Here is a 113,521-nt window from a genome sequence, read left to right as displayed (position 1 = left end):
TACTCCACCGGCGCGGCGCCGGTGCGCAGCACGTCATGCACCCGCGCCAGCACTTCGCCACGCTCGACACGCTCGCCCAGGTCACGGCACATCTCCAGCAGGCCGCCATGCTCGCTGGCGACGAAACAGTCAGCGTCGGGCATGTCGAGCATCACCGACTTCGCCGGCTCGATCTCGCCGCGCAAAATGCCAGCCTCAACCAGCAGGTTGCGCACACCACGCCGGGCGATGGCCACGGTGCGCGCGCTGCTGGTGCCACCGCCACCCAGTTCGGTGGTGACGAACAGCTTGCCCTGTTCCTCGGCGGCGCTGTCGTACATGCCCACCGCATCCAGCTCCAACATGCGCATGGCGTAGGGCGCGGCGAAGGCGCGCATCAGCGCCTCGCTGGCTTCCTGCTGGGCCTTGTCCGGCAGCACGTGGCAGGCGGCGAAGGGCAGGAAATCCAGGGTCCGGCCGCCGGAGTGGATGTCCAGCACCACGTCCGCCAGCGGCAGCAGGGTGCGCTGGAAGTAGTCGGCGATCTTCTGCGTCACCGTGCCGTCCGGGCGGCCGGGAAAGCTGCGGTTGAGGTTGCCGGCGTCGATGGGCGAGGTGCGCTTGCCGGCATGGAACGCCGGCGTGTTCATGAACGGCACGATAATTAACCGGCCGCGCACGTCCTCGATGCGCAGTTCCTGGGCCAGGCGGCTGAGCGCCACCGGCCCTTCGTACTCGTCGCCGTGGTTGCCGCCGGTGAGCAGCGCGGTGGGGCCGTCGCCGTTCTTCACCACGCAGACCGGGATCATCACTGCGCCCCAGGCCGAATCATCCCGCGAGTAGGGCAGCTTGAGGTGGCCGTGCTGCACGCCGTCGCGCTGGAAATCGACGCTGGCGGCGATGGGGTTTTCGCGCAGCTCTTTATCGAGGGACTGTGTCATCGCCTCACTCCTTCACGAACAGCTGGCGCGGGTAGTCGCAGAAGGTCTCCACGCCGCGCTCGGTGATGAGGATGCTCTCGGTGATCTCCAGACCCCAGTCATCCATCCACAGGCCCGGCATGAAGTGGAAGGTCATGCCCGGTTCCAGCACGCTGTTGTCGCTCGGGCGCAGGCTCATGGTGCGTTCGCCCCAGTCCGGCGGGTAGCTGATCCCGATGGGGTAGCCGCAGCGGCTGTCCTTGTGGATGCCGAACTTCTCCAGCACGCCGAAGAAGGCACGGGCGATGTCGCCGGTGATGTTACCCGGCTTCGCTGCGTCGAGGCCCGCGGCGATGCCTTCGACCACGGCTTTTTCCGCATCGAGGAAATGCTGCGGCGGCTTGCCGAGGAACACCGTGCGCGACAGCGGGCAGTGGTAGCGCTTGTAGCAGCCGGCGATCTCGAAGAAGGTGCCGGCGCCGCGCTCGAAGGGCGTGTCGTCCCAGGTCAGGTGCGGCGCGCTGGCGTCGGCACCGGTGGGCAGCAGCGGGACGATGGCGGGGTAGTCGCCGCCGTGGCCGTCGACGCCGAGGATGCCGGTGCTGTAGATCTCGGCGACCAGCTCGTTCTTGCGCATACCCGGCTCGATGCGCTCGACGATGTGCGCGTGCATCTTCTCGACGATGCGCGCGGCGACGCGCATGTAATCGATCTCGCGCGGCGACTTCACCGCGCGCTGCCAGTTCACCAGGGCCGTGGCGTCGACGAACCTGGCGTTCGGCAGGTTCGCCTGCAGCGAGCGGAAGGCGGCAGCGCTGAAGTAGTAGTTGTCCATCTCCACACCGATGCTCCAGCTCGCCCAGCCGCGCGCGGCGATGACCTCGCGGGACAGGTAGTCCATCGGGTGACGCTCGGTGGACTGCACGTAGTGGTCGGGGTAGCCGACGATGTTGTCCGCCTGCATGAACACGGTACGTCGTGCGCCGTTCGCGTCCTGGCCGCGGCCGAACCAGACCGGCTCGCCGTCCAGCGCCAGCAGCACGCACTGGTGCACGTAGAAGGACCAGCCGTCGTAGCCGGTCAGCCAGGCCATGTTCGATGGATCGGTAACCAGCAGCAGTTCAATGCCGCGCTGTTGCATGCTGGCGCGGACCTTGGCGATCCGCTGGGCATATTCCTCCCGGCTGAAGGGGAGGTTGACGACGATTTCGGACATGCGGAAATCCTCTTTCGGTTTTTGTTTTTTGCTTTTGTAGGAGCGAGCTTGCTCGCGAACCCGCCTAGCTTTAGCGCTGCCGGGGAACCCGTTCGCGAGCAAGCTCGCTCCTACAGGTCAGTGATTAGCTGTGGAACTTGAATCCCTTGCCCATCCGCTGTGCCCGCTGGAAGGCCAGGCCGGCGATGGCGGTGTCCTGGGCGCCGGTGCCGGTGAGGTCGCAGAGGGTGATGTCCTCGGCGCGCACGCGGCCCTGGCGCAGCCCGGCGATCACCTGGCCGAGCTCGGCGAAATCCGCGTCGAGGCTGACGCTGCCGGCCGCCACCGCGTGGTGCAGCTCGCCCAGCACCAGGGTCTGGCTGAGGCGGTCAGCGACGTAGTGGTCGACGGCGGCCAGCGCTTGGGCGGCGATCTCGTTCTTGTGCTCGGCGTCCGAACCCATGGCGGTGATGTGCAGGCCGGGGCGCAGGTGTTTTTTCTGGATCAGCGGTTCGCGGCTGGGCGTAGTGGTGATGGCGATGTCGGCGCCTTCCAGCGCTTCGTCGATGCTGGCGCAAGGCGTGACCGCAATGCCCAGGCTACCGCTCAGCTCTTGCGCACATTGCCGCGCCTTGGCGATGTCCCGCGCCCAGACGCTGGCACCTTCGATGGGCCGCACCAGGCACAGCGCCTTGAGCTGCAGCCGCGCCTGTTCCCCGGCGCCGATCAGCGCGACCTGGCGCGAGTTCTCGCGGGCCAGCCATTTGGCCGCCACTGCGCCAGCGCAGGCGGTACGCACGGCGGTGAGGTAGCCGTTATCCAGCAGCAGCGCGTCGAGCAGGCCGGTCTTGGAGGACAGCAGCATCATCATGCCGTTGAGGCTGGGCAGGCCCAGCTTGGGATTGTCGAAGAAGCCGGGGCTGACCTTGATGGCGAAGCGCGGCAGGCCCGGCAGGTAGGCGGTCTTCACGTCGACTTCGCCGTTGTGCTCGGGCACGTCCAGGCGAAGGATCGGCGGCATCGCCACCGGCGCCGTGGCCAGCAGGCGGAAGGCCTGTTCGACGGCGTCGAGGCTCTCCCGGTCTATCGCCACGCAGGCGCGCAGGTCGGCTTCGCTGAGCAGGGTGACGTCAGCCATGGGCAGTTTCCTCGAGGATCTGTTGGTGTTGTTCGATGGCGATGTTGCGGCCGCTGACCACCACCACCACCGGGCCGACCGGCGCGATCAGGCCGTCGAGCAGCGCGGCGATGCCGACGGCGGCGGCGCCTTCGACCACCTGCCGCTCCTCGCGGTAGGCGTGACGGATACCGGCGGCAATGGAGGGCTCGTCGAGCAGGTGCAACTGGTCGCAGTAGTCGCGGGCGAGCGCGAAGGTGTAGCGGTTGTCCAGTCCGATACCGCCGCCGAGGGAGTCGGCCAGGGTCGGCAGCTCTTCCACGTCCACCGGGTGACCGGCGGCGAGGCTGGCGGCCATGGCCGCGCCTCGGCGCATGCTGATGCCGTGCACGCGGATGCTCGGGTCCGCCTGCTTGAGCGCCAGCGCCACGCCACCGAACAGGCCGCCGCCGGAGAGCGGTACCAGCACCTGGCGCACGTCCGGCAGTTGTTCGAGGATTTCCAGGCCCAGGGTGCCCTGGCCGGCGATGATCTGTGGGTGATCGAAGGGCGGCAGCAGTGCCGCGCCCTGCTCACGGGCAATGCGTTCGGCTTCGGCCTGGGCGTCGTCCTGGCTGTTGCCGATAATGCAGACTTCAGCGCCCAGTTCGCGGATGGCCTGGACCTTGTTCGCCGGCACCAACTGCGACAGGCAGATGCTGGCGTGCACGCCGAGCACGCGCGCGGCGTGGGCCAGCGCCCGGCCGTGGTTGCCGGTGGAGGCCGCGACCACGCCCTTGGCCTTCTGCTCATCGCTGAGCTGAGCGATCGCGTTGCTCGCGCCGCGCAGCTTGAAGCTGCCGGTGATCTGCTGGGATTCGAGCTTGAGGTACACCGGTGCCCCGAGCAGACGCGACAGGCTGGGCGAATGCTCCAACGGCGTCTGCCGCACCAGGCCCTGGATGCGCTGGCGTGCTCGGTACAGCTCGACGAGGGGAATCGGCTCCATCTCGGCCTCCGGGGAATGCAGTGGGGCCGAGTGTAGGGGCGGGAAATTGTCGCGATGAATGTACTAGGACGATGTAGTTCGCAGAGGGATTTTCGTGGGAGCGAGGGGGCGCTCAGTTCGTGCTCGCTAACCCGCCCAGCGTCAGAGCCGACGGGAAGTCCGCTTCGCTAGCAAGCTCGCTCCTACAGGAAGAGCCGGCATCAGAAGTCGTGAATCTTCGGGTACTGCCCGAACAGCTCGCGCATGTCCTCCAGCGCGGACACCATGCGCTCGTCGCTGCATTCTGCCCCCATGCACAAACGCACCGCGCGAGGCCTGGGCGTGCCGCGCACCATGAAGGGATCGGGTGGCGTGACGGCGATGTGCCGGTGGCGCAGCTCGCGCACCAGGCTGTCCAGCTCCCAATGCTCGGGGATGCCGATCCAGGCGCTGAGGGAGTGCGGGTCGCAACCGCGCAGATGCTCGCCAAGATGGTCGCGCACCAAGCCCTGGCGCTTCTCCAGAACCTGGCGCTGCAGGCTGATCAGCGCCTGGGCGTTGCCATTGCGAATCCACCGTGAAGCGACTTCCGCCACAAACGGCGTGGCCATCCAGCTGTTCACCCGCAGGATGCTCTCGGTGCGCAGCGCCAGCCGCCGCGGCATGGCCAGGTAACCGATGCGCAGGCCGGTCAGCACGCTCTTGGTGAAGCTGGTGCAGTAGAACGACAAGTCCGGCAGGTAGTGGCTGAGCGGTGGCGGGCGGCGCTCGCCAAGCAGCGGGCCGTAGACGTCGTCTTCGATCACGTGAACACCGTAACGCTGGGCGATGGCGGCGATCTCGCGGCGGCGCGCGTCGGGCATCAGGCAGGAGGTCGGGTTGTTCAGGTTGGGCGTGCAGACCAGCGCGGTGATGCGCTCGTTCGCGCAAAGGTCTTCGAAGTGCTCGGGGTCGATGCCCTGCTTGTCGATCTCCACGCCCTTCAGGGTAAAACCCAGTACCTGGGAATTGCCGATCACGCCGTGGTCGGTGAGCTGTTCGCAGAGCACCACGTCATCCGGCCCGGCCAGTGAGGCGAGCGCGAGGAAGATGCCGTGGGCGGCGCCGTTGGTGATCAGCACGTCATCGCGCTCGCGCTGCAGGCCCAGCTGCGACAGCCACTGCACACCGGCATCGCGGTGCGCATCGAAGCCGGCGACTGGGCGGCAGGCGCGCATCCAGGGCTGGTCGGTTTCCTGCGCCAGCGCGCGGCAGGTGTCCTGCCAGAGGCGGTCGTGCTCGCGCGTGTGGACGATGCTGGCGATGGAGAAATCCACCAGTGCGCGCTCGGGGTGGTCGACCATGTAATGGGCCATGCCCTCGGTCATCCGCCGCGAGACGAAGCTGCCACGCCCCACCTCGCAGCGCACCAGACCCTGGCGCTCCAGTTCCTTGTAGGCATTGGTCACCGTCTGCACGCTGATCCCCAGGCCATCGGCGACGTGGCGCTGCGGCGGCAAGCGCTGGCCGTCGCTCAGGCGGCCCTGCTCGATGTCGCCGGCAATGGCCTGCACCAATGTCTTGTACTTGGATTCGCCGACCCGCAGGTCGGCCAGGGCGCGACGCCAGGCTTCCATCTTCAGCGCTCCGTCTGGTCAGGGGTGCAGAGTGACCGACCAGCACACCGGCGGCAATTGTCCTAGTGCAATGTCGATAAAGAAGTGGCTTGCGTATGCTCGGGCGCAGGACACCGCGTGGCACACCGGGCCGCATTGTCAGGCCCGCGCAGAAAAAACCGCCGGATGCGTTCGTCGCGACGGTGGCTTTTTCCCGCCGCGCAGCTGTCGATCGGGAAGAGCCGCAAGGCGCCCGGCCTTAGTCTGGCGTCGAGCTTCTCGGCAACGTCTGCGACAGCGCCGAGAGAACTTCGGAAGGCCCCACCCAGGGCCCGACCTACAAGAACAACAGTCGTACGACATTGCTACCTGCCATCCATCGCCGCGCGCCATGAGCGTTCGGCAAGAGAAGTCCAGGAGATCCGAAGATGAGTACCGCCCCTGTTTTCCTGCGCCGCCTGAGCCTCGCCTGTACCCTCGCCGCCGGCGCCCTGGCCAGCGTCGGCAGCTACGCCGAAACCACCCTGGAACGCATCCAGAGCACCGGCATCGTGCGCATCGGCTACGCCAACGAAGCGCCCTTTGCCTACACCGAGACGTCCGGCAAGGTCACCGGGGAATCCCCGGAAATCGCCACGCAGATCTTCACGAAAATGGGCGTGAAGAAGATCGAGCCGGTGCTCACCGAATGGGGCGCGCTGATCCCCGGCCTGCGCGCTGGCCGCTTCGACGTGATCGCCGCCGGCATGTACATCACCCCGCCGCGTTGCCAGCAGGTGATCTTCACCGACCCCCACTACCAGATTCCCGACACCCTGCTGGTGAAGAAGGGCAACCCGAAGAACCTGCACAGCTACGCCGACGTGAAGAACAATCCGGACGTGAAGCTGGCGATCATGTCCGGCACCGCCGAGATGGGCTACGCCCGCGCCGAAGGCGTGGCGGAAGAGCAGATCGTTCAGGTGCCGGATACCACCGCACAATTGCAGGCCGTGCGCGCCGGCCGCGCCGATGCCAGCGTCGGTACCGCACTGACCATGAAGGGCCTGGCTGCCAAGGGCGGTGACGCGGTGGAAGCCATCAGCGACTTCAAGGACGACCCTTCGCACATCGGCTACGGCGCCTTGGCCTTCCGCCCGGAGGACAAGGACCTGCGCGACGCGGTGAACCAGCAGCTCAAGGGCTGGCTGGGCGGCGCCGAGCACCTGGCGACGGTGAAACCGTTCGGCTTCGACAAGTCCAACGTCACCGACAAGACCGCTGCCGAGCTCTGCAAACAGTGACCGTCGCGGGCGCGCGCCTGCCATAGGACGCGCCCGGCCGGCCATTGAGTCGAACCTGTCGTTACAGGATGCGCATCATGGGTGAATTACTTCCTCTGCTGCTGCAGGGCGCCTGGGTCACCGTTCAGGTGACTGTCTTCGGTTCCCTGCTGGCGGTGGCCGCCGCCATTCTTGCCGCGCTCGGCCGGCTCGCGCCGTGGCCGGCGGTACGCTGGCTGGCGATCGGCTACATCGAGCTGTTCCGCGGCACTTCGCTGCTGGTGCAGCTGTTCTGGCTGTACTTCGTGCTGCCGCTGCCGCCGTTCAACCTGGAGATGAGCGCCTACAGCGTGGCGATCATCGGCCTGGGCCTGCACATCGGTGCCTACGGCGCGGAAGTCATGCGCGGCGCCATCGGCTCGGTGCCCAAGGGGCAGTACGAGGCGGCGCTGGCGCTGAACATGACTCCGTTCACGCGCTTCCGCCGGATCATCCTGCCGCAGGCGCTGCTCTGTGCGATTCCGCCGGGCACCAACCTGCTGATCGAGCTGCTGAAGAACACCTCGCTGGTGTCGCTGATCACCCTCTCGGACCTGACCTTCCGCGCGCGCCAGCTGGACCAGGCGACCTTCGAGACCATGAAGATCTTCGCCCTCACCCTGGTGCTGTACTTCGTCATGGCCCAGCTCATCGTCTTCCTCATGCGGCGCCTGGAGCGCTGGCTGGGGCACGGCCGCATCCACGGAGGCCTGTGATGAAACTCTTCGACTGGGACTTCGCCTGGCAGATCCTGCCGCAACTGCTGCACGCGTCGCTGCGCACCATCGCCATCACCCTGGTGGGCTTCGCCCTGGCGGTGGTGTTCGGCCTGCTCTTCGCCATCGCCCGGCGCAGCCGCCACGCCTGGCTGTCGTGGCCGGCGGCCTGGCTGATCGAATTCATCCGCAGCACGCCGCTGCTGATCCAGGTGTACTTCCTGTTCTACGTGCTGCCGCTCTACGGGCTGAGCATGACCGCACTGGTGGCCGGCACCCTGGGCATCGCCCTGCATTACGCCTGCTACACCGCCGAGGTCTACCGCGCCGGCCTGGAAGCGGTGCCGCGCGGGCAATGGGAGGCGGTTACCGCGCTGAATTTCTCGCCCTTCAAGGCCTACCGCGAAGTGATCCTGCCCCAGGCCATCCGCCCGGTATTGCCGGCGCTGGGCAACTACCTGATCGCCATGTTCAAGGACACCCCGGTGCTCTCCGCGATCACGGTGGTGGAAATCATGCAGCAGGCGAAGAACATCGGCTCCGACAGCTTCCGCTACCTGGAGCCGATCACCCTGGTCGGGGTGTTCTTCCTGCTCATCTCCATCAGCCTGGCCAGCGTCGTGCGCCAGGTGGAAAAACGCACGGCGCTGCCATGACTGACTCTTCCGGAGGAAAACCGATGACTGTTCACTCCCTGCAAACTGCCGGAGCCATGTCCTCCCGCGTCGCCACCGAGGATTCGCCGACCGCGCGCGCCGAGGCAGCCCAGCCCATGGTCAGCTTCCGCAACGTGTGCAAGAGCTACGGCAGCTTCAGCGTGCTCAAGGACCTCAACCTGGAAGTGGGCGCCAATGAGAAGGTCGCCATCATCGGCCCCAGCGGCTCGGGCAAGTCGACCCTGCTGCGCGCGCTGATGACCCTGGAGACCATCGACAGCGGCGTGATCGAGGTGGATGGCGAACCGCTGACCCACCTCAAGCGCAACGACGCCCTGGTGCGCGCGCCGGAAAGCCACGTGCGCAAGGTGCGCAGCAAGATCGGCATGGTGTTCCAGAGCTTCAATCTGTTCCCGCACATGAGCGCGCTGCGTAATGTGATGGAAGCGCCGGTGCAGGTGCTCGGCATGCGCCGCGACGAAGCGCGCGAGCGGGCGGTGGAGCTGCTCGAGATGGTCGGCCTGGGCAACAAGCTCGAGCACTATCCTTCGCAGCTTTCCGGCGGCCAGCAGCAGCGCGTGGCCATCGCCCGCGCGCTGGCGATGCGGCCCAAGGTGATGCTGTTCGACGAGGTGACCTCGGCGCTGGACCCGGAGCTGTGCGGCGAAGTGCTCAACGTGGTGCGCAAGCTGGGCGCCGAGCACAACCTGACGATGCTCATGGTTACCCACCAGATGGGCTTCGCCCGCGAGTTCGCCGACCGCGTGTGCTTCTTCCACCAGGGCAGCATCCTCGAGCAAGGCAGCCCGCAGCAGTTCTTCGGCAACCCGAAGCACGAGCGGACGCGGGCGTTCCTGAGTGCGGTGAACGAGGCGAACTGATGGATTCGGAGGCTTTGCCTTACCTGTTGGACCGAGGGGGGCGCCTAGACCTCGTTCCTACAAAAAGCAGCCTTCAGGCGTCTGCGACGAAGCGGAAGCCGGCGCCTTCGGCGTCGGTGCGCATCACCTCCATCTCCAGAATCGGTGCATCGAAGGGCATGTCCTGCACCTGGCCGGTGACCCGCGTCCCCGCGGGCAATGCGGCGAGCACTTCATGGCGAACGTAGACGCCGCCGTCCGACAAATCACGGGTGTGGCCGAACACGTCGCCAAAGTCGGGGTGGCTGATCTTGATCCGGCACTTCATCGGGGTCCGCGGGTACTGCCTTTGGTTGGCCATGGATGGCATCCGTCCTGAATGTCAGCGCATTAATGGGCCTCAAACCCATGGGTCAGGTCAAGCCAGCAGTTGCAGCAGCAGCCAGAGATTGGCGGCGCTGATGACGCAGAACAAGGTCCACGCCAGCACGCGGGTCAGCAGGCTGTTGACGAACTCGCCCATCAGCGCGCGATCGCTGGTGAAGCGGATCAGCGGCCAGAGTGCGAAGGGCAGTTGCAGGCTGAGCACCACCTGGCTGAGCACCAGCAGCTTGCCGATCGCCTTGTCGCCCAGCATCAGCACGCCGATCAAGGCCGGGATCAGTGCCAGCGCGCGGGTGATCAGGCGGCGCTGCCAGCAGGGGATCTTCATCTGCAGGAAGCCTTCCATGATCACCTGCCCGGCGATGGTGCCGGTGAAGGTGGAACTCTGCCCCGAAGCGAGCAGCGCAACGCCGAAGAGAATCGCCGCCAGCCCGGTGCCCACCAGCGGTTCGAGCAGGCGGTAGGCGTCCTGGATTTCGGTGACGCCGGTGTGGCCGGTTTCGTGGAAGGCCGCGGCGGCGAGGATCAGGATGGCGGCGTTGATCAGCAACGCGAGGCTCAGCGAGACCACCGTGTCGATGCGCGTCAGGCGGATCGCCGCGGCCTTGCCGTTGCTGCCGGTGACCTGGCGCGTCTGCACGATGGAGGAATGCAGGTAGAGGTTGTGCGGCATCACCGTGGCGCCGAGGATGCCGATGGCCAGGTACAGCGGTTCGCGTTGGCTGATGGCGTCCCAGCTGGGCAGGAAGCCGGCGGCAACGTCCGGCCAGTGCGGCTTGATGAGGAGCAGCTCGACCAGGTAGCAACCGCTGATGGTGATGATCAGGCCGAGCATGATCGCTTCCAGGTGGCGGAAGCGCTGGCCCTTGAGGCCGAGCACGATGAGCGTGTCGAAGGCGGTGAGGATGACGCCGGTGACCAGGTCGACGCCCAGCAGCAGGTGGAAGGCGAGGGCGCAGCCGAGCACTTCGGCAAGGTCCGTGGCGACGATCGACAGTTCAGCCAGCAGCCATTGCAGGCGCGCCCCGCCCAGGCTGTAGCGACTGCGTGAGAGCTGCGCCAGGTCTTGCCCGGTGACAATGCCCAGGCGCATGGCCAGGCATTGCAGGACCATGCCGGCGAGGCTCGACAGCAGCACCACGAACAGCAACTGGTAGCCGAAGCCGGAGCCGGCTTCGATGGCGGTGGCCCAGTTGCCCGGGTCCATGTAGCCGATGGAGACCAGCAGGCCGGGGCCGGCGAACTGCAGGATGCGCTTCCACAGTGGCGCGCTGGCCGCGACCTGGATGCTGCCTTTGACTTCCGAGGGGCAGAACGGCGCGGTGGCGGTGGTCGGCAGGCCGAGCATGGGCGAGGTTCCTGGAGCGTGGGACGTTCAGCCTGACGTCCCGCGCTTCAACAATCCAGGGGCGCCGCGCCTATCGGGTCGATTGAGCGGGGCGCGCTCAGTACCACTTCGCCTCGCCTTCGGGCCGCTTCTTGAAGCGCTTCATGGTCCACATGTACTGGCTCGGATACGCACGCACGTACTTGGCCAGCTCGCGGCTGAGCGCAGCCACGGACACCTCCATGTCCTTGTCGTACATGTCCGCCGGCGCGGCTTCGAGGATCACCTTGTAGCCGCTGCCATCGGGCAGGCGCACGGCGTGGAAGAACACCCCGCGCGCCTTGCCGCGCGAGAGCAGCGACGGCACGAACTTGCTGGTCAGCGCCGTGGTGCCCAGGTAAGGCACGAACAGGCCCGAGCCGAGGTCCGGTTCCGGATCGCAGGGAATACCGACGCAGCCGCCGTTCTTCACTTCCTTGATCACACTCTTGATGCCTTCGGGCGTGGAGGGCGCGACGCGGTTGCCCAGTTGCACGCGCTGCTTTTTCAGCAGGTCGTCCACCGCCTTCAGCTTGGGCGGGCGGTAGAAGATGATCGGCTTGGCGTAGGAGCAGTAGAAGTGGTTGAGCACTTCCCAGTTGCCCAGGTGGCTGGTGATGCCGACCAGGCCGTCACCGGAGGCCAGCGCTTCTTCCAGCACTTCCATGCCTTCCACTTCGCGGATGTACTGCAGCGACTTCTGCGGCGACCACATCCAGGCGCAGGCGCTCTCGGTGAGCGTGCGGCCGATGTCCATCAGGCTCCGGCCGACGAGCTTTTCCAGTTCGGCCTCGGACAGCTCGGGGAAGCAGTGCGACAGGTTGATCCGCACGATCTCGCGGGAGCGGTTGGGCAGCTTCCACATCAGCCAGCCAATGCCCGCGCCCAATGCGCCCACCGCGCGCCACGGCAGCATGGCGAACAACCGCAGGAAGCCCACCACCAGTGCGCCCTTGAATTTCTCCACGGAAAACTCCTTCAAGCAGATGGCGGCCATTGTAGCCGCTCGCGCCGGTATTTCGGGCATCGCCGGCCGCCTCCACCTTGCATCCACACAATCAGCACAGAGCGAACACGCCGCGCCCACACCGCGCGCGCAACCTGCAGCCATCCGATCCACAGGCCCGGAGGCCCGCGATGCGTACCCGAACCTTACTTGCACAGTTGTGCTGCCTGTTGCTGGCGATGGGCGCCAGCCTGACGGCGTTTTCCGACGACGACAGCTCCTCGAATGAAAACAACGCCAGCCCTTACTTCTTCGTCGAGAGCGCCGACGCATCCGTCGATGCACTGCCACTCAAGGCGACCCGCGTGGATGCCCGCGTGCTCGGCAACATCGCCGAGGTGACGGTGACCCAGGAATATCGCAACCAGGGCGCGACGCCGCTGGAGGCGCGCTACGTCTTCCCCGCCTCGACCCGCGCTGCCGTCCACGGGATGACCGTGCGCCTGGGCGAGCGGGTGATCCAGGCGCAGATCCGCGAGAAGCAGAAGGCCCAGGCCGAGTACCAACAGGCCAAGAGCGCGGGCAAGACCGTCGCGCTGCTGGAGCAGGAGCGCGAGAACGTGTTCCAGATGCAGGTCGCCAACATCCTGCCCGGCGACGTGGTGCAGGTAGAGCTGCGCTACAGCGAGCTGCTGGTGCCCACTGACGGACGCTATCAGTTCGTGTTCCCCACCGTGGTCGGCCCGCGCTACAACGGCAAAGGCACTTCCGGCAGCGGCAACCAGCCGTGGATTTCGACGCCCTACCTGCAACAGGGCCAGGCCTCCGCCACGCAATTCGCCCTGCAGATAGAGTTGCTCGCACCGGTGCAGATCGGCGAGATTGCTTCGCCCTCGCACCACATCGACATTCAGCGTGACGGTCAGCGCGCCACCCTCCACCTGGCCGCCGACGAGGCTGCCGGCAACAACCGCGACTTCATACTCGACTACCGCCTGGGCGGCGATCAGGTGCAAAGCGGCCTGCTACTGTCGCGCGGCGTGCAGGAGAACTTCTTCCTCGCCATGGTCACGCCACCGCGCGCGCCGGATACCAAGCTCATCGTGCCGCGGGACTATGTGTTCATCGTCGACGTATCCGGCTCCATGAACGGCTTCCCGCTGGACACCACCAAGGCCCTGCTGCGCGACCTGATCGGCCGCCTGCGCCCGAGCGACACCTTCAACTTGCTGCTGTTCTCCGGCGACAACCGCAAGCTCGCCGACACTTCCCTCGCGGCCACGCCGGCCAACATCCGCCGCGCCACCGACATGCTCGATGGCGAACAGGGCGCCGGCGGCACCGAACTGATGCCGGCCCTGCGCGAAGCGCTGGCGATGCCCACCGACCCGGAGCGTTCGCGCAGCTTCGTGGTGATTACCGACGGTTTCGTCAGCGTCGAAAGCAGCGCGTACCAACTGGTCCGCGAGAACCTGGGCAAGGCCAACCTGTTTGCCTTTGGCATCGGCACCTCAGTGAACCGCAGCCTGATCGAAGGCCTGGCGCGGGCAGGGCAGGGCGAGCCCTTCATCGTCACCGACAAGGCATCGGCCGGGGAGCAGGCCGAGCGCTTGCGCCGCATGATCGACAGCCCGCTGCTGCAAGGTCTTCGCGCGAGCTTCGAAGGGCTGGAGGTCTACGACGTCGAACCGCAGCAACTGCCCGACCTCTTCGCCAATCGCCCACTGGTGCTGTTCGGCAAATGGAAGGGCGAGCCCCGCGGCGAACTGCGAATCGATGCCCACGCGGCGGATGGCCCGTTCCAGGCACGCCTGCCGATCAGTGCAACCAGTCTTGGTGAAAACGCCGACGCGCTCGCCCATCTCTGGGCGCGTAAACGGCTGGCCAGCCTGATGGACCAGGAAGCCCTCGATGGCGGCTTTGAATTCAGCTCGCAGATTCTCGACCTCGGCCTGAAGTATCAGCTACTCACGCCCTATACCTCGTTCATCGCCGTCGACCAGCAAGTGCGCAACCCCGATCCGCAGGCGAGCCAGTCCGTCGATCAACCCCTGCCGTTGCCCCAGGGCATGAACAACAGCGCTATCGGCAGCACGGTGCCGGGCACGCCCGAACCCGGCGTCTGGGCCATGCTGCTGCTCGCCGGCCTTGGCGCATGGTGGTGGCGGAGGAAGGCGGCATGACGCGCCGCCTGCCTGGCTGGAGCTGGTTGGCACTCGCCGCGCTCGCCGCCTGGCCCAGTTGGTTGTGGGCCGTACGCCGGCTGGGCGATGGCTCGGATGATCCGCTGGGAATCATCGCCCTGGCAGCGCTGGGACTGCTGCTCTGGCGCGACCGCTCCGGCCTGCGGGCGCAGCCACGCTTGACGTGGCTGGCGCTCGCAGTGGGCTTGCTGCTGGTGGCGACGCTCAGCCAGTCGCTGCTGCCGCCGCTGTTGCGCGGGCTGGCCTCGGTGCTGGCACTGTTGCTGGTGATCCTCAGCCTGCGCTCGCCCGATCAACCCTGGCTGTCCTGGCTCGGCCTGGGTTTCCTGTCGCTGCCGCTGCTGTCGTCGCTGCAATTCTTCGTCGGTTATCCGCTGCGGGTGATCACCGCCGAGGTCAGCACCTGGCTGTTGCGCCTCGGCCCTTGGTCGGTGGAGCGGCAGGGCAGCGCGCTGTTGGTCGATGGCCAGTGGATCATGGTCGATGCGCCCTGCTCGGGCATCCAGATGGCCTGGGTCGGCTACTTCACCGCCTGCGCGCTGGCGGCCTGGCTGCGCCTGCCGGACCGGCTGTTGCTGCGCCGGTTGCCGTTGGTGGGCGTGCTGGTGTTGGGCGGCAATATCCTGCGCAACACGCTGCTGGTGTGGGGCGAAAGCAGGGCAAGTGGATTTCCCGGCTGGGCGCACGAAGGCGTCGGCTTGCTGGTGTTCGCGGTGGTGTGCGGAGTGATCCTGCGGGTGATCGGGCGGCGTTCATTCGACGCGCCTGCGCTGGGCGATTCAGCTTGCTCCACGGCACCGGCAAACGTCCAGGCAACTTTCCTGGGCGCATTGCTGCTGGCAATCATCTGGCCGCTGTGGGCGCCGGGTTCCGGCTCCGCAAATGTGAGCGCGCCTCACGAATGGCCGGCGCAGTTCGAAGGTCGGCTGTTGCGGCCACTCGCTCTTTCTCCGGTGGAGCAACGCTTTGCTGAAGGCTTCCCCGGCCAGCTCGGCCGCTTCACCGATGGCCAGCGCAGCATCGTGCTGCGCCAGGTGCTGCGGCCGACGCGCAAGCTGCACCCGGCGGAAGACTGCTTCCGCGCCATCGGCTACCACATCGAGCAGACGCAACTGCGCAAGCGCGTGGGAGCAGAAGGTTTGCAGCGCTGCTTCGTCGTCACGCGCGACGGCGTGACGTTGCAGGTCTGCGACTACATCCAGGACGCTGCCGGCCAGTCCTTCTCCGATACCTCGGCCTGGTACTGGTCGGCGCTCTCCGGGCGCTCCACGGGACCATGGCTGGCGGTCACCCTGGCCAGCCCGCTGCCTTAGGCGCGGGTCAGCTGGGCGTAGCGGTCGCAGTCGGTGGTGTGGTCCATCACCATGCCGGTGGCCTGCATGAAGGCGTAGCAGATGGTCGGGCCAACGAAATTGAAACCGGCCTTGCGCAGCGCCTTGCTCATCGCCTCGGCCTCGGGCGTCACCGCCGGCACCTGGCCACGTTCGCTGAAGTGATTGACCTTCGGCTTACCGCCGACGAAGGACCAGAGGAACGTCACCGGGTCATCCAGCTCCAGCCAGGCCCGGGCGTTCTGCCGCGCCGCCTTGAGCTTGGCGAAGTTGCGGATGATGCCCGGGTCCTGCATGCGCTCCTCGATCTCCTCATCGCTCATGCGCGCCAGGCGCTCGGGATCGAAGCCGAACAGCACCTCACGGTAGCGCTCGCGCTTCTTCAGCACGGTGATCCACGAAAGCCCCGCCTGCGCGCCTTCGAGAATGAGCATCTCGAACAACGCCCGCGCATCGCGCTGGGGCACGCCCCATTCGGCATCGTGGTAGGCGATGTACAGCGGGTCGTCGTTACACCAGAAGCAGCGGGGCATGGCGGTCGTCCTGACAGGGAAAGTTCGACTATAGACAATTCACTGTATGAAAATACAGTTACCTGAAGGATTTTCCGCTCGATTCGTGAACTCCCGCCGGGCGGCCGGAAATCGCTGAGAAGCCCAAGCTGCAAGCGTCTTGGGGTATACTGCCGGGTTTTAGTCGCATATCCAGCACAGGTGAAATTCGTGAGCCAGACTACGCCCGCCGTGCCCACCTTCCAAGACCTGATCCTCGCCCTGCAAAAATACTGGGCCGATCAGGGCTGTGTGGTGCTGCAGCCCTACGACATGGAAGTAGGCGCCGGCACCTTCCACACCGCCACCTTCCTCCGCGCCGTGGGCCCGGAAACCTGGAACGCGGCGTACGTGCAACCCAGCCGCCGCCCCACCGACGGCCGCTACGGCGAGAACCCCAACCGCCTGCAGCACTACTACCAGTTCCAGGTGGTCCTGAAGCCCAACCCGGAAAACTTCCAGGAGCTGTATCTGGGCTCGCTGCAGGCCATCGGCATCGACCCGCTGGTGCACGACATCCGCTTCGTCGAGGACAACTGGGAATCGCCGACCCTCGGCGCCTGGGGCCTGGGCTGGGAAATCTGGCTGAACGGCATGGAAGTCACCCAGTTCACCTACTTCCAGCAAGTCGGCGGCATCGAGTGCTACCCGGTCACCGGTGAGATCACCTACGGCCTGGAACGCCTGGCCATGTACATCCAGGGCGTCGACTCGGTGTACGACCTGGTGTGGGCCGACGGCCCGTTCGGCAAGGTCACCTATGGCGACGTGTTCCACCAGAACGAAGTAGAGCAGTCGACCTACAACTTCGAGCACGCCAACGTCGAGAAACTGTTCGAGCTGTTCGACTTCTACGAAAGCGAAGCCAACCGCCTGATCGAGCTGCAACTGCCGCTGCCGACCTACGAGATGGTCCTCAAGGCCTCGCACACCTTCAACCTGCTGGACGCCCGCCGCGCCATCTCGGTGACCGAGCGTCAGCGCTACATCCTGCGCGTGCGCACCCTGGCCCGCGCCGTGGCGCAGAGCTACCTGCAGGCCCGCGCCCGCCTCGGCTTCCCGATGGCCACACCCGAATTGCGTGACGAAGTACTGGCCAAGCTGAAGGAGGCCGAATAATGAGCGCGAAGGATTTCCTCGTCGAACTGGGCACCGAAGAGCTGCCACCCAAGGCGCTGAAGAGCCTCGGTGAAGCCTTCCTGGCCGGCATCGAGAAGGGCCTGAAGGCCGCCGGCCTGACCTACGCTGCCGCGCGCTGCTACGCCGCGCCGCGCCGCCTGGCCGTGCAGATCGACCAGCTTGCCGTGCAGCAGCCCGACCGTACCGTGAACCTCGACGGCCCGCCGGTGCAGGCTGCCTTCGACGCCAGCGGCAACCCGACCCAGGCCGCCCTGGGCTTCGCCAAGAAGTGCGGCGTGGACCTGGAGCTGATCGATAAGAGCGGCCCGAAGCTGAAATTCAGCCAGACCATCGCCGGCCAGCCCGCCGTGGGCCTGCTGCCGGGCATCGTCGAAACCTCGCTGAACGAGCTGCCGATTCCCAAGCGCATGCGCTGGGCTGCCCGTCGCGAAGAGTTCGTGCGTCCGACCCAGTGGCTGGTGATGCTGTTCGGCGATGACGTCGTCGACTGCGAGATCCTCACCAAGAAAGCCGGCCGCGAATCCCGCGGCCATCGCTTCCACAATCCGGCCAACGTGCGCATCACCGCTCCGGCCAACTACCTGGAAGACCTGCGCAGTGCCCACGTGCTGGCCGACTTCGCCGAGCGCCGCGAGATCATCTCCAAGCGCGTCGCCGAACTGGCCGCCGAGCAGAAGGGCAGCGCCATCGTCCCGGCCGACCTGCTGGATGAAGTGACCGCGCTGGTCGAGTGGCCGGTGCCGCTGGTGTGCTCCTTCGAGGAGCGCTTCCTCGCCGTGCCGCAGGAAGCCCTGATCACCACCATGCAGGACAACCAGAAGTACTTCTGCCTGCTGGACGCCAACGGCAAGCTGCTGCCGCGCTTCATCACCGTGGCCAACGTCGAGAGCAAGGCGCCGGAGAACATCGTTTCCGGCAACGAGAAGGTCGTGCGCCCGCGCCTGACCGATGCCGAGTTCTTCTTCAAGCAGGACCAGAAGCAGCCGCTGGAAGCCTTCAACGCTCGCCTGAAGAACGTGGTGTTCCAGGCCCAGCTCGGCACTGTGTACGAGAAGGCCGAGCGCGTCTCCAAGCTGGCCGCCTACATCGCCGAGCGCATCGGTGGTGACGCGACCAACGCCGCCCGCGCCGGCATCCTCTCCAAGTGCGACCTGGCCACCGAGATGGTCGGCGAGTTCCCGGAGATGCAAGGCATCGCCGGTTACTACTACGCCACTGCCGGTGGCGAAGCCAAGGACGTCGCCCTGGCGCTGAACGAGCAGTACATGCCGCGCGGCGCTGGCGCGGAACTGCCGGGCACCCTCACCGGTGCCGCAGTCGCCGTGGCCGACAAGCTCGACACCCTGGTCGGCATCTTCGGCATCGGCATGCTGCCCACCGGCAGCAAGGACCCGTACGCCCTGCGCCGTGCCGCCCTGGGCGTGCTGCGCATCCTCATCGAAAAGCAGCTGGACCTGGACCTGGTCGACGCCATCGGCGTCGCCGTGGCCCAGTACGGCGACAAGGTGAAAGCCGAGGGTCTGTCCGAGCAGGTACAGGACTTCGTCTTTGATCGCCTGCGAGCTCGCTACGAGGACGAAGGCGTGGAGGTTGCCGTGTACCAGGCCGTCCGCGCGCTCAAGCCGACCGCTCCGCTGGACTTCGACCAGCGTGTGCAGGCCGTTCAGGCGTTCCGCCAGTTGCCAGAAGCTGCTGCCCTGGCCGCTGCCAACAAGCGCGTGTCGAACATCCTGGCCAAGGCTGAAGGCGAGGTGCCTGCCACCGTCAACGCCAGCCTGTTCGCCGAGACCGCCGAGAAGGCCCTTGGCAGCGCCGTGGCAAGCGCCGAGGCAGAAGTAGCTCCGTTGGCCGCGGCTCGCGATTATCGCGCAGCCCTGGCCCAACTGGCGGCCCTGCGCGCTCCGGTCGATGCCTTCTTCGAGGAAGTACTGGTCAACGCGGACGACAGCGCCGTGAAGGCCAACCGCTACGCACTGCTGGCCAAGCTTCGCGGGCTGTTCCTCGGCGTCGCCGACATCTCGCTGCTGGGCTGATGCCTGCTTGAGGAAGCCGGGAGTTCGAAACGGTTCGCCGTAACGGACCCCCGGCTTTTTCGTTTCCGACTTCTCCACGCGCCTGACTTACCGAAGCCCCCATGAAGCTACTGATCCTCGACCGTGACGGCGTCATCAACCAGGACTCCGACGACTACATCAAATCCCTCGCCGAGTGGATCCCGATCCCCAGCGCCATCACTGCCATCGCGCGCCTCAGCAAAGCCGGCTGGACCGTAGCCGTAGCCACCAACCAGTCCGGCATCGCCCGGGGCTATTACGACCTGGCCACGCTGGAAAGCATGCACGCGCGCCTGCGCGAACTGGTGGCGGAGCAGGGCGGTGAACTCGGGATGGTGGTCTACTGTCCCCATGGTCCCGACGACGGCTGCGACTGCCGCAAGCCGAAACCCGGTATGCTGCGGCAGATAGCCCAGCACTACGGCGTAGATCTGAAGGGCGTCTGGTTCGTCGGTGACAGCCGGGGTGACCTGGACGCTGCGCTGGCCGTCGATTGTCTGCCCGTGTTGGTAAAGACCGGCAAGGGCGAGCGTACGTTGGCCAAGACGTTGCCAGAAGGCACGCTGGTATTCGACGATCTGGCAGCGGTTGCCGACCACCTACTTTCCTGAGGATCCATCTCCCATGTCGATAGTGCAGGCCATCAGAACCGTTCTCTTCTACCTGCTGCTGTCGTCCAGCGCCTTCGTCTGGGGCACCCTCAGCCTGCTCATCGCACCCTTCCTGCCATTCCGCGCGCGCTACCGCTTCATCGCGCAGGCCTGGTGCAAGTTCGCCGTCTGGCTCGCCGGCGTGATGGTCGGCGTGCGCTACGAACTCAAGGGTGCGGAGAACATCCCGGACCAGCCCTGTGTGATCCTCGCCAAGCACCAGAGCACCTGGGAGACCTTCTTCCTCACCGGCTACTTCGAGCCGCTCAGCCAGGTACTCAAGCGCGAGTTGCTATTCGTTCCCTTCTTCGGCTGGGCCATGGCGCTGCTCAAACCCATTGCGATCAACCGCGATCAGCCGAAGCTGGCCCTCAAGCAGATCGCCAAACAGGGTGACGAGCGCCTGAAGCAGGGCGCCTGGGTACTGATCTTCCCGGAAGGCACCCGCGTTCCCACGGGCCAGATCGGCAAATTCTCCCGCGGCGGCGCGGCACTGGCGGTCAACGCCAACCTGCCGGTTCTGCCGATCGCGCACAACGCTGGGCACTGCTGGCCAAAGAACGGCTGGGCGAAGTTCCCCGGCACCATCCAGGTGGTGATCGGCCCGGCCATGTATGCAGAAGGAGAGGGCGCACGCGCCATTACCGAGCTCAACCAGCGCGCAGAGAGTTGGGTTGCGCAGACCCTGCGCGAGATGGGCGAGCTGCCGGCCGATGCCACGCCACAGGCAGTTGCCGAAGCCTCCTGACGCTCCCGCCGACAAAAGAAAAGGGCCCCGAAGGGCCCTTTCTTTTTGCCTGTAGCTTTCCCGAATGTAGGTGGGAAAAGATAATCAAATTTGACGCTTCTGAAAATCAGCGTTAGACAACAATTCGGTCAAAGTTAATTTCAGCTTCGGCTAAAGTTATTAAATGAAAATCTACTTTCGCCAAAAGTTACTTTCCACCTCATAAATTGACAAGCTGTCAAGAACTGTAAATATCCTACTCCGACCGGCCAAATAATCAAGTTTTAACTCAGAGTTCATTGCAGAAAGCACCGAGCCCTTAACTCATCATTTAGTCTCGGGGAGCGAGTCATTCAACTTGGCATAGATTTCCTTCGCCAAAAGCTTTGCTCGAGTATCAGACGCTGCGTCCAATGCTGGGATATGCACGCCCTCATCACCATCGACGTATAGCGGCCCACCGATATCGTCGTCGTACAGTTCTCCGTCATAGGCCCCACCATCGTGGTAAGCCCGCATGGTGCCCCGGCGAATGTCATCGTCCAGCTCTGCAGATAAATAGATCCATACCCATCCCTGAAAGTGGTTGTTCGGCTCAAGCTCCTCGATGAGCGCCCTCATCGCTTCTGTATCCCCTTGCGCTGCAGCCATGTAATACCAACGCCGCGCATCCTCTTCACGACCATGGCCATAGGCAAGCTCTGCCAGGCGCAGAGGGTCATCAACTGAATCGAGGTTCCAGGCTTGCTCGAGCCATCGGGGATCTTCGCCCAGCTCAGCCAGCTCCAACACTGCACCATCATGTCCCAGCGCCGCCGCGCGCATCAGATGAGAAAGACGCAGTGACCTTTTTTGCTGGAGCTCCTGTGCCGTAATCGCCCATTCGAGCGGAACGCCATCTAATACCTCTCCGGCCTGCATACGCTCCAACCAATACTCGCCTCCCATTCCTGGCTGATGGTCGTCATCGGTGAGCTCTCCCCCATATAGGAGGGCCAGCGCGAAATGGGCAGCTGGGTTTCCTTTCCCCGCCAGCCTGCCTAACCCATCGATTAGCACCTGGAGCTCAGCATCTGTCTCGACATCCAGAAGCTCGAACGGATCCTCCTGCAAGATGGAAACGATGTTACGCAAGCTGTAGCACGCCAAATCCCCCTCCTTTATATAGGCAGCTAGGATTTCGGCCGCTCGAGCCGCCGTTTCCCCATACCCTAACTCCGCCAAACGGCGCTGCAGCAATGCCGGTGAGATCGGCCGCCCAGAACCGTTCGTAGCTACCGCCAGCAGGTGATCAGAGTTCAACGCCGCGCTTGAATGGAAGCCAAAGGCGCCGGCCAGCAGCTCATAAGCGTGGCTATGCGCAATCGGCACGCCGATTGTGGACTGAAGGTGCTGTTTTACGCCGAATGCGAGCGATTTGAGTGACATGAAACCATCCTCTGTGCACAGCCGATAGGAGCAAGCAGCACACGTTTAAGCCCCGCACGGCCGCGCGGTAGGTGGTTTCAAGCTAAAGAGGAATGCCTGTTTTAACTCGTGTGCAAGTTGGGCGGGCGCCACCAGTGGATACTAGCTCGTCTCTTTACGTCGCGTCGAGAGCTACCGCAAGGCAGCTATTTGCTGAAATCGGCCGGCGGAAATAAGGGCGATCTTTTGGGCTTTCGCTCACCACGAGTATCGATGCGGTACCTCAATGACCTTATCGAGCCATTCATCAGGGGAGTCCGTAAGAGGATCCAGCCAATCGGCCTTAGCTCGCGCCCAAGCCAAATGCGCTAACCGATCAGGCTCTAGCTTGTCCTGCTGCCGTAAAGTCTGCTCGAGCTCATCAATGTAGCGACGGAGCAAACATGCGCGCTCCCATTGCCGAGCCGTTCGTAACAGCCCTTGGAGCCGTTTACGCTCAGCATCTTGCATCGATTTCTGCGCTAGAGCAGTTTCGTACTGGTGTTGACGTTCAGCTCGTACTACAGCCTGCCGCTCGCGGCTTATCAAGTGGTCTACGGCTCGGCGAGCAATAGCACAGATAATTTTATTGAGTTGTTCTTCTACTGCTTTCTTGGAAGAGTCGACAAACTTTCCACCATATCCATCAGAAACCAAAACTTGAAGGATGCCCGTCGGATGATACTGCCAATCCGGAATCCGCACCCACTGATTGCGTGCGAGCTTCTTCAAGTCTTGGTCGGTCGGTTGATATTTAGAGCGGCGGGCCGCCTCAAAAAAAGTTAGACCAGTCCGTATTCCTAGTATATCTACGTAAGTAGCTTTCTTTTCCAACGTTACAGAGTATCCCCGTTGTTCGATCGCTTTGATCAAGGCGTCTGCAACGCGAAGGGCACGTGGAAGCATCGATTTAGAAACTCGAAGATCCAAAGCTTCACCACGTGGCCTAGGGAAATCGCGCTGATCTAAATATGGGTCGCTCAAAGCGTGTTGAGTTTTCTTCACCAGAAGGTGGGGCGCTCTCAAGGCTTCGGATACAGCAATCTTATGCTCAGGGATACTTTCATATTCTAGGATTGGCTGCAGCCGAGGATCCTCGGACTTCTCACCCTCTTCTTGGACAGGCCTGTGAGCCGCTGCCCTCGTATGGGCATTGATCTTGAGTAGATAGATGGGAAGACCTGTGTAATCCCTTAGGAGCGGCGTTGAGGCTACCCGCTTTCCAGCTCTGAGTTTTGCCCAATGGCCACGAGAGGGAGTTGGAATCTGTAACCTGGAGCATAGCTTTTTAAGACCAACATCCGATAGGCCATATCTCGGAGCCACGGCGCTCATAGGCTCAGCCCATACCTCTTTGAGCAACAGAGCACGGTCGTATTCGTCCCGCATACGTATCTCCTACGAATACACAAAATCGCATCAGAAATAGCAAATGGCCGCCATCCCACTTGGCAAAACGCCGGTCTAGCGCTGAGGATATACACACTAATCTTGCAATGGAGTGCTCGCAGTGTCTCGTCGCCCGGTTCAGAAACCCATTCACTACGTTCGCGCGATCTATAACCAGAACACCGCCCCCACAAAGTCGCTTGAACAGCTGATTCGTACAGCCATGACCAAGCTGGGCAACATGGCGCAAACAGAAATCGCCATGGGGACGCTCGGAATCGTTGGCATTCGCCACCGAGAAACGGCGCCGAACGCCCCTTTATGCCTCGCGATAGGCGCCGGCGTACCTGGCGAAAAGATGACCACCATGGGGCTGAAGGTCGCTACGGCTGCTGATCTTGATCATGCTACGCAAGCACCAGCCAATCGAGCTTTCAAGTTGTCCGAAGCCTTCGTGCTCATTGATCAGAACGACTTGCTCCTCGTTACCGAAGGCAGCTTCCGAGTACCTACGATTGCGAGCTACCTCCGCGAGCTAATCAGTAAAGCATCGTTACGGTCAGGCTCTGTGACATTTGAACTGCGCAAGGTGACCAATCAGAACAAGAAAAAGGTGCTGGAAGACGAGGGCATCAAAGAGCTGCGCCTGAATACCACCATGTATCGCGCCACACAGGAGTTGGATGGCCATACCAGCGGTACTGCCACCGTTTCATCTCGCCTGAAATCCTTCGTCGGCACGCTTAAGGATCTATTCGCAGAAGACGTCAGCGACGCGCAGAGAGCCCTGCTAGCCCAGCACTGGGGAGAGGTTCAGGTGAGCACCGTGATCAAAGCGGATGGCGGTTCGCGAGCAGAAGCGATCGTGCTCGACGCTATGCGCTCTGTTGGCGAGGACGTTTTGGACGAAGAAGACGACAGCATCGATGTCACAGTTATCACTAAGAAAGGCACGTCCATTCGGTTGGGTGAGGTCAACCCAACCAAGAAGGTTCGCCTCTTGCGACGCGACGGAGCCAACGATCTGATCAATACTGAAGTCTACAAGGAGCTAAACGACTACAGGGACGAGCTCGTCTTGCAAAAGCTATGGCAGAAATAACCGCACTCGAGTCCAAGGTTAGCTGGCGAAAAGTCCTCCTCTTCGGGCTTTACATCCTGATCGCGACCTTTTTTGCCTGGCAATTCCAGGCCAAGTATCACAACAACAGTAACGCGCTGACCGTGCTCGTCACGGTCTTCTCGATCCTTGCGGGTTTTCTGATTGCCGTCATGGCTATCGTCGGTAATGAGCGCGCTCTTCGGGGCAGGAACTGGCGGCAAGATACCTTCTACCTCATACAAATCAGACGGGACTTGAAGCGGCATGCAGCGCTGTTCTATCTGTACCTTGCGATTCTGGCTCTGGCTTTCCTGGCCTCGTTAAATCTAGCCTGGCCAGACCCTGTGCAAATCGGAGTAGAAGGCTTCCTTCTGTTTCTGGCCTGCCTGGCCATGCTCTTGTCGTTTGCCCTGCCGGGACAGTTGACCCGTCGACACATCACCGACTTGGAGGCCATCATCAAGGCACGCCAGGACGAGGAGCTAAAACAACGCCCCACTTCCGATCGTTAGTGCAGTTCGACGGTTTCTGACTGAGCCATAAGCGCGCCAACTCTGTCCATACCGACATGCTTGTGGCACTAGCCCCGATCATGGAGACGATGAGCTTGCTTGCCCGGCATCTGGAATGAACGTGATCAGCGGGGAGATGCCTTGCAGCTCTAGCGCGCTTAGCTCTGCCAAAACCATCTCACTTGCCCATAGGGCAAATACCCAATTGCGGTATTTCGGGGCATAGCGCCCACCAAAGCGCCGCGCCAGCAACTTCAAATGCTGCACTACCGATGGGCTATAGGCCACGCTGCGGAGCGCCAAGGCGCCAAAAGGCAGTAACCAGGCGTCGATCCACATGCCCTCAACGACGAAGCGTCGCGGCAACCCTCGCCCTGCAAAGGAGTCGGGGGCCTCGGTATCACCGCCGGCAGCCTCCACCAGTATCTCTGCACCCTCACCTGCGAGCGGAACCAGCCAATGTTTGCTCTGGACTGCGTGCAGGATAAACGCGCGCAAGCTCTCCGAGGGAACGCGTATCGCCTGATGAGCACACTCGCGCAGGTCAATTTCCACCACGCGCGCAGTCTTTTCACGCAGACGCGCCAGCTTTTCCTCATTCACGAAAGAGGTCACGGCGATCTCGATAAATAGATCCCCATCCGAGAGCTGTGCCACCAGATCCGGCCGTACTCCATCAAGCCACACCTCTTCCTCAATAGCCTCGAAGTCCCACCAGCTACTGGTGTCTTCGGAAGCTGGTGCTTGCCCTGGCATTGGTGGCAGTTGGAGCCCCATCGCTTCGCAAATTACCTGCTTGGCATATCGATGCAACACGCTCTCTGGGGCAATGAAACAGCTGGCGGTGCGCGACTGATGGGAAAAGTGGTGCTCCCGTAGTACGCCTTTACGGGCAACTACCGCTTCACCGCAAGACAGGCAGTGGCAAGCACAAGCAAGCCCACGCTCAACCTCATCGATATGGACAATCTGCTTCAGCGAGTTCACGGCAATAGACATGGACATGGCGACCTCCTTCCTTCACGAGTCCGCCGTCAACATCGCTGAGTCATCCCGGCTAATCCGCCGCATTCAGGAGGATTCCGCTTTTCCCACCTTACAGCGGGGTGCTACAACCAGCACTTCGCTGACAACCAGGGATGGCAGGCATGCAAAGCGCGCTCAGTCGCCTCAAACAGGAACTTACTGATCGTCCCTTCACCGGTCGCACCTATGAACTGTTGCAGTTCATGGTTAATCAGAGCCTGGCGCGACTCGATGATACAAACACACAGCCGTTGACCTTTGAGGCACTGGCCCTGCAAAGCGCCTGCGCCAGCTCAACAGAGCGGGAGATGTTGCCTAAGGACTGGATGCCGAAAAGGCCGGTGCTGGAGGCGACACTGACGCGAGTTCAGCATGCGCTACCGTTACCGCACCTGCAGTTTGGCTATGCCAAAGGCGGAGGACGCGGCAACCCCAGCCTCTATTGGCTTGAGCTGGCCGCAGCGCCTGCTAGCTTCGCACCAGGCACAACATTTGAGTCGGCCCCCTCCGTCGAGTACCGACGATCTGCACAGGGAACGGTTAAACCCTCCTTACTGATTCGCTGGTTGATGCGCGACGGACAGATCCGCAATCGCAGCCCTCGTGGACTTACCCTACTAATCGGCGTGCTCATCGGAACGCTGATGTGGGGTTTGAGCCTGGCAGCAGTTTTGCTGGCGCTAGGACTCACTCACCAGCCGCTGACCTCGAGCAGCCTGGTGATCTTGCTCGTATCCTTGGCAGGCTCATGGGTAGGCTGGAAGCAGCTCTATGAACCTTGGTTCCGCCTACTGGATGAGCGAGTCGTCAAAGCGCCCTACTGGGTGCCAGCCATTCTTGAAGACCCCTGCGAGCTGGAGATTTTTCGTCACGACAAAGAACGCTGGATCCGCCTGGTGCGCTATGTCGCAGACTGCCCCTTATGTGGCGGTACCGTCGAACTGATGCCAGGGAAGCCGGATCAGTGCTTGCCTCTCGTTGGCCGCTGCCTCGAAAGCCCCCATATCCATGTCTTTACGTTCGATCGCACATCGCTACAGGGCACCTATTTAGGCCCAGCCCTTCCTGCGCCGAAGCTCGCCAGCACACTGGATGAGGAGTCCCCCGACTAACTCGCTGCTAGGGTGGCGACTCAATCGATTGGACAACGCGCATCATCCAGCGACCCTATGCCCAGTTCGCCAGCACCGCATCAAGCCCGCCTTGGAAGGTTGACTGCCGACGAACCGGCATTTCACCGATCACGGGTTATGCGAAGGACGGTTCGAATCCCCCAGCGCCGAGCGGGACAGCACGTCACGATGAGCTTAGAGGCTCAACCGTTGCTACATCATTCTGCGGGGGCCAAATATACAGCGGCAGGCGCTCTAGGACGGTACTTATAGGACTTTATAGAAAATTATAGAGCGATTATAGAAACACTCCTCTAACGACAATGGCGCAGCAGTGCCCCAGGCGCAAAACGTCGCCCCCATCGCAGAGGGACTTCTGACAAGTGATGGCGCCGCAACGTCGCATGTCAAAGAAACACTGCAGAGGAAACGCCAAAACGCGTCGACAGTGCTCGGATCTGTCTCCGCGTAAATCGCCGTCGACCACTGAGTAGATCGGCAATACCTTCAGCACTGGCTATCTCGGGCAAGTCGTCGAGGCCAAGCGCACGTTCCGTCATCAGATACTGCAGCACTTGCCCAGGGCTACTGGAAGGCATTGGAAAGTGCTTCGCGTCATAGGCCGCAATGTTGTCACCTAAACGACTCAAGAGGCCCTCTAGCGGGTGCAGCTCGTTATCTCCAACGATATCCAACAGCTGATTCAGTGCCCTCACCAAGACTCTGTACTCCTCGTCATTCAGCGGCATTCTCAGCAGGGGCTCGACATGAGGCCAATGCTTACAGGCGTGCTTCAACAGAGACGACCTCACCCTGGTCTCCCGCAGAATGCTGCGTCGCGTGCCCAACTCCGCACGCATCCAAGCCTTTCTAGCGTCACCATCAGCTCATTGATCCAATAAGCCAGAATTCACTCGACCAAAATCGTGCTCCTCATACACGACGTCATCGTCAAACATCGTTGCTGTCCGCCGGAGACTGCGAAGCGTCGTTAGTGCATAGAAAAAGCAGGATTCACACAGTTGCAGTCGGTACTGCTCCCCCACGTGCGCTGAGCCTTCACCCCAGTTCGCCAGCAACTCCCCATGCCGACAACCACTCCTATCGTGAGGAAGCCTGCGCCGACAAACATCGCAAAGACCCTCGGTGGCAGTACTGACCTTCTCCATGCTATCCCTCCAGTTGCCCAGTGCCTCAACGCAGGCCCCACTCACGCAGACGAACATCGAGGTTATTGAGTGGAATGACCGGTGCACTGCGTACTGCGTGGGGTAAGTCGACCAGCAGATCGGGCAAGGCTCGGAATCGCTGCGCGGTGTCGCGCAGCCGATCAAACATAGCGCCGGGTTCGGCAAACTCCGCCAGCACCTCACACACCGCACGCCAGACATGCCGGTGGCGGCGCTCTGCTGCCCACTTAGTGGAACGACTAATGCCGTGGGGATCCAACACCATAGGAGCGAGATCGTAGATCGGCGCCAGCGTCAGCTGATCGTCTCGAAGGATCGCGCTGTTTCGTCCGTGGTTGTCGGAGTTGCCCAGGATGCGATTGAGCAGATCCCGGCGCAGATACTCGAACACAAGGTCTTCGACCAGGTGGGCCTGTCCAGCCTCCCGCCATAGTCCGACCAATGCAGTCAGCACCGCCTCGTGGCGTAATGCAGAGCCTGGATGGGTGTTTCCGCAGAGCGAGTACATCGACTCCATTGGCATGCGATGCACGGCTTCCCCCCTACGCACTCGATCAAAGCGCGGCATCCACAGGCTAGGAAAATCGTCCGACTCGAAGGCCAATCCATGTAGCGCGATGCTGTCCAAACCCAGCTGCGCCACAGCGCGGTAGTACAGGTACTCGCTGCGCAGAATGTCTCGATCCAACGCAGTACTGCCTCGCGGAAACTTTACCAGCCAGTGCCTTTCTGCAAACTGATCCGGTAGCAGCGCATCTGCAAATAGCTCTCCATGCCGTGTCTCAGCGAGGAGCAGCTTAGGCGCCTCGCCGCCAGCACCGAGTGAGCCACCTGCGACTAGTCCATGTTCTTCACCAGGATCGAAGAGGCGAAGGTTTTGCCGAACCACTTCCTCGCGCGGCACAGCAAATCGGGGGGCGGTGGCGATAAGTGCTGCGGACTCCTTTATCCGCAGATGTCCGACCGGTGCCGGGGTGCAATACATCAGCCCATCAAGACTTGGCGGGAGTTCCAACGCCTGCAAGGCTCGCCAACGACACAGCACTGTGCGCGCGGCACCCGACGGCATCAGGTCATACAAGAATGCGGGGAAGCCTTCGGTGTGAAAACGCGTCCAATCCAGACGATGGCGTACGCTGACAGCGCAGGCGAATGGAGTACCCAGCTCGCTGTGGAAACGGCTGATGAAAGGGTCGGTATAGGAGAACGCGCAGGGGCCAAAGCGCCCTTGTTCTGGGCGCGTGAAAACCAAGGTCAGCGCATCGAACCAGTCATCACCAATTTGCGCCTGGACGGTCATTCGGACAGCGTTCGACATATGCCTCTCCAGTTCACTGTGCCATGTCCCACGGGGGCGGAACAGAAACACCTAATGGATGGACATCACCACCCCCAGCGGAGCGGTTCGGCGCGTACCGGGGCCTAAGAGCACGTAAACGGTATTGCGGCTCTCGAAGAGGCCCGCACTATCGTCCCGAGACACCTCAAAAGTGCTACGAATCCAATTACCCGGTGGGCCGCGATGGGCACTATCCGAAACAATGCAATGGGCGAACACCACCGTCGGGCGCCGTCCACTTCGCTCGATGAGGGTCAAGGCAGCTGCAGGGCACGCCAGATCGATCAGGGCCCACTGTCGCACCAGGCAGTAGGGCTTACGCGGAAAACGTCGCTGCACCTCGATCACTGCCTCAGCCTCGGCTAATTGGCATCCGGGCATCGGCGTCCCCTCGCTGTACAGCGCGTCCCAGGCCTGCCCCACCAGCTCCTTCACGTCCATCACGACACCTCCGGCACAGTCAGCTGAATCAGCTTGTAGGGAGACCAACCCGTCTGCTCTCCGGGATAGCCTCGGGGATTGCATACCACGCGGGTACCACGCAGCTCGTAATCCACCGCCGTATGCACGTGGCCATGCAGCCAAAGCGAAATCGGATCGCCCATCAGGTCATCCCATTGGTTGGCGAAAGCCGCATCGAGGTGGCCACCCGCGTGCGGGTTACCCTGCAAGGATCTCAGCGAGGGAGCATGGTGAGTGATCACCACCGTTGGCCCGCTGAAGGGAATCGCCAACTGTTCCTGCAGCCAGAGTCGCGTCAGCGAGGCCTGGGTGATGAAATCCAGCGGCCGACAGGGGCGGTAGTTCTCGGTACGGATCTGTCGGAAATCGTTGAGTAACTGTCCAGCCAAGGCCGCAGCGGTGGGTTGATTGTCGGTCGCCGCAAAATCCGTCCAGGCGGTTGCCCCCAGAAAGCGCACGCCGCCGAGTTCCACTACATCCCGATCCAGCACGCATACTCGATCCGTCCGCGCAGCCCTGATTTTTTCCAGGGTTCTTTTGAGATGCCCTCGGTAAAATTCATGATTGCCGGCAACGTACAGCACAGGGCAGGTAAAGACTGATGTGGCCCATTCCACCCCCCGGATCCCGAGATCAATATCCCCGGCGAGAACCACGATATCTGCGTCCACGGAAGGCGGCTGATAGCACTCAAACTCGTTGTGCAGGTCGGACAACAACAGGATTTTCATACTGGCTCACCTGTGTCGTCTGGCCACGCCTCGGAGGAGCACAGGCAGCTCAACCGCTTATGGGCATAGTTGTCGCCTGTGATCCGGGGGTACACGAGGTCGAAGAGTGCTTGGCGCTCTACTGAATTGGCCCTACTCAGAGCGGCCCTGCCAAGCTCCTCCAGCAGGCGCTGCTCGACCCGAGCGCAATCGCTCACCAGCTGGAGATTGACGGGCGCGCGAAGCTCCCGGCTGATCTGGGTGAGAAGGGCTGCCACGCTGTGCTGTTCGAGTGGGCTGTCTGGATAAAGCAGGGTGGCCACAGCGACGGCCTGTTGCTTCAACCACCACAATGCCACGCGATCACCTTCGGTCAACTCGAGCGTTATCATTGATGTGATCATGGGCCACCTCGGCTATTGCAGCGCCAGAGGCGTAGGGAATATGCCTCTGCACAGAAGCGGCAGGTACGCTTCCAGCGATTTCCGCCCGCCCGGTCGCTGGAACGACACGACGACGTATTGGCTCTGGCTTTCGGTGGCGAGCAGCCAATAGCGTCCAGACTGCACCACTCGATGGATGTCCGAGGTTCGGATCAACCGACCATTAAAAAAGCGTCGCTGCGCATCCCAATAGACGACACCCAGGGCGCAGCCAGCGCAGATACGAACGTCCGTTAGATACGCCGTCACTGGCTCGCCAAACCTATGGAGCCGGGCACGCAGCAGCCGCGCCTCGGTCTCAGGGTCAATCAACCTGACCATAGATCGCTCCCACATCATGGACTGAGGAGGAAGGAGCCACCGGAAGGCTCGCTGGCTCGTCGTTGACGGAGCGCCGCCACGCCGGCGCGCGGCCTGTGGCAACGTTGAGCAATGCAGCCGTGCTGAGCAGCAGCCCCCGCCGAACACCTTCGGTATTGAGGTGCCCTGCTTGGGCAACCAGTCCTCGGCTGTACAGCGACTCCTGTAACCAGACGGATTTGGTCTTGAGCTGATCAGCCGCATCCGCGACGACAACGTAGCGCGAGAGAAACTCCACCAGGTGAGCCGGTGAAATCCAGATGCGCTCCCGTCCGCGCAGCGTTTCGCGTCGGCATGGCAGCCAGCCAGCCTCTATCCAGCCTCTGATCGTTGCGTGCTTCCAACGGGTGAACTTGGTGAGATCCGTGATACTCAGCTCGAAGCGTGGCGCCTCGGCCGGCGCCACGATGGCGAGAATGTCATGCTGATCGAAACGCAGGGATGCCAACCCCTCGATGTCCTGCAGGCGAATCACCGGTTTCAGCTGCCCCGAGCCGATTTGTCGATACAACTCGGTGAGTTGATCTCGCGGAAATTGCCGTGCACTGATTTCCGCCAAGCTCAGGGTTGGGCCGCCCTCATGCACGTCACAGGCTTCACTCAGTCGTGCCAAAAGCTGCTCGACCTCGACGCGCCAAAATTCGCCCTTACCGAATAACGGCCGTTGCACATCCGGAATACGCTGCAGCACCCCACTCTCGATGAGGCGATCACCAAGATGGCGTGAAACATTGAGCATTCGCTGCACGTCTTTTCGAGTAATCACCTCTGCCGCCAGGCGCTGCTGTTCCTCGACTTCCGTACGTTCGACCAGACAGTACTCAACCGCCCCCCCTTGAAGTACTTGCCCACGAAGACGCCCGGCTTTGACGAAGGCAACAATCCGATCCGGAGACGAACCCAACAGGCGAGCCGTTTCGGCGGTGGTGTACGTCGACTTCATCCCGAGCAGGTCGCTGCCGATCTGCTTCATCTTCCGATTGAGTGGTGCGATCGCATGCAGCACCAGACACTCCGCAGCAATCCGCACGACGGCGGCATACTCGGGTCGATCGAAATCACGGGTGAGCTGGCGATACCAACCGCCCAACTCCGTGATGAATTTGGCGCTTTGGCGTTGATTAGCGTGCTGAATCCGCCGCCGAACAAATGCTTGGAAGCTAGAGGGGATATCTTCCAGGAAATGATAAGCAGCCCTGTTTAATGCTTCAGCCTCGCCCAGAGTAATGCCACGCCCTCGACGCCATGGCTGGGCTCGATTCAGGTTGGCAAGGAACACCACGAAAGCATCGATATCCTCAGGTAAGCAGGGCAGGCCTCCCAGTTGCTGTTGCACTGAGCGAGCTTCTTGCTCCTCACCGCTGATGAGGGCCGATACCAGCAGATTCCCTGCATCGGCAGTCTGCTGCAGCACCCCCGACAGATCCACTCCGCACGAACAGTGAGTCAGCGGCCCTCGGTGGTGGCTAAGCGGCTGCCGGCACCCCGGACAACTTTCCAGGAGCGCAGCGCCGTGCCGTCTGCAGGCAGTCACCAACACGTGGTACCAGCTTTGACGGAGATAGGGCTCCTCAGCCAAGCATTGAGGGCACACCGCAGCACTGAGCCGCAGGAACTTTCCTCGTGCCAATGCTCCTGCTACGGAAGGAAATGTGGCCATCTCAATAAGCTGCTGCGCATCGAGGGCGTAATGCTCTGCAAACTGCTTAAGTTCGTCGGGATTAAAAAGCCGTTTGGAGCGCAGCCCCACAGGGCGTAACAGCAGTTGGCTACTGGTAAGAAACTGGGCAAGTGCCAGGCGCTGCAGGTAGCTCTCGAGGCTCTCGTCGGCAAAAGGTTGAGGGACGAAGGGCAGCACGTCAGCACCCTCCACGTGGAGCAAACACATCTGGCATCACCGACACATAGGCGCGCGCAAGATGTTCAGTTTCCACGACCAGGCTTTGCTCAAACGGATTAATGCGCTCGCCCGGTTGCATGATGGCTTGGTCGAATGCCTGAGCAAACGCGGGGTAGTCCGCGTGTTTGGCCGAGCCCTGGGCCCTCGCCACTACCTCCTGAAACAAGCGATGCACCACACCATAGCGACCGGCCGAAGCCAGATACATACGTCTGGCAAACTCTACATCGTTGCAGGAAAAGGTCTGCCAACCCCACTCCTCCAGAGCTGCCAAGGCGCCCGCCAGGGCCGCACGGAAAGCGAGGAACTCGTCACCGTCCCATTGATAGGGGTAGTACTCGACCTCCCGCCGAGAACGACCAGCCAGCTGTTCGTTAGCTTGGAATAGCGCCAACATGGAGGGCAGGCCTAGCAGCAACACACTACAGCGAGCCTCATCGAACAGAGTCTTGAGGAAGTCGCCCGCCGCGCGGGCCGTGGTCGAACCGGCGCGCTCGAGCATGTGCTGCGTTTCGTCGAACACCACCAGCCTGGTGCCTGCTTGCTTTAGCCCTTTCAACAGAGCCTGATCAGCCATCACCTGATTGCGGTACAGGTCAGGCATCAGGCCCAGCGCTGCCAAACACGCATCGGGTAGCGCACGCCGACTCAAATGCTTAGGGCTGGTGACAATCAAAACCTCGCGATGACTGGTTCCGCGTGGGGCAGAGGGCAAACTGCGTAAGAGTGTGGACTTGCCGACCCGGCTCGGCCCCACGATTGGCAGAATCTGGGGATCGCCCTGGCGAGCACACAGGAGCAAATCGTGTATCGCTGTTTCAGCGTTTAAGAATCGTTCATGACAAATCAGGGGATCGAACTTAGTCATTGGCGCGCTCCCGTCGTGGCGCCGGCACCACGATCTGATCTACTGCGCGGGAGGGGCCAATCTCCGGCAAGACTGCAACCGAGGTATGTGCTTGCAACTGCTGCTGCAAATTCTTCGTGTGCTGATGTTGCTCACGCTTACGTGCCTCACGATTGTTTTCGGAAACCTTCTTCCGACGCCCACCCTGGCTGTCTCGTGTATAGCGCGCCAGCGCCTCGGCATACAGACGTCGGTAATCGCTTCCCTGCATCGCTCCCGCCCGGGTGTAGAGCTTGCGCAGCGACTTGGCGATTTCAAACGACACCGGAGGCACGCCCAGCATTTTGTTCGGCAGCCGCATCAAGCTGCGATCATCCGGGTGCACGGCAAAAATCGCTGAGCAGTCGTCCGGGTTGTACAGTATTTCCAGCTGCGGAATATCGCGGCTGCGGGCCAGATCAGCCAGTGCGCTGCTGTGGTACTGAAAACCCTCAAAATCCACGCCGTAGTGCTGCAGCTTCCGCACGTCACGGTTGATGTTCAGGATCAGTCGCTGAATCGTCTCCAAAGGCGGTGGTGGCAGTGGCACGAACTGTTGCATTGCTTTGTGCATGGCATCGTGAATCGAAGTCTTTTCGCCAAAGCGGAATCCCAACTTTTCCCGGGGCTCGTGGATGTACACGTCCGCGACGAATCGCATGATCTCGCGGTAGATCTGCTCAATCGTGTAGCACGCCTCAGCGCTAGCCCTCGCGTGGCGATTTGGGTTACGCCCATCCTGGCTGCGGGTAGCGCCCGGCAACTTATGCAGCAGGCGCTTATCGAGTACGCCAAACAGCGACTCGACGTGACCTTTGTCGTCGCCACGCGCGACACGCGCGTATTCGAAACTGATGCCAACCTCTCGCAGCAACGCAAGCGCCAGATCCGAGGAGTTTTCTGCTGCGTTATCGAATACCACTAGCGACAACGCGCTGGGCGCCACTAAGTCCGTACGAATGCCAAAGCGATCCTTGTACGCCTGGTCTTTCGGCGTAAAGAAGTTCTCAAAGAGTTTCAACAGGGTGTACTCGCTGGGCTTTCCAGCGCAGACATAGATCGCCAGCGGATAGGAGGCGTAGGCACAAACCATCGCGTACAGCGTGAGTTGGGTGTACAGATTTCCCACCTCATCGCGGCAGTACATATCGATGGTTTTGGCATCCAGTTCAACGCGCTCGAGAGGCTGCCTCACCTCGAAGGTGCGCACCGCCTGGCGATTCCACAACGCGAACGTGCGAGGATCGAGTCGTCCCTCCCTAACGAGCCCCTTGGGCATCCGCTGGATCATCCGACTGATGGTTTTTCGATCCAGCTGCGCAGGCGTTCCATATGCCACGCCTGCTTCTGCGAGTTGACCATTCACCAACTCAGCGACGTTGCTGAGGTTCAGTTTGTCATCACGCATGAACGTATCGATGATGACCTGCTCGGCGATTTTTTTCGCCGCGCGCTTACGCGACCACCCCGAGCCGCCACGACGGCTGAAGCTCGGAACAAGCCCTTCAAACCCTGCTGTGGCGAAGGCGTCACGGTACCTCAGCAAGGTCTTGGCACAGGGCAGCTTGCGCTTCTGCTGACTGCAGAAAGCTTCGAGCCTGAACTTGCGCTCCTGAGCGTCGATCGGGAGCCTCTCTAAGTGGGCGTTGAGATCCAGCAATGCCAGGCGAAATTCGGCTTCCTGACGCTCCTTCATCGTTGTGACCCGTTTGGCCGGCGTGACTGCACCGCACTGCAGGCGAATCGCTCCGCTGGCGATCCCGTTCTGGAAATCTCGCAGTGGCAAGGTTAGCCTCACCCCTCCTTTGCCCTCCAAGTCGATGTCACCCAACAACGGTCTGATGGCAGAGATCCGATACAAGGCACCCTCGCGCTGGATGTACTGATTAACCGCCAATGAGTCAGTCATAGCGCAACACCTCAAATACGCCGAGCGAGCCGAGCGCCGGCTCTACCTCAAAATCCATGTGCTCCAGACAGTGTTCACACAGATCTACCCGCAGAACCCCCAACAGCAGGGCGGCTCCCAGGTAATGATTGGCCGGGGATAGACCCGCGAGTACCTCACGCAGTGACCCACGCAGTTGCTCCGGCGCACGCCGCGTCAGCGGTTCTACCCAGGAGACCAAATGACTGGACGCCTGAGTCAGGAAGGGTAGGAGCACTGCCAGGTTGCGCTGATAGACCGGCGGAAGATCCGCCTCAGTGATCACCACGAAACGCCGACCGAGGGCCAAAAAGCGCGACCGCAAGTGCACAAGCTGCTCGCGACGTTCCTCAAGAAAAGCTGCTGGCTTGACCTCGATCACCACCTCCAAGCCATTCACATCTGCGACGAAGTCCGGGGTATAGAACGTCTCCAGCGCCTGGCGCCGGGATGGGCGCTCGGCGAGTAATCGACCGGTACTGAGTTCCAGGGTGAAGGGCTGGGTGCGGTAGCTGCGTACCCGGGGATCAAGCTCCAAAGCCTGCGCAACGGACTGCTCCAGCCGCGACTCCAGGCGAATTTCGACTCGACCGTTTTTCGGCGAGCACAGGACAAAGGCGCGGCGGCCACGATGCGTACGCCGCGCAACGTCGCGGCTGTGAAGGGGGGAAAGGGCGTCAAGCTTCATGACTCATCCAACGGCAATGTCCAATGGCGCCATTGCCATATAGTGCTGGTTGTGCGGTGGAAAATCGGCACTATATGACAGGCTGTAATTTATATCTGTCATTAGGAATAGCGCAGTCCACGGGTGTCGTCAAACACCATTACGTTTCGCCCGCAATTTCCGGCAAAATGAGGCGTCGATGGAAGGAGCCCTCAGTGGGACGGCGCGCCAACACAGCCTGGTTCAGTCAGTATCGAGTGGCCTCTGCAGAGCTCCCTACGGCGCTAGCCAAAGGGGAGCGTCAGGCAGACGTCCTCCTGCGCCACGCCCAAAGCGCCGGTGTCAAAAACGCCACATTTGCGCGGATGATGAAGGCCGGACGGGCGCTAGATGACCTGAGACCGAACCTTGGCCTTGAGGAGGTCGGTTGCACCTATATGCAAGCCGACATGTTGGGCAAGATTGCGCAGATATCTCCCGCTCGTGCCCAGACATTGCTCCCCGACGTCCTGCGCAACCAGTGTTCTTTGGAGCAACTCAACAGCCTCTTCGGTGAGTTGCAAGAGGCACAACCGCAGAAGGCGGCGCTGCACAATCGCGACAGTACCCGACGCCTCCTGCTTGCCCATGAGCGCAGCAGTGCTGACGCCCTTGCGCGCGTAGGCGCAAAGTTCTTTGGTTACCCCGAAGGGCGCATCCTGCAGCAGACGGGCGGCACCCTGTACCAGGCTCCCAATATGCTGGTCACCCAGGACGGCGTTGCCCAGGTGGCCCTGTTCATCCGGTTGGGTAGCATTGCAAAACCTGCCATGGCGGTTGGCTTGGAGTACCTCCAGCTAGCCTTGGCTCATCGAGCACTGGTGCCGCGAATCTGTTTCGTTCTGCCCCAGGCCAGCCCCATCATCTCAGCGCTGACCCGCCTGATCACCCAAGTCGAAGCTGCCCCTTACCAAGGCGATTGGCTGAACCTCGCCATGCTTGATCCAGCGAATGGGCAATTGAGCATGCAGAGTGAGGACACATATCAGACACTGGCGGCCATGGCGGTTTTTGATGACGATGCAGCGGATCTGCGCTGGGCAGGGCGCGATTTGGTCAGCGGGGAGGCCGCGAACCTGAATTACTTCGCCGCCCTGCAGCGCTAAGAAGCCCAATGCTCTGCTCGACGAGGAGGTCTAAACCAAAAGTGCCGCGTCCTCCAGCTGCCGTAGCATGCCGGTAAGCTCCTCAATCTGCTTAATGACCGAGCCCTGCAGCACCTTGTCTTCCGCCAGTGCACAAACTGCTTTGCGCCAGCGGCCAGTGCTGATAATCGAGTCGCCATAGGGAGCCACCCAGAACGACTCGTCGATGAACTCGTCCCCGCCAAACTCTTCGATCAAATAGCTACGCTCGTCGGCGAAATAGACGATCGGCTCATCGACGGATAGCAAGCTCACAGCACTCTCTGCACCGGGTGGCATTTCCACAGCTGCCCTCAGCTCAAGATACTTCCAGTGCTTGAGGCTCAGCACGTTCTGCTGGGCTTCTTCGCAACTGAGATCAACAGGCGCTGGGGCATCCGGAGACTGCATCAAGTACTGCTGTGCGGCCACGGCCACTTCGCGGCAACAGGCATACTCTCCCCGAACAAACGCATGGTGATAACGCTGTCGCCAGAGGTTTCCCCGAAGTCGAGATGAGTGCGCCCGCTGTTCCACATCGACGATGCCCGCCAGTTGCGCAAAGCGGTTGCCCAGTTCCTGCATTCCAGCAGTGGAGCAATGGGTAGTGAGTACCTGCAGCAACGCTCTGTCGTTCAGGACATGCAGGATTTCCGTCGACTTCCAGTACTGCAAATCATCCAGCACTCGATCCCGCAGACGTTCGTATCCACCAAAGCCCAAGACATAGCCAATGTGCAATAGCTTCAGCGCGATCAGGTGGCGCTGTGGGTCAAGCAGCAAGCGTTGAAAGAAGGAGAAGCCCATTGACCGGCCGACCAAATCCGCCCATTCATGATGGAGCATGGCCGCAACCTCGAGCTCCAACTCGGAGAGTCCATGGCTTTTGCCCCCACGTCCTCCCAGACGCTGATACCAACGACTGGCTTCGCTCCATACGAATTCGGGCCCCATCCCATTGGCAGCGTAGGCACGCTGTACGTCAACGTCCGACGAGAGCGGCGCCGAGTGGGGGCGCAGCAAGGTGAAGAGCCAATCAATGCACCAGTTGCGAACCACTTCATACTGGTCGCGGTGACGATACTGCCGCGCTTTGTGCTCCAACTTAAACGGCCAATAGCGCAGGGCCGGAAAAATCACCGACCGGTGCTGATGCAAGGCGTTGGCAATACGCCCCTCCGCCTCATCGCGCATCTCCTCGGCCCACTGTTCATGTGACGACCCCGGGTCGGCCCACTCACGCGCCTGCTGATAACGCCAGCGCGCTTGCTCCCCCCACGCTTTTGCTCAAGGCACCCCAACGCCAAGAGCATCCAGGCCTCAGAGTGTTGAGGGTTGATCGCGACCGCCCGGCGTGCTGCTTGGTGGGCCTGCGCCTGTAGGCCCAAGCGATGTAACGCCCAGGCTTTTTCACTGAGCTGCTCGGCATCCACAGTGGCGCCGCGCCCCTGCTCTTCGACGCTCTCGAGCAATTGCACCGCCCGCAAGGCGTAGGGTGCGCCCGGCTGCTCGGCCGCGCTCGCGGTGCTTAACGGCAAGCGATCTTGCAGTGCAAAGGTTTCCAGCGACGGTCGATCCTGCAACAGCGCCTCGAGTGACTCCAGGCGATCGAACCAATAGGCATAGGCCCGCAGCTTCTGTTGCAGGCGTGCCTGAGCGTGGGCGATTTCACTGCGTAGTTCGCCGTCCGCTACCTCGCCCTTCGCGAGACGGCCACAGAAGCTTCGGCTGTTGAACACGCTGTCCAGCGCCACTAGGTTCTTGATCAGGTTGTCGCATGCATCCGAGCGCTTGAGCGTCAGCGAATTCCCTTTGGGGTCGACGCGATGCGCCTGCAGTGGCGGTTCATCCGCGAGTTTGCTGACCAGGCTGCGATCCGCATCGTGGCCAAATAGGCGACGCAGGGTATCGGCGATGCCGTTGGTTTCGGCTTTACGGGCCATTTTTACGCTCCTTGTCAGACCGGGGAAGGAGGATTCCCCGGCCTACCATGCCTGGTTATTTGCCGGGCTTCGGTGCTTGCCGGCTGCTGTGGTACGCAGGGTTGTTCGGGTTCAGCTGGTTCGACCGATTGTCCTGAGCCGCCTGGTGGCTCGGATGGTTCGGATTGGATTGATTGGCGTGATGCTTGTTGTGATGGCTCATGGGGCAACTCCTGTGGGGTTGGAGTCCCCAACCTACAATTGCGCCGGGCGCAGAAAAGACTTTCCTCTGCTTTCGTTCATTCGCCCCTCAGGAATCCCTCCATGCCTTTCCCAGTGATTCTGCTGTGCAGTCTCATGCTGATGGCCGGCGCGTTCCCCCTACCGTACGCCTACTACAGTGTCCTGCGCCTGCTGGCCTGCGCGGTTTTCATATTCGCCATCTACTTGGCGGCGCAACGTCAGCATCGCTGGTTACCCTGGGCCTACGGCCTGTGCGCCTTGGTCTTCAATCCGCTCGCCAAACTGCATCTCCCCAAAGAGCTGTGGATGCTCCTGGATATCGCGGCAGGACTATTGCTGCTCGGTAGCGCGGGCGTTATTCGGCGCCGCGCGTCACCTCACACCGAGTGATCTTGCCAGCACGAACGTGCCAACCGACAATTGCATTTCGCCACCAAGGGTGGCCGGCGAGTTCGCCCAGGATGCACCGGGCGCCGATTGCGGCGCTTCAAGGCAAGGGACATGCAGAAACCGCGTACGCACTACGACAACCTGATGGTGGCGCGCACGGCCTCGGCCGAAGTCATCCGCGCCGCGTATAAGAGCCTGACACAGAAGTATCACCCGGATAAGAATCCGGGTGATCCGCAGGCCGCGCGGATCATGGCCATGATCAATCAGGCGTACGAGGTGCTTTCCGACCCACAGCGCCGGCGCTCGCACGATGAGTGGATCGCGCAGCAAGAGCAGGCCTTTCAACAGGCACAGTTCGAACAGTTCCAGCGCCAGGCCGGCCGCGCCCACACGCAGCCACCACCGCCTCCGCCGCCGAAAACGCCCCCGCCACCCCCACCGCAGCAGCGTCAAAGCGCGCCTCCGCTCGCCTGGGGCGCACTGCTCGGCAATCTGTTCCGCACTGCCCGCTGGATCGGCGCGCTAGGCTTCGCCCTGGTGCTCGGGCTGTCCTACCTAGACTCGTACGGTCAACGCCACAGTGCCTACGTACCGCCGTCTGCCCCTGCGCGCACAACGGCATCGGCGACGCCCAGCAGTCCGTTGTTGCCGGCCGCACCCCCCGCCGCCAGCCGTACGGCACCGGCCGCGCCCCCTGTACCGCGCTGTCAGCCCATGCCACAGGATCCCAAGGGTCGTGCCTGGCCGCGCACGGCGGGCTACGTGCGCGGGTTTGGCATCCCCTACAACGCCGGTTACTCGCAAATCAGCATCGACAACTCCCAGGGCAACAGCGCGCTGTATATCAAACTGGGCCCTGCCACCTCACGCAGCGGCACCCTGGAGCGGCATGCCTTCGTGCCCGCCGGGCAGAAGTTCACCCTGCGCCAGATCAGCCCGGGGACGTACTACGTGAAGTACAAGGACATCGCCAGCGGCTGTAACTTTCGCTCCAGCCTGCTGCAGGTCGAGCAGTTCAGCACCGCCACCGGCTATCAGTACAGCGACATCAGCCTGACCCTGTACAAGGTGCTGCACGGCAACATGCGCGTCGAAAGCCTCAGCGAGGCCGACTTCTAGCGCACTGCAGAGCAGTGGACTGCGCGTAATAGGACGTTATGGTGAATAGCCCCCCACACCTGAACCAGGGGCGGTGACCGCTTGGCCGGCGAGGGCTACCGGCACGCCATGCTGCGCTATACCAGACATCGGGGAACTGGCGGGTGGGAGAGCCGGGGCGATGAAAAAAGCCATCGAGCAGGAGACGTTGCGGGCATTGGTGGAGACCGGCGCGGCGCGGGAGTTTCGCGTGCTGCGCGACGGCGAAGGCTGGCGCCTGGAATTGCGCCTCGGGGTGAAATGGCTGCCGGTGCGTTCACGGCGCGAACCGATAAGGGTGTGGCGCTCGCTGACGGCGGTGGGGCGGTTTTGCGCAGGGGTGGGGATCAAGGCGCTGACCGTGGAGCTTTGATACCGCAGGGTTCGCGGCCAAATTGCTCACACCCTCTATGCGCCAACTAACCGGTTGGCGCCGGAAAACATCCAGCGCAGTACTCCTTGTGCCCTTGGCGCCATCGGACAGTTAGTTGAAGACAGACAGGCCTTCAGCGCATCTTAGAAAATACCGCCCGGTCATCCTGTCAATGAGCCTTTTCTGAAATTTCCCGTTAAGATTCCGCGCAAACAATAGCCTTTTGGCATTACCTATCTCTTGGGATCCTCACGATCCTTTGCGCGGAGCTTCAGGGAAGAATGCGGTTCAGCCCATGGACAGTTGTGCTGCTAGTCGCCATGACCTTCACGGCGTTGGCCGACGATATAGAGTGCCGCGTGGTGGCCATCAGTGACGGCGACACCTTCACCTGCCTTACGGAATCCAACCAACAGGTTAAGGTCAGGATGGCCAACATCGACACTCCCGAAAGTGGCCAGCCCTATGGCCGTCAGGCAAAGGATCAACTCGCCAAGTTGATCTTTGGCCGAGTCATCCAGCTCACCTTAAGTGGCGAAGACAAGTACGGCCGGCACATCGGTGAAGCCTCTGTCGATGGGATTAGCGTCAACCGAGAAATGGTTAGCCGTGGCGCCGCCTGGGTCTTCGATCGCTACAACCGCGATACCACCTTGCCTGCGCTGCAAGGAACTGCCCGGACAGCACGCTTGGGCCTTTGGGCGCTTCCCGAGTCCGACATCATTCCCCCTTGGGAATGGAGGCGCGCCGGGCACTCTCTCAACTCTCTGGTAGCCGAGCGCAAAACTCGGGACGCCACGTCTGCCAACTATGTCTGTGGCGCCAAGCGCTATTGCGGACAGATGAGCAACTGCCAAGAAGCCAATTTCTACCTGCAGCAATGCGGAGTTTCCAGCCTGGATCGGGATCGCGATGGCGTTCCCTGTGAAAGCCTCTGCCGTTGACGCCATGCTCTCAAGGAAGTTTCGATGAAGCTATTTAAGATGCTGTTTGGTTGGTTGAGAGCTCCGCGCCGGCAGAGTGATCCCGAGCATCCAGACCTGCATGTCCTCGACAAGGATGAGCTGCTCAAAGAGCTGGATATTGAAGCTCAAGCACAGCGTCTCGGTGCCGCTGGCGCACCTGCTCCCGACGAAACTCATCTCTCCGGCATTGAAGAGTCGATCTGCCAGAAACTGGAAGGTTTTCGCCTCAGCTACCAGAACTGGGCAACGACCCATGTTCAACGCATTCAAGAGCGCCTGGTGACCTATGACATCACCAAGACGGTAAATCGCACCGCTAATCTGGCCGATGAATTTGAGCGCGAGGCGAATCGCCGGGTTTCCGATCGTGAAACCGAGTTACGCAATCTGCGGAGCTCGGCGCATCAGCGTGAACAGGAGCTACTCACGTTTCGCGAGGAGAATCAGCTCACCCGCCATGCGCAGGTGATTTCCGGCACTCGTAAAGCGATCTGCATCCTGCTGGCGATATTCACCGTGGCAGTCGAAGGCATTCTAAACGCCGGTTTTTTTGCAGCCGGTTTAGATGGCGGATTGTTCCAGGGCTTCTTTTTTGCCGGCGCCTTGGCGGCGACAAACGTCGGCATTGCCTTTGCACTCGGTCGCTTCCTCGTGCCGAACATCAATCACATCAGCCCCATCCGCCGTCTTGCCGGGTACCTGGGCGTGATCTTGGCGGGGGCAATCATGGGAGGGCTCGGCCTGATCATTGCGCATTTCCGCGATGCGCTGGGGCAGGCTGGCGATGTGGGTATTAGTGTCATTGCCGCTGCCGCGCTCCAAGCTCTGCAAAGCAACCCGCTCGGATTCCATGACGTTTTCTCAATAATTCTGTGTGTCGTGAGCGTGGTATTCGCGCTTGCCGGACTCTGTGAAGGCTACAAGCTATCGGATCCCTACCCAGGATATGCCAACGTCCAGGGAATCGCCGATGAAGCCAAAGCCTTCTACGACCACGAGATTGCTCAGATTCGGGACGAGTTGGAGCGTCTGAAAGAAGAGTATGTCGGCAAGCTGGAACAGGGCCTCGAGCAAGCCAAAGTTGACGTTGTCGCCTTCCGTGCGGAAGTCGATAAGAAGCGCATCGCGCCTGAGCGCCTGCAACGAGCGCTGGACAAGGCCGAGCACATGATGAGTGCACTGGTCAAAATCTTCCGAACCGAAAACGAGATATCTCGAAAGGCCACCGGTGTCCCGGTTCCCGCTTACTTCCGCCAGCCCGTACCAGTACGGCAATTGACCTTGCCCGACTTCAACACGACTGCGGATGAGCGAGCTCTGCAGGAGCAGGAAGGACTGCTAGCTGACCTCCTGAACCAAATCGAAGATATCCGTCGCCGAATTCAATCGTCCTACGACGTCAAATTCAGTCAACTTGAACCCATCCGCCAACAGATCTGACACAGGAACCCCAGAATGCGCAGGACGAGCATGGCGGAAAAGAAGCGCCGTCAGGAACTCCGTACAATTGCACTATTGGTGATTGCCCTACTGACAATGGCGGGCGCAATAGGCTGGTATTTCCTCCATCGGCCCACAGCCACCGACAAACTCACGTTGTGCCCCACCTCAGGCCCGCTGGGCCACTATGTTGTGCTGGTCGACAACACCGACCCCTATAACTTCATCCAACGCCAGGCCTTCGCTCAAGGCTTGAAAGCCCTGGCAGACAACGTCGTGCCTGAAGGTTATCTGCTGTCGGTGTACGCCCTCGGTGAGGATTTCACTCAGACCGCCAAACCGCTCTTCGAGAAGTGCAACCCGGGTACCGCTACGGGAAAATCAGAGCTGGATTCCAACCCCGCGCGTATTCAAGAGCGATTCGAGCGTGAATTTCGCGAGCCGGTAACTCAGCTGGAAAACGTCCTGATGCAGGACAAGCCAGCCGACAAATCACCCATTTTTGAGATGCTTCAGCTGGTCGCGATCAATAGCTTCCAAGCGGAAAATATCAAAGGCCCTAAGACCCTCATTGTCTATTCGGACATGCTGGCCAATACCCCCGAATTCAGCATGTTCAAAGGGAAAGCTGACTTCGATGGCTTCGCTACCAGTGCTTACGGGCAGAAAACACAGACCCGTCTGGACGGCGTTCAGGTCAAGCTGAACTACCTAATGAACTACCCAAAATTGCAGACACGGAAGCAGCTGACCTTCTGGGAGCGCTATTTCGAGAAAGCGGGTGCCCGACTCGTTGCTGTGACGCCAATGGAGGGCTGAGTCATGCCAATCAAAATCTCCCTGAAGAGACTGTTCGTCCTTACTTGCGCCTTAAAAGTCGGTAGCTCGTTTGTTGGTTGGTATCTGCATGAGCCCTGGATCTTCGGCCTTCTGCTGCCCTTGTGCTTCATGGCCGCGTACATGCTCATTGGTTACCGGCTGCGTGATAGCGACATTTCGGCAGAGAAGTTCGCGGACTCGTGTTACTACCTGGGCTTCATCTTCACTATCGCCTCAATCATCTTCTCGCTTTTCGACCTGCCGAACATCGGTACCGACCTGACCACTATTGCCGTGCGCTTCGGCGCCGCCATGGTGAGTACCGTACTGGGCTTGGCGGTACGCGTCACCCTGGTGAGTTTCCGGCCGAGTACTGACGATGCGCTAAGCAATGTTGAGGATCAGGTGATCGATGCCTCGCGTAAGTTGGCTGATGAGTTTCAGAAGTCTCTCGAGCGGTTGGTCGACTTCCGCGCGGATGTCATGCGTGCCACCGACGAGACGGTGACAGCGGTTAAGGAGCAGATCCTCGCGATGTCAGAGGCCCACCAGGCCAAGACCACGGAGTTCTTTGCAACCATGACTCAGCACAACAAGGAAATGATGCTGGGGCTGATGCAAGACGTCCGCACCACGGCGCTGGGCATGACTCGGATCATCACGGAATATGAAGCAGCGGCCAAAGGTGCAACTGAACGAATCGATCAGTCGGTAGTGACTTTCGTTGATGGGCTGGTAACCCGTCTGGATGAGGTGCAGTTCCCCGATGACCTGTTCTCCAAGCGACTGGAGGGCGCCGTGACGCAGCTGGGCGTAGTCACTGAAACTGCAACCGACAGCCTTAAGTCGGTGACGCTCGATGTGCAAGGCTCTGCGCGCTTGGTCAACAACTCCATCAAGCGCATCAACGAAAAGCTGGAAAGCATGGGCAGCGTGTTGGACGACGTGCAACAGGTCGGTGCCAGCCTGGAGACACTGACCAAGTTGCTGCAAACCCAGCAAGAAGCTGTGCTTCAGGAGATGGGCCAGCAATCTAAGTCCCTGATCGCCGTCGTGTCTGCGCAACAGGAGTCGCTAAATGCCCAATTGGGCTCGCAACTGGGGGCCACCACGCAACTCTCCAGTTCCGTTCAAGCGCTCACTGAATCGATGGCCCAGACCGTGGCATCGGTTGCCAACATCCACCTGGTGGCCGAGCAGCAAAGCAGCAGCACTGAAGAGATCAAAAAGGCCAGCCAGGAACTGGTGGCATCGCTCCAACACAACGTGCCGCAACTGCTGACGGTGGTCAGCCAATCGAGCCAGCACGCCGAGTTGGCGAATCAGGAGCACCAACAGGTCAAGGCTATGGGCCAGCAGGTTCTTCAAAGTCTCAGCCAGCTGGTGGAGCTCAGCTCCTCTCACCTTGAATCCAATAGTGGTCTGGCCCGACTTGAGCAACTGGACAATGTACAGCGCAGGCTGGACGTCATCAGTGATCACCTCGAGAAAACGCCATTGGTCGGAGAGAACGTGGTGCCATTCAGCCCGCCAGCAGACGGAACTGATGATCGGCAGATTCAACCGGAATCAAGCAGCAGCTGACACTGAGTCCTGGAGCAGCCTGAAATGGCATCGAACAATGACCAGGTCTTCCAGCTATCGCTGACGGAGATCGCCCTGACCCTCATCTTTATGCTGATGCTTCTGCTCGGCTTCATGGTGTTTCAAAAGACTCAGGAGAACCAGAAGCTGCAAGAGCAGCTCCAGTCCCTCGATGGGATCGATACCAAGATGGCGCAACTGGACGAAGCTAAGACACAGCTCATCGATGAGATCAAAGCCCACAGCTCGCGCAATCCTGACGAGGTGATCAGCCAGTTACTCGAAGCGGGTCAGGCGAAGCAGGACGTCGTGCGATTGAAGCAGCTACTGGACGAGCAGGAACAGCAGATCACCGCCCTCAGTGAGCTACAGAAAATGGTGGAGGCGGCGGGCGGCAACGGCGGTCAGCTTGTGAAGAAACGGGTCGAAGATGCTCTGGCCTTGGCAACGTCGTTAAAAGAGGCGGTGCAGAAGTCGCTGAAGGATCCTCAGGACGTCGCCAAAGCCAATGACGTCAAGTTTCTCAAGGAGCAAGTCGAGGCCTCACTTGGCAAACTCGACGCCCTGGAGCAAGTACTGGATAAATCCCCGGCCCTGGCCAGCCTTGAAGGCAAGAGCAGCCTCGAGAAGGTGCAGAAACTGGCGGAGGAGTACCAGCACTTCACGGCGATGCAAGCTGATCCGGGCAACCCTATCGCCGTGAAGAAAGAAAACGCTGACCTTAAAGGCCAGTTGCTCTACCTCAAGCATCGCTTGGAGGCTAATGGTGGCATGGACTTTCCCCCATGCTGGGCGGACGAAAAGACCGGGAAGGTGCAAATGCTCTTTACGCTGGAGCTGCGCGAGGGCGACCTGAGCCTCGAGCCGGCATGGCCTGACAGCCGCCAGGCAGATGCCAAAGCCCTGCCCAACATCGATCGGGTAATGAGTCGACCAGTGAGCAGTTATGACGAGTTCTTGCGAGCGGTAAAGCCTATTTCTGATCTCAGCCGTGCCCAGAACTGCCGTCACTACGTTCGGCTTAAAAACGCGATCAGCGATGCAATCATCTCGGATCGCCGCCGCCTGAGCATTGAGGATTATTTCTACAAAATCGAGGTGCGTCGGTAACGACGCCGTCGTTTGGGCCAGGCCCGCAACGTGCCCTCTTGCTACGGCAGCCTTCCGGGCGATCGCTCATCCGCCCTTATTTGTACACCGCCCGAAGGAGGGCGGTATCCAAACGGCCCGTTTAGTTTCCGCAGATCGCCGCTGCCACCGCGACGGGGGTAGCGGCACTGCCTGCAGGCTTTGGCCACACGAGCAGCGCCGCTTTGAGCAGCGTTTTCGCACGATTCTCGATGGCTAGGTCGTTCCAGGCTGAAAGCGCTGACTGGTGAAAATAGGTATTCAACAGCAAGGCACTTTGGCCTAGTCGGGAGCGCTTGCCCAGAATCTGTTCACCCTCAGCGCCTAGGGTATCGGCAAATGGGCCATTGCTGATTGAGCTGTTCAAAGGCTGGGTCAGCAGCGTCAAGTTACCAAACCCATGAATAGCGGCCTCTCTCAGCTGCCGCTGTCCCTCTGTCATGTCGGCTATTTGGTAGGCAGGCAGCTTTTCCCAGCTTTGCGGTAGCACATGCTCAATAGTCAAATCCGGCTGAGCGGGCACATGGTTACTCCCTTGCTGAGGCCCCCGAGCCGCATACTCCAGCGCACGCAAGACGCCGCAGGTTTTGACAGGCCGAAGCTCCCTGTAAACCGGACGATGGCACCACTTGTCACTAAACAGCGAGTCATCTGGCCAAACCTCGCTGGTTGCCGTCGCTCCCAGAAGCACTGCGCGCAATGCGACATGGGGGGCATCAGGAGCACCGGTCACAGCTTGCAGCACACGCATGAAAAAGCGGTTATAACCCTTGGTGGTCAAGCCACATACCGCGCGGCGCGTCAGGTAGGAGGCTAGGTCACCAAGGGCCTGTTTCAATTCCGCACTGTCGCTGGCTAGTCGTTCACGCAATGCGAGGTAAACCGGCGTGACCGTTCCCACATCCAGCGATTTCACCAAGCGTGCAAATTCAGCCAAATAACCGGTGCCCTCTGGGGAAACCAACTCCTGGAAATTTTGGCTGGAGGAGACCAGTCGCGTCAGCTCCACTTCAAGATCACGTGGCTGCTTTTGCCACCACGCCTTGTATGACTGAAAGACATGACTGGCGAGTGTGATTTCCTGACTACGCAAGGTGGCGTAGTTGTAAAAGAACAAATCAATGCGAGGGTAGGTGAGACGCCCCTGGCGCTCCTTTTCCCTCCAGTAGGAGTTAGCCGAAACGCCCTTGCCGGTGGTCACGACAAGGTCAAATGGACTCCAGTAACGCTCATACAATTGCGGTACTGGTTGCCCCTGACGAGCAGCTTCAAGGAACACGAAATTTCGTACCAAGTCGGATGCCAGCAGTGGTTCACCTCGGGCGTTGAGCGTTTCGAATATAACTTGAGGATCATCTTCGGCTTCCAGCGTCAGTGTCATGATCTGCACATGATCGGCCAATGCCATGTAGAGCGCCTGAGCACGCTTTGGCTCCAGCGGCATGTGGGCCTGCAACGGCGAGATGTCGTTGTTCCGACGAATATCCGCGATCAGCGAATCCCCAAATGTGGGGTCGCCAGTTGGGTCTACAGCATCGGAGAGATCAATGCCCCGCATGTAAGCAAGGCAGGCGTGGTAGAGGTACAGGTAGGTCTGCACCATCAAAGGCCGCTCAAGTCTTGTTCGGCCATCACGCGCTAGGTACGCCACGCATATATCCTGAATGGAAGCGGTCGAATCGCTTAAGCGCCGCATCTCATCCTGCCCCGCCTGAGTTGGCCAGACCTTGTAGTGGTCTTCTGCGCGCTGGTATGGGCCAGGGTTTCGTACCAAGCCGTCGAGCATTTGCGGTATAGGAGTGTCTATCAGCTCTCGGGCAGCTTGGCGAAAGGCGAGTAACAGAAGCTGCAACGTAGTCGAGCGTTGCTGGCCGTCAATCACCTCAAAAGCCGGTGCTCTGCCAAAACTATTAGGCACGGGCGTCATCACGATGGAGCCCAAAAAATGCTTCTGGATTGGTTTCAGTGCAGCAGTAGTTCCGGTTGATGCCAACGCCTGTTGATCCAGTACAGCATCTGCCCGATCTTGGATGTCAATCCAAAGGGGGCCAACCTGCTTTTCCAGCGTCCATACGTATCCGCGTTGGAAAATGGGGATTTGGTACTGATGAGGGGTACTAAACAAGCCGGTAACGGTAGTTTTACTGGGCTGCATTCTGAATTCCTTTTCTGTATTTAGAACATCGCAGATATCTGGGGCTTAAGCGCTCCCCTAAATATCAAACCGAATCCCCAAACAACGCTTGCTCCAGCATCTGATGCTGCCTCTGCCAATCCGGCATATGGCTGGCCACTAATGCCCAAAAGGCCTTCGTATGGTTCTTTTCCACCGTATGGCACAGCTCGTGGACGATGACGTAGTCCTGCACGCTGGCCGGTAGCTCCATCACCCGAGGATGAAACTCCAGGATGTGGTTCGCATCGCAGCTGGCCCAACGGCTTTGGAAGTGACGAATACGAATCCCCGCAGCCAATAGACCAGTTTCGCGCTGCCAGTGGCGAACACGCTGCGGTAGCTTCTCGTGGGCTCGATCCCGATAGAACCGCTCCAGCAAGGGCATCAGCGCGTCGGGATGAATACTCAGACCATCTGGGTTATCAACGATAAAGCGTGATGCAGTGAAAGCCAACCGAGGCTGGAGCGCGTCTGGCACATGACGGACTTCAGTGTAATAGGTGCGCCCGGCATAGCGCAGACGGCTGCCCGTCACGATGGGTTCCTTGGCCAGGGGCTGATTCACCTGAGCCAGCTTTTCTCGAATCCAGCGTGCCCGGCGCAGCACCAAAGCCTCTTGCTCAAGCTCATCCACCTGCGGCCCACGCAATAGAACAGGCCGTCCCCGTTCTACGGTCACGTAATGGCGTTTAAGTTTGCTATCGAGCTGGAAGTACCACTCGATAGCCGTTTGGCCGTAGTTCAATACAGGCATGGGCAACGCCGCATTAGTTTTTCAGCAAGATATCGAAGATTCGCTTGGCGTGATCACGCGCCACTGAACGCTCCCAGCCTGCCAATGGCATCAATACCCCGCGCAGGTGGTCTCGAAAGTCAGGGTGCGTATCTGGCATTTTCTTCCAGTTTTCAGTCGCCAGCGCACGGCTCAGCATTTCATCTTTGAACAGCTTGGTCGTTGCCGCTCTTGCCGTGTCCTCGGCCAGTTGAGCGGCAAGGTAGTGGTAGACAGCCGAATGAGCGGGCTTTTCAAAACCGGTTTTGTCTTTGTCCTGAATACGCTGGCTGAAGAGCTCCAGTTGCTCCAAAAACCTGGCTTGGGTAATGCGACCCGTTTTTTCCTCTTCCAGCAGCTTTTCCAGCTCCTCGGCGATCTTGTCGAAGAATGCGGGATCCTTGTCCTTACCGGTGACGATGGTTTGCTTCAGCTGGTTTTTCATCACCAGAGCGCGGCTACCGGGGCTCGCCAGTTTCTTTAAACGCTCCATATCACTGGCATCCAGAATCGACACCTCATGGCCCAGCAGGCTCTTAGCCGGGCTGGCCGCGATGTAATCATCCAACAGCTGCTGAAGCAGCACAGACTCCAGTTTGGTGATGCGTTCCTTGTAGGTATTACCCGGCAGTTTGTCGCGCAGCATCAGGCGGATCTCACCCAGCAGGGTGAAATAGGGCTTGAAAGGTACGCCGCGTACGTCCGGGAGGATGATGTCTACTGAGCGGTTGAACTGCTTCACCAGGTCGAGGAACTCTTCGACTATGTCTAACCGGGTAGCAGGATCAAGGAAGCGCTCAGCGTCGTCTTTGTAGGCCTCGCGCTGTGCCACCGGGTCATGCTTTTTCGGCAGCAACTTGAGGATGCGGTCGAGCGTGGCTTGCAGCTTAGGCAGTTCGGTTTCAACACCTTCCCAGACCTGCGAAGGCTTCACCTCGCCGCCGTAAATTTTCAGCGCGTGATCAAGGTGATCGACCACCCCGTGGTAATCCACAATGTAGCCGGCATTCTTGCCAGGCAAGGTTCGGTTTACCCGCGCAATGGCCTGCAACAGGGTATGTTCTTTGAGTGGCTTGTCGAGGTACATGGTGCCGACAATCGGTGCATCCCAACCGGTCAGTAGCATGTCAGAAACGATGATCAGCCCGACGTTGTTCACCTGCGGCTTACCATCAAGCTCATTAGTCTCTTCACCGTAGGGCAGGGGAAATAACTTGCTGACAAAGTTGCCGATCTGCTCGGAAGGCATGGCCACCGGGGTCTTTCCCGCTTTCACCTCAGCCTTGACCCGCTCCTCGATGCTACGAATCTTGTCGGCCTCCACCTCATACTCTGCTGCCTCTTCCATAGCGGAAACGCCCGTACGGGAAGAGGTGATGCTGGCCAGGGATATCACCACCTTGCTGTCAAAAGTGGGCAGCCCTTTGCTCGCTCGTTCGACCATGATCGCATCGAGCAGATCCTTGTAACGCACCGCCATATCGCGGCCATCGCAAACCAGCATGGCCTTCAAACCTTTGGCTTTTACGTTACTGAGAAAGTGCTCAACCAGATGCTCGGCAACCTGCTCCATGCGGTCACCGGCCTGACGCCAACGGCGTAGCAGTTCACGCTTCAACTCGTGCTGGCGAACCTCACTCTGGTCGGCAAACTGCTCTTTGAACGCGGCATCCAACTTAGCATTGGCCGACAACGCTACCCAGGCATCCTGGTATTTGATCGGCAGTGTTGCGCCATCCGCCACTGCCTCATGCAGGCGGTATTCGTCGATGTACTCGTCACCACCAAACTCGCCCAGCGTGTGTTTGTCCTCTTGCAGCAACGGTGTACCGGTAAAGGCAATGAACTTCGCGTTGGGCAAACTGGCGCGCATAAAGGCTGCGAGGAAGTCGTACTGGCTACGGTGAGCTTCATCGACCAGCACATAGAAGTTGGGTTTGATACTCAGCACCCGGAAGTGCACCTTCTCCCGGTTGATTTCTTCCCACTTGGCCTTAACCGGCACACCGTCCTCATCCACCTCCAGGTGGCGGACGTTGCGCTCATGCACGATGAAGAAGTCCTTCTCCTCACGAATCCGCCGGTGGCGGGTCGCTTGCAGAGCATCATCTTCTTCGTCCGAAGTCTCAGCGGCCTGCTCACTGGGCTGATCGTTCTCCTGGAACTTCTGCACAGTGCTGGTGAACAAGCTGCCGTAGTCGTTGGACAGCATCTTCAGCAAGCCATCAACCGACACGGCTTGGATGGCGTTAATGCCCACCGCGTGGAAGGTGTCGAAGATCTGCTTATCGAGGTCTTTACGGTCGGTCAGCACCAACACGGTAGGGTTGTTCAAACCTGTGCTATCGGCCCGCAGCATGCGCGCGAGCAGGGCCATGGTCAGTGACTTGCCGCTGCCTTGGGTATGCCAAACGACGCCGCCCATAGGTTTCGGCGCACATAGGCGATCCACAGTTTTGCGCACGGCCCGCCATTGTTGATAGCGAGGCAGCTTCTTCACGGTCTTGCCGTCGCGGGTTTCGAACAGTACAAAATGGGTGATCAGTTGCAGGAAGCGGCTCGGCTCAAACAATGCCCACAGCAGGCTGTCCTGCTCACTGGGCGTCTCGCCTAACAGGGCAGTAACAGCAGCAGTCTCCTGTGCCTGCAACCGATATCGGGCGTAATAAGCAGGCTTGGTTAGGATCGCGCCATACAGCCCTTCACGCCGATTAAGCCCAACACAGACCTGGTTGAATACAAACTGGGTAGGGAAGGTGCTTTGATAGCCATCCAACTGGCCCAGGGCTTCGTCCAGGCGGTGATGGCTGGCTTTGCATTCGATGATGGCGAGCGGCAAGCCATTCACAAACAACAGCAGGTCAGGGCGAAAAACATCCCCATCAGCATTGCGCCCCACGTACTGATCGACCACATGGAAGTCGTTGTTGCTGGCATCACTGGCATCGAAGAAGCGCACGCTGCGCGGCTTGCCCTCGACATCCTTCACCTGAATATCCGAACGGTGAACCACCTGTTCCCAGAACGCCTTGTTGGCGGGCAGCAGCTCATCATTGACGCGCTTGCGTAGCTCGATAAGCGCCGCGCTGATACCACCGGGTGCGCTCGCCAGCCATGGATTGAGGATCAGCAGCCGAGCCTGCAACACATCATCCAGTACCGGAGCCAGGTGACGATGCTCAACCTGTACCTGGCTACCGAGCAGGTGGGTGTAGCCCAACTTGATCAACCAGTTGATAGCGGGCAGCTCGACTCCTACCTTCTCCGATGACTGGCTCATTACTTACTCCTGTTCCTTGGAGGTTTCCCTCAGGCGACTGCGATACCAAACCACCGTAACGCCAGTATCGGATTGGCATTGCTTGCGAATTTCAAACTGCTGCGATTCATGGATGACATGACGCCAGCTTCCGCAGCCATAGCGCTTGGGCGTCTGCTCGGGGTAGGTCTTGGCTATCCAGTGAATGGCTTCAAAAAGGGGTGTCCACCCTGCCTGAGCCAGCTTGGTTTCCGCTTCACGTAAGTAGTTGGTTATACCGCTGCTAGCCCAGTGTACGGCGCCATCCGGCCCAATACCGTTGATAACGAAATCCCTGTACTCCGGGGTCTGCATAAAGGACACCACGAGCTGTCGAGCCTCACCCATGGATTTAGCCCAGTCGCGCAGCGTCAGGTAATGACCGTCGATGGTTTCGTAACTTTCATCGAGATATGCCTCGGCGGCTACACAGCCATCCACGCCCCAAAGGTCGAAGCGCTGAAGAAAGTGGTGTACCAACTCATTACGCAGGTCGACCAGCTCCTTGAGCGCAGACTTGGTCTCGGCGTAGCGCTCCTCGGGTAACTCCAGCTGGCATCGGAAGTTGATCCATATCTGATCGATAGGCTCTGCCTGCTCTGACTCATCTGCTAAGTCCGGCAGCTTCAGATAATTCTCGGTCAGCATCCCCACCAAGGTGCCCAGAGTCTTCTTATGGGTAAAGGCAACCTTTTCGTCGCGAATCGCTTGAAGCTGTTCCGGAGGGCCACTCAACTCGCTATGGGCCACCATGGCTTTGAGCAACCGTTCGTACTGCTGCAACTGCAACATGCAGCGCCCGAGCTTACGCTGCACGGTGCGCTGAAGCTCAGGCACAGGATCCGAGGGCAGGGAGATAATTTCGTCCATGAATAAAAAATCAGACTGTACCGATGGGGCTATCGAGTTTTACCCGCCATTCGCCGGTTAGCAGCTTTTGCATCAGGCCACGCTTGAGGTTTTGATACTCAGACTGCTTCCTTTGCAGGGCATTAGTTTTCTCTTCGCTGGCTCCCAATATCTCAGCGATTCGTTGCTGCTCCGCGAGCGGAGGTACAGGAATCCGCTTTTTCAGCCAGTCCTTGGGTTTGAAGAGAAACTTCTCGATGTCCACACCCTGACTACAAACAAGAAACAGCTTTGCATATTTCAGTAACTGAACCAGATAGTTGAAATAGGTTACGTCAAAGCCTTCTTTTGCTTGAAGCACAAGATACTCGTTTGAAACCAATGCGCCCGCAAGGTGCTCGGGAACAATTCCACACGCGCCATGGACAATCTGACGCTCTGAGATAAGGAAATCTCCTGCTTCAAGAAGAAACTGGTTCTTGACCTTGATATTTGCTCCAGGTAACTCATCCCTAAGCTCGACCCCACCATAACGCCGCTTCACCGTCACTCTCCGGTAAAGCTGATCGTCTGCCATTTTGATAGGGCGCTCTACAACGCTTAAGACTTCACCAATTTCCTTCACAGACCATACCGTAGGAATCGCCCCCAGTTCACTGTCCTTGAATTCAGTGTGCGGAATCCAACGACTATTAGCATCTTGTTTTCCCACACCCCGGCTGAACAGGGTTTGCATTAGCCCCTGTTTGAGAGTCTGCGTGGCTTCAATCTGGCGGGCAATAACGTCCAACTTTTCGTCTACTGCCGTGAGCACAGAAGCAATTCTGTTCTGCTCTGGCAGTGGAGGTAGTGGGATCGGAAATGCTTTGAGTTGTGATGAATTTATACTGGCCAAATTAGTGGTTCGTTTAGCACAGCTGAGAAAATATTTTCTCCCGTAATCGCTGGAAGCCACCGCCGCCAAATAGGTCGAATTCAGGAGCCGCTTGTCTGGACGAACTGCAAATACATGATTTTGGTGCAAGCATGGTTCAATTTGCCCATTCCAAACTGCTCCGCGTCCAAGCTTGTCAATATCTCCTCCTTCAGTCATGAGTACATCCCCTGCTTGAAGGGCGTACCGCTCGATGCTATTGGATTCAACAAGAATATTTTTTATAGACGCAAGGTCAATTCGCCCATCTTGGACATTGGCTACTCGCAAGTAAGGTAACTCTACAGGGGCTCTCAAGCCCGCCTTCCCTTTCGCGATACCCGTACGAATCTCTGCCACCTCGCACAGAGGTACAGTTATGGCGCAAAGGGCTTTCGTTGCAACAGAAGGTAAAGTGGTAGCAACTTCTGTCGGTGACAAAACCTTGCTCATTTAGCAGCCACCAGCAGCTCCAACTCCACTAGGTAGCCATTGAGCCGCTCATCAATTTGCGCTTCTTCTTTTGCCAGGGTTGCGAGATGCCCCAAAGTCGCGGGTATGTCCACAACCTCCTCGGCCTCACCGTTATCGATATAGCGAGCAATATTAAGATTGCCGTCGTTGCTGCGGATCTCGTCAAGAGTCACCAGCCGACAATAGCTTTCGACCTCAGCTTGCAGCTCGAATGCAGCCTTGTGGGTGCTGACGATGCGGGTAATGTGTTCAGCGCTCAGGCTGTTTTGCGCTTTGCCTTCTAAGTAGTCACGGCTGGCATCAATGATGATGACTTTGCCCTTGAGGGCAGCGGGTTTCTGCTTGTTGAGGATCAGTACGCTAGCCGGGATTCCGGTGTTGTAGAACAAAGCCGAGGGTAGCCCGATGATGGCTTCAATCAAATCACCCGGCTGGCTACCATTCGCCGTATCAGTGCCGAATAGCAGCCCCTCACGAATCTTGCCTTCTTCGCCGCTACGGAACAGCACACCGTGCGGCAGGATAATGCCCATGCGCCCATCGGCCTTTAGACTAGCCAGCATATGCTGGGCAAATGCAAGATCAGCATATCCCCGTGGCGGGATGCCATAGACCAAGCGACCATAAGGGTCACTGACCTGCTTGTAGTTGGGGGCCTTGGACTTCTTGCCACTGTCTTGCTCGTTCTCGTGACTCAGCTCCAACGGCGCCCACCAGGATTTTGCCGAGAACGGCGGATTGGCAATCACCCGGTCGAAGGTCTTCAGGTAATCGCCGTCGAGGTGCCTGGGCTCGACCAAGGTGTCTCCGCGCTCAATGGAGGCATGCATGTTGTGCAGGTAAAGATTGAGCTTTGCGATAGCCCAGGTGCCTAGGTTCTTTTCCTGCCCGAACAACAGCACATTAGGCTTGCCTATCAGGGTGCCATTGGGCAAAGCTGAAACATGGTGGGCGCTCTCTACCAGCATGCCGCCGCTTCCGCAGGTGGGGTCATACACGCTGTGACCGGGTTGTGGATCAATCAACTCAACCACCAACTGCACCACGGCCTTGGGCGTATAGAACTCGCCACCTTTTTTTCCGGCGTCGTCGGCAAATTGCTTGATCAGATACTCGTACGCATCGCCCAGCATGTCGGCCTTGTACAGGTCGTCATTGCCCAATTTGTACTGGTTAAAGTGGCGCAGCAGACGCTGCAAAGTGGCATCCGACAGCACCCGCTTATCGCCGTACAGCGTAGCGGTCAACACATGTTGCAGTTCAGGGTTGTTGGCCTCGATGGTCGCGAAGGCCTTGTCGAGGGCTTCACCAATGTTCTCAGTGCGCGATATCAGATCGAACCAACGGGCACTAATCGGGAATTTTCCCCATTTGTCCTCTATCTCATCCTGAGCCTCGCCAAAGGTCAGGCCTTCGTCCGTCATAAGCTTGGCAATGCGCTCTTCGAACACATCGTTGTAACGTTTGAGGAAGAGCAGGCCGAAGATGTAGTTCTTGAAGTCGGAGGAGTCGATGGAACCGCGCAGGATGTTGGCGGATTCCCAGAGCCAGGACTCCAGCGTTTCTAGTGACAGCTTGTCAGCCATGGGTAAATCAATCCCTATACAAAGCACGACGCCCAGCACCTGGCGGTTGCTGCCATGACGCATGGGCACATCAGAAAAAAGTGGGTTCGATTCTACAAGTCGGCGGCATTTGAAGCCCGAAAAATCAAATGCCCCTGAATGACAAAACCCCGGCAGACCTTTCAGTCAACCGGGGTTTGCCAGAAGGAGGGCAGTGGGCCATTAACTTTGGCCGAACCCCCGAACTTTGTCCGAATGGGCAAATAACTTTGCCCACCTACACCGAATCAGACGTCCAGGTTGGACACCGCCAGGGCGTTGCTCTCGATGAAGTCGCGGCGCGGCTCCACAGCATCACCCATCAGGGTGTTGAACAGCTGATCGGCGGCGATGGCATCCTCGATGGTCACCTTCAGCATGCGGCGCACGTTCGGGTCCATGGTGGTTTCCCACAGCTGGTCCGGGTTCATCTCGCCCAGTCCTTTGTATCGCTGGATGCTGTGACGCTTGGTGCCTTCGGTCATCAGCCACTCCAGGGCTTCCTTGAAGCTGCTGACGGCCTTCTTGCGCTCGCCCTTCTGCACGTAGGCGCCTTCTTCCAACAGACTGTTCAGCTTGGCGCCCAGCTCGGTCACCGAGCGGTAGTCGTTGCTGGCGAAGAAGTCGCGGTTGAAGGTGACGTAGCTCGACAGGCCATGGGCAACCATCTCGACTTCCGGCAGCCACAGGTGACGCTCGCGGTCTTCCCGCAGGTTGACCTTGTACACCAGACCGGATTTCTCCGCGGCCTTCAGGCGAGCCTGGTATTGGTCCAGCCAGCCCTGCATGGCAGCCTGGTCGCCCAGTTGGTCGACATCAATGCGCGGCAGGTAGACGAAGTGCTCGGTCAGGTCCTGCGGATAGAGACGGGACAGGCGGGACAGCGTACGCATGACGGTGCGGTACTCGTTGACCAGCTTCTCCAGCGCTTCGCCGGACAGGCCCGGGGCACTTTCGTTGACATGCACGCTGGCCTCTTCGAGGGCCGACTGGGTCATGTACTCTTCCATGGCCACGTCGTCCTTGATGTACTGCTCCTGCTTGCCGCGCTTGACCTTGTACAGCGGTGGCTGAGCAATGTAGATGTAGCCGCGCTCGACCAGCTCCGGCAGCTGACGGAAGAAGAAGGTCAGCAGCAGGGTACGGATGTGCGAACCGTCGACGTCAGCATCGGTCATGATGATGATGTTGTGGTAACGCAGCTTGTCGATGTTGTACTCCTCGCGACCGATACCGCAGCCCAGTGCAGTGATCAGCGTGCCGACCTCCTGGGAGGACAGCATCTTGTCGAAGCGCGCCTTCTCGACGTTGAGGATCTTGCCCTTGAGCGGCAGGATCGCCTGGGTCTTGCGGTTACGGCCCTGCTTGGCAGAACCGCCCGCGGAGTCACCCTCCACGATGTACAGTTCGGAGAGGGCGGGGTCCTTCTCCTGGCAGTCGGCGAGCTTGCCCGGCAGGCCGGCGATGTCCAGCGCGCCCTTGCGGCGGGTCATCTCACGAGCCTTGCGCGCAGCTTCACGGGCGCGGGCGGCGTCGATCATCTTGCCGACCACGGCCTTGGCTTCGTTCGGGTTCTCCAGCAGGAAGTCGGCGAAGTACTTGCCCATCTCCTGTTCCACGGCGGTCTTCACCTCCGAGGAAACCAGCTTGTCCTTGGTCTGCGAGCTGAACTTCGGGTCCGGCACCTTCACCGAAATGATCGCGGTCAGACCTTCACGGGCATCGTCGCCGGTGGTGGCGATCTTGAACTTCTTCGCCAGGCCTTCCTGCTCGATGTAGTTGTTCAGGTGACGGGTGAGGGCAGAGCGGAAGCCTGCCAGGTGGGTACCGCCGTCACGCTGGGGAATGTTGTTGGTGAAGCAGAGGATGTTCTCGTTGAAGCTGTCGTTCCACTGCAGGGCAACTTCCACGCCGACGCCGTCTTCTTCACGCTGACAGTTGAAGTGGAAGACCTGGTTCACCGCGGTCTTGTTGGTGTTCAGGTACTCGACGAAGGCACGCAGGCCGCCCTCGTACTTGAACAGCTCTTCCTTGCCGGCACGCTCATCGCGCAGGACGATGCCCACGCCGGAGTTCAGGAAGGACAGTTCGCGGATCCGCTTGGCCAGGATATCCCAGCTGAAATGGATGTTGTGGAAGGTTTCCGGAGAGGGCTTGAAGTGAACCTCGGTGCCCGAACCTTCGGTATCGCCCACCGGGCGCAGCGGGAATTGCGGGACACCGTGGTGATAAACCTGTTCCCAGACCTTGCCCTCACGGCGGATGGTCAGGCGCAGCTCGTGGGAGAGGGCGTTCACCACCGACACACCTACGCCGTGCAGACCGCCGGAGACCTTGTAGCTGTTGTCGTCGAACTTACCGCCGGCGTGAAGGACGGTCATGATGACCTCGGCCGCGGAGACCCCTTCTTCCTTGTGGATATCCACCGGAATGCCGCGACCGTTGTCGCGCACGGTGATGGATTCATCGGTGTGAATGGTGATGCTGATCTCGCTGCAGTGGCCCGCCAGCGCTTCGTCGATCGAGTTGTCCACGACCTCGAAGACCATGTGGTGCAGGCCAGTGCCGTCGTCGGTATCACCGATGTACATGCCCGGACGCTTACGTACGGCATCCAGCCCCTTCAGTACCTTGATACTGGAAGAGTCGTAGGTGTTCTCGCTCATTCTTCACTCCCGATGGTAGTGTCCTGAGAGACGCGCCCATGTTCCACGTGGAACATCGACACCAGCGTTTCCATTCGCCAGCCGTCTTTCAATAAGTGCGGGTCGACGCAGGTGATGAATACCTGGCAACCCAGATCTTCGAGAAGCCGGCACAAAGACAACCGATGCTTCTCATCCAATTCGGAGGGGAGGTCATCCACCAGGTAGACGCATTGCCCGCGCTTCGCCTGATTGATCAAATGCCCCTGGGCGATCCGCAACGCGCAGACCACCAATTTCTGTTGGCCACGGGATAGGATCTCCGCGGCATTGTGTCCTCCCAGACGAATTCGCAGATCCGCCCGTTGAGGCCCCGCCTGGGTGTGGCCCATCTGCTGATCACGCAGCAGGCTGGAGGACAGCACCTCGCTTAATTCGCGTTCCTTGTCCCATCCCCGGTAATAGCTCAGCGTCAGGTCATCGATCTGGATGAGCTCAGCCAGAGTCTGCTCAAACTGGGGTTTCAAGGCCTGGATATAGGACCGGCGATACGCATCGATTTCGTCGCTCGCCGAGCACAACTCCCGGTCCCACGCAGCTTGCGAAGCACCGTCCAGTCTACCATGCCGGAGCCACGAGTTCCGCTGCCGCAGGGCCTTCTGCAGTCTTTGCCAGGCAACCATAAAGCGTTGTTCCACGTGGAACACACCCCAGTCGAGAAACTGCCGGCGAATCTTCGGCGCACCTTCCAGCAGACGAAAGCTGTCCGGATTGATCAACTGCAGCGGCAAGGTCTCGGCGAGCTGGGCAGCACTGCGTGCATTCTGCCCATCGATGCGAATCTGGAACTCGCCCTGGCGATCCCGTGAAACACCCAGGCTGCTATCGAAGCCATTCCCCAGACGTACCTGTCCGAACACCGTGCAGGCCGGTTCTTCGTACTGGATGACAGGTTGCAGACGCATGCTGCGGAAGGAGCGCGCGAGGCCGAGCAGATGGATGGCTTCCAGCACGCTGGTCTTGCCGCTGCCGTTTTCGCCGTAGAGGATGTTGATGCGGGGGGAGGGGGAGAAGGTCACCGGGTGCAGGTTGCGCACCGCGGTGACCGAAAGGCGGGTAAGGGACATCGATACGCGTCAGAGGCGCATCGGCATGACGACGTAGGCAGAATCGTCGTTGTCCGCTTCCTGCACCAGAGCACTGCTGTTGGAATCGGAGAGGATCATGCGCACCTGTTCGGTACCCATCACGCCCAGGACGTCCAGCAGATAGCTGACGTTGAAGCCGATTTCCAGGCTGCCACCGTTGTAGTCGACCTGCACTTCCTCTTCCGCCTCTTCCTGCTCCGGGTTGTTCGCCTGGATTTTCAGGAGGCCGTTGGAAAGCTGCAGACGGATACCGCGGTACTTCTCGTTGGAAAGAATCGCAGTACGGCTGAAGGCTTCGCGCAGCACCTGGCGATCACCGATCACCAGCTTGTCACCGCCTTTTGGCAGGACACGCTCGTAATCGGGGAACTTGCCGTCGACCAGCTTGGAGGTGAAGGTGAACTCGCCGGTGGTCGCACGGATGTGGTGCTGGCCAAGAACGATGGAGACTTCGCCGTCCTGCTCGGTCAGCAGACGAGCCAGCTCCAGGATGCCTTTACGCGGCACGATCACCTGATGGCGATCCTGTGCTTCCGGTACGCCATTGCTCAGCGAGCACATGGCCAGGCGATGACCGTCGGTAGCCACGGCGCGCAAGGTACCGCCACCGACTTCCAGCAGCATACCGTTGAGGTAATAGCGAACATCCTGCTGCGCCATGGCGAAGCTGGTGCGATCGATCAGGCGACGCAGCTTGCTCTGCACCAGGCTGAAGGTCAGCGAGCCCGGGCCTTCTTCCACGGTGGGGAAGTCATTGGCGGGCAGGGTGGAGAGGGTGAAGCGGCTGCGGCCGGCTTTTACCAGGAGCTTCTGCTCGTCGACGCGGATATCGATCACAGCATCGCTGGGCAGGCTCTTGCAGATGTCCATCAGCTTGCGCGCCGGCACGGTGATTTCGCCCGGCTCAGCGGCATCTTCCAGCGTGACACGGCCAACCAGCTCGACTTCGAGGTCGGTACCGGTGAGCGACAGTTGCTGACCTTCGACGACCAGCAGGACGTTGGAAAGAACCGGCAGCGTCTGGCGGCGCTCGACGACGCCAGCGACCAGCTGCAGGGGTTTCAACAGAGCTTCGCGTTGAATAGTGAAATGCATGGTCTAGTCCCTTGCCTCGTGAGGCTGCGTCAGGTGGTCAGAGTACGCAGCAGGTTCTTGTAGTCCTCGCGGATATCCGCGTCGGATTCCTTGAGTTGAGCGATCTTACGACAGGCGTGCAGCACCGTGGTGTGATCCCGACCGCCGAAGGCCACGCCGATTTCCGGCAGGCTGTGGTTGGTCAGTTCCTTGGAAAGTGCCATGGCAACCTGGCGCGGACGCGCCACCGAGCGCGAGCGGCGCTTGGACAGCAGGTCGGCGATCTTGATCTTGTAGTACTCGGCGACGGTGCGCTGGATATTGTCGATGCTGACCAGCTTGTCCTGCAGGGCCAGCAGATCCTTCAGCGACTCGCGGATCAGCTCGATGGTGATCGGCCTGCCCATGAAGTGGGAGTGAGCGATCACGCGCTTGAGCGCGCCTTCCAGCTCTCGCACGTTGGAGCGAATGCGCTGCGCAATGAAGAACGCAGCGTCGTGCGGCAACTCGACCTTGGCCTGCTCGGCCTTCTTCATCAGGATTGCCACGCGGGTTTCCAGTTCCGGTGGCTCCACTGCCACCGTCAGGCCCCAGCCGAAGCGAGACTTCAGGCGCTCTTCCAGGCCTTCGATTTCCTTCGGATAACGGTCGCTGGTCAGGATGACCTGCTGGCCGCCTTCGAGGAGGGCGTTGAAGGTGTGGAAAAACTCTTCCTGGGAACGCTCCTTGCGGGCGAAGAACTGAATATCGTCGATCAGCAGAGCATCTACCGAACGGTAGAAACGCTTGAACTCGTTGATGGCATTCAATTGCAGCGCTTTCACCATGTCCGCGACGAAGCGCTCCGAATGCAGGTACACGACCTTCGCATTGGGGTTCTTCTTCAGCAGGTGGTTACCCACAGCGTGCATCAAGTGGGTTTTACCCAGGCCGACGCCCCCATAAAGGAAGAGCGGGTTGTAGCCGTGCTTGAGGTTGTCCGCTACCTGCCAGGCTGCCGCGCGTGCCAACTGGTTCGATTTACCCTCGACGAAGTTCTCGAAGGTAAAGGTGCGGTTGAGATAGCTGGTGTGCTTGAGCGCACCTTCTACCTGCACGTTGCGTTCGGTGCGCACAGTAGCTGCGGGCATAGCGGCCGCCAGCGGGTCGATCCCCGGGCTCGATTCGTCGAGATCGGCGATGGTCTGTACCGGCGCCGCCTGGATTGGCTGGGGCTCGGAAACAGGCATAGCAACGGGCGCGGGAGCAAAGGACATCGGCGCAACCGGCGGTTGCGCCACCGGTTGCACGTTGACCTGAGGCGTCGGCACCAGGGCAGGCCTGGGCGTGCGGCTACGGCGACTGCCGATCAGCAGCGAGATCGCCGGGATCTGGCCATTGCCACGCTCGCCCAGCAGCTCCAGCAGGCGCCCCATGTACTTCTCATTGACCCAGTCGAGTACGAAGCGGTTGGGTGCGTAGACGCGCAACTCTTCCCCTTCGGCCTCGACCTGCAAAGGACGAATCCAGGTGTTGAATTGCTGGGACGGCAGCTCGTCGCGCAGAAGCTCCACGCACTGCTGCCAAAGTTCCACGGACACGGATATCCCCCAAAAGAAGTCGCAAAGCGAAACAGACCGCCATTGTATCCCCGCCAGACCAACTTATCCACAGTTAAGCGCGCCAGGACACAAGCAAAATCAAGGTGTTAATGATTTTACCGGCGGTCGGGTAATAGCACCTTGAACCTTGTGGATAACAGCTTGATGGGGCAGGGGACGACACAGGGGATCAATCTGTGGAAAAAATCCCTGTGGAAAAATCCGCATTCCATACCCAGCTTTCCAACCGGCCCCACACAAGCAGCGCACGACTTCCCGACAGGGTTATCATTCGCCGTGCCCCACTCATCCCGCACCCTGGGATGAGTTATGCACAGGCAGATGCCCGCATAAACATAATCATCACTTCAATCTTTTAAAAAAGAGATTTCCTTCCTTTCTATAGATTTTGTTTCCAATGCTGGTTGGAAATTGACCTGACCGCGTGATTTCACTAGAATCGCCGGTCTCTTTAAACGGGGTCACTGCGACCTCATGTCGTCAAACCCAGGTACCGAATCATGAAACGTACTTTCCAACCCAGCACCCTCAAGCGCGCTCGCGTTCACGGCTTCCGCGCTCGCATGGCCACCAAGAACGGTCGTCAGGTTCTGTCGCGTCGTCGCGCCAAGGGCCGCAAGCGTCTGACCGTCTGATTTGTCCGACACAGGTGGTGAGTCAGGATTTCAGCCGGGAAAAACGTCTTCTGACAGCCCGGCAATTCACAGCAGTCTTCGACTCCCCCACCTCCAAGGTTCCCGGCAAGCACATTCTGCTGCTGGCGCGCGAAAACGGTCTCGATCATCCCCGCCTCGGCCTGGTGATCGGCAAAAAGAACGTCAAGCTCGCCGTCGAGCGTAACCGCCTTAAACGCCTTCTCCGCGATTCCTTCCGCCTCAACCAGCAGAAGCTGGCTGGTCTGGATATCGTGGTGATCGCGCGCAAGGGCCTTGGCGATCTGGAGAATCCGGAGCTGCACCAGCAGTTCGGCAAACTCTGGAAGCGCCTGTTGCGCAATCGGCCAAGTCCGGAACCCGCGACAGAATCCCCGGGAGTGGCCGACAGTTCCCATGCGTAGACTGGCGCTGTTACTGATCCAGTTTTACCGCTACGCCATCAGTCCCATGATGGGCAGGCACTGTCGTTTCTACCCCAGCTGTTCCTGCTACGCGCAGGAGGCCATTGAAATCCATGGCTTCCTGCGTGGTGGCTGGCTGGCCGCTCGTCGCCTAGGCCGCTGCCATCCCTGGCACCCCGGTGGCTACGACCCGGTACCGCCAGATCCTTCCAAGCCCGCCCCTTCCTCGACGGCCGAGTAACCATGGACATCAAACGTTCAATCCTATTCGTCGCCCTGGCAATCGTGTCCTATGCACTGGTCCTCCAGTGGAACAAGGACTACGGCCAGCCCGAACTGCCGGCGCAGACCGCGACCTTCAATCAGACTGAAGGCCTGCCGGACACTTCCGTGCCTGCCGGCAACGCGGCCAACGCTGACGTACCCACCACGCAGAACGCCCAGGCCAGCCTGCCCAATGAGCAGAAGCCGGCGGTCGCCAGCGAACAGCTGATCCGCGTGAAGACCGATGTCCTGGACCTGACCATCGACCCGCGCGGCGGCGACGTGATCAAACTCGGGCTGACCCAGTACCCACTGCGCCAGGACCGCCCGGACGTACCATTCCCGCTGTTCGAGCGTGACAACCAGCGTACCTACCTGGCCCAGAGCGGCCTGACCGGTGCCAATGGTCCGGACGCCGCTGCCAGTGGACGCCCGCTCTATGCTTCGGCGAAACCCGTCTACGAACTGGCGGACGGCCAGGACCAGATGGTCGTCGACCTGACTTATGCACAGGACGGCGTCAGCTACATCAAGCGCTTCACCTTCCACCGCGGCCTGAAAAACGACTGCACCGAGAAGGAAAAGGCGCAGAAGAAGCTCGAGTGCATCAACCCCAATGCCTATCAGGTCGGCGTGAGCTACCTGATCGACAACCAGAGCGACAAACCGTGGAGCGCCTCGCTGTTCGCCCAGCTCAAGCGTGATGCCAGCGTCGACCCGTCCTCCACCACCGCTACCGGTGTGTCGACTTACCTCGGCGCTGCGGTCTGGACCCCTGAAAAGCCTTACGTAAAAGTGTCCATGAAGGACATGGACAAGGAGCAGTTCAAGGAAACCGTCCAGGGTGGCTGGGTAGCCTGGCTGCAGCACTACTTCGTCACCGCCTGGGTTCCCGCCAAGGGCGATACCCACAGCGTGATGACCCGCAAGGACGCCCAGGGCAACTACATCGTCGGCTACACCGGCCCCAACCTGACGGTTGCGCCGGGTGCCAAGGGCGAAACCAGCATGACCCTGTACGCCGGCCCCAAACTGCAGGCGTACCTGAAGGAACTGTCCCCGGGCCTGGAACTGACCGTCGACTACGGTCCGCTGTGGTTCATCGCCCAGCCGATCTTCTGGCTGCTGCAAAATATCCACAACCTGGTGGGTAACTGGGGCTGGTCGATCATCTTCCTGACCATCGTCATCAAACTGGCCTTCTTCCCGCTGTCCGCCGCCAGCTACCGCTCCATGGCCCGTATGCGCGCCGTGTCGCCGAAACTGGCAGCTCTGAAGGAACAGCACGGCGACGATCGCCAGAAGATGTCCCAGGCGATGATGGAGCTGTACAAGAAGGAGAAGATCAATCCGCTGGGCGGCTGCCTGCCGATCCTGGTGCAGATGCCGGTCTTCCTCTCCCTGTACTGGGTACTCCTGGAAAGCGTCGAGATGCGCCAGGCTCCGTGGCTGGGCTGGATCGTCGACCTGTCGGTGAAAGATCCGTTCTTCATCCTGCCGATCATCATGGGCGCCACCATGCTGGTTCAGCAGATGCTCAACCCGACTCCGCCGGACCCCATGCAGGCCAAGGTCATGAAGCTGATGCCGATCATCTTCACCTTCTTCTTCCTGTGGTTCCCGGCTGGTCTGGTTCTGTACTGGGTTGTGAACAACTGCCTGTCCATCGCGCAGCAGTGGTACATTACCCGTCGGATCGAGGCTTCCGCGAAGAAGGCTTCCGCCTGATATCGCAGCCAGACACCGATCGACAAGACGCCCCCTCGTGGGGCGTTTTGCTATGTGGATAACTTTGCTTTCCCGCGTGCCACGAACACAACCGCGAGACCGCCGACATGAATACAGCCCGTGAAACCATCGCCGCCGTTGCCACCGCTCAGGGCCGTGGCGGGGTGGGCATTGTCCGCGTCTCCGGTCCCCGCGCCCGCGCCATGGCCATTACCCTGAGCGGGCGCGAGCCGCAGCCACGCCATGCGCACTACGGGCCGTTCCATGCCGATGATGGCGACGTCATCGACGAAGGCCTGCTGCTCTTCTTCCCCGGCCCGAATTCCTTCACCGGCGAGGATGTGCTTGAGCTCCAGGGCCACGGCGGCCCGGTGGTGATGGATATGCTGCTGCAACGTTGCCTGGAGCTGGGAGCGCGCCAGGCCCGTCCGGGTGAGTTCAGCGAACGCGCCTTCCTCAACGACAAGCTCGACCTGGCCCAGGCTGAAGCCATCGCCGACCTGATCGAGGCCAGCTCAGCCCAGGCTGCGCGCAATGCCGTGCGTTCACTGCAGGGAGAATTCTCCCGCCGCGTGCACAGCCTGACCGATCAATTGATCGGCCTGCGCATGTATGTCGAGGCCGCCATCGACTTCCCGGAAGAGGAAATCGACTTCCTCGCCGATGGCCATGTGCTGTCGCAACTGGATGCGGTGCGCGCAGAGCTTGCCTCGGTATTGCGCGAGGCTGGCCAGGGCGCGCTGCTGCGCGATGGCATGACCGTAGTGATCGCCGGGCGTCCCAATGCCGGCAAATCGAGCCTGCTGAACGCCCTGGCCGGCCGCGAAGCCGCCATCGTCACCGATATCGCCGGTACCACCCGCGACGTGTTGCGCGAACATATCCACATCGACGGTATGCCGCTGCACATTATCGACACCGCCGGTCTGCGCAGCACCGATGACCATGTGGAAAAGATCGGCGTGGAACGCGCGCTGAAGGCAATCAGCGAAGCCGACCGCGTGCTTTTGGTGGTGGACTCCACCGCGCCGGAAGCCAGCGACCCCTTCGCCTTGTGGCCTGAGTTCCTGGCCAGCCGACCCGATCCGGCGCACGTGACCCTGATTCGCAACAAAGCGGATTTATCCACAGAGTCCATCGGACTGCAGGAGAGCGCTGACGGTCACGTCACCATCGCCTTGTCCGCCCGCTCGGGGAATGGGCTGGAACTGTTGCGCGAGCACCTGAAGGCCTGCATGGGCTTCGAGCAAACAGCAGAGAGCAGCTTCAGCGCCCGCCGGCGGCACCTGGAGGCCTTGCGCCAGGCAGGAGATAGCCTCGAGCATGGCCGCGCACAGCTCACCCTGAGCGGCGCAGGTGAACTGCTGGCCGAGGACCTGCGCCAGGCCCAGCAGGCACTTGGGGAGATTACCGGCGCCTTCACGCCGGACGACCTTCTGGGTCGAATCTTCTCCAGCTTCTGCATCGGCAAGTAATCCACAACCCAGCCTTTCCCTACCGGTGACGGAGCCATTCCGTCATCGCGCGTCCTGCCGTCCCCGTTTTCCCTCTGGAACATCTATCCACAGCCATGAATTCAGCTGACGCCTAGTTATACGCGGCTTTCAGAGAATAAAAGGGGCCTTCCACAGGCATTCGTGAACCTTGTGGAAAAGTACCGTACAGCTTAGTAGACAACCCCTGCACCATCCTGTGGGTAAATCCACCTGTTGATAACATGCCACTTCATCCACAGGCTGAACACGGGAGATCCCCTGCAACCTGACAGCATCGACACAGGGTTGTCATCGGCTGAAACCGTGATGATTCAAGGCCTGTATCAGCTTATCCACAGAAAACCGCTTCACCATACATAAACACAAGCTCTAAAAAGATTTAAAAAAGTTCCTCTCTTTTATTTTCTATTAGAAGCCCATCGCGGCCATTGGCTATTTTTTGTTCAGGTGCCTTCAATCGAAAGCCCTTAACCCCTATACTGTCCGGCTCTCTTCTTTCTCCTTGATCAACAGGCACGAGGTGCGTGGTGGATTTCCCTTCCCGTTTTGACGTGATCGTGATCGGCGGCGGCCATGCCGGCACAGAGGCCGCATTAGCGGCTGCACGCATGGGCGTGAAGACGCTGCTGCTCACCCACAATGTGGAAACCCTTGGCCAGATGAGCTGCAATCCCGCCATCGGTGGGATCGGCAAGAGCCATCTGGTCAAGGAAATCGATGCCCTGGGCGGCGCCATGGCGCTGGCCACCGATAAAGGCGGCATCCAGTTCCGAGTCCTGAACAGCCGCAAGGGCCCGGCCGTACGCGCTACGCGTGCACAGGCAGACCGCATCCTCTACAAGGCAGCGGTGCGGGAAATCCTGGAGAACCAGCCCAACCTCTGGATATTCCAGCAGTCCTGCGATGACCTGATCGTCGAGCAGGATCAGGTGCGCGGCGTGGTGACCCAGATGGGTCTGAAATTCCATGCAGATAACGTCGTGCTTACCGCCGGTACCTTCCTCGGCGGACTTATCCACATCGGTCTGCAGAATTACTCCGGCGGCCGCGCAGGCGATCCGCCGTCCATCGCCCTGGCCAAGCGCCTTCGCGAACTGCCGCTGCGTGTCGGCCGCCTGAAGACGGGTACGCCTCCGCGCATCGATGGTCGCAGCGTCGATTTCAGCGCGATGACCGAGCAACCGGGCGATACCCCGATTCCCGTGATGTCCTTCCTCGGTTCCAGGGAAATGCATCCGCGCCAGGTCAGTTGCTGGATCACTCACACCAACTCGCGGACCCACGAGATCATCGCGTCCAACCTCGATCGCTCGCCCATGTACTCCGGTGTGATCGAAGGTGTCGGCCCGCGTTACTGCCCGTCGATCGAAGACAAGATCCATCGCTTCGCCGACAAGGACAGCCATCAGGTTTTCCTCGAACCCGAGGGCCTGACCACGCACGAGCTGTATCCGAACGGCATATCCACGTCGCTGCCTTTCGATGTGCAGCTGGATATCGTCCGGTCGATCCGCGGCATGGAGAACGCGCATATCGTTCGCCCGGGCTACGCCATCGAGTACGACTACTTCGATCCGCGTGACCTCAAGTACAGCCTGGAAACCAAGGTCATCGACGGCCTGTTCTTCGCTGGCCAGATCAATGGCACCACCGGCTACGAAGAAGCCGGCGCCCAGGGCCTGCTCGCCGGCACCAACGCCGCGCTGCGTTCGCAAGGCCGCGACAGCTGGTGCCCGCGTCGTGACGAGGCCTACATCGGCGTACTGGTCGACGACCTGATCACCCTCGGCACCCAGGAGCCTTACCGCATGTTCACCTCGCGCGCCGAATACCGGCTGATCCTGCGCGAGGACAATGCCGACCTGCGCCTGACCGAAAAGGGTCGCGAGCTGGGTCTCATCGACGACGAGCGCTGGGCTGTATTCGAAGCCAAGCGCGAAGGTATCGAGCGTGAAGAACAGCGCCTGAAGAGCACTTGGGTTCGCCCCAACACTGCGCAGGGCGATGCTATCGCCGAACGCTTCGGCACTCCGCTGGCTCACGAATACAACCTGCTCAACCTGCTGGCCCGCCCGGAAATCGACTACGCAAGCCTGGCCGAAGTGACCGGCGCTGGCGCAGAAGACCCGCAGGTCGCCGAACAGGTGGAGATCCGCACCAAGTACGCCGGCTACATCGATCGCCAGCAGGAAGAGATCGCTCGCCTGCGTGCCAGCGAGGACACCCGCCTGCCTGTGGATATCGACTACCAGTCCATTTCCGGGCTGTCGAAGGAGATCCAGCTCAAGCTGGGTAATGCCCGGCCCGAAACCCTTGGTCAGGCCGGCCGCATCCCTGGCGTGACCCCGGCGGCGATTTCCCTGTTGCTGATCCATCTGAAGAAGCGCTCGTCTGGTCGTCAGCTGGAGCAGAGCGCCTGATGTCCCTGGTCACTGCCCGCCACGCCGACGAACTCGCGCGTGGCATCCAGACGCTCGGCCTGGATATCGACGCCGCCACCCAGCAACGACTGCTGGACTACCTGGCCCTGCTGGCCAAGTGGAACAAGGCATACAACCTCACCGCCGTGCGTGATGTGGATGAAATGGTCTCGCGCCACCTGCTCGACAGCCTGAGCATCGTCGCGCAATTCGAAGCCGCCGGCGGTGAGCGCTGGCTGGATGTCGGCAGCGGTGGAGGCATGCCCGGCATCCCGCTGGCCATCCTGTTCCCCGCAAAGTCCCTGACCCTGCTGGACAGCAATGGCAAGAAGACCCGCTTCCTGACCCAGGTGAAGCTGGAGCTCAAGCTCGACAACCTGCAGGTTATCCACAGCCGTGTGGAAGCCTTCCAGCCCGAGCAGCCGTTCAACGGGATCGTCTCCCGGGCTTTCAGCAGCCTCGAAGACTTCACGAACTGGACGCGTCACCTGGGTGACACTCGAACCAACTGGCTGGCCATGAAAGGCGTGCACCCCAGCGACGAGCTCGCGGCACTCCCGGAGGATTTCCGGGTCGAAGCCGAACACGCTCTGGCGGTGCCGGGTTGCCAAGGCCAGCGCCATCTGCTGATACTGCGCCGCACTGCATGACGGGGAGTGGGGAAAACCATGGCTAAGGTATTCGCGATCGCCAACCAGAAGGGCGGCGTCGGCAAGACCACGACCTGTATAAATCTCGCGGCATCGCTGGTCGCCACCAAGCGACGCGTGCTGCTGATCGACCTCGATCCACAGGGCAATGCCACCACCGGCAGCGGTGTGGATAAGTTGTCCCTGGACGATTCCATCTACGACGTGCTCACCGGCGAATGCGACCTGGCCCAGGCCATGCAGTTCTCCGAGCACGGCGGTTACCAGCTGCTGCCCGCCAACCGCGACCTCACCGCGGCGGAAGTGGTGTTGCTGGAAATGGACGTGAAGGAACACCGCCTGCGCCACGCGCTGGCGCCGATTCGCGAGAACTACGACTTCATCCTCATCGACTGCCCGCCGTCGCTGTCGATGCTGACGGTCAACGCCCTGTCCGCCTCGGACGGTGTGATCATCCCCATGCAGTGCGAGTACTACGCACTGGAAGGGCTGACCGACCTGATGAACAGCATCCAGCGTATCGCCGAACGCCTGAACCCGGCGCTGAAGATCGAAGGCCTGCTGCGTACCATGTACGACCCGCGCATCAGCCTGACCAACGACGTCAGCGCGCAGTTGCAGGAACACTTCGGCGACAAGCTCTATACCACCGTGATCCCGCGCAACGTGCGACTCGCTGAAGCCCCCAGCTTCGGCATGCCGGCGCTGGTCTACGACAAGCAATCGCGCGGTGCCCTCGCCTACCTGGCGCTGGCCGGCGAGCTGGTGCGCCGTCAGCGCGCCGCCCGCACTACCGCACCCGCCTAAGAGATTAAGGAACCCGCATGGCCGCCAAGAAACGAGGTCTCGGACGCGGGCTGGACGCCCTGCTCAGTGGCTCCAGCGCCGCTACGCTGCAGGAAGAAGCCGTTCAAGTGGACAGCAGGGAGCTGCAACACCTGCCGCTGGACCTGATCCAGCGCGGCAAGTACCAGCCCCGCCGCGACATGGACCCGCAGGCCCTCGAGGAGCTCGCCCAGTCGATCAAGGCCCAGGGCGTGATGCAGCCCATCGTGGTGCGCCCCATCGGCAACGGTCGCTACGAGATCATCGCCGGTGAGCGCCGCTGGCGCGCCACCCAGCAGGCCGGCCTGGACAAGATCCCGGCGATGGTCCGCGAAGTGCCCGACGAAGCTGCCATTGCCATGGCGCTGATCGAGAACATCCAGCGCGAAGACCTCAACCCCATCGAGGAAGCGGCTGCCCTGCAGCGCCTGCAGCAGGAGTTCCAGCTGACCCAGCAACAGGTCGCCGACGCCGTGGGCAAATCCCGCGTAACCGTGGCCAATCTGTTGCGGCTGATCGCCCTGCCGGAAGAGATCAAGACCCTGCTCTCCCATGGCGACCTGGAAATGGGCCATGCCCGCGCCTTGCTCGGACTGCCGGAGAATCGGCAGGTTGAGGGTGCGCGACATGTTGTCGCACGCGGTTTCACCGTGCGTCAGACCGAAGCACTAGTGCGCCAGTGGCTCACTACATCCGAGGAACCTGTCAAAACGGTCAGGACCGACCCGGACATCAGCCGCCTCGAACAGCGCCTGGCCGAGCGCCTGGGCGCTCCCGTGCAGATTCGCCATGGCCAGAAGGGCAAGGGCCAGTTGGTGATCCGCTACAACTCCCTCGACGAGCTGCAGGGTGTGCTCGCCCACATACGCTGATACGAAAGGCTATGTAGGGGGTCGTCGGAAATCACTACCTGACGGTTGAACGGGTATGCGGCGCCCCCTATACTCTGCGCGCAATTTTGTCGGCACAAAGTATGCCAAGTTGTTGATTTGTGAAGCCGACACCAGAGGACTGTGAGCTCAGATGGAACCCCGCAAGCCCAATCGTTTGCCCTTCCATCGTCAACCGGCGTTTCGCCTGTTGCTCGTCCAACTGGTGGTGCTGCTTATCGGTGCAGCAACCCTGTGGTTTGCTTGGGGATCGGTCGCAGGTTATTCCGGATTGCTCGGAGGCCTGATTGCGTGGTTGCCGAATCTGTACTTTGCTCGCAAGGCGTTCCGTTATAGCGGCGCGCGTTCTGCCCAGCTGATAGTCCGGTCCTTTTATGCCGGTGAGGCGGGAAAACTGATTCTGACGGCAGTGCTCTTCGCACTGACGTTCGCAGGTGTGAAGCCGCTGGCGCCCCTGGCGCTGTTCGGCCTCTACCTGCTGACCCTCGCGGTCAGCTGGTTTGCACCCCTGCTGATGCGAAACACATTTACAAGACCTTAGAGCGATTGAGGCAAACATGGCAGCAGAAAGCGCTTCGGGTTACATCCAGCACCACTTGCAGAACCTGACCCTGGGTCGTCTGCCGGATGGTTCCTGGGGGTTCGCCCACACCGCCGAACAAGCCAAGGAAATGGGCTTCTGGGCATTCCACGTTGATACCCTGGGCTGGTCCGTATTCCTCGGCCTGGTGTTCATCCTTATCTTCCGCATGGCAGCCAAGAAGGCCACCAGCGGTCAACCTGGCGGCCTGCAGAACTTCGTTGAAGTTCTCGTGGAGTTCGTCGACGGCAGCGTGAAGGACACCTTCCACGGCCGTAACCCGCTCATCGCACCGCTGGCGCTGACCGTGTTCGTCTGGATCTTCCTGATGAACCTGATCGACCTGGTGCCCGTGGACTTCCTGCCGCTCGCGGCCCAGGCGGTCACCGGCAACGAGCACCTGTTCTTCCGCGCAGTAGCCACTACCGACCCGAATGCCACCTTCGGCATGTCGATCGCAGTGTTCGCGCTGATCATCTTCTACAGCATCAAGGTCAAGGGCATCGGCGGCTTCCTCGGCGAACTGACCCTGCACCCGTTCCACAGCAGCAACATGGTGGTTCAGATCATCCTGATCCCCGTGAACTTCCTGCTGGAGTTCGTGACCCTGATCGCCAAGCCGGTATCCCTGGCACTGCGTCTGTTCGGCAACATGTACGCCGGCGAGCTGATCTTCATCCTGATCGCCGTGATGTTCGGTTCCGGCATCCTCTGGCTGGGCGGCATGGGCGTGGTGCTGAACTGGGCGTGGGCCGTGTTCCACATCCTGATCATCACCCTGCAGGCTTTCATCTTCATGATGCTGACCATCGTCTACCTGTCGATGGCCCACGAAGACAGCCACTGATCCAAAGATTCTATGCGCCCACTCCCTCGCGGGAGTGGGCGTAAGAAGAGCTTCACCACCTTAACTTGCTTCAACCTTTAACCAACACGACAAAAAAGTCGGGAGGAAAAATGGAAACTGTAGTTGGACTCACTGCTATCGCCGTTGCACTGCTGATCGGTCTGGGCGCTCTGGGTACCGCCATCGGCTTCGGCCTGCTGGGCGGCAAGTTCCTGGAAGGCGCTGCTCGTCAGCCGGAAATGGTTCCGATGCTGCAGGTCAAAATGTTCATCGTCGCCGGCCTGCTCGACGCCGTGACCATGATCGGCGTTGGTATCGCTCTGTTCTTCACCTTCGCTAACCCGTTCATTGCTCAGGTTGCCCACTAATTTCCGAACAGCGGAAATCTGTGACTGAACAACGAACGAGCGAGGTATTGGCGTGAACATTAATGCAACTCTGATCGGCCAGGCCATCGCGTTCGCCATCTTCGTCCTGTTCTGCATGAAGTTCGTATGGCCTCCGGTCATCGCGGCTCTGCACGAGCGTCAGAAGAAGATCGCCGACGGCCTGGACGCTGCCAACCGCGCGGCTCGTGACCTGGAACTGGCTCACGAGAAAGCGGGTCAGCAACTGCGCGAAGCCAAGGCTCAAGCAGCCGGAATCATCGAGCAGGCGAAGAAGAGCGCTAACCAGATCGTTGACGAAGCCCGTGATCAGGCCCGTGCCGAAGGTGATCGCATGATCGCTCAGGCCAAAGCCCAGATCGAACAGGAGCTCAACAGCGTCAAAGACGCCCTGCGTACCCAAGTGGGTGCCCTGGCTGTCTCCGGCGCCGAGAAGATCCTGGGTGCTTCGATCGATGCCAACGCGCAAAAGCAGCTGGTTGATCAACTGGCCGCCGAGATCTAAGCAGAGGGCGATATGGCAGAACTGACCACATTGGCTCGTCCATACGCGAAGGCGGCTTTCGAGTACGCCCAGGCTCATCAGCAACTGGCCGACTGGTCCGCTGCTCTGGGTGTGCTGGCTGCAGTGTCGCGGGACGACACCGTGCGCCAGCTGCTCAAGGAGCCCCAGCTGACCGCGGCAGCCAAGGCTGACGCGCTGATCGACGTGTGTGGCGACAAGCTCAATGCTCCGGCCCAGAACTTCGTCCGGACTGTGGCTGAAAACAAGCGGCTCGACCTGCTGCCGACCATCTTCGTGATGTTCGAGCAACTCAAGGCCGAGCAGGAAAAATTGGTCGAGGTCGAGGTCACCAGTGCCTTCGCCCTGGACCAGCAACAGCAGGACAAACTCGCCAAGGCTCTCAGCGCCCGGCTCAGTCGCGAAGTGCGACTTCATGCGTCGGAAGACGCGAGCCTGATCGGCGGCGTGGTTATTCGCGCCGGTGACTTGGTAATCGATGGCTCGGTGCGCGGTAAAATCGCGAAACTGGCCGAAGCGTTGAAATCTTGAGTTTGAAGGGGCAGCGGCATGCAGCAACTCAATCCTTCCGAAATTAGTGAAATCATCAAGGGGCGCATCGAGAAACTCGACGTCGCCTCGCAAGCGCGCAACGAAGGCACCATCGTCAGTGTTTCCGATGGCATCGTGCGCATCTTCGGTCTGGCCGACGTCATGTACGGCGAGATGATCGAATTCCCGGGCGGCGTCTATGGTATGGCGCTGAACCTGGAGCAAGACTCCGTCGGTGCTGTGGTACTGGGTGAATACCAGGACCTCAAAGAAGGCATGAACGCCAAGTGCACCGGCCGCATCCTGGAAGTCCCGGTTGGTCCGGAACTGCTGGGTCGCGTTGTCGATGCCCTGGGTAACCCGATCGATGGCAAAGGCCCGATCGATGCCAAACTGACCGACGCTGTCGAGAAAGTGGCACCGGGCGTGATCTGGCGTAAGTCGGTAGACCAGCCGGTTCAGACCGGTTACAAGTCGGTCGACGCCATGATCCCGGTTGGCCGTGGCCAGCGCGAGCTGATCATCGGTGACCGTCAGATCGGTAAAACCGCTCTGGCCATCGACGCCATCATTAACCAGAAGAACAGCGGCATCCGCTGCGTCTACGTTGCCATCGGTCAGAAGCAATCGACCATCGCCAACGTCGTTCGCAAGCTGGAAGAAAACGGCGCCCTGGCCAACACCATCGTGGTGGTTGCCAGCGCTTCCGAATCCGCCGCTCTGCAATACCTGGCTCCGTACTCCGGCTGCACCATGGGCGAGTACTTCCGTGACCGCGGCGAAGACGCTCTGATCGTTTATGACGATCTGTCCAAGCAAGCTGTTGCCTACCGCCAGATCTCCCTGCTGCTGCGCCGTCCGCCGGGCCGCGAAGCTTACCCGGGCGACGTGTTCTATCTCCACAGCCGTCTGCTGGAGCGCGCTTCCCGCGTTTCCGAAGAGTACGTAGAGAAGTTCACCAACGGCGAAGTGAAAGGCAAGACCGGTTCCCTGACCGCCCTGCCGATCATCGAGACCCAGGCCGGCGACGTTTCCGCGTTCGTTCCGACCAACGTGATCTCGATCACCGACGGCCAGATCTTCCTGGAATCCGCCATGTTCAACTCGGGTATCCGTCCGGCCGTCAACGCCGGTATCTCGGTATCCCGTGTAGGTGGCGCGGCCCAGACCAAGATCATCAAGAAGCTGTCCGGTGGCATTCGTACCGCTCTGGCCCAGTACCGTGAACTGGCGGCCTTCGCCCAGTTCGCCTCGGACCTGGACGACGCGACCCGCAAGCAGCTGGAACATGGTCAGCGCGTTACCGAGCTGATGAAGCAGAAGCAGTACGCGCCGATGTCCATCGCCGAGATGTCGCTGTCCCTGTATGCCGCCGAGCGTGGCTTCCTGCAGGACGTCGAGATCGCCAAGGTGGGCGCCTTCGAACAAGCGCTGATCGCCTACTTCCAACGTGAGAACGCCGCTCTGCTGGCGAAGATCAACGAGAAGGGTGACTTCAACGACGAAATCGACGCAGGCATCAAGGCCGGCATCGAGAAGTTCAAGGCCACCCAAACCTGGTAAGCCGCAGCGGGGGTCGGTGACGGCCCCCGCCTGCTAAACCGATAGGTGTGAAATGGCAGGCGCAAAAGAGATTCGCAGCAAGATTGCGAGCATCAAAAGCACGCAAAAAATCACCAATGCCATGGAAAAGGTGGCGGTGAGCAAGATGCGCAAGGCACAAATGCGCATGGCGGCCGGCCGTCCCTACGCGGAGCGCATTCGCCAGGTGATCGGCCATCTGGCCAACGCCAACCCGGAATACCGTCACCCGTTCATGGTCGAGCGTGAAGTAAAACGCGTCGGCTACATCGTGGTGAGCTCCGACCGTGGCCTGGCTGGCGGCCTGAACATCAACCTGTTCAAGGCGCTCGTCAAGGACATGAGCGGGCAGCGCGATCGTGGCGCGGAGATTGATCTCTGCGTGATCGGCTCCAAGGGTGCATCCTTCTTCAAGAGCTATGGCGGCAACGTGGTTGCAGCTATCAGCCACCTGGGCGAAGAGCCGTCGATCAACGATCTGATCGGCAGCGTCAAGGTCATGCTGGATGCCTACCTGGAAGGTCGTATCGATCGCCTGTACGTGGTTTCCAACAAGTTCGTCAACACCATGACCCAGAAGCCGACCGTGGAACAGCTGATTCCGCTGGTGGCCGAGGACAATGCCGAGCTGAAGCACCACTGGGACTACCTCTACGAACCCGACGCCAAGGCCCTCCTCGACGGCCTGCTGGTGCGCTACGTGGAATCCCAGGTGTACCAGGCCGTGGTTGAGAACAACGCCTGTGAGCAGGCGGCCCGGATGATTGCAATGAAGAACGCTACCGACAACGCCGGTGATCTGATCAGTGGTCTGCAACTGATCTACAACAAGGCACGTCAGGCGGCGATCACCCAGGAAATCTCGGAAATCGTCGGCGGCGCTGCCGCGGTGTAAGAACAGGTTCAAAATTCAGAGGAACCAGACATGAGTAGCGGACGTATCGTTCAAATCATCGGCGCCGTGATCGACGTGGAATTCCCGCGCGATGCCGTGCCGAGCATCTACGAGGCCCTGAAAGTTCAGGGCGTCGAAACCACTCTGGAAGTTCAGCAGCAGCTGGGCGACGGCGTGGTTCGTTCCATTGCGATGGGTTCCACCGAAGGCCTCAAGCGTGGCCTGAACGTGGAAAGCACCGGCGCAGCCATCTCCGTCCCGGTCGGCACCAAGACCCTGGGCCGTATCATGGACGTGCTGGGCAACCCGATCGACGAAGCGGGCCCGATTGGCGAAGAAGAGCGCTGGGGTATTCACCGCGACGCTCCGTCCTACGCTGACCAGGCTGGCGGCAACGACCTGCTGGAAACCGGAATCAAGGTAATCGACCTGGTCTGCCCGTTCGCCAAGGGCGGTAAAGTCGGTCTGTTCGGTGGTGCCGGTGTCGGCAAGACCGTAAACATGATGGAACTGATCCGTAACATCGCCATGGAGCACAGCGGTTACTCTGTGTTCGCAGGTGTGGGTGAGCGTACTCGTGAGGGTAACGACTTCTACCACGAGATGAAGGATTCCGGCGTACTGGACAAGGTAGCCCTGGTTTACGGCCAGATGAACGAGCCGCCGGGCAACCGTCTGCGCGTTGCACTGACCGGCCTGACCATGGCCGAGAAGTTCCGTGACGAAGGCCGTGACGTACTGCTGTTCATCGACAACATCTACCGTTACACCCTCGCCGGTACCGAAGTATCCGCACTGCTGGGCCGTATGCCTTCCGCAGTAGGTTACCAGCCGACCCTGGCCGAAGAGATGGGCGTTCTGCAAGAGCGCATCACCTCCACCAAGAAAGGCTCGATCACCTCGATCCAGGCCGTCTACGTTCCCGCGGACGACCTGACCGACCCGAGCCCGGCGACCACCTTCGCCCACTTGGACGCCACCGTCGTACTGTCCCGTGACATCGCCTCGCTGGGTATCTACCCGGCCGTGGATCCGCTGGACTCGACTTCCCGTCAGCTGGACCCGCTGGTCATCGGCCAGGATCACTACGACACCGCTCGTGGCGTGCAGTACGTTCTGCAGCGCTACAAGGAGCTGAAGGACATCATCGCGATCCTGGGCATGGACGAACTGTCCGAGTCCGACAAGCTGCTGGTGGCCCGTGCTCGTAAGATCCAGCGCTTCCTGTCCCAGCCGTTCTTCGTGGCTGAAGTATTCACCGGCTCGCCGGGCAAATACGTCTCCCTGAAGGACACCATCGCTGGCTTCAAAGGCATCCTCAACGGCGACTACGATCACCTGCCCGAGCAGGCGTTCTACATGGTCGGCGGCATCGAAGAAGCCATCGAGAAAGCGAAGAAGCTGTAATCCGTGCGCCCGGCAACGGGCGCTTACGTGAGGCAAGGGTATGGCTATTACTGTCCACTGCGACATCGTCAGCGCCGAAGCGGAGATCTTCTCCGGTCTGGTTGAGCTGGTCGTAGCGCACGGCTCCCTGGGCGATCTGGGTATCGCTCCGGGCCACGCGCCGCTGATCACCGAGCTCAAGCCGGGTCCGATCCGCCTGGTGAAGCAGGGTGGCGAGCAGGAGGTGTACTACATCTCCGGCGGCTTCCTCGAAGTACAGCCGAACATGGTCAAGGTTCTCGCCGACACCGTGATTCGTGCAGGCGACCTCGACGAAGCGGCTGCCCAGACCGCACTGAAGGAAGCTGAGAAGGCTCTGCAAGGTAAAGGTGCAGAGTTCGACTACAGCTCCGCCGCAGCCCGCCTGGCCGAAGCCGCAGCGCAACTGCGCACGGTCCAGCAGGTTCGCAAAAAGTACGGCGGCTAAGCCGCGAGGTCCTTCGGGACTTCAGCGTCAAATGGGAAAAGGGTAGCCTTGGCTACCCTTTTTCTTTTTCCACTCGCGGGTAATCCCGCTCACCAGGACGGTCTCCCACCCATGTCTCTCGAAATCGTCATTCTTGCTGCCGGCCAGGGCACCCGCATGCGCTCGGCCCTGCCGAAAGTCCTGCATCCGGTCGCTGGCAAACCGATGCTCGCCCATGTGATCGACACCGCCCGTGGCCTTGGCCCGTCGCGCATCCATGTGGTGATTGGCCATGGTGCCGACCTGGTGCGTGAGCGCCTGCAGGCGGATGACCTGAATTTCGTGATCCAGGAACAGCAGCTGGGCACCGGCCACGCTGTGGCACAGGCGGCCCCGTTCCTGAGTGCAGACAATGTGCTGATCCTCTACGGCGATGTGCCGCTGATCGAGCAACCGACCCTGGAACGCCTGATGGCCCAGGCCACGCCGGAACAGCTGGCGTTGCTGACGGTCGAGCTGGACGATCCCACTGGCTACGGCCGCATCATCCGCGGCGCCGATGGCGAGGTTCAGGCGATCGTCGAGCAGAAGGACGCCACCCCCGAGCAGCGCAACATCCGCGAAGGCAACACCGGCATCCTCGCTGCGCCCCGTGAGCGCCTGCTGGGCTGGCTGTCGCGGCTGTCCAACTCCAACGCCCAGGGCGAGTACTACCTCACCGACGTCATCGCCATGGCGGTGGGTGACGGCCTGCGCGTGGCCACTGCCCAGCCGCAGGTGGCCATGGAGACCCAGGGCGCCAACGACCGCCTGCAGCTTTCCGAGCTGGAGCGATTCTTCCAGCAGCGCGTGGCGCGCCGCCTGATGGCCCAGGGCGTGACCCTGATCGACCCGGCGCGTTTCGACGTTCGTGGCGAAGTCAGCGTCGGCCGTGACGTCAGCATCGATATCAACGTGATTCTCGAAGGCCAGGTGGAGATCGAGGACGACGTGCAGATCGGCCCGAACTGCTACATCAAGGACAGCACCCTGCGTCGCGGTGCGATCATCAAGGCCAACTCACACCTGGAAGGCGCACATGTTGGTCCCGACAGCGATGTCGGCCCGTTCGCCCGCCTGCGTCCGGGCAGCGTGCTGGAGCGCAAGGTACATGTGGGTAACTTCGTCGAGCTGAAGAATGCACACCTGCAGGATGGCGTGAAGGTCGGCCACCTGACCTACCTGGGCGACAGCGAAGTCGGTGCGCGGTCCAACATTGGTGCCGGCACCATCACCTGCAACTACGATGGTGCCAACAAGTGGCGCACCACCATTGGCGAAGACGTCTTCATCGGTTCCAACAATTCGCTGGTGGCGCCTGTGGATATCGGCACCGGGGCCACGACTGGCGCGGGTTCCACCATCACTGCCGAAGTCCCGCCCGGCACCCTGGGCGTCGGTCGCGCCAAGCAGCGGGTGATCGAAGGCTGGAAGCGCCCGGAAAAGATCAAGAAGTCCTGATTCACAACGCGTCGCCCTGTGGGTAAGTCGTTATCCACAGGGCGATTGCGTCAGTCGATTATCCACAGCCTGTTTCGCCTTCGCGCAGTGGCTGGTTATTCCTGGAGTTTTCCCGGCCATGCTTGGCGTCGCCATCCTGATCTTTCTGATCACCGACCCGTTCGGCAACATCGCGGTCTTCCTTGCCGCCCTCAAGTCGGTCCCCGCCGAACGCCGTCTGAAGGTGGCGCTTCGCGAACTGCTGTTTGCCCTGGGCCTGCTGCTGCTGTTCCTGACCCTGGGCGAGCACATCCTCACTGGGCTCGGGCTTTCGAAGGAAGCCACCGGCATCGCCGGCGGCATCATTCTCTTCGTGGTCGCCATGCGCCTGATCTTCCCCACGCCTCAGGGCGTGCTGGGCGACATGCCGGACAACGAGCCACTGTTTGTGCCGCTGGCCACCCCGGCCGTGGCGGGGCCGTCGGCGCTGGCGATGCTGATCACCCTGCGCAGCACCTACACTGGTCCCTTGTGGGAGCTGTATCTGGCGGTGATCCTGGCCTGGGCCGCGACTGCCTTCATCCTGATGCAGGCGGCATTCCTCCAGCGCTTCCTCGGCCCACGCGGGCTGATGGCGGTGGAGCGTCTGGCGGGCATGCTGCTGATCATGCTCAGCGTCAACATGCTCCTGCAGAACGTGCGCAGCTTCCTGCATATCGCTGCCTGATGCTGTCCCCTTGAGAACTGCCATGACCCTGCGTGTCCTGACCTTCGTGCTCCTCACCACACTGCTCGCCGGCTGCGCCGACAAGGGCCTGCAGATCGATCGCGAGCATGTATCGAGGAACCAGGACAGCCGCATCCAGTACGTCATCGTCCACTACACCTCGGCCGATCTGCCGCGTTCGCTGGCGCTGCTGACCCACGGCGAGGTGAGTGCGCACTACCTGATCGGCGACAACCCGGCGACCATCTACCAGCTGGTGGACGAAAACCGCCGCGCCTGGCACGCCGGTGCCAGCGAATGGCAAGGACGGACATGGCTGAATTCCACGTCCATCGGCATTGAACTGGTGAATCCCGGCTACCGTGATACCCCCAGTGGCAAGATCTGGTACCCCTATCCGGATGCGCAGATCGACGCGCTGATTGCCTTGCTCAAGGACATCACCAAGCGCCAGGGCATCACTCCGGAACATATCCTCGGGCACAGCGACATCGCCCCGCAGCGCAAGGTCGACCCGGGCCCGCTGTTTCCCTGGAAGAAGCTGGCCGACGCCGGGCTGATTCCCTGGCCGAAACCAGGCGAGCTGTCGCGCCGGCTGGCCGAGCTGAATGGGCAGCTGCCGGCGCCGGTCTGGTTCCAGCAGCAGCTGGCACGCCACGGTTACGCGGTGCCGCTCGATGGCGTGATGGATGAGGAAACCCGCAACGTAATCGCGGCGTTTCAGATGCGTTTCCGCCCGGCGCGCTTCGACGGCGAGCCGGACCTGGAAACCGCCGCGCTGCTGCTGGCCGTACCGACTTCTTAAACCGGCAACAGCAGGTAGAAGCGCGAGCCCTTGCCCTGTTGCGAGCGCAGGGCAATGCGCCCGCCATGCAATTGCACGATTTCCCGGCACAGCGCCAGGCCGAGTCCGACGCCGCCTTTCTTGCGGCCCACCTGCACGAAGGGCTCGAAGATACGCCCCTGCTGACTGAGCGGGATGCCGTCGCCGCTGTCTTCCACGGCAATTGCCACGCGCTCTTCCTGGCAACGCGCCTGCAGGCGGATGGTGCCGCCCTCAGGGGTGTGGCGCAGGGCGTTGCCGATCAGGTTGTCCAACACCCGTTCGATCTGCGTACGGTCGATGTTGATGGGCGGCAGGCCTTCGGCGATCTCCAGGTCCAGTTCGATGCGCTTCTCCGCGGCGAGCCCGGTGAAGCGGTGGTTCGCCTGGCGAAGCAGGTCGGCAACGTCGCAGGGCTGCAGCTCCAGCTTCTGAGTGCCGCTCTGGTAGCGGGAGAAATTCAGCAGATCGTTGATCAGCCGTACCAGACGGTGCATTTCCTCGTCCACGGTGCGGACCAGGTCTCGCTCGCGGGATTCTGCGGGGAATTTCAGGCGCTCGGCGAGCAGGCCGAAGGCCATGTGCATGCCGGTCATGGGGGTACGCAGCTCGTGTGAGGCTCGCAGCACGAAGTCGTTGCGCACGCGCTCGAAGGCGCGCTGCTCGGTGACATCGCGCACCACCATCACCGCGCCGATGTTGCGGCCGTCGTCATGGCTGACCGGCGAAATGCCCCAGGTGAGCAGCCGGCTTTCGCCGCTCACTTCCACTACCAGGTCCTGCGGGGTCTCCTCCAGCAGGTTGCCACTCAGCACGCGCTGCACTGCCTGGGTCAGTGCCGGGTTGTTCAGCATTGTGCCGAGGTCCTGGCGCTGGGGGTCGCCGTGGGAGAACAACTGGCGGGTGGCGACCGGGTTGGCGTGCTCGATGCGGCCGTGCCGATCGAGGATCACCAGGCCGTCATCGATGCTGTCCAGCACAGCCAGCAGGCGCTTGCGCCCAGAGCCCAGGGCCTCGGTGTTGCTCGCCCGATAAAGGCGCAGTGCTTCGGCCATCAGGCCGAAGCGGCGGCTCAGGGAAGACATCTCGGCGACGCCGGAGACCGGCAAGGTCACGTCGAAATCCCCCTGGCCTATCTTGTCCGCCGCCTTGGCCAGCGTCTCGATCGGGGCGCCGAAGCGCCGGGCGATGCTATGGGCGGTGATAAAGCCGACGACCAGGATGGCGATGCCGATCAGCCCGAGCAGGCCGCTGATCAGCAAGGTTCGGTCACGGGCCGAGCGTTCGTCGTTGCTGATGTTTTCCATCGCCACCTGGTGCAGCGCCAGCAAACGGTTGCGCAGGACGTCCAGGGTGCGGCTGAGGTCGCTGTCTTCGAGCAACTCCGGGCGGCCCGGCCCAGGCGTGTCGGTCGCCGCGACGAACAGCCGGTGGGCATCGGCGATTTCCGTCATGGCCTGGCGTTCGCCGCTGGTACGCGCCATCGCTCGCCCGCGCTCGAGTGCCTGGGAGAAATGCGTGCGGGCCAGTTCCAGATGTTCAGCGCTCGGTCGCGCGCTGAGAACCTGCACCAGTTCGTCGCCCAGCGCCTGGCGCAGGTGCTGGCTGACCTCGATGGCTTCGAAGTTGCGCTGGATCAGCTGGGCCTGCTGTCGGCCGGTCAGCACCACGCTGAACAGGCCCAGCAGCAGGCCCAGCAGGGCTACCGTGATGAGTGCGGAGATGCTGAGAAACAGCCTCGTGCGCAGCGTCATCGGGATTGGCAGGTTCACAGGCTGTACTGCTTGCGCTTGCGATAGAGGGTGGAAGCGTCGATCCCCAGGGTCTTGGCCGCCTGGTCGAGGGTGGCGCTGGAGGCCATCACGGCGGCTATGTGGGCTTTCTCCAGTTCCTCGAGGCTCATTGCCTCGCCGATGCGCGGTGCGGAGTTGGCGGTTTGTTCCCCGATGGCGAGCTGTTCCACGCCAATGAGATCAAGATTGCAGATGATGCTTGCTCGTTCGATCACGTTGCGCAGCTCCCGCACGTTCCCCGGCCAGTTGTAGCGGCGCAGCAGCGCGCGGGCCTCGTCGGTGAAGCCGCGGGCAGGGCGGCCGTAGTCCTTCACGAAGCGCGCCAGGAAGCGTTCGGCCAGGCCGATGATGTCCTCGGCGCGTTCGCGCAGCGGCGGCAGGTTCAGCACGATGACGTTCAGGCGGTAGAGCAGGTCTTCGCGGAAAGCGCCCTGGGCGACCATGCCGGCCAGATCCCGGTTGGTGGCGGCGAGGATGCGCACATCGGCGTTGCGGGTTACCGGGTCACCGACACGCTCGTATTCCTTGTCCTGGATGAATCTGAGCAACTTTGGCTGCAAAGTAAGGGGAAAATCGCCGATCTCGTCGAGGAACAGCGTGCCGCCATCGGCCTGGCTGATGCGCCCGAGGGTGTTTTCGGTGGCGCCGGTGAAGGCACCGCGGCTGTGGCCGAACAGCTCGCTTTCCATCAGTTCAGCGGTCAGGGACGGGCAGTTGATCGTCACGCAGGATTTCTTCGCGCGCTTGCTCCAGTTGTGGATCGCCCGCGCCAATTCGCCCTTGCCCGAGCCGGACTCGCCGAGGATGAGGATGTTGGCGTCGGTGGCGGCGACCTGGCGGGCGGTTTCCAGCACAGCGGCCATGGCCGGGCTGTGGGATTCCAGCACGTCGCCCTGTTTGCGCATTTCGCCTTCGAGCGCCTCGATGCGCGCGGTCAGCTGGCGCACTTCCAGTTGCTTGGCGGCGGCCAGGCGCAGCTGGTCGGGGCTGCAGGGTTTCACCAGGTAATCGGCGGCGCCGGCCTGCATGGCGTCCACGGCGGTGTCCACTGCCGAATGCGCAGTGACTATCACCACCCGCATCCAGGGCGCCTGCACCCGCATCTGCGCCAGAACGTCCAGGCCATTGTCATCGCCCAGACGCAGGTCGAGGAAGCAAAGATCGAATACCTGACGTTGCAGCAGGTTCTCGGCCTGCTGTGCGCTGCTGGCGGTCGCCACGCTATAGCCTTCGTCCTCCAGGCAATAGCGGAACGAGCGCAGGATGGCGGACTCGTCATCGACCAGAAGGATGCGGCCCTGCTGTTCAGGCGTTGCGTCCATTCAGCGTTTTCCTCGTGTGAATCGTTGTTGTTAAGTGTGGGATTTTGCTTAGTCCAGGGATTTTCGTGCAAGTTGCAAGAATCTTTCGCACCCCTCGGGCAGGGTGCACAGTCAGGGGTGCGGTATGAATTACTCAACACATTGAATTACAAGATTTTTATTCTAATAAACGCACTGGCATGGGGCTTGCGAATCCAATAGCGAAACATCGTTGGACGGAGACCGCCATGCCTAACCCGAAGATCCTTGCCCTGGCCCTGGGTTCCGCGCTGCTCGCCCTGCAGCCGCTCGCCAGCCACGCTGCCGAAGCCGGAATCGCCGCGCAGTTGGCCGAAGCTCGCCAGGAGGGCTCGATCTGGACGGCCATCAATCTCAATCGCGAACTCAAGCCTTACTCCATCAAGGTGGACGTCGAGAACGGACGCGCACAACTGACCGGCGCTGTCGCCAGTGAGGAGCAGAAGGCGCTGGCCGGGCAGATTGCCGGCAGTGTCGAAGGCATCAGCGCTGTGGATAACCAACTGGCCGTCGATGCCTCCCTGGCGGATGCGCAGAAAGGCGATGCCGCCAAGGACGATGGCGTCGTCCAGCGCTGGGACGACGCGACCCTCGCTGCCAAGGTGAAATCCAAGCTGTTGCTGGAAAAACGCGCCGACGGCCTGGATATCAAGGTCACCAGTCGCTCCGGCGCCATCACGCTGGAGGGCACGGCCGCCAGCGAGGACGCCAGCCAGCAGGCTGCTCATCTCGCCGCGCAGACCGAAGGCGTGACCTCTGTGGATAACCGCCTCAAGGTCGACCCGGATGCCGCGTCGACGCAGAAGCTGGAGAAATCCGTCGGCGATGCCCAGGCCGCCGTCAGCGATGCCTGGATAACCAGCCAGATCAAGGCCGGCATCCTCTCAGCCCACGCGCTGGATGGCCTGTCCATCGGTGTTTCCACCCGCGATGGCGTGGTGACCCTCAGTGGCCAGGTACCGAGCGCCGACGAGCGCCAGCAATTGATCGATTCCGCGCGCAAGACCCGCGGTGTGCGTGAGGTGGACGCCACCGCGCTGAAGGTGGCCGGCCAGGCCGCCTAACGCTTCCACCCTTCCTTGCAGGAGTAACTCCCATGTCCCGCATGACCAGTCAGCTCAACGAACTTATCGAGATCACCCGCGACGGCCAGCGCTTCTACCAGCACGCCATCCAGGAAGTGAAGGACGCTCGTCTGCAGAGGCTGTTCCAGTCCATGGCGCAGGCCAAGACCGACGTGATCAATGCTCTCGCCGGCAAGGTTGCCGCCAACCATGAGGACCCCGCCACCGGAGGCACCCTGCTGGGCAAGCTGCGCCAGGTCTACGCCGACACCCGCGCCACCCTGGCGAGCGACGAAGGCGCCACCTACGTCGCCCAGCTGGAGGAAACCGAGGATCGCATCCTCCATGCCTTCGAGGACGCCATGGAGAAAGGCACGCCGGAAACCCAGGCGTTGCTGCGTGCCGAACTGCCCAAGGTGCGGGCCTGCCATGACCAGATGAGCCAGCTCAAGCACTCGCTGAAGTGACGTGGTTCACAGGGCGCAGGGACGCGCCCTGGAAGCGGGGTTGCAAAACGCACGACCAATCCTCCCCCATCGTGCAGGATGCAGCTCAAAGGGACCTTAATACTATATTCAAGTTGTTGATTTATAAGGAAAAAAAGAAAATTCAAGACTGGCACGCGGCGTGCAATTTCTCCGATAAGCCAGTCAACAAACCACCCGCGGCGGCGAGAGCGAAAAGTCCGATAGAAAACGGACCGAAGCTCGAACAAGAAGACCGGAGGCGGGCAGGAGAAACGGGATGAACAGCGGAATGAACAGCCAGGTGCAAGTCGCACGAATCGATGTCTGGAGCCGGATCTTCTTCGCCGGTGCCCTTGTGCTGCTGCTGATCAATCAGGTGCAGCTGCAGATGCAGGTCTCCCGCACTCAGGCCGCCAGCGTTACGGCCGCTTACGTGCCGACCACCTCCAGCACGCCTGGCCTGTACCGCGAAGCTTCGCGTTATCCACAGACCGCGCCGGCTCGCAACCAGCCCCAGGTGCTGCCTGCCCCGCAGGCACAGACCCAGGCGCAGGTGCAGCCGATGGCGCGACCGCAGGGCGGCTGGGTGTTCTGACCGAATTCATGAATCGCCGGCGGGCCGAGGGCCTGCCCGATACGTCCGCAGTGCCCGGAAGCGCCCGGGCGGACAGAGCCTTCCGGAGGCTGCCTTGCGAATACTCCGCGGGCTTTCACTGGAGCAGGCACCTGGAGTGGGTGCCGAACCGACAACGAGAAGAGGAGAGACCCCATGCTTAGCTGGGCACTGACATTCCTGATCATCGCCATCATCGCCGCAGTCCTGGGCTTCGGTGGTATCGCAGGCGCAGCCACCAGTATCGCCAAGATCCTGTTCGTGATTTTCCTGGTGCTGTTCATCGTGTCGTTCTTCATGGGTCGTCGTCGAGGTTGATGCCCACGGATCAGGCTGAAGACGAGCAAGGAGCTTACCGATGAGTTTTACCCGCAGCCTCCTGCTGTCCCTTCTGCTTGCCGGCGCCGGGGCGAATGCCCTGGCCGCCGAGGCGGACAAGGACGCGCAGTACCGCCTCAACGAGCTGATCGCCACTGACGAGCAGTACCGTGAAACCTGGCAATCGGTAGTCAAGGACGAGAGCCGCCTGCCGGACTGGGTGATGAACCTCAGCGGCACCGCCACGCCGATGCAGGCGGTGGACGAGCAGGGTGACAAGTATCTGGTGGGTCAGCTGTGCGAGCAGCACAACTGCGCCGCCGAACGGTTGTACGTGGCCTTCACCTGGGACAAGGACAAGGCCTACGCGCTGTACGTGAAGGTTCCCGAGAACCTGCCGGCGGACAAGTCGCCGAGCAAGCACGCCAGTTTCCGCTGGCTCGGCGAGCCGGACGATTCGGTGAAACGGATCCTCGACGACCAGCTCAAGAGCGATCCCAACTGGTATTGATGCACCGATTTCGAATACCGCGTCGCCATTACGGCGTACGCATGGCCAGGGGGCCGGGACGTTCGGGATGCGCCATGTCTTGAGCGACCTAGGGGTACAGGGAGTACCTCCGCGTCAGCGGGCTGGGTCAGGCAAGGCGTACGGAACCGGGGCGACGCGCTCGCACCGGTTCCGGAGCGCCATCACAGGTCAGGGCTTGAAGTTGGCCGCGTCGCGCGCCCAGCCATCGAGTACCGGCTTCAGGTCGTCGAGGGTGAGGTGAGTGCTGGAGTTCTCCAGCGTCTTGCCTGCACCCTTGCGCACCACCTTGGCGACCGGCTTGCTGGTCGCGCCATCCAATGCCTCGAATTCCACGAAAACCTCGGTGTCCTGGTCACGCGTGCCGATGGCGGTCGATGTTGCCGCTACCACCAGAGCGATCGGGATGACTTCATAGGCGTGCAGGCCTTCGTTCGATACGTCCACACCGCTGATCGCGGTGCGCAGCACCAGCGTGTCGCGGTCAGCCTGCTGGACGATGCGGTAGCGGCTGCCCAACTGCAGTTCGACCTGCTTCTTCAGGTAGTCGGGAATTTCGTTGAGGGTTTTCTGATCGAGGTTTTCGTTCGGCTTGGGCGGCGGGTAGTAGACCGGCCGCTCGACCAGCACCGAGCTGTAGTTTGCGAGCTTCAGGTTCGGGTCGACCCAGCGCAGCACCGGCTGGCCACTGGGCGAAGTGGCGGGCTTGAGTTGCGAGTAGTCGCCGAGGAAGCCCGAGTACTGCGAGGCGTCCGGTTTCTGGCTGGAACAACCGGCCAGCGCGAGTGCGCCGGCAAAAAGCAGGGTGGGTACTACAGAGCGTCGCGTCATGGAGCGTCCTTATTCAGAGTGTCACCGCGTTGTGTTTTCACCACATCGAACAACCCATTGCTTACCCGGCTGTCGCGGCGGCAGGGTATCCGCACCCTTGCTCGAACCCGCTCGAACTTCACTGATGTCGGTCAATTCGGACTCCGGCGGATCCGTCCTAAAATGCATCGCCGATCCCCGTCGGCCGAATCGACGGCCGTCCGGCATCCCAATAATGAAGAGCGGAATCCGACACTTATCCACAGTGCCTGCTTTCCCGCCAGCCTCGCAGTCGAAGGGCCCTTTTCCTCGCCCTCGGCCATCCATGACGGTCCCCTGGCGGCGACCGTACATCCGGTAACAAGAACCCGCCCGTGAGCGCGCGCGGACTTCTTATCCGAACAATCCGGGCCATTGATGGCCAATCAGCACCAAGCCTAGACGGCTTTGCAGAGCGCTGCGTGACAGGCATCGAGGAACCTGGGTCATGCAGAAAATCAAGGGTCTTACGACCTGGAACCAAGGTTTCAGATGCCTTTTCCTATGCCGATTGTGCATGGGGTAGGCGTTTCCGGCATTAGACGGGAAAGGGGTGGGTCGGAATCATGCGCCCCTTTTTTCGCTGGCCGTCGGCATCCCGATGGTTCGGCGACCCCGACTTCCACAAGAATCAAGGGTGACTCACTATGGGCAAAGCCAAGCTCAGCCTCGCCTGGCAGATCCTCATCGGCCTGGTACTCGGAATTGCACTGGGCGCCGCGCTCAACCATTTCAGCGCGGAAAAGGCCTGGTGGATCAGCAACATCCTCCAGCCGGCGGGCGATATCTTCATCCGCCTGATCAAGATGATCGTCGTTCCGATCGTCATCTCCTCGCTCATCGTCGGCATCGCCGGCATGGGTGATGCGAAGAAGCTCGGGCGGATCGGCCTGAAGACCATCATCTACTTCGAGATCATCACCACGGTCGCCATCGTGGTCGGCCTGCTGCTGGCGAACATCTTCCAGCCCGGCGCCGGCATCGACATGAGTACCCTGGGCACTGTGGATATCTCCCAGTACGCGCAGACCGCCAAGGAAGTCGAACACCACCACGCGTTCATCGAGACCATCCTCAACCTGATCCCGTCGAACATCTTCGCGGCCATGGCCCGTGGCGAAATGCTGCCGATCATCTTCTTCTCGGTGATGTTCGGCCTGGGCCTGTCCTCGCTGCCGGCGCCGACCCGCGAGCCGCTGGTGAAGATGTTCCAGGGCGTGGCCGAGGCCATGTTCCGCGTCACCCACATGATCATGCGCTACGCCCCGATCGGTGTGTTCGCGCTGATCGCCGTGACGGTGGCCAACTTCGGCTTCGCCTCGCTGCTGCCGCTGGCCAAGCTCGTGGTGCTGGTGTACTTCGCCATCGCCTTCTTTGCCTTCATGGTGCTGGGCCTGGCCGCACGGCTGTTCGGCTTCTCCATCATCAAGCTGATGCGCATCTTCAAGGACGAGCTGGTCCTGGCCTATTCCACCGCCAGCTCCGAGACCGTTCTGCCGCGCATCATCGAGAAGATGGAAGCCTACGGCGCGCCGAAGGCGGTCAGCAGCTTCGTGGTGCCCACCGGGTACTCGTTCAACCTCGATGGCTCGACCCTGTACCAGAGCATCGCGGCGATCTTCATCGCGCAGCTCTACGGCATCGACCTGTCCATCGGCCAGCAGTTGATGCTGGTGCTGACCCTGATGGTCACCTCCAAGGGCATCGCCGGCGTGCCGGGCGTTTCCTTCGTGGTGCTGCTGGCGACCCTCGGCAGCGTGGGCATTCCGCTGGAAGGCCTGGCCTTCATCGCCGGCGTCGACCGCATCATGGACATGGCGCGCACCGCACTGAACGTGATCGGCAACGCCCTGGCGGTGCTGGTCATCTCCAAGTGGGAAGGCGTGTACGACGCGCAGAAAGGTGCCCGTTACTGGCAGGCCATGCAGAACGGTCGCGTTGAAGCCTTCCTCGAAGGCGAGAGCGCGGATGGCAAGGAAAGCCCCGCCGCGCACTGACCCGCAAGGGTTATCCACAAGGCCCCGGCAGCGTCCGGGGCCTTGTCGTTTCTGGCGTCGGTGGGGCCCGTGCCGCTATCATCCGGGCCATTCCAAGGGGGACGATCCATGCTCAACGGCCTGTGGCTGAGCTTTTTCATTGTGGCGGCGGTCACCGCGCTTTCCCGCTGGCTGCTGGGGGGCGAGGCCACCGTCTTCGCCGCCATGGTGGAAAGCCTGTTCGCCATGGCCAAGCTGTCGGTGGAAGTCATGGTGCTGCTGTTCGGCACCCTGACCCTCTGGCTCGGCTTCCTGCGCATCGCCGAAAAGGCCGGGCTGGTGGAAAAGCTTGCGGTCGTCCTTGGCCCGCTGTTCCGCCGCCTGATGCCGGAAGTTCCCGCCGGCCACCCGGCCATCGGCCTGATTACCCTGAACTTCGCCGCCAACGGCCTGGGCCTGGACAACGCCGCCACGCCGATCGGCCTCAAGGCCATGAAGGCGCTGCAGGAGCTCAACCCCAGCAGCACCACTGCGAGTAATGCGCAGATCCTCTTCCTGGTGCTCAACGCTTCCTCGCTGACGTTGCTGCCGGTGACCATCTTCATGTACCGCGCCCAGCAGGGCGCGGTGGACCCGACCCTGGTGTTCCTGCCGATCCTCCTGGCCACCAGCGCCTCCAGCCTGGTCGGGTTGCTCAGCGTTGCCGTCATGCAGCGCCTGAGACTGTGGGACCCGGTCGTGCTGGCCTACCTGATTCCCGGCGCGCTGGCGCTGGGTGCCTTCATGGCACTGCTCGCCGGGCTGTCCGCCACCGCGCTGGCGCAACTGTCCTCGTTGCTGGGCAACCTGACGCTGTTCGGCATCATCATGCTGTTCCTCGTCGTCGGCTGGCTGAAGAAGGTGCCGGTATACGAAACCTTCGTCGAAGGCGCGAAGGAAGGCTTCGACGTTGCCAAGAGCCTGCTGCCGTACCTGGTGGCGATGCTCTGTGCCGTTGGCGTGTTGCGCGCCTCAGGTGCTTTGGAGATGGCACTGGACGGCATTCGCTGGGTGGTCGAGGGCGTGGGCTGGGATACCCGCTTCGTCGATGCGCTGCCCACCGCGCTGGTCAAGCCGTTCTCCGGCAGCGCCGCGCGGGCGATGCTGCTGGAGACCATGCAATCCCATGGCGTGGACAGCTTCCCGGCCCTGGTAGCCGCCACCGTGCAGGGCAGCACCGAGACCACCTTCTATGTGCTGGCTGTGTACTTTGGCGCCGTTGGTATCCAGCGTGCACGCCATGCCGTGGGTTGCGCGCTGCTGGCAGACCTGGCCGGCGTGCTGGCGTCCATCGGTGTGTGCTACTGGTTCTTCGCCTGAAGCTGGCGGGCCGCCCCGCGCTTCGTCTGCTCCTGGAACAGCAGCCATTCGCGCTGGATCACCTGATAGGGCACGAAGACACTGAGCCGCTCCATTCCGGCCAGTTCCGGTCGGTTCGCCGGTGGCGTCCAGCCGGCGCGGTAGCCGATGTTGATCCCGAGCACGCTGCCATCCCCGGCCAGCAGCGGGCCGCCGGACATGCCCTTGGCCATCGCGGCATCGTGCACGCCGTAGCGCTCGGTACTTTGCGATCCGGAGTTGATGAACGGGACCGGCCAGACCCGACCCTGGGAACTCACCGGGATCATCAGCGTGCTGCTGCCGATGGCGGTCACCCGTTCACCCGGGCGGAAATCCCGCCAGTGCGGAACTTCACCCGCAGCCTTGTGAGCGATGAACAGCAGGTCGCAACCGGTGCTGCAGCGGTACGCCTGGTTCATCAGAAAAGGGGTATGGGCGGCGGTCACTGCGTAGTCGGCGTTCCACTGCACCGCAGAAGCAACCAGCAGGCCGGGCAGCGGCGGGCCTGACAGGACCTGAAAGTACCGCTCGGTCAAGCGACTGTCGGTTTCCGGCGATACCCAGCCATTGCATCCTGTCAACGTCAGGATGAGCAGGAAACTCCATTTCATATCATTAGCCTTTTCCGTTTAATTTGTGGGAAAAGTTAATGATTATTGAAAGAAAATTCCTATATAAAATTAGGATTTATTACGCGGTAAAACAGCTTGCTAATAATCTTATATGGCGAAAGTTTCCTAGGAAGTTTCTGAAGGAAGTTAATGTAAAGTTTCAGGAATAAACTTGTGTGTCGAAAAACCAAGTGTCCATTTGTCACTGTCAAGACGTTGATGGTTTTTGCCGACGAACAGCATCGAAGCTTTCACGAAACTTTCAAACCCATGTAATTCACGCCTTTCAGCCATTTTTCGATTGTCTGATGGCGGTCATTACACATAGGGTTACAAATACGTCGGCCCTCCACTGCCCCGATCCACCCGGACGGCGACTGTCGATTTCCCTCGTGGAAATTTCCCGTGTGTCAGCCTGAGTGATGTCCCCATGGCCTCGAACAATTCCAAAGCCAAAGCCGTCTTCCGCGTGGTAAGTGGCAATTTCCTCGAGATGTACGACTTCATGGTGTATGGCTTCTACGCCACCGCCATTGCCAAGACCTTCTTCCCCGGCGACGACCCCTTCGCCTCCCTGATGCTGTCGCTGGCGACCTTCGGCGCCGGCTTCCTGATGCGCCCGCTGGGCGCCATCTTCCTTGGCGCGTATATCGACCGTCACGGCCGTCGCCAGGGCCTGATCATTACCCTTGGCCTGATGGCCATGGGCACCCTGCTGATCGCTTTTGTTCCGGGCTACGCCACTCTTGGTGTCGCAGCACCCTTGCTGGTGCTGTTCGGCCGGTTGCTGCAGGGCTTTTCCGCCGGCGTGGAGCTGGGCGGCGTGTCGGTCTACCTCGCGGAAATCGCCACCCCGGGCAAGCGCGGCTTCTTCGTCAGTTGGCAGTCGGCCAGCCAGCAGGTCGCCGTGGTGTTTGCCGGCCTGCTGGGCGTGATCCTCAACCACTGGCTGAGCCCGCAGGACATGGGCGAGTGGGGCTGGCGCGTGCCCTTCTTCATTGGCTGCCTGATCGTCCCCGCGCTGTTCATCATCCGTCGCTCGCTGGAGGAAACCCCGGAGTTCCAGCAGCGCAAGCATCGTCCGACCCTGGGCCAGGTGCTGCGCTCCATCGGCCAGAACTTCGGCCTGGTGCTGGCCGGCACTGCCATGGTGGTAATGACCACCGTGTCGTTCTACCTGATCACCGCCTACACCCCGACCTTCGGCAGGAACGAGCTGCACCTGTCGGACTTCGACAGCCTGCTGGTGACCATGTGTGTGGGCCTGTCCAATTTCATCTGGCTGCCGCTGATGGGGGCGGCGTCCGATCGCATCGGCCGCAAGCCGCTGTTGCTGGTCGCCACCGTGCTGGCGCTGGTCACCGCCTACCCGATGTTGTCCTGGCTGGTGGCGGAGCCCAGCTTCGCTCGCCTGCTGGAGGTGGAGCTGTGGCTGTCCTTCCTCTATGGCAGCTACAACGGTGCGATGGTCGTCGCGCTCACCGAGATCATGCCGGCCGATGTACGCACCACCGGCTTCTCCCTGGCCTACAGCCTGGCGACTGCGACCTTCGGCGGCTTCACCCCGGCGGTCTGCACCTGGCTTATCCACACCCTCGACAACAAGGCCGCGCCGGGAATCTGGCTCAGTGGCGCGGCGGCCCTGGGCCTGCTCGCCACCCTGGTGCTGTTCCGCAAGGGCGCCCGTGCGCGGGAAGGGGCGCTGGCCGCTGGGGTCTGAGACCCTCTGCGACGTTCTGCCCCAGCGCGGTTTCGGGCGGCATTGACTCAAGTCAGGCTTGCCCGGGCCGCGCAGGAGAAGGATAGGGTCAACCCAATCCCTCTTCTCCAGCGGAGAACGCGACATGATCACCCACCCCACCGCCGAGCTCGCAGCCCTCGGGGCTGTTGGCGCCGATCATTGGATAGAAACCCTCGAAGACGGCAGCCATGTGCTGATCCGCCCGTTGCGCGCGGAAGACCGCGAGCGCGAGCGCCTGTTCCTCGAGCGCCTGTCCCCCATGACCCGCAAATTCCGCTTCCACGGAGAAGTGAAGATCGACGACAGACTGCTCGATCGCCTGATGGACGTGGACTACCAGACCACCATGGCTTTCATCGCCCTGACCCATGTGGACGGTGAGCTGCGCGAAGTCGGCATCAGCCGCTATGCGGCTGTGGATAACCAGCAGTGCGAATGTGCGGTGACCATCGCCGACGAGTTCAAGCAGTTGGGCCTCGGCCTCGCACTGATGCGCCACCTGATCGACGTGGCCAAGCGCAATGGCTTCCACCAGATGTATTCGATCGACTCGTCCATGGACCGCGACATGCGCGACATGGCCCGCGAGCTGGGCTTCCGCGCCCAGGTCGACCCGGACGATTCCTGCCAGGTCATCCGCCGCCTCGCCCTCTGAGGCTTATCCGGCCCGGCGGGTAATCAGCCCCGCCGGCGCCAGAGCGCCAGCCCGACCAGTACCGCCAACAGCAGCGCGCCCAGCGCTGCCAGTGGATAGACCATATCGTCGTCCAGCAGCGGTTTCTCGATACGCAGATACCCCTCGTCCTTGAACAGCTGCTGCGCCACGTCGTTGGCTTGCTTGAGGCTGACCCTTGCCAGACGCTTGTCCTCGTCGGGGAACTTGCCGTCATCGAAGTCCGCCAGCGCGCCCCAGTAGTAATCCGCCAGCGTCGAGTTGCCCGGCGTGCTCCAGGCCAGTTGCGCGCGCGCCACGCGCTGGATGCGGGCAAAGCGCTGTGGGTCGAGGCCGTCGTGGCGGATCTTGTCCACCAGGTCCTTCAGGGCCTGTTGGGTCACCTTCTCCTGATCGCGCTCGACATCGGCGTTCAGGCTCATGAAGCCCTGGTTGGCCCAGGCGGTGCGTTCGCTCCAGGGCCCATAGGAGAGCTCCCGGCGTACACGCAGCTCGGTGTAGAGCGCATCGTTCAGGTAGGCCTGCAGCAGGTCCAGCGTGGCGCCGTCGGCTTCCGCTGGCTCGGGGAAAATCCAGTGCAGTACGGCGCTTTCGCCGAACAACCCGGTGGTCAGGCTGCGCTGGCGCTCGGCCCCCTTTTTCATCTGGGGCAGGTCGCGGCGCTCCGGGGTGTCGTGATCGACCAGGGCGCCGTAGGTACGGCCCAGGTAGACCGGCAGGCGCGGGTCGAGGTCGCCGACGATGATCAGGGTCATGTTGCTGGGGATGTACCAGTCCTTGCGCAACTGCTCCAGCTGGGCCTGGGTCAGGTTATCCACAGGCGCGCGCTCGTCGCACGACAGCCCCAGTTCCACGGCCAGCTGTTCCTGGCCGGCGCGGCTGACGTTCTGGTGGTCCAGCCAGCGCTGCAGGTGCGAATAATGGCCGCCGTCTTCGCGCACCAGTACCTGTTTGGCGGAGTCGATCTTGCGTTGGTCGAGCTGGGTGCGGGTGATGATTTCCAGCAGCAGGTCCAGCACCTGGCGCTGGGTGGTAGCGGGGGATTCGACGACGAAAGCGGTGTCGCCCTCGCTGGTGTAGGCGTTCCATTGGCCGCCCAGGGCCTGCATGCGCGCTTCCAGGTCGGCTTCGTCGCCGCCATCCAGGCCGCTGAAGAACAGGTGCTCCATCAGGTGCGGAAGCTGCCGGTCACGGCAAGCGAAATCACTGAAGCCAACGCCGACGATCAGGCGGATCGACACGTGGCCCTTTTCGCGGGTGGGCTTGAACAGCACGCCCATGCCGTTCTCCAGCTGATAGGCCTCGACCGTCTGTCGCTGGTCGGCAAGGGACCAGGTGTTGAGCAGCAGGGACAGCAGGGGGACGAACAACCAACGCATGAGCGGTGAGCCTGGACGCAAAGCCGTGAGGATAGCGGATTGACCGACGTGAACCCACCGCGTTCAACCTTTGTCGGGTGGCATCTTTGGTCATGGGGCTGGCTTGTGAGGTCACTGTCGGTGCTGGCGCAGTGGAACTACGCTGCAAGCACGCACCCCTTCAATAGCCCAAAGTTCGCTGCATGCCCGAGCGATCTGGAGGTTTCATGCGCGTATTGATCACCGGCGCCGCTGGCTTTCTGGGGCAGAGCCTGCTCAATGAACTGGCCGTGCAGCACCTGGATTGGACGCTGATCGCTGGAGACGTCAGGCTCATCAATACCCAGGGCCTGCGACCCAACATCGAGCCGGTTGCGCTGGACCTGGGTGTGGCTGCGCAGGTGAATGCGTGCGTAGAACAATGGCGACCGGACGCCATCGTCCATCTCGCCGCCGTGGTCAACCCGCCGCGGGAAATGACCCCGCAGAAGCTGCATGCCATCGAAGTCGGTGGTACTCGCGCGCTGATCGAGGCGGCACGGCAGACCGGCGTCCAGCAACTGATAGTCACCAGCTCCGGCGTCGCCTATGGCTTCCACCGCGACAACGCCGAATGGATCGACGAATCCCATCCGCTGCGCGGACACCCCCAACTGCTCCATGCGCGCTGCAAGCAGGAGATTGAACAACTGCTGGCTGATGCGCGGAAACGTTATCCACAGCTCAAGCAGTTGATCCTGCGTCCCGGCACCATCCTTGGTCGACGTGTGCATAACCCGCTGAGTGAACTCTTTGCCCGGCCCACCATGGTGGGCGTGCTGGGGCACCGCAGCCGCTTCGTGTTCATCTGGGACCAGGATGTCGTGAACGTGATCCGCCAGGGGTTGGAACGCGGTAGCGAGGGCATCTACAACCTCGCCGGCGATGGTGCGTTGTCCTTGCGCGAAATCGCCGGCCTGCTCAACAAACCCTATCGGTCCATGCCTGCAGGCCTGATGCGCATGGGGCTGGGGCTGCTCAAGCCGCTGGGTTTGTCGCGCTTCGGCCCGGAGCAGGTGGACTACCTGCGCTATCGGCCAGTGCTGGACAATCGCCGGTTGAAGGAAGAGTTCGGCTACGAGCCGCGCTATTCCAGCCGCGAGGCCTTCCTGGCCTATCTCGCCGCGCGGGGACCGAACGGCTGAATCTCTGGCTGTGGATATCTTGTAGACAAGTCTGTTGAAAAGCTTGCTGGCCGCTGCTTGTCGATGCCGGCTAACTCCCTGACTGCCGCCTCCGCTGGCGGTACTCGCCCGGTGTCAGTCCGGTCCAGTGACGGAAGGCACGGAAGAATACGCTGGGTTCGGAATAGCCGAGCAGGGCGGCGATATCCGTGGCCGGCAGGTTGCCTTCGCCCAGGTAGCGTTCGGCCAACTGCCGGCGGGTGTCGGCGAGCAGCTGTTGATAACTGCTGCCTTCTTCCGCCAGCCGGCGCTGCAGCGTGCGCTCGCTCAGGCCCAGTTCGTTGGCAACCGACGCGCGGCCCGGTTCCCCGCGGGCCAGTTGCTCGCCCAGCAGGGCGACGACACGGCCGCTGATGCTGGCGCTGGGCAGCCGGGCGAGCAGGCCTTCGGCGTGCTGACGCAGCAGATCGCGCAACGGCGGATTGGCCTGGGGCAGTGGAGCGTCGATGACTGCCCTGGGCAGCCCCATGGCATAGTCAGGCGCTTCAAACTGCAGAGGGCAGCCGAAGGCCTTTTCATATTCTTCGAGATTCTCCGGCTGGCTGTGCATGAAGCGGCAGCCGGCCAGTTGCAGGCCGCTGAGCAGGGCGCGCAGCTGGCGCGCCCAGAACCCCAGCAGCGCCAGGGCGCGGGCGCGAGTCGCTGGCGGCTCGGGGCTCAGCGGGCGGTAGGTCACCCAGATGATCTCGGCTTGCGCCTCGATGGCCACCTGGCCGCCTTCGCCTACCAGGCGCTGGTAGCGCATGGCCGACTCGAGAGCGTCGCCCAGCGTGGTGCTCGACTGCAGCAGATAGCCCAGCGCGCTGAAGGATGCCGGCGACAGGGCGCGGCCCATGGCCAGGCCGGGCTCATCGTGCTTCAGGTCGGACTGGATCACCTGCCACATGCGCTCCTGCAGCGCGAAGTCGATACGCGCATCCGGATCGCTGAGCTGGGATTCCTGAATGCCGCTGGCAGCGAGCAGCGCATCGCGGTTCATACCGAGACGCACGGCCGCCAGCAGAATGGCCTGGGTCAGGCTGGCGCTGACCGAGGGAGGGCGTTGGGATTGAGTGCATGCTTCCATGGCGGCGGATTCTGCCCGAACCCTGGGCGTCGTGATATCAGGACTTTGTAGGGGCAGGCGAACGCTCCGACGAAGCGCTCGCCCAGTCCCTGGCCGTCAACCCGTCGCGCTGGAGCCGGGCGGAGCCGGCCGCTGCTGATCCTGTACCGCTTCGACTTCGCGTTCGACGAAGTCATCGTCTTCCCCAGGTTCAGTGATTGCCGAACTGCTGGCATCCGGGTTGTCCAGAACAGCATAGGCGATGGCGCAGAACAGCGAGTTCAAGCGCTTCATGTCGCTGATCAGGTCCAGGTGCAGCGAGCTGGTCTCGATGCTCTGCACCACCTGCTGGCGCAGCCGGTCGACATGCGAGTGGGCGAAGCGCCGCTCCTGCAGGCGGAAACGCTGCTTGGCACGGCGTAGGCGCTTGGCGCCTTCCTGGTCACCATTGAGGAACACCGACAGGGACAGGCGCAGGTTGGCCACCAACTGACCGTGCAGCACGGTGATCTCTTCCAGGCCATTGTCGGAGAACGATCGGCTGCGCGAGGTCTTCTTGTCCTGCACGGCGCCGAGCATGTGCTCGATGATGTCGCCCGCCTGCTCGAGGTTGATCGCCAGCTCGATGATCTCCGCCCAGCGACGGCTGTCGGCTTCGCTCAGGTCTTCGCGGGGCATGCGTGCCAGGTACAGCTTGATCGCGGTGTAGAGGGCGTCGACGTCGTCGTCCTGCTTGCGGATCTCCTTGCCCAGCAGCGGGTCGCCGCTGTGGATAACCTGCATCAGGTTGTTCAGCATCTGCTCGACGATATCGCCCATGCGCAGGGTTTCGCGCACCGCATTGACCAGCGCCAGGCTCGGCGTGTCCAGCGCGCCGGGATCGAGGTGGCGCGGGCGCACGATATCTTCCGGCGAATGGCGGTCGGGCATGATGCGCGTACAGAAGGCCGCCATCTGCCCGGTCAGCGGCAGGCAGGCGAGGCAGCGGGTGGTGTTGTAGAGCACGTGGAAGGCGATCACCAGTTCGGCGGTGCTGAACTGCCAGTGGTCGATCCAGTCGGCCAGCGGGCCGACCAGCGGCAGCACCAGGGCGCAGCCGGCAACCTTGAACAGCAGGCTGCCCAGCGCCACGCGGCGGCCGGCGGCGTTCTGCGAGGAGGCACTGATCATCGCCAGGATGCCGCTGCCCAGGTTGGCGCCGATCACCAGGCACAGCGCCACTTTCAGCGAGATCACCTTGGAGGCCGCCAGCGTCGCGGTAAGCAGCACGGCCGCCAGGCTGGAATAGGAAATCATCGCGAACAGCGCGCCGGTGAGCGCATCCAGCATCACGTCGCCGGTGAGGCTGGAGAACAGCACCTTGACGCCCTTGGCCTGGGTCATCGGCTCCGCCGCGGCGACGATCAGCTGCAGCGCCAGGATGATCAGCCCCAGGCCGATGAACACCCGGCCGAGCTGGCCCAGGCGCGACTTTTGTCGGCCGAGGAAGAAGACCACCCCGAAGAAGATCAGCAGCGGTGACAGCCACGACAGGTCCAGGGTCAGCACCCGCGCCATCAGCGCCGTGCCGACGTCGGCGCCGAGCATGATCGCCAGCGCTGGCGCCAGGGCCATCAGCCCGGTGGCGACGAAGGAGGTAGCCAGCAGCGCCGTGGCGTTGCTGCTCTGCACCAGCGCGGTGACACCGATGCCGGCGGCGAAGGCCAGCGGGCGCTTTTCCACGCTGCGGCTGAGGATTTTTCGCAGATTACTGCCGTAGACCCTGAGGATGCCGGTGCGGACTATGTGAGTGCCCCACACCAACAGGGCGACGGCAGAGAGCAGATCGAGCAGTTTGAGCATGTCGGGCCCCCTTGCACGCAAATGGGCCCGCGGGCGGAGCGTCCGTCGACGGACCCTGTAACGACCTCGCCCGCGGCTCCGTACAGACAGCGCGGAGGGCCGAGAAGGACACGGCAGCATTCAGGCGATTGTCACAAGACTGTCATGGTAGACCCTCGTTCTTCCCTGAGGGTTCGCCAAATCTCTGATTTGCCGGGATTCCTGTCTGTCAGTAAAGCCGATCAAACACGGGTGCGAGAGGCTTTGCATCGGTTATTTCGCACGGATCGGCGGACGGATATGTCTAGACTGCCTAACCATTTGCTGACAGAAGTGCTCATCGACATGGATGCGCCACAGGCCGAGGAGAAGTCGCATGCGTAGGTCGTTCCCCCTCCTGATCGTACTGGCGGTGGCCGGTTGCGGCGACAAGTCGGCTCTGCCGTTCACCGCCGGCACCGGACCTCAACCGCAATTGCCCGAACCCCAGAGCAGCGTGCTGCCCACCGTCAACATCGCCACCGCCACCGGCTGGCCCGCCGGGCAGATGCCCCGTGCTGCTGAAGGCCTGGAGGTGCAGCGCTTCGCCGACAAGCTGGAACACCCGCGTTGGCTTTACGTGCTGCCCAACGGCGATGTGCTGGTGGCGGAAAGCTCGGCACCGCCCAAGGAAGAGTCCGGCGGATTGAAGGACTGGGTCGCCGGCAAGGTCATGGCCAAGGCCGGGGCCTCGGTACCCAGCGCCAACCGCATCACCCTGCTGCGCGACGCCGATGGCGATGGCGTGCCGGAACAGCGCAGCGTGCTGCTGGAAGGCCTGTTCTCGCCCTTCGGCATGGCGCTTGTGGATAACTGGCTGTATGTGGCCAACGCCGATGCCGTGGTGCGCTTCCCGTACAAGACTGGCGAGACGACGATCAGCGCACCGGCGGAAAAGGTCGTCGACCTGCCGGGCGGGCCGATCAACCACCACTGGACCAAGAACATCCTCGCCAGCCCTGACGGCCGTTACCTGTACGCCACCGTGGGTTCCAACAGCAACGTCGGCGAGAACGGGCTGGACGCGGAGAAGAACCGCGCGGCGATCCTGCAGATCGACCTCTCCAGCCGAAACGTGCGGGTATTCGCCTCCGGCCTGCGCAACCCCAACGGGCTGGGCTGGGAGCCCAACACTGGCGCCCTGTGGACAGCCGTGAACGAGCGCGACGAACTGGGCAACGACCTGGTGCCCGACTATATGACCTCGGTGAAGGACGGCGGCTTCTACGGATGGCCCTGGAGCTACTTTGGCCAGCATGTGGATAAACGCGTCGAACCGCCGCGCCCGGACATGGTGCAGAAGGCCCTGGTGCCCGACTACGCCCTGGGTTCACACACCGCCTCCCTCGGCCTTGCCATCTATCAGGGCAGCCTGCTGCCGGAGCGTTATCGTGGCGGCGTGTTCATCGGCCAGCACGGCTCGTGGAACCGCAAGCCACGCAGTGGTTACCAGGTGGTGTTCATCCCCTTCGGCAGCGGCAAGCCCAACGGCCAGCCGGTGACGGTGCTGGACGGTTTCGTCAACGACCAGGAAGAAGCCATGGGCCGTCCTGTCGGCGTCGCTGTGGATAAGTTTGGCGGCGTGCTGGTGGCCGATGATGTGGGCAACACCGTGTGGCGGCTGCGCCCGGCTACCCTGAAGTGAATCGACGAGGAGACCGCATGGCCAAGCTACATCGCCTGATCCTGATGGCCGCGCTACTGATGCTGGGCGCGTGCAGCAGTCTGTTCGGCACGCGCGATCCGTTGCGCATCGATCTGGTCGGCCTGGAACCGGCGACCGGGCAGGGCATGGAAGCGCGCTTCACGGTCAAGCTGCGGGTGCAGAACCCCAATGACCAGGCCATCGACTACAACGGTATCGCCCTGGACCTTTCAGTGAACGGCCAGCCGCTGGCCAGCGGGGTGAGCGACGCCAGCGGGCAGGTGCCGCGTTTCGGCGAAACGGTGATCAGTGTGCCGGTGAGCATCTCGGCTTTCTCTGCACTCCGCCAGGCCTGGGGCCTGTCCGGCGGCCCGCCGCGCCAGGGCATGCCCTACGAGATCAGCGGCAAACTGGCCGGTGGGTTGTTCGGTACGGTGCGCTTCAACGACAAGGGCGTGCTGAACTGGCCGGAGCCGGTCGCACGCCCTTGAGGGGACCTTGCTGTGGATAAACCGGGCTGTGGATAGCCCGGTTTTTTATTGCCTGCCTGTGGACTACTGGCCTGGGATGTCCTTGCGCAGTTTCACCGGGTCCACTTCCTTCTTCCCACGCGCAGTGCGCATGCGGATGTTCAGCGCTTCCACCGCCAGCGAGAAGGCCATGGCGAAGTAGACGTAGCCCTTGGGCACATGGACTTCGAAGGCTTCGGCGATGAGCACGGTGCCGACCACGATAAGGAAGGACAGCGCGAGCATCTTCAACGACGGGTGCTTGTCGATGAAATCGCTGATGGCGCCGGCGCAGAGCATCATCACCATCACCGCGACGACGATGGCCGCGACCATCACCGGCACATTGGAAACCATGCCCACGGCGGTGATCACCGAATCCAGCGAGAACACGATGTCGATGATGGCGATCTGGATGATGGTGCCGATGAAGCCGCCCATCACGCTCTTGGGTTCGCCCTCGGTTTCATCCTCGCCCTCCAGGCCGTGGAAGATTTCGCTGCTGCTTTTCCACAGCAGGAACAGGCCGCCGAAGAACAGGATCAGATCGCGCCCGGAGATGCCCTGGCCGAACACGTGGAACAGGTCGGCGGTCAGGCGCATGACCCAGGTGATCGAGAGCAGCAGCAGGATGCGCGTGACCATCGCCAGCGCCAGTCCGAAGAAGCGCGTACGCGGCTGCATGTGCTTGGGCATGCGGCCGACCAGGATGGAGATCATGATGATGTTGTCGATGCCCAGGACGATTTCCAGGGCAGTCAGGGTGAAGAACGCAATCCAGATTTCAGGGCTGGTCAGCCATTCCATTGTCGCGGTACTCGAAGTCGGTCGTTGATCGGTCAGTCATTGAACAGCGGGAACAGGCCCAGCAGCAGCGCGGCGGCGAGGATCGCCAGGCACACCAGCACGGCCCATTTGAGGGTGAAGCGCTGATGATCGCCGAAGTCGATCTTGGCCAGGCCTACCAGCAGGTAGGTCGAGGGCACCAGCGGGCTGAGCAGGTGCACCGGCTGGCCGACGATGGAGGCGCGGGCCATTTCCACCGGCGTGATGCCGTACTGCGCGGCGGCCTGGGAGAGTACCGGGAGCACGCCGTAGTAGAAAGCGTCGTTGGACATGAAGAACGTGAACGGCATGCTCACCAGCGCCGTGATGGTCGCCAGGTACGGCCCCAGCGCCGGCGGGATCACCGCCAGCAGGCTCTTGGACATGGCTTCGACCATGCCCGTTCCGGAGAGGATCCCGGTGAATACGCCCGCGGCGAAAATCAGCGAGACCACCGCGAGAACGTTCTCGGCGTGAGCACCGATGCGCTTCTTCTGCTCAAGGATGCAGGGGTAGTTGACGATCATCGCGATCCCGAAGGCGATCATGAACAGCACCGGCATCGGCAACAGGCCGGCGATCAGGGTGCCCATCAGCACAACGGTCAGCACGGCGTTGAACCACAGCAGCTTCGGCCGACGCGCCTCGGGGTATTGCGACACACTTACGTCCGCCATCGCTTCGTGGTCGGTCGGCAGGTGCAGCTCGCCCAGGCGGGCGCGCTCGCGCTTGCCGTAGACCCAGGCGAGGGCGAAGATCGCCGCGATCCCGGCCAGCATGGCCGGGATCATCGGCACGAAGATGTCCGCCGGGTCGACGTGCAGCGCGCTGGCTGCGCGGGCGGTGGGGCCGCCCCAGGGCGTCATGTTCAGCACGCCGCTGGAGAGCATGATCAGGCAGGCCATCAGCAGCGGGCTCATGCCCAGGCGGCTGTACAGCGGCAGCACGGCGGCCACGCAGATCATGTAGGTGGTCGAGCCGTCGCCATCCAGCGAGACGATCATCGCCAGCGCGGCGGTGCCCATTGACACCTTCAGCGGGTCGCCCTTCACCAGTTTGAGGATGCGCCTAACCGCCGGGTCGAACAGGCCGGAGTCGATCATGATGGCGAAGTAGAGGATGGCGAACATCAGCATCACGCCGGTTGGCGCCAGCGTGCGGATGCCGTCCAGCATCATCGGCCCCAGGCCCTTGGCGAAGCCGCCGAGCAGGGCGAAGGCGATCGGGACCAGGATCAGCGCGATCAGCGCCGACAGCCGCTTGGTCATGATCAGGAACATGAAGGTCGCCACCATGGCGAAGGCGAGGAAAGTCAGCATGGGGATAACTCCGTCTCGGCGCCGAGGTTCAGCAGCGGCTGTGGATAAGCATCAATGGTGCGGACGGAGTGGGAGCGGGGGCGGCCAGGAAATGGGGCATGAGCGATCACCGATTGTTGTTTTTGTACGCTGCGCGAACGCAGGTCCGGCCGGGAGGACCGAGGCGGCGATGCTAGGGGGTCAAGCTTTCAGCAGGCTTTCGCAGAAAATTTCCGCAGATCGGTGGGGATTTGTGTAGGAGCGAGCTTGCTCGCGAATCGAGGCGATGTGTGGATAACTCGCGGTCCAACGCGCAGGAAGAACACTTCGTAGGATGGCGTGGAGCGTAGCGATACCCATCGATATCGGCGCGTGAGCAGCATGGGTATCGCAAGCTCCACCCATCCTACCCGGGCGCTCCCTGGACAACTTGGCAGAAGATCCGGCCCGAGTCAGCCCAGCGCCTGGATCGCACCCATCACCAGCAGCAGGCTGGCGCCGGCCAGCAGTGTCTGCAGGGTGATGATCCCCGCCATCAGCCCGCTTTCGCCGCCCAGCTGGCGGGTCAGTACGTACGCTGTCGGGGCTGTGGGTAAGGCGAAGAACATCACCAGCAGCGCGCTCTCCAGCGGCGGCAGCGCCAGCAGGCGAGCGATGGCGAAGGCCAGCAAGGGCATGGCCAGCAGGCGGATCGCGCAGTTCCAGCCCAGTGCCGAGGCTTCCGCGCGCAGCTCCTGGGGCTGCAGCGCTGCCCCCACGCAGAGCAGGCCCAACGGCAGGCTCGCTACGGCCAGCAGGTTGAACAGCCGGTCCGTACCGCCGGGCAGGCCGATGCCGCTCACATTCAGCAATGCGCCCACCACGCAGGCGAGGATCAGTGGGTTCCTGATGATCGGCAGCAGTAGCGAACGCAGGCTGATGCCGCGTTCGGCGGTCAGTGCCCAGACTGACATCACGTTCACCGTCGGCACCATCAGCGCCAGCATCAGCGCGGCCAGGGTCAGGCCCGGTTTGCCATAGAGGCTGCCCACGGCAGCCAGCCCCAGGTAGGTGTTGAAGCGCAACACGCCCTGGGCGATGGCGCCGAAGCGTGCCGCATTCCAGCCGCGCAGGCGTTTGGCGATGAGCAGAGCAATCCAGGCGATACCCAGCCCGAGCACCACTGCCAGTGCCTGGCGGGCGAGGCCGGGGTCGTTCAGCGGCGCGCTGGCCAGGCTGCTGGCCAGTAGCGCAGGGAACAGGATGAAGTAGTTGAGCCGCTCGGCCGCCGGCCAGAAGGCCTCGCCGGGGAAACCCTTGCGGCGCAGCACGAAGCCGCCGACGATCAGCGCGAACAATGGCCACAGGGCCTGGAACAGAGCGGTCACGGCAACCCCAAGAGGGTGGTGGGAGCGGGCATCTTGCCGAGGGTGAGTGGGCAAGGGCAAGGCGTGTGGATAAGTGCCGATCCTTGCCCGACGTGGTTTTCCACAGGCTCAGGCGGTGTGGAAAACCTTGTCCACACCCTCAGCGGCGGAAACCGCCACCGCCAATGTGGCCGCCACCGAAATGCCCGCCACCGCCCCATTGCCGCTGCGTCTGGTTGAAGCGCTGCTGGCCGACCTGCCGCGACTGGTACTGCTGCTCCAGTTGCCCACGCATGTTGGCCTGGTTCGGCTGGACCGGCTGCCAACCATTGCTGGTGTGTTGCTGCCAGCCGTTGTCGGTGTGCTGGTAGACGTTGCCATCGTGGCCGGCGTAGATGTCGCCATTCTTCCAGGCCACGGCGTTGCCGGTGCGCCGGTTGTAGGTCACGCCACGGTTGTCGTGGTCGTAGCTGCCGCGGCCGTCATCCACATCGCCGGATACCCCGCGTTCGGCGATGGTGGTGCGACCGGTCTGGGCGTTGTGCTTCACGCCCTGCTGGCCGGCCTTGAAGTCGCCGCTATCGGCATCGTAGGCCACGCCACTGCGCCCTGCGGCGGAGATACCGGTGGAAGCATTGGAATAGGCCCCGCGCCGCCCGGCCACTCCCTGGTCGGTATAGGGGTTGAACGCCGCGCCCTGGCTGCCGGCGAAGCGGGTACCGGTGCGCGGGTTGTAGCCGGCTGCCGAGCTGCCCTGCCACTGGGTGCCGGTCCAGGCGTTGTAGCCATAGGCGTGGGTGACGGTGCCCTGGCCCCAGCGCCCGTAGAAGTTGGCCTGGTTGATGTTGGTATAACTCCAGCCGCCCTGTGGATAAGGTCCCCAGTACGGTCCCCAGCAAGGCTCCGGCGAGCCCCACCAGGCTCCGGCGGCATAGCCGAAGGCGAAGCCGGTCAACGCGCCGACGGCAAAGCCCGCGCCATAGCCGTAGGTCGGTGGATAACCGTAGTACACGGTGCTGCTGACATAGGCGGGATAGGTGTAGCCCGTGCCGTACACCACCGTGCCGTCACTGTTGACCACCACACCCAGGTAGCCCGGCGTGTAGCCGACAACCACGGTTTGCGGGGTCACCGAGTAGATGTGCACATACGTCACGTAGTACACCGGCGAACTGGGCGGGATGCCGTAGATCGCCGCGGGTACTTCGGCTGCCACCTGCCACGGGCCGGTCGGGCTGGGCGCGGTGAACCAGACGCCGTTGCTTACGGCGAAGAACTGGTTAGCCGCCACTTCGATCACCGGTGTCGGCGTGTTCACCGCGTAGTTCAGGCTGGTGCCGGTGATCGGCTGGAAGTTCGGCGCGCCGTCGTAGGTCACCTTCAACGTGGCTTTGCTGCGCGAGACGCTGGCGGTCTGCGGGATGCTCGCGGCGATGGCGGCTTCCTTGGCCTGGGGCGTACCGGGAACCGACACGAGGACGTTGGCTTTCGGGTCCTTGGCGGAGATCTTCGCGAAGTCGGCGGGCAGGTCCTTGCCGGGCACATAGGTCCACGGGCCTTTCTCACCTGGGCCGCTGAACCAGCGGCCGGATACCAGCACGTACCAGGTGTTGTGGGTCGGATCGACGAACACCGCGTGATCGGCATTGTTCAGGCTCAGCAGGCTGACGCCGTCCACCGGCGCCATCTGCGCGGTGCCGTCGCTGACGATCAGTTCGGTGGGCTGCGTGGCCACCAGGACGGCCGGCGCCTTGCCCGGCTTCTTGCCGTTCTTGGGCAGCAGCGCGTCCACCGGGCCGGCCTTCTCCGCCGCCTGCTGGGCGCTGACCAGCGCCTTGGGCGGTTGGCTGAGCACCAGCCAGGTGCCGTCCAGCGCCAGCGCCGTGTACCAGTTACCGGCGGCGTTCAGGTAGTTGTTGCCCTGGGCGTCGCGCAGGAGCAGTACGCGGCTGTTGATAACCCGCTCGAAGTCGCTGCCCGTCAGGGCTTGCCACTTCGGCTGGCCGTCGATCATCACCAGCACGGTCGGGGTGCTGGCGAAAATGATCTGCGGTGCGTCGTTCTTCACTTCCACGTGGCGCAGCTTGTCCAGTTGCTGGTTCACCGCGTAGCTGGCCTGCAATTGGTCGAGGGAGACTGTCAGGCCTTCTTTGGGCAGCCGCGCCACCAGGGCATCGCGCACCTTGTCGGCGCTGTCTGGTGCGGTGGGGACTTCGACCTTTTCGATGCGCAGGTCGGTGAGTTGCACCAGGCCGCTGGCCTTGTCGATGGCGGCGGCGGCGGAGAACTGCGCCACCCCGTAGGTGGGCGCGGCATTGGCGGCGCCGATGGCGATGGCCGCCCGGCCGCCCATGCGGGTGCCGTCCCAGTCTTCGATCTGCGGCTGGAATATCTGCACGTGCTGGTCGCCCAGGGCGAAATCCCGTGGCCATTTCAGTTCTTCGGCGACTGCCGGCGAAGCGGGCGCACTGGCCTGTGGTTGGCCCTGGGCGGCAACGGCGGCAGCGGGATGCAACGACAGCCCGGCGACGAGCGCCAGGGCCGAGAGAATGGGGCGGGGGGCCATGCTGGAAACCTTCCTTGAGGAGAGCTGCGTTCAACCATAGTGCAGCGCGGAACAACCCGCGCGCGGCCGAGCTCTCCCCTGCGCCATGCTGGTGCAATTTCGCCGGCAAGGCAGCTTTTTCTTATGGCGCAACGACATATTTAATAATTTTCCGAGCCTCCCGCTTCGGCCACCATCGGCCTGTCAGACATGTCGCGAGACAAAGCCTTCAGACGCTGGGCCATAGAGCCCGATGCCGCCCATGTCCCGGTTCTACCGGCCTCCTGGCCACTGCCGCAGTAAATCAACAACAAAGCCAAACGGCTGTGGGAGTGCTTCATGATCAAGTCCTTGCTCGTGCGTTCCATCGCGTGTTCCGCCCTGGCTCTCGCCGCCGCTTCTGGCGCGCAGGCCGGCACCCTGTCCATCGGCCACACCACCTGGGTTGGCTACGGCACGCTCTACCTCGCCCGCGACCTGGGCTACTTCAAGGAGCAGGGCCTCGACCTGCAGCTGACCACCATCGAGGAAGCCTCGATGTACATGGCGGCCCAGGCCTCCGGCCAGCTCTCCGGCTCCGCTTCCACCATCGACGAGATCCTCAAGTACCGGCCGAAGTTCTGCTTCAAGGCCGTGGCTGCGCTGGACGACAGCCACGGTGGCGACGGCGTGCTGGTGGGCAAGGACGTCACCTCCCTGGCCCAGCTCAAGGGTCAGGAAGTGGCGGTCAACGAAGGCTCCGTCTCGCAGTTCTGGCTGGCCTACCTGCTCAAGCACGCCGGCATGAGCATGAGCGACATCAAGGTGCAGAACATGACCGCCGACGATGCCGCCAGCGCCTTCATCGCCGGCCGCGTACCCGCCGCTGTGACCTGGGAACCGCACCTCTCGCTGGTACGCGAGAAGCAGCAGGGCAAGGTGCTGGTGGACAGTTCCACCACCCCCGGTGTGATCGTCGACGTGGTCGCCCTCAACTGCGACGTGATCGAGAAGCAGCCCGAGGACGTCAAGGCCCTGGTGAAAGGCCTGTACAAGGCCGTGCAGTACACCAAGGAGCACCCGGACGAGGCCTACGCCATCATGGCCAAGGGCGTCGGCGGCTACCTCTCCGATCCCAAGGCACTGGCCGATGCCGCCAAAGGAGTGCGCTTCTACGACAAGGCCATGAGCGAGCAACTCATTGGCACTCCCGGCAAGCCCGGCGACATCAAGGGCTTGATCCGCCTCGCCAACGAAACCTGGAGCGGCCTGCAGGGCAAGCGTCTGGAAGTCAGCTACGACGACCTGGTCGACCCGCGCTTCGTCTCCGAGTAACCGTCTCACTCTTGTCCCCGCGGGCGGCGCCGTGCCGCTCGCCTGGAGGAATCCGCGATGCCTCGTCGTTCGCAATCCTGGCTCAGCCGTTGCCTGACGCCCAAGGTCGACCTGCCGCTGAAGCTGGTCTGGTCCGCCGGCACCCTGTGCTGGCTGCTCGTGTTCGGCCTGTGGGCCGGGCTCTCCTATGGCGGCGTGGTGCCGGCGATGTTCCTGCCCACCCCGGACGCGGTGCTCGCGGCCGGCGTGCGCCTGGCCAGTGACGGCACCCTCGCCACCCACGTGATGGCCAGCGTCAAGGTGGTGATGATCGGCTTCATCATCTCCTCGCTGGTGGCGGTGCCGCTGGGCCTGTTGATGGGCAGCTTCCGCATTGTCCAGGCCTTCCTCGAACCGCTGGTGAACTTCATTCGCTACCTGCCGGTGACCTCCTTCGTGCCGCTGTTCATCCTGTGGATCGGCATCGGCCTGGAACAGCGGGTCACCGTGATCATCTTCGGCGTGTTCTTCCAGCAACTGGTGATGATCGCGGACGTTTCCCGCGGCGTCGCCAAGGACCTGGTCAACGCCTCCTACACCCTGGGCTGCAACCGCCGCGACGTGGTCCTCCACGTGCTCGGCCCGGCGTCGCTGCCGGGCGTGCTCGATACCTTACGCGTGACCATGGGCTGGGCCTGGACCTACCTGGTCGTGGCCGAACTGGTCGCCGCCTCCAGCGGCCTGGGCTACATCAGCCTCAAGGCCATGCGCGGCTTCCAGGTCGACGTGATCTTCCTGGCCATTGCCATCATTGG

101 protein-coding genes and 1 pseudogene (2 of these 102 cut by a window edge) are annotated in these 113,521 nt (G+C 61.7%); 57 read left to right on the top strand and 45 right to left on the bottom strand.

Going from position 1 to position 113,521, the window contains the following annotated elements:
- The 5 genes from doeB to RS899_RS27105 form a co-directional block, all read right to left on the bottom strand.
- On the bottom strand, nt 1-920 hold the 5' portion of the coding sequence (gene doeB / locus RS899_RS27125) for a N(2)-acetyl-L-2,4-diaminobutanoate deacetylase DoeB (protein WP_315808492.1). It extends 97 nt beyond the left edge of the window; only the first 920 of its 1,017 coding nucleotides appear in the window; its start codon is at nt 918-920; its stop codon lies off the left edge, out of view.
- 4 nt (nt 921-924) lie between these two features.
- Nucleotides 925-2,115: an ectoine hydrolase DoeA gene (gene doeA / locus RS899_RS27120; protein ID WP_315808491.1), complete on the bottom strand. Its 1,191-nt coding sequence runs from the start codon at nt 2,113-2,115 to the stop codon at nt 925-927.
- Nucleotides 2,116-2,239: 124 nt separating this feature from the next.
- Entirely contained in the window at nt 2,240-3,232 is a 993-nt protein-coding gene (locus RS899_RS27115) for a cyclodeaminase (protein ID WP_315808490.1), read from the bottom strand.
- Nucleotides 3,225-4,199 carry a hydroxyectoine utilization dehydratase EutB gene (gene eutB / locus RS899_RS27110; RefSeq protein ID WP_315808489.1) on the bottom strand — a complete coding sequence of 325 codons (975 nt, stop codon included), beginning with the start codon at nt 4,197-4,199 and terminating at the stop codon, nt 3,225-3,227. Before eutB ends, RS899_RS27115 begins: the two co-directional genes overlap by 8 nt.
- A 200-nt stretch (nt 4,200-4,399) precedes the next feature.
- Nucleotides 4,400-5,794, bottom strand: coding sequence for a PLP-dependent aminotransferase family protein (locus RS899_RS27105; RefSeq protein ID WP_315808488.1), 1,395 nt, complete (start codon nt 5,792-5,794; stop codon nt 4,400-4,402).
- Between the two features lie 407 nt (nt 5,795-6,201).
- On the opposite strand from RS899_RS27105, the gene ehuB reads away from it, so the two are divergent.
- The 4 genes from ehuB to ehuA all read left to right on the top strand — a co-directional run bounded on the left by ehuB (nt 6,202) and on the right by ehuA (nt 9,327).
- Nucleotides 6,202-7,056, top strand: a complete 855-nt coding sequence (ehuB, locus tag RS899_RS27100; RefSeq protein ID WP_315808487.1) for an ectoine/hydroxyectoine ABC transporter substrate-binding protein EhuB — start codon at nt 6,202-6,204, stop codon at nt 7,054-7,056.
- A 77-nt stretch (nt 7,057-7,133) separates the two neighbouring features.
- On the top strand, nt 7,134-7,790 hold the full coding sequence (gene ehuC / locus RS899_RS27095; protein ID WP_024765020.1) for an ectoine/hydroxyectoine ABC transporter permease subunit EhuC: 657 nt from the start codon (nt 7,134-7,136) through the stop codon (nt 7,788-7,790).
- Nucleotides 7,790-8,446 carry an ectoine/hydroxyectoine ABC transporter permease subunit EhuD gene (gene ehuD / locus RS899_RS27090; RefSeq protein WP_024765019.1) on the top strand — a complete coding sequence of 219 codons (657 nt, stop codon included), beginning with the start codon at nt 7,790-7,792 and terminating at the stop codon, nt 8,444-8,446. Before ehuC ends, ehuD begins: the two co-directional genes overlap by 1 nt.
- A 56-nt stretch (nt 8,447-8,502) precedes the next feature.
- Nucleotides 8,503-9,327 carry an ectoine/hydroxyectoine ABC transporter ATP-binding protein EhuA gene (gene ehuA / locus RS899_RS27085; protein ID WP_054907636.1) on the top strand — a complete coding sequence of 275 codons (825 nt, stop codon included), beginning with the start codon at nt 8,503-8,505 and terminating at the stop codon, nt 9,325-9,327.
- A 73-nt stretch (nt 9,328-9,400) separates the two neighbouring features.
- Here ehuA and RS899_RS27080 read toward each other — a convergent pair whose 3' ends face one another.
- From RS899_RS27080 to RS899_RS27070, 3 genes are all read right to left on the bottom strand, one after another.
- Complete coding sequence (locus tag RS899_RS27080; protein ID WP_024765017.1) at nt 9,401-9,667, bottom strand: PilZ domain-containing protein; 267 nt, start codon at nt 9,665-9,667, stop codon at nt 9,401-9,403.
- Between the two features lie 57 nt (nt 9,668-9,724).
- The gene (locus tag RS899_RS27075; protein WP_315808486.1) at nt 9,725-11,038 is read right to left on the bottom strand and encodes an Nramp family divalent metal transporter; all 1,314 of its coding nucleotides are present in this window, start codon (nt 11,036-11,038) and stop codon (nt 9,725-9,727) included.
- Nucleotides 11,039-11,135: 97 nt separating this feature from the next.
- A complete protein-coding gene (locus RS899_RS27070) occupies nt 11,136-12,023 on the bottom strand; it encodes a lysophospholipid acyltransferase (RefSeq protein ID WP_045214198.1) in 888 nt (295 codons plus the stop codon).
- 170 nt (nt 12,024-12,193) lie between these two features.
- On the opposite strand from RS899_RS27070, the gene RS899_RS27065 reads away from it, so the two are divergent.
- Both RS899_RS27065 and xrtQ read left to right on the top strand, forming a co-directional pair.
- Nucleotides 12,194-14,185 (top strand): VIT domain-containing protein, encoded by a 1,992-nt coding sequence (locus RS899_RS27065; protein WP_315808485.1) that lies wholly within the window; start codon nt 12,194-12,196, stop codon nt 14,183-14,185.
- The gene (xrtQ, locus tag RS899_RS27060; protein ID WP_315808484.1) at nt 14,182-15,519 is read left to right on the top strand and encodes an exosortase Q; all 1,338 of its coding nucleotides are present in this window, start codon (nt 14,182-14,184) and stop codon (nt 15,517-15,519) included. The genes RS899_RS27065 and xrtQ overlap by 4 nt, the downstream gene beginning before the upstream one ends.
- On the opposite strand, the gene RS899_RS27055 is transcribed toward xrtQ, so the two are convergent.
- Nucleotides 15,516-16,070, bottom strand: a complete 555-nt coding sequence (locus RS899_RS27055) for a DNA-3-methyladenine glycosylase I (RefSeq protein ID WP_054907579.1) — start codon at nt 16,068-16,070, stop codon at nt 15,516-15,518. The two genes, xrtQ and RS899_RS27055, sit on opposite strands and share 4 nt — an antisense overlap.
- A 189-nt stretch (nt 16,071-16,259) precedes the next feature.
- On the opposite strand from RS899_RS27055, the gene glyQ reads away from it, so the two are divergent.
- The 4 genes from glyQ (at nt 16,260) to RS899_RS27035 (ending at nt 20,680) form a co-directional block, all read left to right on the top strand.
- Complete coding sequence (gene glyQ / locus RS899_RS27050) at nt 16,260-17,207, top strand: glycine--tRNA ligase subunit alpha (protein WP_015474809.1); 948 nt, start codon at nt 16,260-16,262, stop codon at nt 17,205-17,207.
- Nucleotides 17,207-19,261, top strand: coding sequence for a glycine--tRNA ligase subunit beta (gene glyS / locus RS899_RS27045; RefSeq protein ID WP_315808483.1), 2,055 nt, complete (start codon nt 17,207-17,209; stop codon nt 19,259-19,261). Before glyQ ends, glyS begins: the two co-directional genes overlap by 1 nt.
- 101 nt (nt 19,262-19,362) lie before the next feature.
- Nucleotides 19,363-19,893 (top strand): D-glycero-beta-D-manno-heptose 1,7-bisphosphate 7-phosphatase, encoded by a 531-nt coding sequence (gene gmhB, locus RS899_RS27040; RefSeq protein ID WP_054907581.1) that lies wholly within the window; start codon nt 19,363-19,365, stop codon nt 19,891-19,893.
- A gap of 13 nt (nt 19,894-19,906) precedes the next feature.
- Nucleotides 19,907-20,680 (top strand): lysophospholipid acyltransferase family protein, encoded by a 774-nt coding sequence (locus tag RS899_RS27035; RefSeq protein WP_315808482.1) that lies wholly within the window; start codon nt 19,907-19,909, stop codon nt 20,678-20,680.
- A gap of 306 nt (nt 20,681-20,986) precedes the next feature.
- Here RS899_RS27035 and RS899_RS27030 read toward each other — a convergent pair whose 3' ends face one another.
- Both RS899_RS27030 and RS899_RS27025 read right to left on the bottom strand, forming a co-directional pair.
- Entirely contained in the window at nt 20,987-22,087 is a 1,101-nt protein-coding gene (locus tag RS899_RS27030) for a hypothetical protein (protein WP_315808481.1), read from the bottom strand.
- 237 nt (nt 22,088-22,324) lie between these two features.
- Nucleotides 22,325-23,110 (bottom strand): hypothetical protein, encoded by a 786-nt coding sequence (locus RS899_RS27025; protein WP_315808480.1) that lies wholly within the window; start codon nt 23,108-23,110, stop codon nt 22,325-22,327.
- 505 nt (nt 23,111-23,615) lie between these two features.
- Between RS899_RS27025 and RS899_RS27020 the strand changes: the two genes are divergently transcribed.
- Nucleotides 23,616-24,596 carry a hypothetical protein gene (locus RS899_RS27020; RefSeq protein ID WP_315808479.1) on the top strand — a complete coding sequence of 327 codons (981 nt, stop codon included), beginning with the start codon at nt 23,616-23,618 and terminating at the stop codon, nt 24,594-24,596.
- The gene (locus RS899_RS27015) at nt 24,584-25,108 is read left to right on the top strand and encodes a hypothetical protein (RefSeq protein WP_315808478.1); all 525 of its coding nucleotides are present in this window, start codon (nt 24,584-24,586) and stop codon (nt 25,106-25,108) included. Before RS899_RS27020 ends, RS899_RS27015 begins: the two co-directional genes overlap by 13 nt.
- Before the next feature lie 78 nt (nt 25,109-25,186).
- Here RS899_RS27015 and RS899_RS27010 read toward each other — a convergent pair whose 3' ends face one another.
- On the bottom strand, nt 25,187-26,113 hold the full coding sequence (locus RS899_RS27010; RefSeq protein ID WP_315808477.1) for a competence protein CoiA family protein: 927 nt from the start codon (nt 26,111-26,113) through the stop codon (nt 25,187-25,189).
- A gap of 143 nt (nt 26,114-26,256) precedes the next feature.
- Here RS899_RS27010 and RS899_RS27005 point away from each other — a divergent pair, with 143 nt between their 5' ends.
- Nucleotides 26,257-27,246, top strand: a complete 990-nt coding sequence (locus RS899_RS27005) for a hypothetical protein (RefSeq protein ID WP_315808476.1) — start codon at nt 26,257-26,259, stop codon at nt 27,244-27,246.
- A 1,194-nt stretch (nt 27,247-28,440) separates the two neighbouring features.
- Here RS899_RS27005 and RS899_RS27000 read toward each other — a convergent pair.
- The 9 genes from RS899_RS27000 to RS899_RS26960 are packed head-to-tail and all read right to left on the bottom strand — an operon-like array spanning nt 28,441 to nt 37,151.
- Entirely contained in the window at nt 28,441-29,754 is a 1,314-nt protein-coding gene (locus RS899_RS27000) for a type II toxin-antitoxin system HipA family toxin (protein WP_315808475.1), read from the bottom strand.
- A 51-nt stretch (nt 29,755-29,805) separates the two neighbouring features.
- The gene (locus RS899_RS26995; protein ID WP_315808474.1) at nt 29,806-30,216 is read right to left on the bottom strand and encodes a DUF6957 family protein; all 411 of its coding nucleotides are present in this window, start codon (nt 30,214-30,216) and stop codon (nt 29,806-29,808) included.
- Nucleotides 30,216-30,968 (bottom strand): metallophosphoesterase, encoded by a 753-nt coding sequence (locus RS899_RS26990; RefSeq protein WP_315808473.1) that lies wholly within the window; start codon nt 30,966-30,968, stop codon nt 30,216-30,218. The genes RS899_RS26995 and RS899_RS26990 overlap by 1 nt, the downstream gene beginning before the upstream one ends.
- Complete coding sequence (locus RS899_RS26985; RefSeq protein WP_015474791.1) at nt 30,965-31,351, bottom strand: hypothetical protein; 387 nt, start codon at nt 31,349-31,351, stop codon at nt 30,965-30,967. The genes RS899_RS26990 and RS899_RS26985 overlap by 4 nt, the downstream gene beginning before the upstream one ends.
- 12 nt (nt 31,352-31,363) lie before the next feature.
- Nucleotides 31,364-31,711 carry a hypothetical protein gene (locus tag RS899_RS26980; RefSeq protein WP_253441694.1) on the bottom strand — a complete coding sequence of 116 codons (348 nt, stop codon included), beginning with the start codon at nt 31,709-31,711 and terminating at the stop codon, nt 31,364-31,366.
- Complete coding sequence (locus RS899_RS26975; protein ID WP_315808472.1) at nt 31,695-33,608, bottom strand: TniQ family protein; 1,914 nt, start codon at nt 33,606-33,608, stop codon at nt 31,695-31,697. The genes RS899_RS26980 and RS899_RS26975 overlap by 17 nt, the downstream gene beginning before the upstream one ends.
- Nucleotide 33,609: 1 nt before the next feature.
- A complete protein-coding gene (locus RS899_RS26970) occupies nt 33,610-34,518 on the bottom strand; it encodes a TniB family NTP-binding protein (RefSeq protein WP_315808471.1) in 909 nt (302 codons plus the stop codon).
- Nucleotides 34,511-36,445, bottom strand: coding sequence for a Mu transposase C-terminal domain-containing protein (locus RS899_RS26965; RefSeq protein ID WP_315808470.1), 1,935 nt, complete (start codon nt 36,443-36,445; stop codon nt 34,511-34,513). Before RS899_RS26965 ends, RS899_RS26970 begins: the two co-directional genes overlap by 8 nt.
- Nucleotides 36,438-37,151: a TnsA endonuclease N-terminal domain-containing protein gene (locus tag RS899_RS26960; RefSeq protein ID WP_015474787.1), complete on the bottom strand. Its 714-nt coding sequence runs from the start codon at nt 37,149-37,151 to the stop codon at nt 36,438-36,440. Before RS899_RS26960 ends, RS899_RS26965 begins: the two co-directional genes overlap by 8 nt.
- A gap of 194 nt (nt 37,152-37,345) precedes the next feature.
- On the opposite strand from RS899_RS26960, the gene RS899_RS26955 reads away from it, so the two are divergent.
- Nucleotides 37,346-38,275 carry a hypothetical protein gene (locus RS899_RS26955; protein WP_315808469.1) on the top strand — a complete coding sequence of 310 codons (930 nt, stop codon included), beginning with the start codon at nt 37,346-37,348 and terminating at the stop codon, nt 38,273-38,275.
- A 30-nt stretch (nt 38,276-38,305) separates the two neighbouring features.
- Here the strand turns inward: RS899_RS26955 and RS899_RS26950 are convergent, their stop codons facing one another.
- From RS899_RS26950 to RS899_RS26940, 3 genes are read right to left on the bottom strand one after another with little or no spacing between them, the layout of a single operon-like run.
- A complete protein-coding gene (locus RS899_RS26950) occupies nt 38,306-39,487 on the bottom strand; it encodes a hypothetical protein (protein ID WP_315808468.1) in 1,182 nt (393 codons plus the stop codon).
- Entirely contained in the window at nt 39,430-40,236 is an 807-nt protein-coding gene (locus tag RS899_RS26945; RefSeq protein ID WP_315808467.1) for a hypothetical protein, read from the bottom strand. The genes RS899_RS26950 and RS899_RS26945 overlap by 58 nt, the downstream gene beginning before the upstream one ends.
- A 55-nt stretch (nt 40,237-40,291) precedes the next feature.
- Complete coding sequence (locus tag RS899_RS26940) at nt 40,292-40,438, bottom strand: hypothetical protein (RefSeq protein WP_253441681.1); 147 nt, start codon at nt 40,436-40,438, stop codon at nt 40,292-40,294.
- A gap of 101 nt (nt 40,439-40,539) precedes the next feature.
- On the opposite strand from RS899_RS26940, the gene RS899_RS26935 reads away from it, so the two are divergent.
- From RS899_RS26935 to RS899_RS26900, 8 genes are all read left to right on the top strand, one after another.
- Nucleotides 40,540-40,848, top strand: a complete 309-nt coding sequence (locus RS899_RS26935) for a DUF6804 family protein (RefSeq protein ID WP_315808466.1) — start codon at nt 40,540-40,542, stop codon at nt 40,846-40,848.
- A gap of 111 nt (nt 40,849-40,959) precedes the next feature.
- Entirely contained in the window at nt 40,960-41,970 is a 1,011-nt protein-coding gene (locus tag RS899_RS26930; protein ID WP_315808465.1) for a J domain-containing protein, read from the top strand.
- A gap of 160 nt (nt 41,971-42,130) precedes the next feature.
- Nucleotides 42,131-42,361 (top strand): hypothetical protein, encoded by a 231-nt coding sequence (locus tag RS899_RS26925; RefSeq protein ID WP_315808464.1) that lies wholly within the window; start codon nt 42,131-42,133, stop codon nt 42,359-42,361.
- 320 nt (nt 42,362-42,681) lie between these two features.
- Nucleotides 42,682-43,305 (top strand): thermonuclease family protein, encoded by a 624-nt coding sequence (locus tag RS899_RS26920; RefSeq protein WP_315808463.1) that lies wholly within the window; start codon nt 42,682-42,684, stop codon nt 43,303-43,305.
- A 24-nt stretch (nt 43,306-43,329) separates the two neighbouring features.
- Nucleotides 43,330-44,766, top strand: coding sequence for a hypothetical protein (locus tag RS899_RS26915; RefSeq protein WP_315808462.1), 1,437 nt, complete (start codon nt 43,330-43,332; stop codon nt 44,764-44,766).
- Between the two features lie 15 nt (nt 44,767-44,781).
- Nucleotides 44,782-45,585, top strand: coding sequence for a hypothetical protein (locus RS899_RS26910; RefSeq protein WP_315808461.1), 804 nt, complete (start codon nt 44,782-44,784; stop codon nt 45,583-45,585).
- Nucleotides 45,586-45,588: 3 nt separating this feature from the next.
- A complete protein-coding gene (locus RS899_RS26905; protein ID WP_315808460.1) occupies nt 45,589-47,169 on the top strand; it encodes a hypothetical protein in 1,581 nt (526 codons plus the stop codon).
- A 24-nt stretch (nt 47,170-47,193) separates the two neighbouring features.
- The gene (locus RS899_RS26900) at nt 47,194-48,279 is read left to right on the top strand and encodes a hypothetical protein (protein ID WP_315808459.1); all 1,086 of its coding nucleotides are present in this window, start codon (nt 47,194-47,196) and stop codon (nt 48,277-48,279) included.
- A 121-nt stretch (nt 48,280-48,400) separates the two neighbouring features.
- Here the strand turns inward: RS899_RS26900 and RS899_RS26895 are convergent, their stop codons facing one another.
- From RS899_RS26895 to dnaA, 10 genes and pseudogenes are all read right to left on the bottom strand, one after another.
- Nucleotides 48,401-50,452: a DUF262 domain-containing HNH endonuclease family protein gene (locus RS899_RS26895; RefSeq protein ID WP_315808458.1), complete on the bottom strand. Its 2,052-nt coding sequence runs from the start codon at nt 50,450-50,452 to the stop codon at nt 48,401-48,403.
- Between the two features lie 64 nt (nt 50,453-50,516).
- Nucleotides 50,517-51,227: a SprT family zinc-dependent metalloprotease gene (locus RS899_RS26890; RefSeq protein ID WP_315808457.1), complete on the bottom strand. Its 711-nt coding sequence runs from the start codon at nt 51,225-51,227 to the stop codon at nt 50,517-50,519.
- 13 nt (nt 51,228-51,240) lie between these two features.
- A complete protein-coding gene (locus RS899_RS26885) occupies nt 51,241-54,525 on the bottom strand; it encodes a type I restriction endonuclease subunit R (protein ID WP_315808456.1) in 3,285 nt (1,094 codons plus the stop codon).
- Between the two features lie 3 nt (nt 54,526-54,528).
- On the bottom strand, nt 54,529-55,413 hold the full coding sequence (locus tag RS899_RS26880; RefSeq protein ID WP_315808455.1) for an OST-HTH/LOTUS domain-containing protein: 885 nt from the start codon (nt 55,411-55,413) through the stop codon (nt 54,529-54,531).
- A gap of 10 nt (nt 55,414-55,423) precedes the next feature.
- Complete coding sequence (locus RS899_RS26875; RefSeq protein WP_315808454.1) at nt 55,424-56,758, bottom strand: restriction endonuclease subunit S; 1,335 nt, start codon at nt 56,756-56,758, stop codon at nt 55,424-55,426.
- Nucleotides 56,755-58,365 (bottom strand): class I SAM-dependent DNA methyltransferase, encoded by a 1,611-nt coding sequence (locus tag RS899_RS26870; protein ID WP_315808453.1) that lies wholly within the window; start codon nt 58,363-58,365, stop codon nt 56,755-56,757. Before RS899_RS26870 ends, RS899_RS26875 begins: the two co-directional genes overlap by 4 nt.
- Before the next feature lie 266 nt (nt 58,366-58,631).
- The gene (gene gyrB / locus RS899_RS26865; RefSeq protein WP_315808452.1) at nt 58,632-61,049 is read right to left on the bottom strand and encodes a DNA topoisomerase (ATP-hydrolyzing) subunit B; all 2,418 of its coding nucleotides are present in this window, start codon (nt 61,047-61,049) and stop codon (nt 58,632-58,634) included.
- 3 nt (nt 61,050-61,052) lie between these two features.
- A pseudogene (gene recF / locus RS899_RS26860) lies at nt 61,053-62,155 on the bottom strand (DNA replication/repair protein RecF).
- A gap of 9 nt (nt 62,156-62,164) precedes the next feature.
- A complete protein-coding gene (gene dnaN, locus RS899_RS26855) occupies nt 62,165-63,271 on the bottom strand; it encodes a DNA polymerase III subunit beta (RefSeq protein WP_054907585.1) in 1,107 nt (368 codons plus the stop codon).
- A 29-nt stretch (nt 63,272-63,300) separates the two neighbouring features.
- Complete coding sequence (gene dnaA, locus RS899_RS26850) at nt 63,301-64,830, bottom strand: chromosomal replication initiator protein DnaA (protein WP_315808450.1); 1,530 nt, start codon at nt 64,828-64,830, stop codon at nt 63,301-63,303.
- A gap of 521 nt (nt 64,831-65,351) precedes the next feature.
- Between dnaA and rpmH the strand changes: the two genes are divergently transcribed.
- The 21 genes from rpmH (at nt 65,352) to RS899_RS26745 (ending at nt 84,387) form a co-directional block, all read left to right on the top strand.
- Nucleotides 65,352-65,486 (top strand): 50S ribosomal protein L34, encoded by a 135-nt coding sequence (gene rpmH, locus RS899_RS26845; protein ID WP_003100258.1) that lies wholly within the window; start codon nt 65,352-65,354, stop codon nt 65,484-65,486.
- Nucleotides 65,487-65,500: 14 nt separating this feature from the next.
- The gene (gene rnpA, locus RS899_RS26840) at nt 65,501-65,908 is read left to right on the top strand and encodes a ribonuclease P protein component (RefSeq protein WP_081754025.1); all 408 of its coding nucleotides are present in this window, start codon (nt 65,501-65,503) and stop codon (nt 65,906-65,908) included.
- Entirely contained in the window at nt 65,901-66,149 is a 249-nt protein-coding gene (gene yidD / locus RS899_RS26835; RefSeq protein ID WP_037007231.1) for a membrane protein insertion efficiency factor YidD, read from the top strand. The genes rnpA and yidD overlap by 8 nt, the downstream gene beginning before the upstream one ends.
- Before the next feature lie 2 nt (nt 66,150-66,151).
- Complete coding sequence (gene yidC / locus RS899_RS26830; RefSeq protein WP_315808449.1) at nt 66,152-67,900, top strand: membrane protein insertase YidC; 1,749 nt, start codon at nt 66,152-66,154, stop codon at nt 67,898-67,900.
- 107 nt (nt 67,901-68,007) lie between these two features.
- Complete coding sequence (mnmE, locus tag RS899_RS26825; protein ID WP_315808448.1) at nt 68,008-69,375, top strand: tRNA uridine-5-carboxymethylaminomethyl(34) synthesis GTPase MnmE; 1,368 nt, start codon at nt 68,008-68,010, stop codon at nt 69,373-69,375.
- 548 nt (nt 69,376-69,923) lie between these two features.
- Nucleotides 69,924-71,816, top strand: a complete 1,893-nt coding sequence (gene mnmG, locus RS899_RS26820) for a tRNA uridine-5-carboxymethylaminomethyl(34) synthesis enzyme MnmG (RefSeq protein WP_315808447.1) — start codon at nt 69,924-69,926, stop codon at nt 71,814-71,816.
- Nucleotides 71,816-72,466, top strand: coding sequence for a 16S rRNA (guanine(527)-N(7))-methyltransferase RsmG (gene rsmG, locus RS899_RS26815; RefSeq protein ID WP_054907591.1), 651 nt, complete (start codon nt 71,816-71,818; stop codon nt 72,464-72,466). The genes mnmG and rsmG overlap by 1 nt, the downstream gene beginning before the upstream one ends.
- Nucleotides 72,467-72,484: 18 nt before the next feature.
- Nucleotides 72,485-73,273, top strand: a complete 789-nt coding sequence (locus tag RS899_RS26810) for a ParA family protein (protein ID WP_315808446.1) — start codon at nt 72,485-72,487, stop codon at nt 73,271-73,273.
- Nucleotides 73,274-73,290: 17 nt separating this feature from the next.
- Complete coding sequence (locus tag RS899_RS26805) at nt 73,291-74,163, top strand: ParB/RepB/Spo0J family partition protein (RefSeq protein ID WP_054907592.1); 873 nt, start codon at nt 73,291-73,293, stop codon at nt 74,161-74,163.
- Between the two features lie 151 nt (nt 74,164-74,314).
- Nucleotides 74,315-74,722 carry a F0F1 ATP synthase subunit I gene (locus RS899_RS26800; RefSeq protein WP_315808445.1) on the top strand — a complete coding sequence of 136 codons (408 nt, stop codon included), beginning with the start codon at nt 74,315-74,317 and terminating at the stop codon, nt 74,720-74,722.
- A 16-nt stretch (nt 74,723-74,738) separates the two neighbouring features.
- Nucleotides 74,739-75,608, top strand: coding sequence for a F0F1 ATP synthase subunit A (atpB, locus tag RS899_RS26795; protein ID WP_017518843.1), 870 nt, complete (start codon nt 74,739-74,741; stop codon nt 75,606-75,608).
- A gap of 110 nt (nt 75,609-75,718) precedes the next feature.
- A complete protein-coding gene (gene atpE / locus RS899_RS26790; RefSeq protein WP_043256731.1) occupies nt 75,719-75,976 on the top strand; it encodes a F0F1 ATP synthase subunit C in 258 nt (85 codons plus the stop codon).
- A gap of 52 nt (nt 75,977-76,028) precedes the next feature.
- On the top strand, nt 76,029-76,499 hold the full coding sequence (locus RS899_RS26785) for a F0F1 ATP synthase subunit B (protein WP_315808444.1): 471 nt from the start codon (nt 76,029-76,031) through the stop codon (nt 76,497-76,499).
- Nucleotides 76,500-76,511: 12 nt separating this feature from the next.
- The gene (locus RS899_RS26780; protein ID WP_045213782.1) at nt 76,512-77,048 is read left to right on the top strand and encodes a F0F1 ATP synthase subunit delta; all 537 of its coding nucleotides are present in this window, start codon (nt 76,512-76,514) and stop codon (nt 77,046-77,048) included.
- A gap of 18 nt (nt 77,049-77,066) precedes the next feature.
- Nucleotides 77,067-78,611, top strand: a complete 1,545-nt coding sequence (gene atpA / locus RS899_RS26775) for a F0F1 ATP synthase subunit alpha (RefSeq protein WP_017518840.1) — start codon at nt 77,067-77,069, stop codon at nt 78,609-78,611.
- Between the two features lie 52 nt (nt 78,612-78,663).
- Nucleotides 78,664-79,524 carry a F0F1 ATP synthase subunit gamma gene (gene atpG, locus RS899_RS26770; RefSeq protein ID WP_017518839.1) on the top strand — a complete coding sequence of 287 codons (861 nt, stop codon included), beginning with the start codon at nt 78,664-78,666 and terminating at the stop codon, nt 79,522-79,524.
- A gap of 30 nt (nt 79,525-79,554) precedes the next feature.
- Nucleotides 79,555-80,931 carry a F0F1 ATP synthase subunit beta gene (gene atpD / locus RS899_RS26765; protein ID WP_045213787.1) on the top strand — a complete coding sequence of 459 codons (1,377 nt, stop codon included), beginning with the start codon at nt 79,555-79,557 and terminating at the stop codon, nt 80,929-80,931.
- A gap of 40 nt (nt 80,932-80,971) precedes the next feature.
- Nucleotides 80,972-81,397 carry a F0F1 ATP synthase subunit epsilon gene (locus RS899_RS26760; RefSeq protein ID WP_017518837.1) on the top strand — a complete coding sequence of 142 codons (426 nt, stop codon included), beginning with the start codon at nt 80,972-80,974 and terminating at the stop codon, nt 81,395-81,397.
- 111 nt (nt 81,398-81,508) lie between these two features.
- Complete coding sequence (glmU, locus tag RS899_RS26755; RefSeq protein WP_315808443.1) at nt 81,509-82,876, top strand: bifunctional UDP-N-acetylglucosamine diphosphorylase/glucosamine-1-phosphate N-acetyltransferase GlmU; 1,368 nt, start codon at nt 81,509-81,511, stop codon at nt 82,874-82,876.
- A 118-nt stretch (nt 82,877-82,994) separates the two neighbouring features.
- Complete coding sequence (locus RS899_RS26750; RefSeq protein ID WP_017518835.1) at nt 82,995-83,582, top strand: MarC family protein; 588 nt, start codon at nt 82,995-82,997, stop codon at nt 83,580-83,582.
- A 22-nt stretch (nt 83,583-83,604) separates the two neighbouring features.
- Nucleotides 83,605-84,387, top strand: a complete 783-nt coding sequence (locus RS899_RS26745) for an N-acetylmuramoyl-L-alanine amidase (RefSeq protein WP_233296847.1) — start codon at nt 83,605-83,607, stop codon at nt 84,385-84,387.
- On the opposite strand, the gene RS899_RS26740 is transcribed toward RS899_RS26745, so the two are convergent.
- Together RS899_RS26740 and algB are read right to left on the bottom strand one after the other, a co-directional pair.
- Nucleotides 84,384-86,171: a KinB sensor domain-containing domain gene (locus RS899_RS26740; protein WP_315810478.1), complete on the bottom strand. Its 1,788-nt coding sequence runs from the start codon at nt 86,169-86,171 to the stop codon at nt 84,384-84,386. The genes RS899_RS26745 and RS899_RS26740 overlap by 4 nt on opposite strands.
- A gap of 2 nt (nt 86,172-86,173) precedes the next feature.
- Complete coding sequence (gene algB, locus RS899_RS26735) at nt 86,174-87,520, bottom strand: sigma-54-dependent response regulator transcription factor AlgB (RefSeq protein ID WP_054907595.1); 1,347 nt, start codon at nt 87,518-87,520, stop codon at nt 86,174-86,176.
- Nucleotides 87,521-87,747: 227 nt separating this feature from the next.
- Between algB and RS899_RS26730 the strand changes: the two genes are divergently transcribed.
- The 5 genes from RS899_RS26730 to RS899_RS26710 all read left to right on the top strand — a co-directional run bounded on the left by RS899_RS26730 (nt 87,748) and on the right by RS899_RS26710 (nt 90,511).
- The gene (locus tag RS899_RS26730; RefSeq protein ID WP_315808442.1) at nt 87,748-88,602 is read left to right on the top strand and encodes a BON domain-containing protein; all 855 of its coding nucleotides are present in this window, start codon (nt 87,748-87,750) and stop codon (nt 88,600-88,602) included.
- A gap of 32 nt (nt 88,603-88,634) precedes the next feature.
- Entirely contained in the window at nt 88,635-89,069 is a 435-nt protein-coding gene (locus tag RS899_RS26725) for a ferritin-like domain-containing protein (RefSeq protein ID WP_054907597.1), read from the top strand.
- Nucleotides 89,070-89,346: 277 nt separating this feature from the next.
- Nucleotides 89,347-89,664: a hypothetical protein gene (locus tag RS899_RS26720; protein WP_233296844.1), complete on the top strand. Its 318-nt coding sequence runs from the start codon at nt 89,347-89,349 to the stop codon at nt 89,662-89,664.
- A gap of 174 nt (nt 89,665-89,838) precedes the next feature.
- Nucleotides 89,839-90,000 (top strand): DUF1328 domain-containing protein, encoded by a 162-nt coding sequence (locus tag RS899_RS26715; RefSeq protein WP_017518828.1) that lies wholly within the window; start codon nt 89,839-89,841, stop codon nt 89,998-90,000.
- Nucleotides 90,001-90,040: 40 nt separating this feature from the next.
- Nucleotides 90,041-90,511 (top strand): inhibitor of vertebrate lysozyme family protein, encoded by a 471-nt coding sequence (locus tag RS899_RS26710; RefSeq protein ID WP_054907599.1) that lies wholly within the window; start codon nt 90,041-90,043, stop codon nt 90,509-90,511.
- 189 nt (nt 90,512-90,700) lie between these two features.
- Here the strand turns inward: RS899_RS26710 and RS899_RS26705 are convergent, their stop codons facing one another.
- A complete protein-coding gene (locus tag RS899_RS26705; RefSeq protein WP_054907600.1) occupies nt 90,701-91,360 on the bottom strand; it encodes a DUF3313 domain-containing protein in 660 nt (219 codons plus the stop codon).
- A gap of 665 nt (nt 91,361-92,025) precedes the next feature.
- On the opposite strand from RS899_RS26705, the gene gltP reads away from it, so the two are divergent.
- Nucleotides 92,026-93,375: a glutamate/aspartate:proton symporter GltP gene (gltP, locus tag RS899_RS26700; RefSeq protein WP_054907601.1), complete on the top strand. Its 1,350-nt coding sequence runs from the start codon at nt 92,026-92,028 to the stop codon at nt 93,373-93,375.
- A 108-nt stretch (nt 93,376-93,483) separates the two neighbouring features.
- Nucleotides 93,484-94,713, top strand: coding sequence for a nucleoside recognition domain-containing protein (locus tag RS899_RS26695; protein ID WP_054907602.1), 1,230 nt, complete (start codon nt 93,484-93,486; stop codon nt 94,711-94,713).
- On the opposite strand, the gene RS899_RS26690 is transcribed toward RS899_RS26695, so the two are convergent.
- A complete protein-coding gene (locus RS899_RS26690) occupies nt 94,695-95,345 on the bottom strand; it encodes a S1C family serine protease (RefSeq protein WP_233296842.1) in 651 nt (216 codons plus the stop codon). The two genes, RS899_RS26695 and RS899_RS26690, sit on opposite strands and share 19 nt — an antisense overlap.
- A 430-nt stretch (nt 95,346-95,775) precedes the next feature.
- Between RS899_RS26690 and RS899_RS26685 the strand changes: the two genes are divergently transcribed.
- The gene (locus tag RS899_RS26685) at nt 95,776-97,065 is read left to right on the top strand and encodes an MFS transporter (RefSeq protein WP_315808441.1); all 1,290 of its coding nucleotides are present in this window, start codon (nt 95,776-95,778) and stop codon (nt 97,063-97,065) included.
- Between the two features lie 124 nt (nt 97,066-97,189).
- On the top strand, nt 97,190-97,741 hold the full coding sequence (locus tag RS899_RS26680; RefSeq protein WP_054907604.1) for a GNAT family N-acetyltransferase: 552 nt from the start codon (nt 97,190-97,192) through the stop codon (nt 97,739-97,741).
- A gap of 23 nt (nt 97,742-97,764) precedes the next feature.
- Here RS899_RS26680 and RS899_RS26675 read toward each other — a convergent pair whose 3' ends face one another.
- Nucleotides 97,765-99,138 (bottom strand): pitrilysin family protein, encoded by a 1,374-nt coding sequence (locus tag RS899_RS26675; protein WP_315808440.1) that lies wholly within the window; start codon nt 99,136-99,138, stop codon nt 97,765-97,767.
- A 206-nt stretch (nt 99,139-99,344) separates the two neighbouring features.
- Between RS899_RS26675 and RS899_RS26670 the strand changes: the two genes are divergently transcribed.
- Nucleotides 99,345-100,301: an NAD-dependent epimerase/dehydratase family protein gene (locus tag RS899_RS26670; protein ID WP_315808439.1), complete on the top strand. Its 957-nt coding sequence runs from the start codon at nt 99,345-99,347 to the stop codon at nt 100,299-100,301.
- A 70-nt stretch (nt 100,302-100,371) separates the two neighbouring features.
- Here RS899_RS26670 and RS899_RS26665 read toward each other — a convergent pair whose 3' ends face one another.
- Nucleotides 100,372-101,406 carry an AraC family transcriptional regulator gene (locus RS899_RS26665; protein ID WP_315808438.1) on the bottom strand — a complete coding sequence of 345 codons (1,035 nt, stop codon included), beginning with the start codon at nt 101,404-101,406 and terminating at the stop codon, nt 100,372-100,374.
- A 96-nt stretch (nt 101,407-101,502) separates the two neighbouring features.
- On the bottom strand, nt 101,503-103,227 hold the full coding sequence (locus RS899_RS26660; RefSeq protein ID WP_233296839.1) for a Na/Pi cotransporter family protein: 1,725 nt from the start codon (nt 103,225-103,227) through the stop codon (nt 101,503-101,505).
- A 355-nt stretch (nt 103,228-103,582) separates the two neighbouring features.
- Here RS899_RS26660 and RS899_RS26655 point away from each other — a divergent pair, with 355 nt between their 5' ends.
- Together RS899_RS26655 and RS899_RS26650 are read left to right on the top strand one after the other, a co-directional pair.
- Complete coding sequence (locus RS899_RS26655) at nt 103,583-104,890, top strand: sorbosone dehydrogenase family protein (RefSeq protein ID WP_315808437.1); 1,308 nt, start codon at nt 103,583-103,585, stop codon at nt 104,888-104,890.
- A gap of 17 nt (nt 104,891-104,907) precedes the next feature.
- Nucleotides 104,908-105,381 carry an LEA type 2 family protein gene (locus RS899_RS26650; protein ID WP_233296837.1) on the top strand — a complete coding sequence of 158 codons (474 nt, stop codon included), beginning with the start codon at nt 104,908-104,910 and terminating at the stop codon, nt 105,379-105,381.
- 63 nt (nt 105,382-105,444) lie between these two features.
- Here the strand turns inward: RS899_RS26650 and RS899_RS26645 are convergent, their stop codons facing one another.
- The 4 genes from RS899_RS26645 to RS899_RS26630 all read right to left on the bottom strand — a co-directional run bounded on the left by RS899_RS26645 (nt 105,445) and on the right by RS899_RS26630 (nt 111,434).
- A complete protein-coding gene (locus RS899_RS26645; protein WP_054907611.1) occupies nt 105,445-106,206 on the bottom strand; it encodes a TerC family protein in 762 nt (253 codons plus the stop codon).
- Nucleotides 106,207-106,238: 32 nt separating this feature from the next.
- Entirely contained in the window at nt 106,239-107,543 is a 1,305-nt protein-coding gene (locus RS899_RS26640) for a CitMHS family transporter (protein WP_054907612.1), read from the bottom strand.
- 431 nt (nt 107,544-107,974) lie between these two features.
- The gene (locus tag RS899_RS26635; protein WP_233296835.1) at nt 107,975-108,943 is read right to left on the bottom strand and encodes an AEC family transporter; all 969 of its coding nucleotides are present in this window, start codon (nt 108,941-108,943) and stop codon (nt 107,975-107,977) included.
- Between the two features lie 85 nt (nt 108,944-109,028).
- Nucleotides 109,029-111,434: a carbohydrate-binding family V/XII gene (locus RS899_RS26630; RefSeq protein ID WP_315808436.1), complete on the bottom strand. Its 2,406-nt coding sequence runs from the start codon at nt 111,432-111,434 to the stop codon at nt 109,029-109,031.
- 318 nt (nt 111,435-111,752) lie between these two features.
- Between RS899_RS26630 and RS899_RS26625 the strand changes: the two genes are divergently transcribed.
- A complete protein-coding gene (locus tag RS899_RS26625) occupies nt 111,753-112,727 on the top strand; it encodes an ABC transporter substrate-binding protein (RefSeq protein WP_024764977.1) in 975 nt (324 codons plus the stop codon).
- Between the two features lie 57 nt (nt 112,728-112,784).
- Nucleotides 112,785-113,521, top strand: the 5' portion of a protein-coding gene (locus tag RS899_RS26620) for an ABC transporter permease (protein WP_024764976.1). Its footprint extends 70 nt past the window's final position; the window shows 737 of its 807 coding nt (coding positions 1-737); its start codon is at nt 112,785-112,787; the stop codon falls past the right edge of the window.

This window comes from Pseudomonas sp. C9-3 (assembly GCF_032392015.1).
GTDB lineage: Bacteria > Pseudomonadota > Gammaproteobacteria > Pseudomonadales > Pseudomonadaceae > Pseudomonas > Pseudomonas nitroreducens.
The sequence above is the reverse complement of the archived record's forward strand: the minus strand, read 5'-3'. Positions and strand labels throughout refer to the sequence as shown.

What these genes read in the sequence shown, in the direction of transcription:
- doeA (WP_315808491.1), bottom strand. Translation starts at nt 2,115, where the DNA reads ATGTCCGAAATCGTCGTCAACCTCCCCTTCAGCCGGGAGGAATATGCC.
- RS899_RS27115 (WP_315808490.1), bottom strand. Translation starts at nt 3,232, where the DNA reads ATGGCTGACGTCACCCTGCTCAGCGAAGCCGACCTGCGCGCCTGCGTG.
- eutB (WP_315808489.1), bottom strand. Translation starts at nt 4,199, where the DNA reads ATGGAGCCGATTCCCCTCGTCGAGCTGTACCGAGCACGCCAGCGCATC.
- RS899_RS27105 (WP_315808488.1), bottom strand. Translation starts at nt 5,794, where the DNA reads ATGGAAGCCTGGCGTCGCGCCCTGGCCGACCTGCGGGTCGGCGAATCC.
- ehuB (WP_315808487.1), top strand. Translation starts at nt 6,202, where the DNA reads ATGAGTACCGCCCCTGTTTTCCTGCGCCGCCTGAGCCTCGCCTGTACC.
- ehuC (WP_024765020.1), top strand. Translation starts at nt 7,134, where the DNA reads ATGGGTGAATTACTTCCTCTGCTGCTGCAGGGCGCCTGGGTCACCGTT.
- ehuD (WP_024765019.1), top strand. Translation starts at nt 7,790, where the DNA reads ATGAAACTCTTCGACTGGGACTTCGCCTGGCAGATCCTGCCGCAACTG.
- ehuA (WP_054907636.1), top strand. Translation starts at nt 8,503, where the DNA reads ATGTCCTCCCGCGTCGCCACCGAGGATTCGCCGACCGCGCGCGCCGAG.
- RS899_RS27080 (WP_024765017.1), bottom strand. Translation starts at nt 9,667, where the DNA reads ATGGCCAACCAAAGGCAGTACCCGCGGACCCCGATGAAGTGCCGGATC.
- RS899_RS27075 (WP_315808486.1), bottom strand. Translation starts at nt 11,038, where the DNA reads ATGCTCGGCCTGCCGACCACCGCCACCGCGCCGTTCTGCCCCTCGGAA.
- RS899_RS27065 (WP_315808485.1), top strand. Translation starts at nt 12,194, where the DNA reads ATGCGTACCCGAACCTTACTTGCACAGTTGTGCTGCCTGTTGCTGGCG.
- xrtQ (WP_315808484.1), top strand. Translation starts at nt 14,182, where the DNA reads ATGACGCGCCGCCTGCCTGGCTGGAGCTGGTTGGCACTCGCCGCGCTC.
- RS899_RS27055 (WP_054907579.1), bottom strand. Translation starts at nt 16,070, where the DNA reads ATGCCCCGCTGCTTCTGGTGTAACGACGACCCGCTGTACATCGCCTAC.
- glyS (WP_315808483.1), top strand. Translation starts at nt 17,207, where the DNA reads ATGAGCGCGAAGGATTTCCTCGTCGAACTGGGCACCGAAGAGCTGCCA.
- gmhB (WP_054907581.1), top strand. Translation starts at nt 19,363, where the DNA reads ATGAAGCTACTGATCCTCGACCGTGACGGCGTCATCAACCAGGACTCC.
- RS899_RS27035 (WP_315808482.1), top strand. Translation starts at nt 19,907, where the DNA reads ATGTCGATAGTGCAGGCCATCAGAACCGTTCTCTTCTACCTGCTGCTG.
- RS899_RS27030 (WP_315808481.1), bottom strand. Translation starts at nt 22,087, where the DNA reads ATGTCACTCAAATCGCTCGCATTCGGCGTAAAACAGCACCTTCAGTCC.
- RS899_RS27015 (WP_315808478.1), top strand. Translation starts at nt 24,584, where the DNA reads ATGGCAGAAATAACCGCACTCGAGTCCAAGGTTAGCTGGCGAAAAGTC.
- RS899_RS27010 (WP_315808477.1), bottom strand. Translation starts at nt 26,113, where the DNA reads ATGTCCATGTCTATTGCCGTGAACTCGCTGAAGCAGATTGTCCATATC.
- RS899_RS27005 (WP_315808476.1), top strand. Translation starts at nt 26,257, where the DNA reads ATGCAAAGCGCGCTCAGTCGCCTCAAACAGGAACTTACTGATCGTCCC.
- RS899_RS27000 (WP_315808475.1), bottom strand. Translation starts at nt 29,754, where the DNA reads ATGTCGAACGCTGTCCGAATGACCGTCCAGGCGCAAATTGGTGATGAC.
- RS899_RS26995 (WP_315808474.1), bottom strand. Translation starts at nt 30,216, where the DNA reads ATGGACGTGAAGGAGCTGGTGGGGCAGGCCTGGGACGCGCTGTACAGC.
- RS899_RS26990 (WP_315808473.1), bottom strand. Translation starts at nt 30,968, where the DNA reads ATGAAAATCCTGTTGTTGTCCGACCTGCACAACGAGTTTGAGTGCTAT.
- RS899_RS26985 (WP_015474791.1), bottom strand. Translation starts at nt 31,351, where the DNA reads ATGATCACATCAATGATAACGCTCGAGTTGACCGAAGGTGATCGCGTG.
- RS899_RS26980 (WP_253441694.1), bottom strand. Translation starts at nt 31,711, where the DNA reads ATGGTCAGGTTGATTGACCCTGAGACCGAGGCGCGGCTGCTGCGTGCC.
- RS899_RS26970 (WP_315808471.1), bottom strand. Translation starts at nt 34,518, where the DNA reads ATGACTAAGTTCGATCCCCTGATTTGTCATGAACGATTCTTAAACGCT.
- RS899_RS26965 (WP_315808470.1), bottom strand. Translation starts at nt 36,445, where the DNA reads ATGACTGACTCATTGGCGGTTAATCAGTACATCCAGCGCGAGGGTGCC.
- RS899_RS26960 (WP_015474787.1), bottom strand. Translation starts at nt 37,151, where the DNA reads ATGAAGCTTGACGCCCTTTCCCCCCTTCACAGCCGCGACGTTGCGCGG.
- RS899_RS26950 (WP_315808468.1), bottom strand. Translation starts at nt 39,487, where the DNA reads ATGCGCGATGAGGCGGAGGGGCGTATTGCCAACGCCTTGCATCAGCAC.
- RS899_RS26945 (WP_315808467.1), bottom strand. Translation starts at nt 40,236, where the DNA reads ATGGCCCGTAAAGCCGAAACCAACGGCATCGCCGATACCCTGCGTCGC.
- RS899_RS26940 (WP_253441681.1), bottom strand. Translation starts at nt 40,438, where the DNA reads ATGAGCCATCACAACAAGCATCACGCCAATCAATCCAATCCGAACCAT.
- RS899_RS26935 (WP_315808466.1), top strand. Translation starts at nt 40,540, where the DNA reads ATGCCTTTCCCAGTGATTCTGCTGTGCAGTCTCATGCTGATGGCCGGC.
- RS899_RS26930 (WP_315808465.1), top strand. Translation starts at nt 40,960, where the DNA reads ATGCAGAAACCGCGTACGCACTACGACAACCTGATGGTGGCGCGCACG.
- RS899_RS26925 (WP_315808464.1), top strand. Translation starts at nt 42,131, where the DNA reads ATGAAAAAAGCCATCGAGCAGGAGACGTTGCGGGCATTGGTGGAGACC.
- RS899_RS26920 (WP_315808463.1), top strand. Translation starts at nt 42,682, where the DNA reads ATGACCTTCACGGCGTTGGCCGACGATATAGAGTGCCGCGTGGTGGCC.
- RS899_RS26915 (WP_315808462.1), top strand. Translation starts at nt 43,330, where the DNA reads ATGAAGCTATTTAAGATGCTGTTTGGTTGGTTGAGAGCTCCGCGCCGG.
- RS899_RS26910 (WP_315808461.1), top strand. Translation starts at nt 44,782, where the DNA reads ATGCGCAGGACGAGCATGGCGGAAAAGAAGCGCCGTCAGGAACTCCGT.
- RS899_RS26905 (WP_315808460.1), top strand. Translation starts at nt 45,589, where the DNA reads ATGCCAATCAAAATCTCCCTGAAGAGACTGTTCGTCCTTACTTGCGCC.
- RS899_RS26900 (WP_315808459.1), top strand. Translation starts at nt 47,194, where the DNA reads ATGGCATCGAACAATGACCAGGTCTTCCAGCTATCGCTGACGGAGATC.
- RS899_RS26895 (WP_315808458.1), bottom strand. Translation starts at nt 50,452, where the DNA reads ATGCAGCCCAGTAAAACTACCGTTACCGGCTTGTTTAGTACCCCTCAT.
- RS899_RS26890 (WP_315808457.1), bottom strand. Translation starts at nt 51,227, where the DNA reads ATGCCTGTATTGAACTACGGCCAAACGGCTATCGAGTGGTACTTCCAG.
- RS899_RS26885 (WP_315808456.1), bottom strand. Translation starts at nt 54,525, where the DNA reads ATGAGCCAGTCATCGGAGAAGGTAGGAGTCGAGCTGCCCGCTATCAAC.
- RS899_RS26880 (WP_315808455.1), bottom strand. Translation starts at nt 55,413, where the DNA reads ATGGACGAAATTATCTCCCTGCCCTCGGATCCTGTGCCTGAGCTTCAG.
- RS899_RS26875 (WP_315808454.1), bottom strand. Translation starts at nt 56,758, where the DNA reads ATGAGCAAGGTTTTGTCACCGACAGAAGTTGCTACCACTTTACCTTCT.
- RS899_RS26870 (WP_315808453.1), bottom strand. Translation starts at nt 58,365, where the DNA reads ATGGCTGACAAGCTGTCACTAGAAACGCTGGAGTCCTGGCTCTGGGAA.
- gyrB (WP_315808452.1), bottom strand. Translation starts at nt 61,049, where the DNA reads ATGAGCGAGAACACCTACGACTCTTCCAGTATCAAGGTACTGAAGGGG.
- dnaN (WP_054907585.1), bottom strand. Translation starts at nt 63,271, where the DNA reads ATGCATTTCACTATTCAACGCGAAGCTCTGTTGAAACCCCTGCAGCTG.
- rpmH (WP_003100258.1), top strand. Translation starts at nt 65,352, where the DNA reads ATGAAACGTACTTTCCAACCCAGCACCCTCAAGCGCGCTCGCGTTCAC.
- yidD (WP_037007231.1), top strand. Translation starts at nt 65,901, where the DNA reads ATGCGTAGACTGGCGCTGTTACTGATCCAGTTTTACCGCTACGCCATC.
- yidC (WP_315808449.1), top strand. Translation starts at nt 66,152, where the DNA reads ATGGACATCAAACGTTCAATCCTATTCGTCGCCCTGGCAATCGTGTCC.
- mnmE (WP_315808448.1), top strand. Translation starts at nt 68,008, where the DNA reads ATGAATACAGCCCGTGAAACCATCGCCGCCGTTGCCACCGCTCAGGGC.
- rsmG (WP_054907591.1), top strand. Translation starts at nt 71,816, where the DNA reads ATGTCCCTGGTCACTGCCCGCCACGCCGACGAACTCGCGCGTGGCATC.
- RS899_RS26810 (WP_315808446.1), top strand. Translation starts at nt 72,485, where the DNA reads ATGGCTAAGGTATTCGCGATCGCCAACCAGAAGGGCGGCGTCGGCAAG.
- RS899_RS26805 (WP_054907592.1), top strand. Translation starts at nt 73,291, where the DNA reads ATGGCCGCCAAGAAACGAGGTCTCGGACGCGGGCTGGACGCCCTGCTC.
- RS899_RS26800 (WP_315808445.1), top strand. Translation starts at nt 74,315, where the DNA reads ATGGAACCCCGCAAGCCCAATCGTTTGCCCTTCCATCGTCAACCGGCG.
- atpB (WP_017518843.1), top strand. Translation starts at nt 74,739, where the DNA reads ATGGCAGCAGAAAGCGCTTCGGGTTACATCCAGCACCACTTGCAGAAC.
- atpE (WP_043256731.1), top strand. Translation starts at nt 75,719, where the DNA reads ATGGAAACTGTAGTTGGACTCACTGCTATCGCCGTTGCACTGCTGATC.
- RS899_RS26780 (WP_045213782.1), top strand. Translation starts at nt 76,512, where the DNA reads ATGGCAGAACTGACCACATTGGCTCGTCCATACGCGAAGGCGGCTTTC.
- atpA (WP_017518840.1), top strand. Translation starts at nt 77,067, where the DNA reads ATGCAGCAACTCAATCCTTCCGAAATTAGTGAAATCATCAAGGGGCGC.
- atpG (WP_017518839.1), top strand. Translation starts at nt 78,664, where the DNA reads ATGGCAGGCGCAAAAGAGATTCGCAGCAAGATTGCGAGCATCAAAAGC.
- atpD (WP_045213787.1), top strand. Translation starts at nt 79,555, where the DNA reads ATGAGTAGCGGACGTATCGTTCAAATCATCGGCGCCGTGATCGACGTG.
- RS899_RS26760 (WP_017518837.1), top strand. Translation starts at nt 80,972, where the DNA reads ATGGCTATTACTGTCCACTGCGACATCGTCAGCGCCGAAGCGGAGATC.
- glmU (WP_315808443.1), top strand. Translation starts at nt 81,509, where the DNA reads ATGTCTCTCGAAATCGTCATTCTTGCTGCCGGCCAGGGCACCCGCATG.
- RS899_RS26750 (WP_017518835.1), top strand. Translation starts at nt 82,995, where the DNA reads ATGCTTGGCGTCGCCATCCTGATCTTTCTGATCACCGACCCGTTCGGC.
- RS899_RS26745 (WP_233296847.1), top strand. Translation starts at nt 83,605, where the DNA reads ATGACCCTGCGTGTCCTGACCTTCGTGCTCCTCACCACACTGCTCGCC.
- algB (WP_054907595.1), bottom strand. Translation starts at nt 87,520, where the DNA reads ATGGACGCAACGCCTGAACAGCAGGGCCGCATCCTTCTGGTCGATGAC.
- RS899_RS26730 (WP_315808442.1), top strand. Translation starts at nt 87,748, where the DNA reads ATGCCTAACCCGAAGATCCTTGCCCTGGCCCTGGGTTCCGCGCTGCTC.
- RS899_RS26725 (WP_054907597.1), top strand. Translation starts at nt 88,635, where the DNA reads ATGTCCCGCATGACCAGTCAGCTCAACGAACTTATCGAGATCACCCGC.
- RS899_RS26720 (WP_233296844.1), top strand. Translation starts at nt 89,347, where the DNA reads ATGAACAGCGGAATGAACAGCCAGGTGCAAGTCGCACGAATCGATGTC.
- RS899_RS26715 (WP_017518828.1), top strand. Translation starts at nt 89,839, where the DNA reads ATGCTTAGCTGGGCACTGACATTCCTGATCATCGCCATCATCGCCGCA.
- RS899_RS26710 (WP_054907599.1), top strand. Translation starts at nt 90,041, where the DNA reads ATGAGTTTTACCCGCAGCCTCCTGCTGTCCCTTCTGCTTGCCGGCGCC.
- RS899_RS26705 (WP_054907600.1), bottom strand. Translation starts at nt 91,360, where the DNA reads ATGACGCGACGCTCTGTAGTACCCACCCTGCTTTTTGCCGGCGCACTC.
- gltP (WP_054907601.1), top strand. Translation starts at nt 92,026, where the DNA reads ATGGGCAAAGCCAAGCTCAGCCTCGCCTGGCAGATCCTCATCGGCCTG.
- RS899_RS26695 (WP_054907602.1), top strand. Translation starts at nt 93,484, where the DNA reads ATGCTCAACGGCCTGTGGCTGAGCTTTTTCATTGTGGCGGCGGTCACC.
- RS899_RS26690 (WP_233296842.1), bottom strand. Translation starts at nt 95,345, where the DNA reads ATGAAATGGAGTTTCCTGCTCATCCTGACGTTGACAGGATGCAATGGC.
- RS899_RS26685 (WP_315808441.1), top strand. Translation starts at nt 95,776, where the DNA reads ATGGCCTCGAACAATTCCAAAGCCAAAGCCGTCTTCCGCGTGGTAAGT.
- RS899_RS26680 (WP_054907604.1), top strand. Translation starts at nt 97,190, where the DNA reads ATGATCACCCACCCCACCGCCGAGCTCGCAGCCCTCGGGGCTGTTGGC.
- RS899_RS26675 (WP_315808440.1), bottom strand. Translation starts at nt 99,138, where the DNA reads ATGCGTTGGTTGTTCGTCCCCCTGCTGTCCCTGCTGCTCAACACCTGG.
- RS899_RS26670 (WP_315808439.1), top strand. Translation starts at nt 99,345, where the DNA reads ATGCGCGTATTGATCACCGGCGCCGCTGGCTTTCTGGGGCAGAGCCTG.
- RS899_RS26665 (WP_315808438.1), bottom strand. Translation starts at nt 101,406, where the DNA reads ATGGAAGCATGCACTCAATCCCAACGCCCTCCCTCGGTCAGCGCCAGC.
- RS899_RS26660 (WP_233296839.1), bottom strand. Translation starts at nt 103,227, where the DNA reads ATGCTCAAACTGCTCGATCTGCTCTCTGCCGTCGCCCTGTTGGTGTGG.
- RS899_RS26655 (WP_315808437.1), top strand. Translation starts at nt 103,583, where the DNA reads ATGCGTAGGTCGTTCCCCCTCCTGATCGTACTGGCGGTGGCCGGTTGC.
- RS899_RS26650 (WP_233296837.1), top strand. Translation starts at nt 104,908, where the DNA reads ATGGCCAAGCTACATCGCCTGATCCTGATGGCCGCGCTACTGATGCTG.
- RS899_RS26645 (WP_054907611.1), bottom strand. Translation starts at nt 106,206, where the DNA reads ATGGAATGGCTGACCAGCCCTGAAATCTGGATTGCGTTCTTCACCCTG.
- RS899_RS26640 (WP_054907612.1), bottom strand. Translation starts at nt 107,543, where the DNA reads ATGCTGACTTTCCTCGCCTTCGCCATGGTGGCGACCTTCATGTTCCTG.
- RS899_RS26630 (WP_315808436.1), bottom strand. Translation starts at nt 111,434, where the DNA reads ATGGCCCCCCGCCCCATTCTCTCGGCCCTGGCGCTCGTCGCCGGGCTG.
- RS899_RS26625 (WP_024764977.1), top strand. Translation starts at nt 111,753, where the DNA reads ATGATCAAGTCCTTGCTCGTGCGTTCCATCGCGTGTTCCGCCCTGGCT.